This is a genomic window from Pseudomonas sp. ICMP 460 (assembly GCF_002723595.1).
In the GTDB taxonomy this organism is placed as follows: Bacteria; Pseudomonadota; Gammaproteobacteria; order Pseudomonadales; family Pseudomonadaceae; genus Aquipseudomonas; species Aquipseudomonas kitaguniensis.
In genome coordinates this window covers 56888-172230 of the sequence record NZ_LKBR01000001.1, presented here as the reverse complement: position 1 = coordinate 172230, position 115343 = coordinate 56888, and the positions used below count along the sequence as shown (strand labels likewise).

The following is a 115343-nucleotide window of genomic DNA, read 5'->3' as shown; positions in this document are numbered from 1 at the left end:
CGCAACGGTCGTGTAGGACCAACACTGCCTGCTCAGCCCACACAAAACAACTGTGGGAGGGGGCTTGCTCCCGATGGCGGTGGGCCAGCCACTGCAGCAAGTGACTGATACGCCGCTATCGGGAGCCAGCCCCCTTCCACAGCGGTTACTGTGCTGAGGGAATGGTCCTTGACCTTATCGGACATGGCCTACACAAATGGCGGCCAATGCGCTTAGTCGTGATCAATGTCCAGCTTGGCAAACGTCACGCGGGCGCCTTCCCTGGTGTCGCCACTGTTGTCCTGCACATACGCCCCCGCCTTGAAATACAACGGTTTGTCGCCCCACGCGGCACCGATGCGTTCGTTCCACTGCCCGTCGGCAGCCTCGACACTCAACAGCCCGGCTTTATTGAGGTTGATGACGTAAGTGAAGCGCGTCGTCAACGGTACATTGGAGGCCACGATGATCACGCGGCCTTCCGCTTCGTCCGGGCGCATGCGCACTTTGGCGACGATGTTGCCGGTCTGGGTTTTTTCCTTGAATTGGTACTCAAGTTTGATCAGCGGCTTTTGGCTGTCATACGCGTGAATTTGGCCGATGACGATTTTGCCGGAGGACGGCACTTGGGTCACGGCCAGGGTGGCGCGCAGGTAGTTGTCGGCCTCGGGGTAGGTCCAATTACGCAAGCGCCCGTCGGCGTAGGTTTCGCGCAGTTCACTGCGTGGGTAAACGGCGTTTTCGGTGCGGGTGCCGGTCACCGGCGTCCAGAATTGCACGTCACTGCCTTCGGCCTGGAAATATTGGTCCTTGAAGCCGCTAAGCAGTTTCGGCGTGTCGATTGTCGTGGGCGGGGAGCCGACCGGAATGCTCAGGTTCCAGGTGGAAAGGTCGATCATGGTGTTGGCCTTTTACAGAGGGTGAAGGCTTTGGCCCGTAGGCCTTACTGGTTCTTTATAGGCGGTGCTCACCGGCTTGTTAAACATTGCGTGGCAATTTATTGGCGTCAGAGGAGTGTCAAAAAGCCATGTTTCCCATGAACCGCGGGCTGTAGAGGTTGACCGTTAGTCGGCTTCCTGAACTTTGGCGCAATGATGGCACTGAGGTCACTTCTGATTTTTTAGAACCGGGGCTAGAGTTAGCCCTCAGGGTTTGTCCGGTTTTGTTATCAGAAGTAGCCGGTGTAGTTCCTTCAGGAAGAGACGTAGCATGGATTGCGCTTCACACCACGGCGATGGCAGTTCGGTTCTTCTGGTAGTCGATGACTACCCGGAAAACCTCAGCAGTATGCGCGCGCTTTTGCAGCGTGAAGACTGGCGCGTCATAACCGCAAGTTCCGGTCTCGAAGCCCTGGAGTTACTGCTGGCGCACGAAATCGACCTGGTGTTGCTGGATGTGCGCATGCCCGGCATGGACGGTTTTGAAGTGGCGCGCCTGATGCGCGGCAGCCAGCGTACGCGTATGACGCCGATTATCTTTTTGAGCGCCCATGCCCAGTCCTCCGCCGCCGTGCTGGAAGGCTACGCCAGCGGTGCGATCGACTACCTGTTCAAGCCCTTTGACCCGAATATCCTCAAGCCCAAGGTTCAGGCCCTGCTGGAGCAGCAGCGCAACCGCCGAGCCTTGCAGCGCCTGAGCCATGACCTGGAATCGGCCCGCGCGTTTAATGCCTCGGTGCTCGACAACGCCGCCGAGGGCATCCTGGTGGTGGGCGAGGGCAGTGTGATCGAGTACGCCAACCCGGCCATTTCCCGGTTACTCAATGCCACCATGGCGGAGTTGCAGGGCGAGAGCTTCCTGAGTTTCCTGCAAAAGCCGCATGTGCCCACCTGGTTGGGTTTCCCGATGTTCGAGGCGTACCGCAAGGGGCAGACGTGGCGCCAGCACGACGCCATTTTGCGCACGGGCCGCGGCCAGCAAGTGCCGGTGGCTTTGTCCTGCGCGCCATTGCCCGCCGAGCAAAAGGCCATGGTGGTGACGGTGCTGGACATGTCCGAGGTGCGCCACCTGCATCAGCAACTGGAGTTCCAGGCCGTTACCGACCCGTTGACCGGGCTGCTGAACCGGCGCGGCTTCCACCAGGCGGTGGAAAACACCTTGTTGCGCAGCGAGCGCAACGGGCTGTCGCTGGTGTTGCTGTACCTGGACCTCGACGGCTTCAAGCGCGTGAATGACACATTGGGCCATGACGCGGGCGACCGGGTGTTGCGCTGGGTGTCGGAACAAATGCAGGCGTGTCTGCGTTCTTACGACATTCTGGGGCGGATGGGCGGGGATGAATTCACCGCATTGCTGGAGCTGGAATTCCCGGAACAGGCGGCAAAGATTGCAGAGAAGCTGATCGAGCGCGTGTCGGTGTGTCAGCAGGTCGATGGTTTGGATGTGATGCTCGGTGCCAGCATCGGCATTGCCACGTTCCCGGACTGCGGTTCGGACTTGAACGGCCTGCTGCGCGCAGCGGATATTGCCATGTACGAAGCCAAGCGCGCGGGGCGTCAGCAATATCGCTATTACGATCAGGAAATGAACGGCCGCGCGCGTTCACGCCTGATGCTCGAAGACAGCGTGCGCAGCGCCATTCAAAACAAGGATTTCACCCTGGTGTACCAGCCGCAGGTGTCCCTGGAGGACGGCCGTTTGCGCGGCGTCGAGGCGCTGTTGCGCTGGCAGCACCCCAGTGTCGGCGACGTACCGCCGGGGCTGTTTTTACCGTTGCTGGAGGAGGCGCGGCTGATCAGCCAGTTGAGCACCTGGATCTACCAGCAAGTGGCGGCGCAGCGCCAGGCCTGGCACAGCACCTTTGACGAAGACCTGGTGTTGAGCGTGAGCTTGAGCAGCAGCCAGTTCAATATGCCTAACCTTGCGAGCCAGTTGCAGCAGGTCATCGAGCGGCATGGGTTGCAGGGGCGGCAGTTGGAGGTGGAAATCAGCGAAGACAGCCTCATGAACAACGTGGATGAGGCCAACAAGCAGCTCAAGTTATTGCGTCAGCTTGGGGTGCGTATCGCCCTCGATGACTTCGGTTTGGGCCGCTGTTCGCTGGCCCATCTGCGTGACCTGGAGTTCGATACGCTGAAGCTGGACCCGCAACTGGTCGCGCGTTTGCCAGGCTCGGTGCGGGACGCGGCGATGGCCCGCAGTATTATCCAGTTGTGCGGGCATTTTGATGTGTTGGTGATCGCTGAAGGTGTGGAAACACTCGAGCAATCGCAGTGGCTCAAAGCCAATGGTTGCTCGTTTATCCAGGGGCCGTGGGCGGCGCAACCGCTGATGGCCGAGGAATTGGCCGCCTGGTCTCGCCCCCGTCTGCTTTGAATTCGCTACACTGGCGGCCTTTCGAACCCTGTTGCAGACCCCATGACCGCGCTGAAATACCTCCAGGCCTACCCCGCAGCCCTTCAGGAGCAAGTGCGCCAACTGATCGCCAACGACCAGTTGGGCGCGTACCTGGAACAGCGTTACCCCGAGCGCCACGCGGTGCAGAGTGATAAAGCGCTGTACAGCTACGCCTTGGCCTTGAAGCAGGAACACCTGCGTAACGCGCCGGCCATCGACAAAGTACTTTTCGACAACCGCCTCGACCTGACCCACCGCGCCTTGGGCCTGCACACCACGATTTCACGGGTGCAGGGCGGTAATCTCAAGTCCAAGAAAGAGATTCGCATTGCCGCGTTGTTCAAAGAGGCCGCGCCACAATTTTTGCGCATGATCGTGGTGCACGAGCTGGCGCACTTCAAAGAGTCGGACCATAACAAGGCGTTCTACAAACTCTGCGAGTACATGATGCCGGGCTACCATCAGGTGGAATTCGACCTGCGGGTGTACCTCACGTATCGCGATTTGCAGGGCAAGCCCTAACCTCACCAGGCGATAGACCATGGACGTGAGCAAGACCAAAAGCAGTTTTTACCGCCGCCTGTACGTGGCGTACTTGATTGATAGCCAGCAGGCCAGCAGCGTGCCGGCGTTGACCGAGGCCACCGGCATGCCCCGGCGCACGGCGCAGGACACCATTGCCGCACTGGCCGACCTGGATATTGTGTGCGAATTCGAGCAGGAAGACGGCGCCCGCAACCATGCGGGGCACTATCGGATTCGTAGCTGGGGCGCGATTGATCGGGGCTGGATCGAGGCGAATCTGGCGTCGATCAAGCAGGTTCTGGGTTACCCCTGAATTCTGCGGTGATCGGCCTGCCGCCATCGGGAGCAAGCCCCCTCCCACAGTGGATGTGTGAACACAGTCAAAATATGAGAAAGCGCCTGCTCCGATGGCTTCGGCACAGCCACCTCATTCAATGTGTGAACACATTCCACTGTGGGAGGGGGCTTGCTCCCGATGGCGCCCTCAGAGGCGGCGCATACCGATGTGTGGAATATCGTCTTCCAGGTATTCCTCGCCCGCCACCACAAAACCGTACCGCGCGTAATACCCCTGCAGATGCGCTTGGGCTGACAGAAAAATCGGCGTTTGTGGCCAGATAGATTCAATGCGCGTGAGCGCTTCCTGCATCATCTGATGGCCCAGCCCGGTGCCGCGTGCCACCGGCGCCACGACCACTCGACCCACCACCACATCGCCGCCCTGAGACTCCGGGTCGAGCAGGCGCAAGTACGCCACCAATGCGTCATCGTTCCAGGCCATCAGGTGGTGGGTGTCGCCCGACAGGTCCTGCCCGTCGAGGTCCGCATAAGCGCACTTCTGTTCGACAACGAAGACGTCGCTGCGCAGGCGCAAAATCGCGTACAACTGCTCCTTTCCAAGCTCATCGTGATGTTTGCAGACCCATTCAACGCTCATGGTGTGATCTCTTCTGAATGACGGTTGCCGATAGTAAGCGCAGCGCGCCTCGCTGTCTAAATTCGGCCATTGTGTGAGTGGCGTCATATCGCCATCATTGAGTTCAGTCGTCGCTGACTTCTTTGTGTAATCTGCAGTGCAGGATTATTGATGAGCTATTGTTATAACGCCATCACCTGCCCCGCCAAGGACCTTGAGCATGCCGCGATTTTCTCGTGCCGTTGCTTTGATTGCAGTGTTGTTGCTGGCCCAGCCAGCGTTCGCGCAGCGCCTGCGTCTGGTCGCGGATGCATGGCCGCCTTTTACCGATGCCACCTTGATCAACGGCGGGCTGGCCACTGATATTGTCAGCACGGCCTTGGCGCGCGCCGGCTACGCGAGTGGTTTCGAGCAGGTGCCTTGGGCGCGTGCGTTGCTGGGCGTGGGCGATGGCCGCTATGACGTGTTGGTCAATGCCTGGTATGACGCCGCGCGTACACAGCTGGGGCAGTTTTCCGCACCGTATCTGGTTAATCGTGTGCGTTTTATCAAGCGCGCTGAAGACCCTATCGAGTATCAGAATTTGCAGCAGCTGCACGGCGAGCCCATCGCCGTGGTGCGCGGGTATGCCTATTCGGCGGCATTCGACCAGGATCAGCAGTTGCAAAAAGTACCTGTGCATAACTTCGCCATGGCCGTGCGCATGCTTGCGGCGCAGCGTGTAAGGCTGACGCTGGAAGATGAATATGTGGCCCGCTACTACCTCGCGCGCGAGTCGCTGAAGGTGCGTAATACGGTGGAGTTTTTGCCGACGCCGCTGAGTGAAAACAACCTGCATATTCTGGTCAGCCTGAAGAACCCCGAGCATGCGCAGATCGTCGCCGGTTTTGACCGCGAGATTGCCAGGATGAAGCTCGATGGCAGTTATGCGCGGTTGATGAAGGCGCACGGGATGTAGTGGGCTTGCGGGCCAAATGTGGGAGGGGGCTTGCTCCCGAGGGCGGCCTAAGCCGCGCGGGTATCTTTGATCAGGTGCGCGGCCAGCGTGCGCAGCGGCCCCAACTGCCGGCAGATCAAGGCCAATTGCGTCTGCACCAGCCGCTGCCCTTCATCGATCTCATCCGGCATCTGCTCAAGGTCCGCCGCCAAGGCTTCTTCGGCGTCGCTGTGAATCGCGATCGGCTGTTTATTGGCCAGCGCCGTGGCGATTTCGTCGATGCTCGCGGCCAGGGTATTGCCCGCGCCGTCGATCAAATGCTCACGCACTTCGGCCGGCAACAGGGTTTCGCGGTGCGCACCCAGCCCCGACAAATAGCTGAGCAACGTGTGCGACAGCACCAGAAAGCGAAAGCCCACATCGGCTTCTTTGCGAAAGTGGCCCGGCTCCATCAGCATGTTCGCCAGTGTCGTCGACAGCGCCGCATCGGCGTTATGCGCATTGCGCCGGGCCAGGCGGTAGGCGAGGTCGTCGCTTTTGCCGGCGGCGTATTGCTGCATGATTTGGCGCAGGTAAATGCTGTTGCAGGTCAGGGTGCTGGCCAGCACTTTGTTCAGGCGGCGGCCTTGCCAGTCCGGCAAGAACAGGAACACCGCGAGGCCCGCGATCAGGCTGCCGATCAGGGTGTCGAACAGCCTTGGCAGGAACAGCCCGTAGCCATCGCCCACTTGGTTGAAGCAGAACAACACCATCAGCGTGATTGCCGCCGTGGCCAGCGTGTAGCGCGTGGTGCGGTTGAGGAAGAACACCAGGCCTGCGGCGATGGCGAACATCGATTGCACCAGCGGGCTTGGGAACAGGTCGAACAGCGCCCACGCGACGGTGAGGCCGATGGCGGTGCCGATGATCCGCTGGCCGAGCTTGCGCCGGGTGGCGCCGTAGTTGGGCTGGCAGACGAACAGGGTGGTGAGGATGATCCAATAACCTTGCGAGGCGTGGATCGCGTGCAGCGTGCCATAGCCGATGGTCAGTGCCAGGGCCAGGCGCAGGGCGTGGCGGAACAATAGCGAGGTGGGCGTAAGTTGCGTGCGCAGGCGCGTCCACATTTCTTTGAGGTTGCGCGGCGCACGGTCGAGCAGGTTGCTGTCGGTAGCGTCGGCCAGGGCGTCGGGGTTGCTCGCGTCGCCGAGCAGGCGGTCGAGGGTCGACAGGTTGGCCGCCAGGGCACGTAACGAGCGCAGCAAGCCGCGCCAGGCCGGGTTGCTCTGGATGCGCAAGTGTTCCAGCGAGGCGTTCAAGTCGCCCAGCGCTTCGGCGAAGCTGTCGTCATAAATGAACGGCTGGCGCAGTTGGATTGATTCGCCGAGCGTTTGGCAGGCTTTGCCTTGCTGGCGCAGCAGGCGCTGGCAGCGGAACAACACGTCACTGTGAAAGAACGCGTCGGCCAGGGCGTTGTAAGGGTAGTGGGACGAGCTGGCGCGTTCGTGAATGTCCTGGGCCAAAAAATACAGCTTCAGGTAGCGACTGACCTTCGAACCGGGGCGACCATTGCCCACGCGGTGCAGGATAATTTCCTTGGCCGCGTTCAGCGCTGCGACCACCCGGCCGTTTTGCTGGGCGAGTTCCAGGCGGCGCGCTTCCACATCGAGCTGGCGAATTGGTTCAAACAGTGAAGATTTGAGCTTGAGGTAACGCCCCAATTCGCGAAACAGCCGCGCCAGGCTTTGCTGCACCGGCTGGTTGGAAAACAGCGCCTGCCACAGCACCGACAGCACGCCATACCACGCGGCACCGGCCACCAGCAGCAACGGTTCGTGCCAGAAGTCGGTGAAGGCGTCACCGCGCTGGTCGACGCCGATCATGGTGTACACCGACAGAATCAATGTTGCCGAAGCGATTGCGCCATAGCGTTCGCCCAGCGCCCCGAGCATGGTCAGGCAGAAGCTGGCCAGGGCGAGGGCAATTGCGAAAAACCACGGGTACGGGAACAGCAGCTCCACCGACAGCGCGGCAATGCTGAAACACACCAGCGTCACCGCCAAGGCATTCAGGCGGCCTTGCCAACTGTCATCGGTCTCGGCCAGCGCGCTGGCGATAATCCCCAGGAACAGCGGGATCAGCAATGCCATCTCGTCCTGATACCAGCACAGCGCCATGCTGCCGGTGAGGGCGATGAACACGCGCACGCTGTAACTGAATTTATCCAGCGCCCACAGGCGCCGCATGGACTGCTTGAACGAGGTCGATGACATGAAGTCTGGAGTCTTCCGGGACGATGCCGCTAAATTGAGCTATCAAAGACGCCACGGCAAGCGTGGCGATCACATCGATGGGCAAAATATATTTCAGGCACTGCACGCCAGATGTGGAATGCACTTAATGTGGGAGGGGGCTTGCTCCCGATGGCAATGGTTCAGGCAATACCTGTACTGCACTTAATGTGGGAGGGGGCTTGCTCCCGATGACAGTGGTTCAGGCAATACATGTACTGGACTTAATGTGGGAGGGGGCTTCCTCCCGATGGCAATGGTTCAGGCAATACCTGTACTGGACTTAATGTGGGAGGGGGCTTGCTCCCGATGGCAATGGTTCAGGCAATACCTGTACTGGACTTAATGTGGGGGGGGCTTGCTCCCGATGGCAGTGGTTCAGGCAATACGTGTACTGACTGAGGCACCGCTATCGGGAGCAAGCCCCCTCCCACAGTTTGATTGGGTACATCCAATTTTCAGGCGTATTGCGCGGCGGCGTAGCCCGAGGCCCAGGCCCACTGGAAATTAAACCCGCCGAGGTGACCGGTCACATCCAGCACTTCACCGATAAAGTACAAACCCGGGCTTTTCAGCGATTCCATGGTCTTGGACGAGACTTCCCGCGTATCCACCCCGCCCAGCGTCACCTCGGCCGTGCGATAGCCTTCAGTGCCCGCTGGCACCAATTGCCAACAGCCGAGTTTTTGCGCGATATCAGCCACTTCCGCGTGGGTGTACTGCTTCATCGGTTTGGACACGAACCAGGTGTCGGCCAGCAGGTTGGCCATCTTCTTGGTGAAGATTTCACCCAGCAGGGTTTTCAGCTCACTGTTGGGGCGCTCCACTTGTTGCTGTTGCAGCCAGGTGTGGGCGTCGTGGTCGGGCAGCAAGTTGATTTCGACGGTGTCGCCGGGTTCCCAATAAGAGGAAATCTGCAAGATCGCCGGCCCGCTGAGGCCACGGTGAGTAAACAGGAGGTTCTCGCGAAAGCTCTGGTCGTTGCAGCTGACCAGGCAGTCCACCGAGGTGCCGGACAACTCGCCGCACAGGTCTTTGAGTTGGTCGGTGATGGTGAACGGCACCAGCCCGGCGCGGGTCGGCAGCAGTTCATGGCCGAACTGTTTGGCGACCTGATAACCAAAACCGGTGGCGCCCAAGGTCGGAATCGACAAGCCGCCGGTGGCGATCACCAGCGATTCGCAGCGCAGCTCACCCAGCGTGGTTTGCAACTGATAACCACGTTCGAGCTTGGCGATTTCCTCGATTGAGGTGTCCAGATGAATGTTCACGCCGGTCTGGATGCATTCATCCAGCAGCATCCCGAGGATGTCGCTGGACTTGTTATCGCAGAACAACTGGCCGAGTTTTTTCTCGTGGTACGGCACGCCGTGCTTGGCCACCAGCTCGATAAAATCCCACTGGGTGTAACGCGCCAGCGCGGATTTGCAGAAGTGCGCGTTGTGCGAAAGGAAGTTGGCAGGCTCGGTGTACATATTGGTGAAATTGCAGCGGCCACCACCGGACATCAGGATCTTTTTGCCGGCCTTGTTTGCGTGGTCGATCAACATCACCTTGCGCCCACGCCCGGCGGCGGTCAGTGCACACATCAAGCCTGCGGCGCCGGCGCCAATGATCACAACTTCGGTCGAGCGCAAAACGGTGTCCTCATACAAGTGCTGAATTGGAATACAGGCAAATGTGGGAGGGGGCTTGCTCCCGATGGCGGTGGTTCAGCGACACATCAGGTGACTGGAATACCCTCATCGGGAGCAAGCCCCCTCCCACATCAGGCCTCCATTGAAGGGGAGCGCTTTACAGGATACGCACGCGCAACGAACGGCCTTTGATCTTGCCGTCATTCAAGCGCTGCAGCGCCTGCTTGGCGATCCCGCGCTCTACGGCCACAAAGGCCTGGAAGTCAAAGATTGCGATTTTGCCGACCTGTGCACCCGGTATGCCGGCTTCACCGGTCAGTGCGCCAAGAATGTCGCCTGGGCGAACCTTGTCTTTACGGCCAGCGCCGATGCACAAGGTGCTCATCACCGGCAGCAGTGGGCCGCCGCTTTGTGGCTTGAGGTTGTCCAGTTGGTCCCAGTTCAGTGGCGATTTTTGCAATTGCTCGATGGCTTGGGCGCGGTGCGCTTCGGACGGCGCCACCAGGCTGATGGCGATGCCGGTCTCACCGGCGCGGCCGGTACGGCCGACGCGGTGGATGTGGATTTCCGAGTCGCGGGCCAGTTCGACGTTGATCACCATGTCCAGCGAGTCAATGTCCAAGCCGCGCGCGGCAACGTCGGTCGCCACCAGCACCGAGGTGCTGCGGTTGGCGAACATCGCCAGTACCTGGTCGCGGTCGCGCTGTTCGAGGTCGCCATGCAGGCCAACGGCGGAAATGCCCTTGGCGGTCAGGTGATCCACGGTTTCCTGCACTTGCTGCTTGGTGAAGCAGAACGCGACGCAAGAGGCCGGGCGGAAATGCGCCAGCACTTTGGTCACGGCGTCCATGCGCTCTTCCGGCGAGATCTCGTAGAAACGCTGCTCGATCTGGTCGTCGGAGTGGAACGCTTCGGCCTTGACCTGTTGCGGCGCACGCATGAACTTGGAGGCCAATTGCTTGATGCTCACCGGGTAGGTGGCCGAGAACAGCAAGGTTTGGCGGCGCGCCGGGGTTTTGCTGATGATGTCTTCGATGGCGTCGTAGAAACCCATGTCGAGCATGCGGTCGGCTTCGTCGAGGATCAGCGTGTTCAAACCGTCCAGCACCAGCGAACCCTTGCGCAGGTGCTGCTGGATACGGCCGGGGGTGCCGACGATAACGTGCGCGCCATGCTCCAGCGAAGCGATCTGCGGGCCGAGGGACACGCCGCCGCACAGGGTCAGCACCTTGATGTTGTCTTCGGCGCGGGCCAGACGGCGAATTTCCTTGGCGACCTGGTCGGCCAGCTCACGCGTGGGGCACATGACCAGCGCCTGGCAGCCGAAGTAGCGCGGGTTGATCGGGTTCAACAGGCCGATGCCGAAGGCGGCGGTTTTGCCGCTGCCGGTCTTGGCCTGGGCAATCAGGTCCAGCCCCTTGAGGATCACCGGCAAGCTTTGCGCCTGGATCTGCGTCATCTCGACATAACCCAGCGAGTCGAGGTTAGCCAACATGGCGGCGGACAGCGGCAAAGTATTAAAAGCGGTGGCGATGGTAGTCACGGGACTGGCTCTGCAAAACAAAATGTCGCGCAGTGTAACAGGCCCCCACCCAATTTCTCGCATCGTTCGGACGAGGGGGCGGGCAGCGGCAAGCGGCAAGCGGCAAGCTGCAAGCTGCAAGCTGCAAGCTACAAGCTACAAGCTGCAAGCTGCAAGCTGCAAGCTACAAGCTACAAGCTACAAGCAGCGTCACCGCTTAAAGCTTGTAGCTGCTCCTAAGCTTGAAGCTTGAAGCTGCTTGTGAGCTTGAAGCTTGTAGCTGCCCCTTAGCTTGCAGCTGTTTTTTTGGGCGACAGTTGCAGGAAGATCGCCGCCGCCAGCATCGCCATGATGCCCACCGTTAGGAAGGTTAACTGGAAGGCGCCCAATACACTTTCGACGCCGTCGTTGCCGGTTTCCAGGGTAAACCCGCCGAGCAGTGCGCCGGCGCAGGCCACGCCCAGGCTGAGGGACAATTGTGCGACCACCGAGAGCAAACTGTTGCCGCTGCTGGCCTGGGCGTCGTCGAGGTCGATCAGGGTGACGGTGTTCATCGCGGTAAATTGCAGCGAGTTGATCGCCCCCAGCACCGCCAGCATGCACAGCAGCAGCGGGTAGGGCGTGTGTTCGCTGACCAGGCCCATACTGGCGAGCATCATGCCGAGCAACAGCGTGTTACCGGTCAGCACCAACCGGTAACCGAGGCGCTCGATTAATGTGCGCGCGATGGACTTGGCAAACATTGCCGCCGCCGCCAGCGGCAACATGCTCATGCCAGCTTCCGACGGCGAGTAACCCAGCGCCACCTGCAACAGCAGCGGCACCAGAAACGGCAACGCGCCGCTGCCCAGCCGCGCAAACAGGTTACCCAAAATGCCCACGGCAAAGGTGCGGGTCTTGAACAGCACCGGCGAGAACAGCGGGTTATCGATATGCCCGGCGCGCAGCCAATAGGCCGCGAGGCACGCCAGCCCGCCGAACAGCAACAGCATCACCCGCAGGTGCGGCAGGTGCAGTTCGCCCAAGCCTTCCATGGCGATGGTGATCAACACCATCGCCGCGCCAAACAGCACAAACCCCATGCTGTCAAAGCGCGTGCGCTCGCTGCCGCGCAGGTCGGGGATGAGTTTCCACACGGCGTAGCAACCGATCATGCCCACCGGCAGGTTGATCAGGAAGATCCAGTGCCAGGTCAGGTATTGCACCATCCAGCCGCCCAGCGTCGGGCCGAGCAGCGGGCCGAGCAGGCCGGGGATGGTAATGAAACCCATGATGCGCACCAGTTCGGAGCGCGGGTAAGCGCGCAAGACCACCAGGCGCCCAACAGGCAGCATCAATGCGCCGCCCAAACCTTGAATCACTCGCGCGCCCACCAGCATGCTCAAGCTGCTGGACAGCGCGCACAGCAACGAGCCGATGGTGAATAGCATGATCGCGCCGAAGAAGATTTTTTTGGTGCCGAAGCGGTCGGCGACCCAGCCCGACGCCGGGATCAGCAAGGCGACGGTGAGCATGTAAGCAATCACCACGCCTTGCATACGCAGCGGGTTTTCGGCGAGGTCGCGGGCCATGGCCGGCAGCGCCGTGTTGAGGATCGTCCCATCCAGCGACTGCATGAAGAAGGCAATCGCTACCACCCAGGGCAGCCAGCGGGCGGTCTTGGCATCGAGAGGGACGCGATTCGGCATGTGAACCCTTTTTGTTAGCAGGCTATGTGTCGGCGATTATGCGCCATTCGTCGCGCCTTTTCCCATTGGCTGTTCGTCTAGGTCTGACAACGCAGCGTGCTTTCCAACCAAAAAATCCAACAACGCACGGTGCACCGCCAGCGCCGCCTCGCGCGACTCCAGGTCAAGTAAGTGGCCGGTGTGTTCAGCACTGGCAAAGCTGCTGCGCCCCACGTAGTGCTTGAATAACTGGGCGTCGGCGGCGGGCGTGTATTCGTCCAGCGTGCCGTTGAGAAAATGCACCGGCGTTTCGATTTGGGTAAGCGCCGGCAAGTAATTGCCATCGCCCAGCCCCAGCACCTGCTGGATATGAAAGCGCGCCTGGCAGTACTCGTTGGTGGCCATGCTCGACAGGTGCCGGTGGTTATTGCGCTTGAGCCGTGGCGAGAGGTATTTGCCGACCGTCTCGTTGAGCAGGTCGCCGACCGCGGACTTGTCGTCGGCTTCGATTAGCACGCGCACGCGTTCCACATAATCGAGCATGGCCTGGTTGAGGTTGGGGGCCAGGGCCATCACCACCGAGCTTTGAATAGAGGGCGGGTTGTGCGCCAGGGTCAGCAATGTCGAGATGCCGCCCCACGAAGCCGACACCAAGTGGTTGACCTGAAAGCGCTCTACCAGCGCCCGCAGGATTTGCACTTCGTCGTCCTTGGTCACCAGGTCCAAGTCAGTGTTGTGCTCGCGGGAGTAGCCGGAAAAAGGCAAATCGAACAGCAGCACGTTGAAGTGTTGCGCCAGGCACTTGCTGGTGCGGGCAAAGGAGCGAGTGGTGGACAGTGCGCCATTGACCATCAGCACGGTGTTCCTGGTTGGGTCGTTGCCTAGTTGCTCTGTGTACACGTTGTAGTGTTTGAACAGCTTTTGAATGACAAAACTTCCATGGTTCATGTCAACGCTCCAGCTTGCCCTATCCCGGGCAAGGTCATGCTTTACGTGCGCGCACGTGGGTTGGGTGGCAGAGTGCCACTAACCGTTATAGCGAGGTTTTTTCGAGGCGACAACTGGCCGCGCGGGGAGACGGGTTAAATGGGAATGGGCGGTAGGAAGGGGCGAAACGAGGTGTGTGAAAACAAGACGAACACTGTGGGAGGGGGCTTGCTCCCGATAGCGGTATATCAGTCAATGACTCACTGGCTGATGCGCCGCTATCGGGAGCAAGTCGAATCGTCGCACCGCCCCTCCCACATTGGAGTAACTGCCGTTACAAGGTCAGCGTCAGGCGTTTTACCAGGGCGCCGGGCAGTAAGTTGGAGGCTGTATTGCGCTGGCTGTAGGTACTTGCCGACAGCAGCAGTTCTCGCTCAGCGGTCAGGGCTTCGAGTTGGGAGCCGAGCAACTGGTACACGCTGTCATCAAAACGCATGGTGCTGACCGGCGCTTTGATCTCGCCGTCTTCCACCCAGAACGTGGCGAAGCGCGTCATGCCGGTCAGGCGCGCCGCTGGCAGGTCGGAGTAGTTCAGGTACCACAGGTTGCTGATGTACAGCCCGGTGCCCAACTGTTTGAGAATATCGGCCTGGGCCAAACTGCCTGCCGCCACTTGCAGGGCGCTGGGTGATTCGTCGCTGCTCGCGCCGTTGGTGCTGAGGCCATATTCGGCGGCGCTGCGCGAGTTGATCAGCTGGCCGCAGGCTGCGCCCGCGCTGATCAGCGTTACATCGCCGCGCGGGTAGCCTTCGGTGGAAAATGCCTGGCTCAAGGAGCCGCTGATCTGCTCGTTCACCGTGACCAATGGGCTCAACGACTGCTCGCCCGCGTACAGGCGTTGCAACGAACTGCCCTTGCTGGCGATGGCCTGGGCGGAAAAACCACCCCAGGTGATGATGCTGAAGATTTCTTCCAGTGCGGCCGGCGCGAGGTAGGCGCGGTACTGCCCTGGCGCGAGTTTATGCAGTGGGCGGCCAAGAAATTCCAACTGTTCGCGCGCCTGTTGGAAGCGCGCGGCGAACTCGGCGCTGTTCCAGGTGTGCCCGGCGTAGCTGGCTTTTACTGCTTCGCCGTTGGCGTGGAACAAGCTGAAATCGACGTTAAAACTATTGGCCTGGTGCCAGCCGAATGCACCGTTTGAACTGGCAAAACCACGGCTGATCGGGCCGGCGGCGTAGAAGCCGACCATGTCCACGCCTTCTGCTGCCTGGTGTATTTCTTCGAGTACCTTGGCCAGCTCCGGCAAGGGTCGCAACTGTTCGTTGTGGCTTTGCCAGGCGTTGTGGTTGAGCAGCAAGTACGGGTCCTGCGGCAGTAACGGCAGGGTTTCGCGCAGTTGTTGCAGGCCATCGGCGAGGCGCTGGCGGTCGAGTTCCGGCGAACCGGCGAGGGTGATGCCGAGGTCGGCATGCCGGCCATCGCTGATCAGCTTGAGGTTCACGCTGGCCTGCTGCACTTGCCCGGCCTGGCGCACCTTGGCGTGGTTGAAACGCACGAATTCGGATGATTCGGCAGCAAAGCCGAGGTGGAATTGTTCCTTGTCGGTGATCGCCTGCTTGAGCCAATCCACCAGTGCCTTGAAAGTGTTCATCAGGCATCTCCCCCAAAAACATCGACATTACTGAACACGCACGCGGGCGAGGCATGGCCGACGCGGATGACCTGGTTGGGTTCGCCTTTGCCGCAGTTTGGCGTGCCCAAAACCTTGAAGGTGCTGGCGTCGCCGACGGCGCTGAGGTTGCGCCAGAACTGCGCGGAAATCGCCCGGTAGTTGGGGTTTTTCACCACGCCCTTGAGCTCGCCGTTTTCAATCAATTGGCCCCATTCGCAGCCGAACTGGAATTTATTACGCGCATCGTCGATGGACCAGGAGCGGTTGGTGCTCATCAAAATACCGTGCTCGATGCCGCTGATCAGTTCGGCCTGGCTTTTGTCGCCTGCCTCGATGTTCAGGTTGGCCATGCGGTCGATTGGCGGGCGGTTCCAGCCGCACGCGCGGCTGTTGGCAACGCCTGGCAGGTTCGCGCGAAATTGCGACAGCGCACCGCCCAATGGCTTGATCAGCAGGCCGTCGCGGATCAGGAACTGCTTGCTGGCGCGGGTGCCGTCATCGTCATGGCTGTAGCTGGCGAGCTGCTCGGGGATGTCCGGGTCGAAAGTCACGTTAAGTAATTTGGAGCCGTATTGCAGGTGGCCGAAGTCGCTGGCTTTCACAAAGCTGGTGCCGGCGTAATTGCGCTCATCACCGAGGATGCGGTCCAGTTCCAGCGGGTGGCCGATGGACTCATGGATCTGCAGGATCATCTGATCGGGCATTAACAGCAGGTCGCGCGGGCCGTGCGGCGTGTTCGGCGCGAGCAGCAATTGCAGGGCCTGGTCGGCGACGGTGCTGGCGGCGCCGACCAGGCCGAAGCGGCTGATCACGTTCGCGCCGCCTTGCTGGCCGAAGTTGCTGCCGCCCAAGGTGCGGGTCTGGCTGTCGTTGCCGTCGAAGGCGGTGACGCTCACGCCCGGATAAACAAAGCGTTGCGCCTGGCGCAGTTCGGCGCCGGCACTGTTGAGGTAGATCTGTTCGACGCGGGTGGTGCCCAGGCTGACTTCCCAGCTCACCAGGCGCTGGTCTTTGGGCACGCTCGCAGACTCGTCACCGAGCAATTGGTAGCAGTCGCTCAGGGACGGGAAGGGCTGTTCGAGGTCGGGCGACACGTAGTCGGCGACGTCCGTTGCGACGGGCTGTGTGTGCAGGTCGAGCAGGGCGTGCGGCAAGATCCGCCGGGCTTGCTGTTCAGCGCGCTCAAGGGCGGCTTGCAGGCCGGCAAGGGAGATGTCGTTGGTGGCGGCGTAGGCTTCCACGCCATTGACACGCACGGTGAGCATGGCGCCCTCGTCGTGGTTCAAGTGTGGCGGTGCGGCGACGTTTTTGCGTACCGACAGGTATTGGCCGGACTCACGCACGTAACGCAGCGAGAAGAATTCAGCGGTGGTGCGCAGGGCACTGAAATGCTTTTTGAGTGTGGCGTGGTGTTCGAACATGGGGCCTTCCTTGTGGGCGGCTCATCGCGGGCAGGCAACAGAGTAGGCCTGGGGCGGCGCGCTGATCAAGGAGAGTGTAGGCAGGCGGAGGGTGTTGAGGTGTCTGTTCGGGCCTCATCGGGAGCAAGCCCCCACGCACATTTTGGTGTGTGAATACCTTCAAATGTGGGCGGGGGCTTGCTCCCGATGGGAGCGACATCGTTACTGCGCGGTAGGGCCGACTTCACGCATCGGCTTGCCACGCACTGGCGCATCGCCTGCCACGTAGTAGTCGGCGGTGCTGCGCGGCAATGGCTGGCGGCCACGGATCTTGTCTGCGATTTTCTCGGCGATCATGATCGTCGGCGCGTTCAGGTTGCCGGTGGTGATGATCGGCATGATCGAGGCATCCACCACACGCAGGCCTTGCAGGCCATGCACACGGCCTTCGCCATCGACTACGGCCATTTCATCGTCGCCCATCTTGCACGAGCACGATGGGTGGTACGCGGTTTCGGCGTGTTCGCGGATGAACTTGTCGAGCTGCTCATCCGTTTGCACTTCGATGCCGGGGCTGATTTCGCGGCCACGGTATTGATCCAGCGCCGGCTGCTGCATGATTTCACGGGTCAGGCGGATGCCGTCGCGAAACTCCTGCCAATCCTGCTCGCTGGCCATGTAGTTGAAGAGGATGCTCGGGTAGTCCCGCGGGTTCTTCGATTTAAGCTGGATGCGGCCACGGCTCGGCGAACGCATGGAACCCATGTGCGCCTGAAAACCGTGTTCTTGCACGCCCTTGCTGCCGTTGTAGTTAATCGCCACCGGCAGGAAGTGGTACTGGATGTTCGGCCATTCGAATTCCGGGCGCGAACGGATAAAACCGCCGGCTTCGAACTGGTTGCTGGCGCCGATCCCGGTGCCGTTGAACAGCCATTCAGCGCCGATCGCCGGCTGGTTGTACCAGAGCAGCGACGGGTACAGCGACACCGGTTGGGTGCACGCATATTGCAGGTACAACTCAAGGTGGTCCTGCAGGTTTTCGCCGACGCCCGGCAGGTCGTGGACCACCGGGATGTCGAGGCTTTCGAGCAGTTTGGCCGGGCCGACACCGGAGCGTTGCAGCAGTTGCGGCGAGGCGATTGCGCCGCTGCACACCAGCACTTCTTTGCGCGCGCGGGCTTCAACGCGCTCTTCGGCAGCGCCGATCAGGTAACGCACGCCCACGGCACGCTTGCCTTCAAACAACACTTTGTCGGTCAGGGCGTGGGTGACGATGGTCAGCGTCGAACGCTTTTTAGCCGTGTCCAGGTAACCGCGTGCGGTGCTGGCGCGACGGCCGTTTGGCGTGACGGTACGGTCCATCGGGCCGAAGCCTTCTTGCTGGTAGCCGTTCAAGTCTTCGGTACGCGGGTAGCCGGCTTGTACGCCGGCTTCAACCATGGCGTTGAACAGCGGGTTGTTGCCGGCTTTAGGCGTGGTCACGCTGACCGGGCCATCGCCGCCGTGCCAGTCGTTGGCGCCGATGTCGCGGGTTTCGGCTTTACGGAAGTACGGCAGGCAGTCGAGGTACGTCCAGTCTTGCAGGCCGGGCAATTTGGCCCAATTGTCGTAGTCCATGGCGTTGCCACGGATGTAGCACATGCCGTTGATCAAGGACGAACCACCGAGGCCCTTGCCGCGGCCGCATTCCATCCGGCGGTTGTCCATGTGTGGCTCAGGGTCGGTTTCATAGGCCCAGTTGTAGCGACGGCCCTGCAGCGGGAACGCCAGGGCGGCCGGCATCTGGGTACGGAAGTCGAGACGGTAGTCAGGGCCGCCGGCTTCCAGCAGCAAAACGGTGACGCCTTCGTCTTCGGTCAGACGGGTCGCCAGGGTGTTACCGGCGGAGCCGGCACCCACAATGATGTAATCGTATTCTGTAGTCATGAGGTCTCCTTGGGAGCTGTAAGCTTCAAGCTTCAAGCTGCAAGAAAGTGCAGCGAGCGGTGTGTCTGGGAGGTGCGGCAAACCAAGCTGCTGTTACTGGCAGCTTGTGGCTTGCCGCTTGAGGCTCATCAGAACACCGATGCGTAGTCGCCCAGCTCAACCTGTACCGATTTGATGCGGGTGAAGTTGTTCAGCGAGCTGATGCCGTTCTCACGGCCAACACCCGATTGCTTGTAGCCGCCGACCGGCATTTTTGCGTCGGACTCGCCCCAGGCGTTGATCCAGCAGATGCCCGCTTCCAGTTGATGAATCACGCGGTGGGCGCGGTTCAAGTCTTTGGTCACAAGGCCCGCAGCCAGGCCGAAGTCGGTGTCGTTGGCGCGGCGGATTACTTCTTCTTCAGTCTCGTAAGTGAGGATGCTCATCACCGGGCCGAAGATTTCTTCACGGACGATGGTCATCTCGTCGGTGCAGTCAGTGAACACGGTCGGTGCCACGAACGCGCCTTTGGCCAGGTCGCCATCGGTCAGGCGGTCGCCGCCGCACAGCAGGCGGGCGCCTTGCTCTTTGCCCAGGCTGATGTAACCGAGCACGCTTTCCATGTGGGCGAAGCTGACCAGTGGGCCGAAGTTGGTGTTGTCGTCTTGCGGGTCGCCGACGCGAATGCGCGCAACACGCTCCAGAATCTTGGCTTCGAACGCCGCTTGCAGGTGCTTGGGCACGAACACGCGAGTGCCGTTGGTGCAGACCTGACCGGAGCTGTAGAAGTTGGCCATCATCGCGATGTCGGCGGCACGGTCCAGGTCGGCGTCTTCGAACACGATCAGCGGCGACTTGCCGCCCAGTTCCATGGTGACTTCCTTGAGCGACGAACTCGACGCACTGGCCATGACTTTTTTGCCGGTGTCGGTGCCGCCGGTGAACGAGATTTTCTCGATGCGCGGGTGCTCGGTCAGCCAGGTGCCGACTTCACGGCCGCTGCCGGTCAGTACGTTGAACACGCCTGCTGGAACGCCGGCTTCGGTGTAGATCTCGGCGAGTTTCAGGGTGGTCAGCGAGGTGACTTCGCTGGGCTTGAAGATCATCGCGTTACCCGCGGCCAGGGCCGGTGCGGATTTCCACAGGGCGATCTGGATCGGGTAGTTCCACGCGCCAATACCGGCAACCACGCCCAGCGGCTCGCGGCGGGTGTAGACAAAAGAGGTGTCACGCAGCGGGATCTGCTCGCCTTCGATGGCTGGCACCAGGCCTGCGTAGTATTCCAGCACGTCAGCGCCGGTCACGACGTCGACGTACTTGGTTTCGGAGAACGATTTACCGGTGTCCAGGGTTTCCAGCGCGGCCAGTTCATCGTTGCGCTCACGCAGAATGTCGACAGCACGGCGCAGGATGCGCGAACGCTCCATGGCGGTCATCGCGGCCCAGATTTTCTGGCCTTTTTCAGCGCTGACCACGGCACGTTCAACGTCATCGAACGTTGCGCGTTGCACTTGGGCGAGAACTTCACCGTTAGCCGGGTTGATGGCGTCGAAAGTGGCATCGCTGCCAGCGTCGCTGTAGCCGCCGTCAATGTAGAGTTTTTGCAGTTCGAAACGGGCCATAAAGTCCTCGCAAGTGCATAAGTGGTTGGCGTTACCCGCCAAAAAGTGAGCCGTGGGGTTCTGGCAACACTGAGCGGCAGACGTTCAGGGGTTGAGCGTTTATGTGTGCTCTAACTCACCTGCTTGGCCAATTGGAAATCCATGTATTCGTAAGCGATCCGCTGCGCCTGCGCCGTGTCGAAAGCGTCTCCCGACAGAGCGCCGCGCAACCACAAACCGTCGATTAACGCCGCCAGGCCGCGGGCTGCGCTGCGTGCTTCGGGCAGCGGCAGCACCCGGCGAAACTGGCAACACAGGTTCGAATACAAGCGGTGATCGTTGATCCGCTGCAACCTGTGCAATGACGGGTGGTGCATGCTGGAGGCCCAGAAGGCCAACCAGGTTTTCATCGCCGGGCCGTTGACTTGGCTGGCGTCGAAGTTGCCACCGATGATCACCTGAAGGTGGGCACGGGGGCTGTCGTCTTTCAGCGCCAGCCGGCGTTCGTGGACGTTCTCGATCAGCACATTCATCAAGTACCGCATCGTTGCGGCAATCAGGCCGTTCTTGTCCTGAAAGTAATGACTGATGATGCCGTTCGAGACACCGGCCAAACGGGCGATCAGCGCAATGCTGGCGTCGCCCATTCCGACCTGATCGATGGCCGTTAACGTGGCTTCGATCAACTGCTGGCGGCGTATGGGTTGCATACCGACCTTGGGCATGTAGCACCTCTCCTTAGGCCTGCCGATGGGCGATGAACGTCCCCGGACTGAAGGCCAGTCTATTTTGTTTTGATTGAACGTTCAATCAACAAAGAATAAGCTCTGCGACAAATAGCCGCGGCCTACAGGTATTTCCTACGCGTGGGCCGCAGCATCTGACACCTGCAAAAACCCTTGAAACAGGCCGTATCAAGGCCTTGCCGACGTTCGCGCTGGCTCTGGAATTTTCGCGGTGTCTTTATAACACCCGTCCGTCGACTGCCGAAAAATCGATGTTCCGGGATAACCGTTGCCTTGTGTTTCTCTCTCTCGCACTGCCTGGAGCATCTGCGCCATGAGTTCTGCCTCTCTTATAAAGACCCCGCCGGAAAAGGTACGGGTCAACGGTTGGGTGTTTTACACCTCCACCGCGCTGATTCTGTTGTTGACCGCCATTTTGATCATCGCCCCGCAGGAGGCCGGGCGCATGCTGGGTGTAGCGCAGGCCTGGCTGTCGAAAAGCTTTGGCTGGTACTACATGGTGGTCATCGCCGCCTACCTGGTGTTCGTGGTCGGCCTGGCGTTTTCCTCCTACGGCAAGTTGAAACTGGGCAGCAAGGACGACACACCGGATTTCAGCTACGGCGCCTGGGCTGGCATGTTGTTCTCGTCGGGCATCGGCATCTCGCTGCTGTACTTCGGCGCCTCCGAGCCGCTGGACCACTACTTCAACCCGCCCGAAGGCGCGGCCGCCAGCAACGGCGCGGCACGCCAGGCGTTGCAACTGACGTTCCTGCATTGGGGCCTGCATGGCTGGGCGATTTACGCGCTGGTCGGCTTGGCCGTGGCGTACTTTGCGTACCGGCATAACCAGCCGCTGGCGTTGCGTTCGGCGTTGTACCCGCTGGTGGGCGAACGCTGGGTAAAAGGTGCGGCCGGCCATGCGGTGGACGGTTTTGGCATGTTCGTGACCCTGCTCGGCCTGGTGACCAACCTGGGCATCGGCTCGATGCAGGTGTCGTCCGGGTTGGAAAACCTGTTCGGCATGCAGCACAGCAACACCAACCTGTTGATCGTGATCATCGTGATGAGCACTGTGGCGACCATCGCCGCCGTGTCGGGTGTGGAAAACGGTATTCGCCGCCTGTCGAACCTCAACATCGTGCTGTTCAGCGGTTTGCTGATTTTTGTGTTGCTGTTCGGCCCCACCCTGCACCTGCTCAATGGCTTGGTGCAAAACACCGGCGATTACCTCAACGGCATTGTGCTGAAAACCTTCGACCTTTATGTGTACGCAGGCGACGCCGACAAGACCGAGCGCTGGATGGGCCTGTGGACCCTGTTCTACTGGGCGTGGTGGATTTCGTGGGCGCCATTCGTGGGCATGTTCATCGCGCGTATTTCGCGTGGCCGCACCGTGCGTGAACTGGTGGCCGGCGTGCTGTTGATTCCGCTGGGCTTCACCCTGGCGTGGCTGTCGATCTTCGGTAACTCGGCGCTGGACCTGGTGCTGAACCACGGCGCGGTGGAGTTGGGCAAGACGGCGCTGGAGCAACCGTCGATGGCTATTTACCAACTGCTTGAGCATTACCCGGCGTCGAACATCGTGATCGGCGTGTCGATCTTCGTCGGTTTTGTGTTGTTCCTGACCCCGGCGGATTCCGGCGCGGTGATGATGGCCAACCTGTCGTGCACCGGCGGCAACGTGGACGAAGACGCGCCGCACTGGCTGCGTATCTTCTGGTCGGCGGTGATCACTCTGGTGACCATCGGCCTGCTGTTTGCGGGCAACTTCGAAGCCATGCAAACCATGGTGGTGTTGGCGGGGCTGCCGTTTTCGGTGGTGCTGATTCTGTTCATGTTCGGTTTGCACAAGGCGATGCGCCAGGACGTGGCGATCGAACAGGAGCAGGCGCAATTGGCCGAGCGTGGCCGCCGTGGTTTCAGCGAGCGTTTGACCGCGCTGGACCTGCAACCGAGCCAGGCCACCGTGCAACGCTTTTTGGACAAGCACGTAACGCCGGCGCTGGAAGAGGCGGCGACGGCGTTGCGTGATCAGGGGCTGGGCGTGCAGACCCTGTTGGGCAAATCCAAACGCTGTATCGGTGTGCGCATCGAGATGGAGGAGGGCAACCCGTTTGTTTACGAAGTGAGCCTGGATGCTTACTCGTCGGCCCCAGGCGACTTGCCCGAGGAAGAGCGCACGCGTTACTACCGGGCCGAGGTTTACCTGCACAACGGGCCTCAGGAATACGACCTGATGGGCTTCGCCCAGGAACAAATTACCCGGGACGTGCTCGATCAGTTTGAAAGCCATCGGCAGCTCCTTGGCCGTGTCTATAGCTGATGGTTGAGCCGGGTGGGAATGCGCTCAACTGTGGGAGGGTGCTTGCTCCAGATGGCGGTGTTTCAGTCAGCACAGCTGCTACTGTTGCACCGCTATCGGGAGCAAGCCCCCTCCCACACTGACCCCGTTTCTTCAGTGGGGTTTGGGGGGTTGGGTTAGCCGAGGTTTTTGCCGAGCAGGGCGTGGTAAAGCTCGCTGTCGCCCAATATCCCCACCACCTGGTTGTTGTCCTGCAGCACTAACTTGTTCCCTGTGTGGTAACGAATCTGCAGCGCATCGCGCATGCCGATATTGGAATCCACCAGCGTCGGTACGCGGCCCAAACCTTCCACAGGTTGCCCCGGTGCCCAGTTCTGCAGGTTCAACGGTGTGCCGTTCTGGCGGGCGCCTTTGATCACGTTGCCTTCGGTCAGGTCCAGCCAGGAGTCGCCGCCCGGGTCCAGGCTGATCGAGCCGTTCACATGGGTGCAGTTGTCCACCGTGCGCATAAGGCTGCGACCGCAGAGCACGTTCAGCGGGTTAGTGTGCGCGACGAAGGTGCGCACATAGTCATCCGCCGGGTTCAGCACGATCTCTTCCGGCACGCTGTGCTGGATGATCTTGCCGTCTTTCATGATCGCGATGCGGCTGCCCAGCTTGAGTGCTTCATCCAGGTCATGGCTGACGAACACGATGGTCTTGCTCAGCTTGCGTTGCAGCTCCAGCAGTTCATCTTGCAGGCCTTGGCGAATCAGCGGGTCGAGCGCGGAGAAGGGTTCATCCATCAGCAAAATGTCGGCGTCCATCGCCAAGGCGCGGGCCAGGCCAACGCGTTGCTGCATGCCGCCGGACAGCTCGTCGGGCTTCTTGTTGCGCCACTGGGTCAGGCCCACCAGCTCAAGTTTTTCATCCACCAACTTGCGCCGCTCTTTCTCCGGGCGGCCCTGCATCTCAAGGCCAAAGCTGATGTTCTCGCGCACCGTCAGCCAGGGCATCAGGGCGAACTTCTGGAACACCATGGCGATGCGTTTGGTGCGCATCATTTTCAGCTCGGCAGGCGTGCACGAGGCGATGTCGATTTGACGGCCTTCATGCTCCACAAACAACTGACCACGGCTGACGGTATTGAGCCCGTTGATGCAGCGCAGCAAGCTCGACTTGCCGGAGCCCGACAGGCCCATCAGCACACAGATTTCGCCTTTCTCTACATCCAGGCTGGCGTTTTCAACGCCGACAATCTGCCCGGTCTTTTTCAGGATTTCATTACGGCTCATGCCCTGGTCGAGCAGCTTGAGCGCTTCGCGTGGGTCTTTGGAAAAGATCACGTCGACCTTGTCGAATCGAATAATGCTCATGCATCACCCCCAGTTTTGGCATCGGGTTGTTTGCAGATGCGGTCAAGCATGATGGCCAGCAATACGATCGCCAGGCCCGCTTCAAAGCCCAGGGCAATGTCGGCGGTGTTCAGCGCGTTGACCACCGGCTTGCCGAGGCCGTCGGCGCCCACCAGGGCCGCGATCACCACCATCGACAACGACAGCATGATGCATTGGGTAATGCCGGCAGCGATGCTCGGCATGGCGTGCGGCAGTTCAATGCGCGAGAGCAACTGACGGCGCGAGCAACCAAAGGCCTTGCCGGCGTCCATCAACTCTTGCGGCACATCGCGGATGCCCAGGTAGGTCAGGCGGATCGGCGCCGCAATCGCGAACACCACGGTGGAAATCAGCCCGGGCACCACACCCAGCCCGAAGAGGGTCAGGGTAGGGATGAGGTAAACGAAGGTCGGTACGGTCTGCATCAGATCGAGCACCGGCCGCATCAGCGTATAAAACATCGGTTTGTGCGCGGCGATAATGCCCAGCGGCACACCGATGACCACGCAAACCAGGGTCGCGAACAGCACTTGCGCGAGGGTTTCCATGGTTTCCTGCCAGTACCCCAGGTTCAGGATCAGCAGGAACGAGGCAATCACAAAAACCGTCAGGCCCCATTTACGTTGAATAAAGTGAGCGAGTAGCGCAACCAGACCGATTAATGCCAGCGGGTTGAACCAGGTCAGCGCAAACGTCACGCCGTGGATCATCGTTTCCAGGGTCGATGCGATTGCGTCGAAATAGTTGGCGCCGTGTTCGGTCAACCAATCGACGAAGGCAGCGATGTACTGGCCCAGCGGGATTTTATGTTCAGTCAGCATGGTAGTGAAGGTCCACATGCGAAGGGAAAAACATCCCGGGCCAGCGCACCGGCCCGGGGTCAACAGGCTTACTTGTCGAGATAGGCTTTGACGGCCTCAAGCCCTGGCTTGCCGTCTACGGTGGTCACATTGGCGAGCCAGGTGTCGAGCACTTGCGGGTTCTTCTTCAGCCAGGCCTTGGCCGCGGCATCGGGCTTCATCTTGTCGTCGAGCACGTTGCCCATCAGGGTGCTTTCCATGTTCAACGTGAACGAGAGGTTTTTCAGCAGTTGGCCAACGTTGCTGCATTCCTGCGTGTAGCCCTTGCGCACGTTGGTGTAGATGGTGGCCTGGCCGTAGTTGGGGCCAAACGAATCATCACCGCCGGTCAGGTATTTCATCTTGAAGCGGGTGTTCATCGGGTGCGGTTCCCAGCCGAGGAACACGATGGCCTTGCCGCGTTTGGTGGCACGCTCAACTTGCGAGAGCATCCCGGCTTCGCTCGACTCGACCACCTTGAAACCTGCGGTTTTCAGGCCGAAGGCATCCTTGTCGATCAAGGTTTGAATGGTGCGGTTGCCGTCGTTGCCTGGCTCGATGCCGTAGATTTTGCCGTCCAGCTCATCCTTGAATTTCACGATGTCGGCGAAGTCTTTCAGGCCTTTGTCGTACAGCGCCTCGGGGACGGCCAGGGTGTACTTGGCGTTCTCCAGGTTGGCGCGCACGGTTTCTACGCTGCCGGCATCGCGGTACTGCTTGATGTCGTTCTCCATGGTCGGCATCCAGTTGCCGAGGAAGACGTCCATGTTCTTGCCGTCGGCCAGTGACTTGTAGGTGACCGGCACCGAAATCATCGTGGTGCGCGGCTTGTAGCCGAGGCCCTTGAGCACTTCGCTGGTGGTTGCGGTGGTCACGGTGATGTCGGTCCAGCCGACATCAGAGAAGTTAACGGTCTTGCACTGTTCCGGTTCTGCGGCGTGTGCCATCACCGGCAGACTCAACATGGCGGCCAACAACAACGAGGGTGAACCTTTCATGGGGGTAGACTCCTGTGTCTTTTCTGGCGGCATTCGCCGCGCTTTATAAGGGTTGCGGTTGGGACGTGCGACAGACAGCTCTGGCACGGTGCCTTGCAAACGAGTCGAGACTGATCATGTACCAGTGAAAATCTGACGCCTACAGGGGGCGTCGTATCCAGTACAGGGATGGTCGTATCCAGTGTCGGTGACGTCGCTTACAGCTTTTTTGAACCGCAAAACTGTAGTTTTTACCGATATGCACCGTTAAAAACGGCCAAAACTGACGATTGTGCACGGGCGACGCTGGCTAGCATGGTTACGTCGGTATGAGACGGCTTGATGACGGACAAAAGCCTGATGATGCCGCGATCTGGGCCGTGTAGCTCGCCGGTGCCTGGCCTGTGCTCACCGAGGCGTTGCACGGCAATGGCGATCAGCGTTTTCGTTTTCGACCTGTTCAAGATCGGCATCGGGCCTTGGAGGTCTCACACCGTCGGCCCCATGCGCGCAGCGGCGTTATTCGTCCAGGCATTGCGTGAACGTGAACTGTTGGAACAAGTCAGGCGGGTCGAAGTTCAGCGCTGCGGGTCTTTATCGGCCACCGGCATCGGTCACGGCAGCACGCCGTCACCATTATGGGCCCGATGGGCGAGTGGCCGGACGCGATTGATCCGGTGCAGCCACTACTGCTCATAAAGTGCACACCCCACTGCAAAAACGCCACCTTTTAGCGCGTCGCAAACAGATAAGTCGCTTTCGAGCAAATCCCGGCCTGACCCGCTGTTACCCGTGCGTGTGGTGACAGAATTTTCCTACGCCCGTAAAGCGCACTTCACACAAGTGCTACCGAACTGCTCACACACGTTGAGCGTACAACGGCTACGCGTTTTTCGAGGCATATCCCGCACTTCCTGCGTGGGCTTATATAGACACGTCAACAGGTCGTTTTCAGGAGTTATTGAATGGTCATTCAATTTTGGGCATGGCATTTGCTCTATCCATTCAAAGCCTCTCTCCCTGTGCTTTTTACAGCCCGGGAACAGAGCGCAATAACAAGAGCCTCGCATGAGGCCATCACCCGCTTTGTGTGAGGAGATACCGCGATGACGTCGTCCAACTCAGGGGCTCAACCCCAGAACCGTGCGCCCCAATCCATCGGCTTTTTGCTGTTGGACAATTTCACGCTTATTTCCCTGGCGTCCGCCGTGGAACCGCTGCGCATGGCCAACCAACTGTCCGGCCGCGAGCTGTATCGCTGGACAACCCTGAGCGTCGACGGCAACCAGGTGTGGGCCAGCGATGGTCTGCAAATCACCCCCGATGCCTGCATGCACAAAGCGCCGGCGCTGGACACGGTGATCGTGTGCGGCGGCGTGGGTATCCAGCGCACCGTCACCCGCGAGCATGTGTCGTGGCTGCAAAGCCAGGCGCGCCAGTCGCGGCGTCTCGGCGCTGTGTGCACCGGCAGTTGGGCGTTGGCGTGCGCGGGTTTGCTCGATGGGTTTGATTGCAGCGTGCACTGGGAATGCCTGGCGTCGATGCAGGAAGCCTTCCCGCGCGTGGCCATGAGCACACGCCTGTTTACCCTCGATCGCAACCGCTTCACCAGCTCTGGCGGCACCGCGCCGCTGGACATGATGCTGCACCTGATCAGCCGGGACCACGGGCGTGAATTGTCCGCCGCCATCTCCGAGATGTTTGTGTACGAACGCATCCGCAACGAGCAGGACCACCAGCGCGTGCCGCTCAAGCACATGCTCGGCACCAACCAGCCGAAGCTGCAGGAAATTGTCGCGCTGATGGAGGCCAACCTCGAAGAGCCGATCGACCTGGACGAACTGGCGGTATATGTGGCCGTGTCGCGTCGGCAGTTGGAGCGGTTGTTTCAAAAATACCTGCACTGCTCGCCGTCGCGTTATTACCTCAAGCTGCGCCTGATTCGTGCGCGGCAGTTGCTCAAGCAAACGCCGATGTCGATTATCGAAGTGGCCTCGGTGTGCGGGTTTGTGTCTACGCCGCACTTCTCCAAGTGCTACCGCGAATACTTCGGCATTCCGCCACGCGATGAGCGCGTCGGTTCCAACACCACGCAGCAAGTGGCGATGCTGCCGATTCCGCAGGCGCTGGTGTTGTCACCGTTGTCGGGGCCGCTGTCGGCGTTGAGCCAGGCGCGTAATGAGTCGACGTTTGCGAGTGTAAGGCTGTAGGCCGGGTCGCCGGCTATCGCGAGCAAGTCGAATCGTCGCACCGCCGCTCCCACACTTGAAGGTATTCACCATTCAAAATGTGGGAGCGGGCTTGCTCGCGATAGCGGTCTATCAGGCGCCAGCGTTCTGCTTGAACTGCCCCAACGCCGGCAACAACCGCTGATCAATCGCCTGCCTCACCGCCGGTAAAATCGTCGCGCTGCCGGTGTACATCTGCTCGACCATGCGCTTGAGCGCCTCGGCGCGTGCTTCGTCCAAACCGCGTACCGCAGACTCGCAGGCCTGCTCGGCGCTGGCGCCGCTGGGCACTTCAAAACCCAAAGAGCGCAGTTGGCCCAGCAGGTCATCCTGGTCAATCAAATCCGCGTGCATCATGACGTTTATCCTGGTGTAGGGAGCGGGGGCTGAGCTGGATTCTGGTAGGCCTTTGGCCGGTCGGCAAGCGCAGAATCAACGCTTGGCTCGGATGGCTATGAGCAGGTCGCTTTCTGGCGAGTTGGCGGTAAGCCAATAATGCGGCCGAGGAGGGCGGGGCGCGGCAAGTCGGCTTGTTCAGTGTGCATGGCTGCGAGTTTTCCCCGCGTGGCCTCGGTGAACGGCGCCGAATGCGGCCCCGCGAGGTCGACGTGCAGCAGCATCTGTTCGTTGCCTGCCAGCGCCGTTGCATCGCCCACATGATGCAGGCTGTGATAGAGGTGCAGGCGCTTGGCATCGTGGGCGATCAGTTGGGTATGCACCTCAACGCTGGCGCCGAGTTTCACTTCGTGCAGGTAATTCAGATGCAGCTCCAGGGTGAACAGCGAGTGCCCGCTGGCTTCACGGTTTTCGCTGTTCAGCCCCAGCGTGTCCATCAACGCATCGGTGGCGTAGCTGAAAATCAGCAGGTAGAACGCATCGCGCAGGTGGCCGTTGTAGTCCACCCAGTCGGGCTGGATTCTTGTGGTGTAAGTCGTCAGTGCAGGCATCACATAAATTCCGGCTATGTATTCGGTCAAATGTGAGAGCTGGCTTTCCTGCGATAGCAATGTACGACTCACCGCCGCTATCGCAGGCAAGCCAGCTCCCACAGGCAATCAACAACGGTTAATCAGCGAAGGTCATGCCGTGCTTGGCTTTGGTGGTTTTCACCGCCTCCAGCACTGCCAACAGGCAATCATCACGGTAGCGCTCCAGCGCCGAAATGCTGTGGTCACCCAACTGTTCACGGGTGCCGTCGACCACATCGTCGATCAGTTTGTCGGTCAATTCCGGCGCCGGCAGGTAGGTCCACGGCAACTGCAGCGCCGGGCCGAACTGCGCCATAAAGTGGCGCATGCCAGCGTCACCGCCCGCGAGGGTGTAGGTGAGGAAGGTGCCCATAAACGACCAGCGCAAGCCTGCGCCAAAACGGATCGCATCGTCGATCTCGCCGGTGGTCGCCACCCCGTCATTCACCAGGTGCAAGGCCTCACGCCACAGCGCTTCGAGCAAACGGTCAGCGATAAACCCCGGCACTTCCTTGCGCACATGCAGCGGGCGCATGCCGAGCGATTCATACACTTTTATCGCCGCTTGAATTGCCTCCGGCGCCGTGTTTTTGCCGCCCACTACTTCCACCAGCGGCAGCAGGTAAACCGGGTTGAACGGGTGGCCGACCACGCAGCGTTCCGGGTGGGTCGAACTTGCGTAGAACTCACTCGGCAACAGGCCCGAGGTACTTGAACCGATCAATGCTGTTGGCTTGGCCGCCGCGCTGATTTTGCTGTGCAGTTCGAGTTTCACGTCCAGGCGTTCCGGGGCACTTTCCTGGATGAAGTCGGCGTCTTTTACGCACGCCTCGATGGTGGTGACAAAGCGCAGGCGGTCTTGCGATGCGCCTGGCGCCAAGCCCTGTTTTTCCAGGGCGCCCCACGCATTGGCGACGCGTTTGCGCAGCGCTGCTTCGGCGCCGGGGGCCGGGTCCCAGGCGACCACGTCCAAGCCGTGCGCCAAGGCGCGCGATACCCAGCCGCTGCCGATGACACCGCTGCCCAGCGCGGCGAAGGTTTTGATTTCGGTGATAAAGCGCATGTCGACATTCCCTGAATAATTCGGTGATTCAATGTGTAAGCCTATCCAAAGGTGGGAGCCGGCTTGCCTGCGATAGCGGTGTGTCAGTTGGCATATTCAGTGGCCGGTGTACCGCCATCGCGGGCAAGCCTGGCTCCCACAGGGTTTTGTGGTGCCTGGCTCAGCCGCGCTGGGTCAGGCCCATCTTGATTCGGCCTTCTGCAGGCGTCATAACCCGCGCGCCCAAGCGGCTCAGAATTTCACTGGCGCGCTCCACCAGTTGGCCGTTGGTGGCAAGCACGCCTTTGTCCAGCCACAGGTTGTCTTCCAGGCCGACCCGTACGTTGCCGCCCAGCAGCACCGCTTGCGCCGCCATCGGCATTTGCATGCGGCCGATACCGAAGCCGGCCCACACCGCTTCGGCGGGCAGGTTGTCGACCATGGCTTTCATGCTGGTGGTGTCAGCCGGTGCGCCCCATGGGATGCCCAGGCACAGCTGGAACAGCGGGTTGTCGAGCAGGCCTTCCTTGATCATCTGCTTGGCGAACCACAGGTGGCCGGTGTCGAAAATTTCCAGCTCGGCCTTAACGCCCAGCGCCTGAATGCGCTTGGCACCCGCACGCAGTTGCGCCGGGGTGGACACGTAAATGCTGTCGCCATCGCCGAAGTTCAGCGTGCCGCAGTCCAGCGTGCAAATTTCCGGCAGCAGCGCTTCCACATGCGCCAGGCGCGTCAGCGGGCCAACCAGGTCAGTGTTGGCGCCGAACGCCATCGGGTTTTCGCCGCCGCCTATCTCCAGGTCGCCGCCCATGCCGGCGGTGAGGTTGACGATGATGTCGATGTCGGCCTCGCGGATGCGCTCCATCACTTCGCGGTACAAGGCCACGTCACGGCTGAACTTGCCGGTGTGCGGGTCACGCACGTGGCAGTGCACCACGGTGGCACCGGCCTTGGCGGCTTCAACGGCGGCGGCGGCGATTTGTGTGGGCGTGACCGGCACGTGTGGGCTTCTGGCGCTCGTGTCGCCAGCACCGGTGAGTGCGCAGGTGATGATGACGTCGTGGTTCATGCGGCGGGTTCCTTACAGGCGTGATGATGCCGTTCGCGGTCGCCAGTGACCGCGAAACGGTGCTTCAGAAAAAATTATTTGAGGGTCAATTGCAGGTTGGCGGCAGCCGGTTTGCCGTCAAAGGTGGTCACGCCTTCGAGCCAGCGTTGTTGGTCTTGCGGGTGATCCTTGAGCCACTGCCTGGCCGACTCGATCGGGTCTTTGTGGTCCAGCAACGGCTGCATCATGCGGCTCTCGTCGGCGGCGGTGAAGGTCAGGTTGGTCAGCAGTTTGTGCACGTTCGGGCACTGCTCGGCGTAGGTCGGCGACGTCACGCTCCACACGGTGGCCATGCCTTCGTTGGGGCCAAGGGCATCGTCGCTGCCGGTGAGGTACGTCATCGCCACATTCACGTTCATCGGGTGCGGCGCCCAGCCGAAGAACACCACGGCTTCCTTGCGCCGCACTGCACGGTCGACGGCGGCGAGCATGCCGGCTTCGCTGGATTCCACCAGTTGGAATTTACCCAGGCCGAACTGGTTTTTGGCGATCATTGCTTTGATCTGCGTGTTGGCGCCCGAGCCCGGCTCGATGCCGTAGAGCTTGCCGCCGAGGTCTTTCTCGAACCGGGCAATATCGGCGAAGGTTTTCAGGCCCTTGTCCGCCAGGTAAGTCGGCACGGCGAGGGTAGCGCGGGCATCTTGCAGGCTGGGTCTGTCGAGGACTTTGACCTGCTTGGCCTCCACGAACGGCGTGATGGTCTGGGTCATCAACGGGTTCCAATAGCCGAGGAACATATCCAGACGCTTGTCGCGGATGCCGGCGAAGATGATTTGCTGGGAGGCGCTGGTTTGTTTGGTCTTGTAGCCGAGGCCATCGAGCAATACCTGGGTCATGGCGCTGGTGGCGATGACGTCGGTCCAGTTCACCACGCCCATGCGCACGTTCCGGCAGGACTCGGCGTCGGCCGCTAATACGCTGGTGCTCAAAATGGCACTGGCGCTGAGTGCCAGCGCGCAGCGGCTGATCAGTCGGTTCATGGTGAATCCCTCGGCAGCTGGTTATTGTGGGGGCCGGCGTCTTTGTGCGCCGTGGGATCAAGTTACGTACCTTCGGGCCTGACAAAACGCACGGCGGCGACCCGCTCTTGCACTGCAGCGACCTGCCCCCTTGAAACCGCGCATTAACGGGAGTATCACAGTGCCACGCTGCCCGCCCGACGAGAGCGCCACCATGCCCCAGGATGTCTATTTTTTGCTGATGCCGGGCTTCTCGGCCATCGGCTTTATCTCCGCCCTTGAGCCGCTGCGGGTGGCCAACCGCTTTCGCGGCGAGCTGTACCGCTGGCACATCTTGAGCGCCGACGGCGGCGCGGTGCTGGCGAGCAATGGCATGTCGGTCAACGCCGACGCCGCGCTGGAGCCGCTGAAAAAAGGCGCGACGCTGTTGGTGGTTGCAGGCTTCGAACCGCTGCAGTTCGCCACGCCCGCTCTGGGGCAGTGGCTGCGCCGCCTCGACCACGAAGGCGTGACCCTCGGCGCCATCGACACGGGCGCCTGTGTGCTCGCCGAAGCCGGTTTACTCGACGGCTACCGCCTGACGTTGCACTGGGAAGCCATCGAGGCCTTCAAGGAGTCTTATCCGCACCTGAGCGTGACGCAGGAGTTGTTTGAGATCGACCGCCGCCGTATCACCTGCGCCGGTGGCACCGCGTGCATCGACCTGATGCTCGACCTGATCGCCCACGCGCATGGCGCTGAGCTGGCGATTCAGGTCTCGGAACAATTCGTGCTCGGGCGTATCCGCCCACGCAAAGACCACCAGCGCATGCAAATCGCCACGCGTTACGGCATCAACAACAAAAAACTCGTGCAAGTAATCGGCGAGATGGAACAACACACCGAGCCGCCGCTGAGTACGTTGGCACTGGCCGACGCGATCAACGTGACCCGCCGCCAGTTGGAGCGGCTGTTTCGCCTGCATTTGAACGACACGCCGAGCAATTTCTACCTTGGCCTGCGCCTGGCAAAAGCCCGGCAGCTGTTGCGCCAGAGCGACATGAGCGTGCTGGAGGTAAGTATTGCCTGCGGGTTTGAATCGCCGTCGTATTTCACGCGCAGCTACAGGGCCAAGTTTGCCAAGTGCCCGCGGGAGGATCGGCGACGGGAAGTGGTTTGACGGCGAATTATAGTGTTTTATACTCGCAGGTATAATTTATAGTCCTTTCCATAATTGAGTATAAAAGTATGTCGACTCACAGCGGCTTTGTGTTCCGCCGCCCCGCCCTGGCACGCAGCATTGCCGACGGCCTGGTGGGGGCCGGTATTCAGGATTTTACCTCTGGCCTGTTTCTCGCGGCGCCGCGCCGCACCGGCAAAAGTACTTTTTTACGCGAAGACCTGATCCCCGAATGCCAGGCACGCGGCTGGCTGGCGGTGTATGTCGACCTGTGGGCCGACAAGGAGCAAGACCCCGCCGACCTGATCGCCAGTGCAATTGCCGGGGCTTTGGTGCCCTTTGAGAAGGGCATCCGCAAACTGGCAAAGAACATCGGCATCGAAAAACTCAGCTTCCTGCGCACCTTGTCCTGGGATTTCACCAAACCCCAACTCCCGGTCGGCGCGACCCTGACGCAGGCCCTGGAGTTGCTCCACAGCGCTGCCGGCAAAACCGTGGTGCTGGTGATTGATGAAGCCCAGCATGCGCTGACTACCGACGCGGGCATAAACGCGATGTTTGCCCTGAAGGCTGCGCGCGATCAGCTCAACCAAGGCCGGGAAGGCGAGGGCAGTGGTTTGCGCCTGGTGTTTACCGGCTCCAACCGCGACAAACTCGCGCATTTGGTGTTGGTTAAAAGCCAACCGTTCTTCGGCTCCAGCATCACGCCATTTCCCTTGCTCGGCAAAGAGTTCACCCAGGCTTACACCGTGCACCTCAACGCGCACCTGGCCGAGACCAACCAATTCAACCCCGCCGACATCGACCAGGCCTTCGAGCTGGTCGGCCGTCGCCCGGAGATGCTGCGCACCATCATCGGTGAAGTCGCGCTGGAACTCGGCGAGGCGAGCAACTTGGGCCAACTGCTGCACAGCCGCGCCGAACTGCTGCGCGCAGGCGTGTGGACCGAATTCGAAAGCGCCTGGAACAATCTCACCATCGCGCAGCGTGCGGTACTGGAAGTAATGGTGGCGCGTTCGCAAAACAACGAGCCGTTCGCGCCGTTCACCGACAGCACGATTACGGCGGTCAGCCAGGCGCTGGAGGCCATGGGCAGCGACGTGGTGCCGGGCACCCAGACCATTCAGGCCTGCATCGATGCCCTGCGCGACAAGGAACTGGTGTGGAAGTCGAGCCGAGGCGGTTATGCCCTGGAAGACAAATCCTTCGGCGACTGGCTGCAGCACAAGCGCCGCACACCGGTTTAAATGCAACAGGGTTCAAAGGTGGGAGCTGGCTTGCCTGCGATGGCATCAACTGTGTATCACTGATACACCGATTTGCCTGCATCGCAGGCAAGCCAGCTCCCACATTAATGTTTGGCGTGGCTTACTTTTTAACCAGCGCCGAACACGCCGCTTTGTAGGCTTCATGCTGATATTTGTTCAGCGTGGCCGGCAGTTCAAAGTTGTGTTTCTTGTTTTGCGCGTTGAGGGTCTGCGGCGACAGCAGCGTCACGTCAACGCCGTCCAGCAGTTGAAATACGCCTTCAATCTTGAACGTGGTCGGGCCGCCGGCGAATTCGCCTTTTTTGCTGCGCTTTTTGATCGCGATACGGGTGATGGCGTTTGCTTGCACGAAAGCCTTCACCTGCGCGGCGAAAGCTTTGACGTTGGCCGCCTCATCGTCGTCTTCGAGGGCGATTTTCTTGGTGGCCAGGGCGACGTGGGTCAGCGCCAGCCCGTCTTGGGAGGCGACAGCGATAATGGCTTCGCTGCCTTTGATTTCGATGCCGCAAATAGTCATGCAATGGCCTTGATTCAGCGTAAAGGTGACGGGGATTGTCGCTTATTCCTGGCCGATCGACTCCAAAAACTCCGACCGCTCATCACTCATCCGCGCCAGACAATCATTCTGTTGAATCGCATAGTCCTTGCTGCCATTCACCGCCGGGAAGGTGTCCACCGCGCAATCGGCATCGCGCAGTTTTTCCCACTTTTGCTGGGCGTCCTTCAGACGAGCGGTAATGTCGGCCAGTTGCGACTTGTTGCCGGCATAGGCCGAGCCCATGCGTTCCAGCAAACCTTGATAGTTATCCTTGAGCAATTGCTCGGCGGTGGTTTTGTTGTAGGTCGCGCATGCCAGGGTTTGTTTGTCGTTTTCGATGCCATCGCACGGCGTGTTGTCGGTGTCTTCGGCCGCGTGAACGCCGGTTGCGATGAGTGCCAAAGCCAGGAAAATCGATTTCATTGCGCCGTCTCATATCAGGTGATGCGGAATTCTGGCTCAAGCGTAAGACAAAGAACAGTCGCCAGTCAGACGTGTCTTTATGCGCTTTGTCGCGGATTGACGCTTTCGGCAATTCCCTTGTCGTTTTTGCACCCGGCTCAGGTTGCCCCGGGGCATATGCTGGCCCCAAAGCGCCGGCAGACGATTCGGCGCATGAATCGCCAATAAGGGGACGCCTGATGAGCCCAGCGCAATTGCACGCCGACAGCATCGTTATCGACGGGCTGATCATTGCCAAGTGGAACCGCGACCTGTTCGAGGACATGCGCAAAGGTGGCCTGACCGCCGCCAATTGCACCGTGTCGGTGTGGGAAGGGTTCCAGGCCACTGTCAATAACATCGTCGCCAGCCAGACCCTGATCCGTGAGAACAGCGACTTGGTGATTCCGGTCAAAACCACCGCCGACATTCGCAAGGCCAAGGAGCTGGGCAAGACCGGCATCATCTTTGGCTTCCAGAACGCGCATGCGTTTGAAGACCAGCTCGGCTACGTCGAGATCTTCAAGCAGCTCGGCGTGGGCGTGGTGCAGATGTGCTACAACACCCAGAACCTGGTCGGCACCGGGTGCTACGAACGCGATGGCGGCTTGTCGGGCTTTGGCCGCGAAGTAGTCGGCGAAATGAACCGCGTCGGCATCATGTGCGACCTGTCCCACGTGGGCTCCAAAACCAGCGAAGAAGTCATCCTCGAATCGAAAAAACCGGTGTGCTACTCGCACTGCTTGCCTTCGGGGCTTAAAGAGCACCCGCGCAATAAATCCGATGAAGAACTCAAGTTTATCGCTGACCACGGTGGGTTTGTCGGCGTGACCATGTTCGCGCCGTTCCTGGCCAAGGGCATTGATTCGACCATCGACGACTACGCCGAAGCCATCGAATACACCATGAACATCGTCGGCGAAGACGCCATCGGCATCGGCACCGACTTCACCCAGGGCCATGGCCAGGATTTCTTCGAAATGCTGACCCATGACAAGGGCTATGCGCGCCGCCTGACCAGCTTCGGCAAAATCATCAACCCGCTGGGCATCCGCACCGTGGGCGAGTTCCCGAACCTCACCGAAACCCTGCTACGACGCGGCCACAGCGAACGCGTGGTGCGCAAGATCATGGGCGAGAACTGGGTGAATGTCCTACACGACGTTTGGGGCCAATAAATAACTCTGGAGCCTACTCCGCTCGCCGATAGCTGCGTCAGGTCCTCGCGCCAAACTCGCCGTACGTACCGTACTGTCTCGCTTGTCGCTCCGGTCCTTCCTTGCTCTCGACGTGCTCGCTACGGCTCCAAAGTCATTCACACGGCTTGTTTATAAGAGCAAAACAAAAGCTTTGCTAAGCACTGAAACCGAATTTTCTGGAGTTAAGTTTCCATGGCCAATATCGCCCCGCAATTGCCTATCGAAGTCGACAGCGAAACCGGTGTCTGGACCTCCGACGCCCTGCCGATGCTGTACGTGCCGCGCCATTTTTTCGTCAACAACCACATGGGGATCGAAGAAGTACTCGGCGCTGACGCCTACGCCGACATTCTCTACAAGGCCGGCTACAAATCCGCCTGGCACTGGTGTGAAAAAGAAGCCGAATGCCACGGCCTGGAAGGCGTTGCGGTGTTCGAGCACTACATGAAACGCCTGTCGCAACGCGGCTGGGGCTTGTTCAATATCCAGGACATCGACCTGGACAACGGCACCGCCAGCGTCAAGCTGGAACACTCGGCCTTCGTCTACGTGTACGGCAAGGTCGGGCGCAAAGTCGACTACATGTTCACCGGCTGGTTTGCCGGCGCCATGGACCAGATTCTGCAAGCGCGTGGCAGCCAGCTGCGCACCGTGGCCGAGCAAGTCTACGGCGGCTCCGAAGAAGGCCATGACGACGGCCTGTTCACCGTCAAGCCGTTGTAAGTCGAGGAACCCTGCCATGGCTTTCGAAGCAATGTTCGCGCCGATCCAGATCGGCAAACTGACCATTCGCAACCGCGTGCTCAGTACCGCCCACGCCGAGGTGTATGCCACCGACGGCGGCATGACCACCGACCGCTATGTGAAGTATTACGAAGAGAAAGCCAAGGGCGGTATTGGCCTGGCGATTTGCGGCGGGTCTTCCAGTGTGGCCATCGACAGCCCGCAAGGCTGGTGGAAATCGGTGAACCTGGCCGATGACCGGATTATCCCGCACTTCCAGAACCTGGCCGATGCCATGCACAAGCATGGCGCCAAGATCATGATTCAGATTACCCACATGGGCCGTCGCTCGCGCTGGGATGGCGAGCACTGGCCGACGTTGCTGTCGCCGTCTGGCATTCGCGAGCCGGTGCACCGCGCCACCTGCAAAACCATCGAGCCGGAAGAGATCTGGCGCGTGATCGGCAACTACGCCAGCGCCGCTGCGCGGGCCAAAGCCGGTGGCCTCGACGGTGTGGAACTGTCGGCGGTGCACCAGCACATGATCGACCAGTTCTGGAGCCCACGGGTCAACAAGCGCACCGACGAATGGGGCGGCAGCTTTGAAAACCGCATGCGTTTCGGCCTGGAAGTACTCAAGGCCGTGCGCGCTGAGGTCGGCGCGGATTTCTGCGTGGGCATTCGCCTGTGCGGTGATGAGTTCCACCCGGACGGCTTGTCCCACGAGGACATGAAACAGATCGCCAAGTACTACGACGACACCGGCATGCTCGACTTTATCGGCGTGGTCGGCTCGGGGTGTGACACCCACAACACCCTGGCCAACGTGATCCCGAACATGAGTTATCCACCGGAGCCGTTTTTGCACTTGGCCGCCGGTATCAAGGAAGTGGTCAAGGCGCCGGTGCTGCACGCGCAGAACATCAAGGACCCGAACCAGGCCACGCGCATTCTGGAAGGCGGTTATGTGGACATGGTCGGCATGACCCGTGCGCACATTGCCGACCCGCACCTGATCGCCAAGATCAAGATGGGCCAGATCGACCAGATCAAACAGTGCGTCGGCGCCAACTACTGCATCGACCGCCAGTACCAAGGGCTGGACGTGCTGTGCATCCAGAACGCCGCGACCTCGCGTGAGTACATGGGCGTGCCGCACATCATCGAGAAGTCCAGCGGGCCTAAACGCAACGTCGTGGTGGTCGGTGCCGGGCCTGCCGGGATGGAAGCTGCACGCGTGGCGGCGGAGCGTGGCCACGACGTGACGCTGTTCGAGAAAAAAGACTTTATTGGCGGGCAAATTACCACGGCTTCGAAGGCGCCGCAGCGCGACCAGATTGCCGGGATCACCCGCTGGTTCCAGCTTGAACTGGCGCGACTTAACGTCGACCTGCGCCTGGGCGTGGCGGCGAATGCCGAAGCGATCCTCGACCTGCGCCCGGATGTGGTGGTGCTGGCGGTGGGCGGGCATCCGTTCCTGGAGCAGAACGAACACTGGGGCGCGGCTGAAGGCCTGGTGGTGAGCAGTTGGGACGTGCTCGACGGCAAAGTTGCGCCGGGCAAAAACGTGCTGGTGTACGACACCATTTGCGAATTCACCGGCATGTCGGTGGCGGATTTCCTTGCCGACAAAGGCAGCCAGGTCGAGATCGTCACCGACGACATCAAGCCCGGCGTGGCCATCGGCGGTACGTCGTTCCCGACCTACTACCGCAGCATGTACCCGAAAGAAGTGATCATGACCGGCGACATGATGCTGGAAAAGGTCTACCGCGAAGGCGACAAACTGGTGGCGGTGCTGGAGAACGAATACACCGGCGCCAAAGAGGAGCGGGTAGTCGATCAGGTGGTTGTGGAAAACGGCGTGCGCCCGGATGAAGAGATCTACTACGCGCTCAAAGGCGGCTCGCGCAACAAGGGCCAGATGGACATCGAAGCGTTGTTCGCGATCAAGCCGCAGCCGTGCCTGAGCGAGGCGGGTGAAGGCTACTTGCTGTTCCGCATCGGCGACTGTGTGGCGCAGCGTAATACCCACGCTGCGATCTATGACGCCCTGCGCCTGTGCAAGGATTTCTGAAAACAGCCGCAAGCCATAAGCTTCAAGCAACAAGAAAGAGCAATGGGTGATCGCTTTGACTTGCCGCTTGTAGCTTGAAACTTGCCGCTTGAGGTCACCTCAATGTTGAACACTTTGCTGCCTATTCTGCTGTTTGCGGCGCTGGGCCTCGCAGCACTCGGCGCACTGCGCCGGGTGAACATGTGGCGCCGTGGCCGCGCGTCCAAAGTCGACCTGCTCGGCGGCCTGCTGGCGATGCCCAAGCGCTACATGGTCGACCTGCACCACGTGGTCGCCCGCGATAAATACATCGCCAATACCCACGTCGCTACCGCTTTGGGCTTTGTGTTGTCGGCGCTGCTGGCGATTCTGGTGCACGGCTTCGGCCTGCATAACCGCATCCTCGGCTATGCCTTGCTGCTGGCCTCGCTGCTGATGTTTGTCGGCGCCACCTTCGTCTACCTGCGTCGGCGCAACCCGCCGTCGCGCCTGTCGAAAGGGCCGTGGATGCGCCTGCCGAAAAGCCTGATGGCGTTCTCGCTGAGCTTCTTTGTGGTGACGTTGCCGGTGGCCGGAATTCTGCCTGCTGACTTCGGTGGCTGGTTGTTGGCAGCACTGCTCAGCGTGGGTGTGGTGTGGGGCGTGAGCGAGATGTTTTTCGGCATGACCTGGGGCGGCCCGATGAAACACGCCTTCGCCGGCGCGCTGCACCTGGCCTGGCACCGCCGCGCCGAGCGTTTTGGTGGCGGCCGTTCGACCGGTTTGAAACCGTTGGACCTCACCGACAAAGGCGCGCCGCTGGGCGTGCAAAAGCCCAAGGATTTTACCTGGAACCAACTGCTCGGTTTTGACGCTTGCGTGCAGTGCGGCAAGTGCGAGGCCGCGTGCCCGGCCTTCGCCGCCGGCCAGCCGCTGAACCCGAAAAAGCTCATCCAGGACATGGTGGTCGGCCTGGCCGGCGGCACCGATGCCAAGTTCGCCGGCAGCCCGTCTCCAGGACAACCCATCGGCGAACACAGCGGCAACCCGCACCAGCCAATCGTCAACGGCCTGGTGGACGCCGAAACCCTATGGTCGTGCACCACCTGCCGCGCGTGCGTGGAAGAGTGCCCGATGATGATCGAACACGTCGACGCCATCGTCGACATGCGCCGCTACCTGACCCTGGAAAAAGGCGCCACGCCGAACAAGGGCGCCGAAGTCCTGGAAAACCTGATCGCCACCGACAACCCCGGCGGCTTTGCACCCGGTGGTCGCCTGAACTGGGCGGCGGATTTGAACCTGCCATTGTTCAGCGACAAGGGCAGCGCCGACGTGTTGTTCTGGGTCGGCGACGGTGCCTTCGACATGCGCAACCAGCGCACCTTGCGCGCCTTCGTCAAAGTGCTGAAAGCCGCCAGGGTCGACTTCGCGGTGCTCGGCCTGGAGGAGCGCGACAGCGGCGATGTGGCCCGGCGCCTTGGCGATGAAGCGACGTTCCAACTGCTGGCCACGCGCAATATCCAGACGCTGGAAAAGTACTGCTTCACGCGCATCGTCACCTGTGACCCGCACAGCTTTCACGTGCTGAAAAACGAGTACGGCGCGTTCAACGGCAACTACGTGGTGCAGCATCACAGCACGTTCATGGCCGAGCTGATCGGCGACGGCGCGTTGAACCTCGGCCAGCACAAGGGCAACAGCGTGACCTACCACGACCCGTGTTACCTGGGCCGTTACAACGGCGAATACGAGGCCCCGCGCCAAGTGCTGCGCGCGCTGGGCATTGAGGTCAAGGAGATGCAACGGTCGGGTTTGCGCTCGCGCTGCTGTGGCGGCGGTGGCGGTGCGCCGATCACTGATATTCCCGGCAAGCAACGTATTCCCGATATGCGCATGGACGACATCCGCGAAACCGGCGCCGAGCTGGTGGCTGTGGGTTGCCCGCAGTGCACGGCGATGCTCGAAGGCGTGGTTGAGCCGCGCCCATTGATCAAGGACATTGCCGAGCTGGTGGCCGACGCGTTGCTTGAAGACGCAGCGCCTGCCAAAGCCCCAGCCAGGCTTGAACCTGCGGAGGTGCACTGATGAGCGAGATTATCCGCCGCGACCCACGCGCCGAATGGATCGCGCGTAACCGTCTGCACCCGCTGCACGCGGCGATGCAGCCGGTGCAAGAGCAGTGGATGGGGCCGAACGGCATCATCCGCAAAAACCCGCATGGCGTCGGTTTTATCGGCCCCAACGGCATCAAGCGCATCGACCGCAGCGGCGCCCAGCAAGGCGGCGCGGCCAAGCGCTCGGCCGCTGTTGAAGTGCAGTTGCCGTTGCACCAGGTGCCTGCACCGGCGTTTTACATCAGCGTGGTACCGGACATGGTCGGCGGCCGCCTCAGCAGCCACGACCGCGATGTGCTGGGCCTCGCGCGGCAACTCGCGGGCAGCGACGGCGCGGTGTTGGTGGTGGTGTTTGGCGAACACAAGGAAGGCGCTTTTGCCACGGCCGGGGTTGATCGCCTGCTGGTGCTGGAAGGCCACGCATTCGACGGTTATTCACCGGAGCAACGCGTGCACGGCCTGCGGGCTGTGGATAACCAGTTCAGCCCGCGCCACTGGTTGCTGCCCGACAGCCGCAGCGGCGGTGGCGAGCTGGGCCGACGTTTTGCTGCCAGCCTCAAAGAGCGCCCGGCCACACGGGTGTGGCAGGTCAACGGCGAAGCGTGCATCGGCCGCGCCGGTGCGGGCCAGGTAGATTTGGCGCGGCCATTGCCACGCCTGATTCTGGCCGCCGCCGAATGTGCCGAGCCGGTCAGCGACACGCGCCACGAAGTGTTGCCGGTGGAGTTATCCACAACCCTGGCGCGCAGCTTGCCGCGTATCGAAGACCTCGGCGCCGTGGCGGTGGACCCGGCGGCGATTCCGATGGCCGAGGCCGAATTCATTTTCTCTGGCGGCAACGGCGTGCAGGACTGGCCGCTGTTCCACCAGGCCGCCGCCGCGCTGGGCGCCACCGAAGGCGCCTCGCGCGTGGCGGTCGACGATGGCTTTATGGCGCGTGATCGCCAGGTTGGCGCCAGCGGCACGTGGGTCACGGCAAGGGTTTACGTGGCCGTGGGGATTTCCGGGGCGATCCAGCACCTGCAAGGCATCGGTGCCTGCGACAAGGTGGTGGCGATCAACCTCGACGCGGACTGCGACATGATCAAGCGTGCCGACCTGTCGGTAATCGGCGACAGCGCCGCGATTCTGCAAGCCTTGATCGCTGCGGTCGAGGCCTACCGCAACGGCGCCAAGCGCGACGCGGCTTAAGCAAAGGACAAGGTTATGCACACTCACGTAATCAGCCTGGTTTCCATCGGTGCCCACCCCACGTCCGGGCGCCCGCGCCGCGCCGAGCAAGACGCCCGCGCCGTCGAGCTGGGCCTGCAACTGGCTGGGGATAAGTTGCAGGTGTTGCACGCCGGCAACATCCACGAGCCGACCTTGCGCAGCTACTTGGGCATGGGCTTGCCACAGTTGCACGTGCTGGAACAGCCGGCCGGCGCGGACGCCTTGCCGGCGTTGAGTGATTACCTGCGCGAAGCCGGCGCCCACGTAGTGCTCACCGGCAGCCAGGCAGAAACCGGCGAGGGTTCGGGCATGTTGCCGTTCCTGCTGGCGGAGCACTTGGGCTGGCCATTGATTGTCGGGCTGGCGCAGGTTGAGTCCATCGATGGCGGCGTGGCGCATGTGCTGCAGGCGTTGCCGCGTGGGCAGCGGCGCCGCTTGAAAGTGCGTTTGCCGTTTGTGGCCACGGTGGATAACGCCGCGCCCAAACCCCGGCAAAGCGCTTACGGCCCGGCGCAGCGTGGCCAGTTGGCGGCGCATGAGGTGGAGATAGAAGCAGACGAGTTATTCACAGGCGCGCAGCTGCAACCGGCCAAGCCTCGGCCCAAGCGCCTTAAAGTAATCAAGGCCAAGAGCGGCGCCGACCGCATGAAGGCTGCAACCGCCAAAGCCAGTGGCGGCGGTGGGCAAGTGCTCAAGGGGCTCAGTGCTGAAGACGGTGCCCAAGCCATCCTCAAGCTGCTTATCGAAGAAGGCGTGGTGCGTTAGTCACCGGTGGGACGGGCTTACCCACAATCCCTGTTGATCCGCCTGTGGATAACCTGTTTGCGACTGTCCACAGGCCCTTAAAACCAAGCCCTGCAGCCCTCTGTACGAAAAACAACCAGGCTAACTGACGGTTTTTGCTGGTTTTTTCCGTGAATAACTTAATTCCCATGCACAGACTTGCCCCCAAAGTCTGTTGGCGCTTCTGTGGATAAGATGTTCGCTATCGTCTACAGGCCTTATAAAACGTGGCTTTCAGTGAGGTGATCAAAATATGATCAATCTGCGCGATTTACCCTGTTCACGGGCTGTAAACCCCCGGAATCTGAAGGGTTCAGGTGGTTTTCCACAGTGGTGCCGAAGTTGCCCCCAAAGTCTGTTGGTGCTTCTGTGGATAAGGTGTTCGCGTAGTGCTACAGGCCACGTGATACGGGCTTCTCGGTGGGTTGGTTAATAAGTGATCAGTTGCTTGTGGAATTCGATAACTTGAATAAGTCACGGATTTTCTTCGACTATTTTCAACAGAGACGCGCACTTGCCCACAATTACTGTGGGTGGCTTTGTGGATAAGTTGTTGGGCAAAGGCTGCAGGGCAGGATTTCAGAGGCCTGTAACGAAGTTGATCAATTCTTGAACACCCACGCGATTCAACTGTGGGAGCGGGCTTGCTCGCGATAGCGGTCTGTCAGTCCCCAGATGTACTGGCTGACACACCGCCATCGCGAGCAAGCCCGCTCCCACACACACACTTTTTTGATCGTGGGTGGGTCGGTTATTCGTGTACGGCCACGCCTTTGAGATAAGGCGCGGGCGCGGCGCCGAGGTTGCTCAGCAAACGCTCGCTGTACCAGTCCACAAAATTCACCACACCAAACTCATAGGTTTTCGAGTACGGGCCAGGCTGGTAGGCGGTGGAGTTGATACCGCGCTGGTTCTCTTCAGCCAGGCGGCGGTCCTGGTCGTTGGTGGCGTCCCAGACTTTGCGCATGCGTTCAACGTCGTAATCCACACCTTCCACGGCATCCTTGTGCACGATCCACTTGGTGGTGACCATGGTTTCCTGCGCGCTGATCGGCCACACAGTGAACACAATAATGTGGTCGCCCATGCAGTGGTTCCACGAGTGCGGCAGGTGCAGGATGCGCATCGAGCCGAGGTCCGGGTTCTGGATGCGGCCCATCAGCTTGGCGCAACCCTGTTTGCCGTCCAGGGTCATCGACACGGTGCCCTTGAGCAACGGCATGCGCACGATGCGGTTACGCAGGCCGAAGCTGGCGTGGGCGTACGGAATTTTTTCGGCGTCCCAGGCCGCGGCCGAGGCGGCAACGTGGTCCTTGAATGCCTGGTCGGCACGCGGGTCGGTGACGTCGTCCCATTCCAGCAGGGTTTTCAGCAGTTCCGGGTGCGACGCGTTGCAGTGGTAGCACTCGCGGTTGTTTTCGAGCACCAGTTTCCAGTTGGCTTTTTCGAACAAGGTGGTCTGGATCGCCACCTTGGTGTTCTCCATGTCGTAGGGTTCCATGTAGTGGTTCAGCGTCGACAGAAAGTCATCCATGGCCGGCGGGTTCTTCGCCAGGCTGATGAAGATGTAACCGCCGGCGGTCTTCACGTTCACCGGCTTCAGGCCGTATTGCTGCATGTCGAAGTCGGCACCCATCTCGGTGCCGGCGAACAGCAGGCGGCCGTCCAGTTCGTAGGTCCACTGGTGGTAGTGGCACACAAGTTTTGCCACCTTGCCCTTGTCGCTGGTGCACAAGCGCGAGCCACGGTGGCGGCACACGTTATGAAACGCATGCACCACGCCCTCGGCGCCACGGATCACGATGATCGGGTTCTTGCCCACTTGCAGGGTCAGGTAGTTGCCCTTGGTGGGGATCTCGCAGGTCATGCCGGCGATCAGCCACTCTTTTTGGAAGATCTCCTGCATGTCGATATCAAACAGCCGCTCATCAGAGTAAAACGGCTGCGGCAGCGAAAATGTACGCTCGCGCTCTTGCAACATCTGCGCGGTGGCCTTGCGTGCGGGTTCCAGCGGATCGCCCAAGCTTAAGGTTGCGGTGACGTCCATCGTGTGTGTCCTCAAGGCCATTCTGGGTGGCCGCGATAAGTGACTAATCAGGTTTTGCAGCAAGGCGTAAAGAAAGTGTCTTGGTTGGGAGCGAGTGTGGGGCCGCCGATGCGCCGAACCTTATCCATGAGCGACATGGCCCACTCTGTTCCCGACGCGCAACCCCAGTGCCATGGGGGCTGGTCGCGATAAGTATGTGAATGTCGCAGATAGGTAAATGGGTGGTTCGCGCGTTACGCAGAATCGCCACCATGAGGCCGACCTACGGCTGCGGAGAACAGCATGTCCAACAGCTTCCTGAATCCGGTCACTACCCAGACCTGGGCGAATGGTCGGCACATCGTCCGTTGCGTCAAAGTCATCCAGGAAACCTGGGACGTGCGCACCTTTTGCTTTATGGCCGACCAGCCGATCCTGTTCTTTTTCAAGCCGGGGCAATTCGTCACGCTGGAGCTGGAAATCGATGGCCAGCCGATCATGCGTTCTTACACTATTTCCAGCTCACCCTCGGTGCCGTACAGCTTTTCGGTGACGATCAAGCGGGTGCCCGGCGGCAAGGTCTCCAACTGGTTGCACGACACGCTGCAGGAAGGGCAAGAGCTGGCGGTGCACGGGCCGGTCGGGCTGTTCAATGCCATCGATTTCAGCAACCCCAAAGTGCTCTACCTCAGTGGCGGCGTCGGCATCACGCCGGTGATGTCCATGGCGCGCTGGTATTACGACACCAACGCCAACGTCGACATGACCTTTGTCCACAGTGCGCGCTCGCCCAAAGACATCATTTACCACCGCGAGCTGGAGCACATGGCGTCGCGGATCGACAACTTCAGCCTGCACCTGATCTGCGAGAAACACGGTTTGGGTGAGCCCTGGGCCGGTTATCGCGGCTACCTGAACCACAAGATGCTCGAATTGATGGTGCCCGACTTTCTGGAGCGCGAAGTGTTCTGCTGTGGCCCTACGCCCTACATGAACGCGGTGAAACGCCTGCTGGAAGTGGCTGGTTTCGACATGGCGCGGTACCACGAGGAATCCTTCGGCGCCACACCGCCCGAAGCGCGTGCCGACGCAGTGGAGCAAGCCGAGCAAGCCGCCGACGCGCCGGAAATCGACCTGGCCGACCTGCATCAAGTGGAGTTCATTGCCTCCGGCAAGAGCATCCGCGTGGCGCCGGGCGAGACGGTTCACGCCGCAGCGGCCAAGCTGGGTTTGCTGATCCCCAAAGCCTGCGGCATGGGCATTTGCGGAACGTGCAAGGTGATGAAGCTGGGTGGCGAGGTCGAGATGGACCACAACGGCGGGATCACTGAAGAAGACGAAGCCGAGGGCTACATCCTGTCGTGCTGCAGCGTGCCCAAGGGCGACGTGCGCATCGAGTTCTAATCAACCACGATCCAGTGTGGGAGGGGGCTTGCTCCCGATAGCGGTGCGTCAGTTATAAAAATTCTGACTGGCAGGCCGCAATCGGGAGCAAGCCCCCTCCCACAGTTCAGGTGGATAAGGGTTACTGGGCGTAGACGTGCACGACGAAGTGCTGGCCTGATGCTGTCATTTCATAGACTTTGTCGTAGACCTTCAGCGTCCTCGACGGTTCTTTGATGGTGTCACCGACTTTTGCGAGTTTCCTGAACTCATCCCAGTCAATGACTGTGGTGCTGAGCGTGCCGTCGTTTTGCCGGGTGTTGCTGATGCAGTCATATTCCATGGGTCTGGCTCTCTACTGGATTTCCGTTTCCAGCCGAATGTTCGGCGGGCAGTGTCCCGGAAGGGTGGCCGCTGCAGCGGCCTTTTCCTTTCGGGTTCCAAGAGGCTAGACGATGAATGTGCAGCGTGCTTCTGTCAGAAATACCAAATAACAGTCTCGGCATTTCGCCAGTATTCTTCGTGACCAGCCCACCCCTGTAATGCGGGTACGGCCCAATGTGGGAGGGGGCTTGCTCCCGATAGCGGTCTGTCAGTCAGAATATATGTCACTGACAGACCGCCATCGGGAGCAAGCCCCCTCCCACTTTTGTTCAGGGGTGACTGTCAGGCGCCCATCACTTCTCGAATGTCCGCGGCCAATTCTCTGACACGCTCTTCCTCTGTATCCCACGCACACATGAAGCGCGCGCCGCCTTTGCCGATAAACGTGTAGAAGCGCCAGCCCTTGGCCGTCAGCGCTTCAATGGCGGCTTCCGAGAGTTGCAGGAACACGCCGTTGGCCTGCACCGGGAACATCAATTCCACGCCGGGAATATCCGCCACCAGGCTGCTCAGCAATTGCGCGCAACTGTTGGCGTGGCGTGCGTGTTTGAGCCAGGCGTGGTTTTCCAGCAAGCCTACCCAGGGCGCCGAAAGGAAGCGCATTTTCGACGCCAACTGGCCGGCCTGTTTGCAGCGGTAGTCGAAGTCTTCGGCCAGTGTGTGGTTGAAGAACAGGATCGCCTCACCCACCGCCATACCGTTTTTGGTGCCGCCAAAGCACAGCACGTCCACACCGGCTTTCCAGGTCAGGTCGGCAGGCGAGCAGCCGAGGAACGCGCAGGCGTTGGCGAAGCGCGCGCCGTCCATGTGCAGGTTCAGGCCCAGCTCTTTGCAGGTGGCGCTGATGGCGCGGATCTCTTGCGGCGTGTACACGCTGCCGACTTCGGTGGCTTGGGTCAGGGTGACCACGCGCGGTTTGGGGTAGTGAATGTCTTGGCGCTTGAGGGCGATCTCGCGGATCGATTCCGGGGTCAGCTTGCCGTTTTCGGTGCGTGCGGTGAGCAGCTTTGAGCCGTTGGAGAAAAACTCCGGCGCGCCGCATTCGTCGGTTTCGACGTGGGCGGTTTCCGAGCAAATCACGCTATGGTAGCTCTGGCACAAGGACGACAGTGCCAGCGAGTTGGCGGCGGTGCCGTTGAAGGCGAAGAACACTTCGCAGTCGGTTTCAAACAGATTACGGAAACCGTCGGCGGCGCGGTGGGTCCATTCATCATCGCCATAGGCGCGTTGATGGCCTTGGTTGGCTTGTTCCATGGCGGCCCAGGCTTCCGGGCAGATGCCGGAATAGTTGTCGCTGGCAAATTGTTGGCTCTTGTCGGTCATGGCCCATTCCTGTGGTCGATGTTGGTGCGCACTGTAACCAAGATTGTTGGGCATGCGCACGCACTGTAAATGCAAAGTCACTGGGGAATTATGCACGGTACTCAAACGATTCCTGTCGGACGCGTCCGCGATGGCGCGCTGGATTTGCTCAAGTGGCTGGCGCTGTTGAGCATGGTGCTCGACCACCTGCGTTATGTCGGCTGGAGCCTGGACGGCCTGTATGTGCCGGGGCGCCTGGCGTTCCCGTGGTTTTGCCTGGCGATTGCGGCGAATTTGCAGCGGGTGAGGAATGCCCCGGTGACGGGCCAATGGCGTTATTTGGGTTGGTTGCTGGTGTTCAGCGTGATCAGCGAAGTGCCGTACCGGTTGTTTATCGACGATGCCGATACGTTGAATGTGCTGCCCACTTTGGCGCTGGGGTTGTTGGTTGCGCGAGGATGGCAGCATAAGGCGGTGGTTGATCGAGGATTGGCGTTGATCGCGCTCGTACTGGCGACGGTGTTTTCCACACAGCTGATGTTCGGGTTCTTTGGTGTGTTGTTGCCGTTGGCCATGCTGTTGGTGTTCAAGCGCCCATGGTATTTCAGCGTGTTGCCGGGTTTGGTGTGTGTGGCCGCCAATCAGTGGCAGATTTTGCTCAATAGCGGCACGCCCGTGGCGCTGATGGGCTTGGCTGCCTGTTTGCTTGCGCCATTGCTCGGCCTGGTCTTGTTGCGACATGCCAAAAACACCTCGCCACCCGCCATGCGCCGCTGGGCATATGCGCTGTATCCCATGCATTTTGTGCTGCTGCTACTTCTTCGCAAGATCATTGCCTGAATCCCTATGGCGGGGCTATGTGGGAGGCTATGTGGCAGGAGCAATCAGGGAGCAGCTATGTAGGAGTAGCTATGTGGGAGGGGGCTTGCTCCCGATAGCGGTGGTCCAGCTCGCACATGTGCTGGCTGACACACCGCTATCGGGAGCAAGCCCCCTCCCACACAAGCCAGCCCCAGGCCAGCTTCCAGGCAGGCCAGCCTCCACACAAGCCAGCCCCAGGCCAGCTTCCAGGCAGGCCAGCCTCCACACAAGCCAGCCTCAGGCCAGCTTCCAGGCAGGCCAGTCTACACATAAGCCAGCCCAGGCCAGCTTCCAGGCAGACCAGCCTGCACACAAGCCCGCCTCAGACCAGCTTCCAGGCAGGCCTGCTTCTCCACCCAAGCCAGTTTCCAGGCCAGCTCCCACACATGCCAGCCCCCCACCAGCCTGTTCCCGGATTTGTTCGGTGTTGTTTCGCCAATGTCGTAAACGCACCTTTGCGTGGCGTCCGTAGGCATTTGACCTGCGGGCGCCAGCCCTACCATCGCATCAAAGGGCCCTGCACGGGCCTCAACAATACGAAAGGCTGGGAGAGACGCGATGTTCAGCAAGAAAGACCAGATCCAGGGATATGACGACGCATTGCTGGCGGCGATGAATGCCGAAGAGCAGCGTCAGGAAGATCATATCGAGCTGATCGCGTCGGAGAACTACACCAGCAAACGTGTGATGCAAGCGCAAGGCAGCGGCCTCACCAACAAATACGCCGAAGGCTACCCCGGCAAACGCTACTACGGTGGCTGCGAACACGTCGACAAGGTTGAAGTGCTGGCCATCGAACGCGCCAAGCAGTTGTTCGGCGCCGATTACGCCAACGTGCAGCCGCATTCCGGCTCATCCGCCAACAGCGCGGTGTACCTGGCGCTGCTGAATGCCGGTGACACGATTCTTGGCATGAGCCTGGCCCACGGCGGCCACCTGACCCACGGCGCCAAAGTGTCGTCCTCGGGCAAGCTGTACAACGCGGTGCAATACGGCATCAACACCGACACCGGCTTGATCGACTACGACGAAGTCGAGCGCCTGGCGGTCGAGCACCAGCCGAAAATGGTTGTGGCGGGCTTCTCTGCCTACTCCAAAACCCTGGACTTCCCACGCTTTCGCGCAATCGCCGACAAAGTCGGTGCGTTGCTGTTCGTCGACATGGCCCACGTCGCCGGGCTGGTCGCTGCCGGCCTGTACCCGAACCCGTTGCCCTACGCCGACGTAGTCACCACCACCACCCACAAAACCCTGCGCGGGCCGCGTGGTGGTTTGATCCTGGCCAAGTCCAACCCGGAGATTGAGAAAAAGCTTAACTCGGCCGTGTTCCCCGGCGCTCAGGGCGGCCCGCTGATGCATGTGATCGCCGGCAAAGCGGTGTGCTTCAAGGAAGCCCAAGAGCCAGGCTTCAAGGTGTATCAGCAACAGGTCATCGATAACGCGCAGGCCATGGCCGAGGTGTTTATCAAGCGCGGTTACGACGTGGTGTCCGGCGGCACCGACAACCACTTGTTCCTGGTCAGCCTGATCCGTCAGGGCCTCACCGGCAAAGAGGCCGACGCTGCCCTCGGCCGTGCGCACATCACCGTCAACAAGAACGCCGTGCCGAACGACCCGCAGTCGCCGTTCGTGACCTCGGGCCTGCGCATCGGCACCCCGGCGGTGACCACGCGTGGCTTCAAAGTGCCGCAGTGCATTGAGCTGGCCGGCTGGATCTGCGACATCCTCGACAACCTCGGCGACGCCGATGTGGAGGCCAACGTGGCCAAGCACGTGTCTGCCCTGTGCGCTGATTTCCCGGTTTATCGCTGAGCGCGGTTTTGGAGTAATGACTATGCAACGCTACTCGGGCTTCGGCCTCTTCAAGCACTCACTCAGCCACCACGAAAACTGGCAGAAGATGTGGCGCACGCCCACCCCTAAAAAGGTCTACGACGTGGTCATCGTCGGCGGCGGCGGGCATGGTCTGGCCACCGCCTATTACTTGGCCAAGGAACACGGCATCACCAATGTGGCCGTGGTCGAGAAAGGCTGGTTGGGCGGCGGCAACACGGCGCGCAACACCACCATCGTGCGCTCCAACTACCTGTGGGACGAGTCGGCGCACCTCTACGAACACGCGATGAAACTCTGGGAAGGTTTGTCGCAAGACCTCAACTACAACGTGATGTTCTCGCAGCGTGGCGTCTACAACCTGTGCCACACCCTGCAAGACATCCGTGACTCCGAGCGCCGCGTGAGTGCCAACCGCCTCAACGGCGTCGACGGTGAACTGCTCAACGCCAAGCAAGTGGCGGACGAGATCCCGTACCTCGACTGCTCAAAAAACACCCGCTACCCGGTGATGGGCGCCACCGTGCAACGGCGCGGCGGCGTGGCGCGTCACGATGCTGTGGCGTGGGGTTTTGCGCGTGCGGCTGACGCACTCGGCGTGGACCTGATTCAGCAGACTGAAGTGATCGGCTTTCGCAAAGAAAACGGCGTGTGCATCGGCGTCGAAACCAACAAGGGTTTTATCGGCGCCAAGCGCGTCGGGGTGGTGACCGCCGGTAACTCCGGGCACATGGCGTCGCTGGCGGGCTTTCGCCTGCCGATTGAGTCTCACCCGTTGCAAGCGCTGGTGTCAGAGCCGATCAAGCCGATTATCGACAGCGTGATCATGTCCAACGCCGTGCACGGTTACATCAGCCAGTCCGACAAGGGCGACCTGGTGATCGGCGCCGGTATCGACGGCTACAACGGTTACGGCCAGCGCGGCTCGTACCCGGTGATCGAACACACCATCCAGGCCATCGTCGAGATGTTCCCGGTGCTCTCGCGCGTGCGCATGAACCGCCAGTGGGGCGGCATCGTCGACACCACGCCGGACGCCTGCCCGATCATTTCCAAGACCCCGGTGCCGAACCTGTTCTTCAACTGCGGCTGGGGCACCGGCGGCTTCAAGGCCACACCCGGCTCCGGCAACGTGTTTGCCGCAAGCCTCGCCAAGGGTGAAATGCACCCGCTGGCGGCCCCTTTCTCCATCGACCGTTTCCACAACGGTGCGCTGATCGACGAACACGGCGCTGCGGCTGTCGCCCACTAACAGGAGAACCCCTTCATGTTGCATATCTTCTGTCCTCATTGCCTGGAGCTGCGCTCCGAAGAGGAATTCCACGCCGCCGGCCAAGCGCACATTCCGCGCCCGCTGGACCCGAATGCCTGCACCGACGCCGAGTGGGGCGATTACCTGTTCTTTCGCGATAACCCGCGTGGCCTGCACCACGAACTGTGGATTCACGCCGCCGGTTGCCGCCAGTATTTCAACGCCACGCGCGACACCCTGAGCTACGAAATTGTTGAAACCTACAAAATCGGCGAGAAGCCGCAATTCACCGCCAAGGCCGCTGGAGAGAAGGTATGAGCCAGATCAATCGCCTGCCCAACGGTGGCCGCATCGACCGCAATAAAGTCCTCACGTTCAGCTTCAACGGCCAAAGCTACCAAGGCTTTGAAGGCGATACACTGGCCGCCGCGTTACTGGCCAACGGCGTCGACATTATCGGTCGCAGCTTCAAGTACGCGCGCCCGCGCGGCATCTTTGCTGCCGGCGCCGAAGAGCCCAACGCGGTGCTGCAGATCGGCGCCACCGAAGCCACCCAGATTCCCAACGTGCGCGCTACGCAACAGGCGCTGTATCAGGGTTTGGTCGCGACCAGCACCAACGGCTGGCCGAACGTTAACAATGATGTGATGGGCATTCTCGGCAAGGTCGGCGGCAAGCTGATGCCGCCGGGTTTTTACTACAAAACCTTCATGTACCCGCAATCGTTCTGGATGACCTACGAGAAATACATCCGCAAGGCTGCCGGGCTTGGCCGCTCGCCAACCGAGAACGACCCGGACACCTACGACAACTTCAACCGGCACTGCGACGTACTGATTGTCGGCGCTGGCCCCGCGGGTTTGGCCGCCGCACTGGCGGCCGCCCGCAGCGGTGCCCGCGTGATCATCGCTGACGAGCAAGAAGAGTTCGGCGGCTCGTTGCTTGACTCGCGCGAAAGCCTCGACGGCAAGCCTGCGGCTGAATGGGTCGCCAGCGTGATCGCCGAGCTTAAAGCGCTGCCGGACGTGGTGCTGCTGCCGCGCGCTACCGTCAATGGCTACCACGACCACAACTTCCTGACCATTCACGAGCGCCTCACCGATCACCTCGGCGACCGAGCGCCGATCGGCCAGGTTCGCCAGCGCATTCACCGTGTGCGCGCCCAGCGCGTGGTGCTGGCGACCGGTGCGTGCGAGCGCCCGCTGGTGTACGGCAATAACGACGTGCCGGGCAACATGCTGGCGGGTGCGGTGTCCACTTACGTGCGCCGCTACGGCGTGGCGCCGGGTAAAAAACTGCTGCTGTCGACCAACAACGACCACGCCTACCGCGTGGCGCTGGACTGGTTCGACGCAGGCCTGGTGGTGGTGGCCGTGGCCGATGCGCGCCACAACCCGCGTGGCGCGTTGGTCGAAGAAGCGCGCGCCAAAGGCATTCGCATCCTCACCGGCAGCGCCGTGATCGAAGCCCGTGGCAGCAAGCACGTGACGGCCGCGCGCGTCGCCGCCATCGACGTCAATGCGCACACAGTCACCAGCCCCGGCGAGTGGCTGGAGTGCGACCTGGTCGCCAGTTCCGGCGGCTACAGCCCAGTGGTCCATTTGGCCTCGCACTTGGGCGGCAAGCCGACCTGGCGTGAAGACATCCTCGGTTTTGTACCGGGCGAAGCGCCGCAAAAACGTGTGTGCGTCGGCGGTATCAATGGCGTCTACGGCCTGGGTGATTCCCTGGCGGATGGTTTTGAAGGCGGCGTGCGCGCGGCCAGTGAAGCCGGTTTCGCGCCGGTAGAAGGCGCGTTGCCAAAAGCCTTGAGCCGTGTCGAAGAACCGACCTTGGCGCTGTTCCAGGTGCCGCACGAGAAAGCCACCGCCCGCGCGCCGAAGCAATTTGTCGACCTGCAAAACGACGTGACCGCCGCCGCCATCGAACTCGCGACCCGCGAAGGTTTCGAGTCGGTCGAACACGTCAAACGCTACACCGCGCTGGGTTTCGGCACCGACCAGGGCAAGCTCGGCAACGTCAACGGCCTGGCGATTGCCGCGCGTTCGCTGAACGTGAGCATCCCGCAGATGGGCACCACCATGTTCCGCCCCAACTACACGCCGGTAACCTTCGGCGCGGTGGCTGGCCGTCACTGTGGGCACATCTTCGAGCCGGTGCGCTACACCGCGCTGCACGCCTGGCACGTGAAAAACGGCGCCGAATTTGAAGACGTCGGCCAGTGGAAACGCCCGTGGTACTTCCCGCGCAACGGTGAAGACCTGCACGCCGCAGTCAAACGCGAATGCCTGGCGGTGCGCGACAGCGTCGGCCTGCTGGACGCGTCGACCCTCGGCAAAATCGACATTCAAGGCCCGGATGCGCGCGAGTTCCTCAACCGCATCTACAGCAACGCCTGGACCAAGCTCGACGTGGGCAAGGCGCGCTACGGCCTGATGTGCAAGGAAGACGGCATGGTCTTCGATGACGGCGTGACCGCCTGCCTCGCCGACAACCACTTCCTGATGACCACCACCACCGGCGGCGCCGCCCGCGTATTGCAGTGGCTGGAAATCTACCAACAAACCGAATGGCCGGACCTCAAGGTGTACTTCACTTCGGTCACCGACCACTGGGCCACCATGACATTGTCTGGCCCCAACAGCCGCAAGCTGCTGGCGCACGTTACCGACATCGACCTGGACAAGGACGGCTTCCCGTTCATGACCTGGAAAGAAGGCCTGGTCGGCGGCGTGCCTGCGCGGGTGTTCCGTATCTCGTTTACCGGCGAGCTGTCGTATGAAATCAACGTGCAGGCCGACTACGCCATGGGCGTGCTTGAACAGATCGTAGAGGCCGGCAAGCAGTACAACCTGACGCCGTATGGCACCGAAACCATGCACGTATTGCGCGCCGAGAAAGGCTTCATCATCGTCGGCCAGGACACCGACGGCTCGATGACCCCGGACGACTTGAACATGGGCTGGTGCGTGGGCCGTACCAAAGCGTTCTCGTGGATCGGCTGGCGCGGCATGAACCGCGAAGACTGCGTGCGTGAACAGCGCAAGCAACTGGTCGGGCTCAAACCGATTGATCCAACCGTGTGGCTGCCGGAAGGCGCGCAGTTGGTGTTCGAGCCTAAACAGACAATCCCGATGAAGATGGTCGGCCACGTGACGTCAAGCTATGCGCATAACTCGCTGGGTTATTCGTTTGCGATGGCAGTGGTCAAGGGCGGCTTGAAGCGCATCGGCGAGCGGGTGTTTTCGCCGCAGGCGGATGGCAGCGTGATCGAGGCGGAGATTGTGTCATCGGTGTTCTTCGACCCGAAAGGCGAGCGGCAGAATATCTGACAGACCGAGGTGCCTGCATCGCAGGCAAGCCAGCTCCCACAGTTGGAATGCGTTTCCCTGTGGGAGCCGGGCTTGCCCGCGATGAGGCCGGAACAATCACTGCAAGAGCCACAGAATTCAAACAGGTGCTCCCACAGTTGGAATGCGTTTCCCTGTGGGAGCCGGGCTTGCCCGCGATGAGGCCGGAACAGTCACTGCAAGACCCACAGAATTCAAACAGGTGCTTTATGACAGCAGCCAATGTTTACCCACAACGCCCCACCACTGGCGCCAAGGCCGAGTCGTCGCTGCACCATGCCGACCTCGCCAGCCTGGTCGGCAAGGGCCGCAAAAACGCCGGCGTGACCGTGCGCGAGAAAAAACTCCTCGGCCATCTGACCCTGCGTGGCGATGGCCATGACCCTGCCTTCGCCGCTGGCGTGCACAAAGCCGTCGGCATCGAATTGCCCGGCGCCTTGCAGGTGATCATCAACGGCGAAACCAGCCTGCAATGGCTCGGCCCGGACGAGTGGCTGTTGATCGTGCCGAGCGGTGAAGAATTCGCCGCCGAACAAAATCTGCGCGCTGCCCTCGGTGAGCTGCACATCCAGGTCGTCAACGTCAGCGGCGGCCAGCAGGTCCTTGAACTCAGCGGCCCGAACGTGCGCGACGTGCTGATGAAGTCCACCAGCTATGACGTGCACCCCAATAACTTCCCGGTGGGCAAGGCGGTGGGCACGGTGTTCGCCAAGTCACAACTGGTGATCCGCCACACGGCCGAAGACACCTGGGAACTGGTGATCCGCCGCAGCTTCTCGGATTACTGGTGGCTGTGGTTGCAGGACGCCTCAGCCGAATTCGGCCTGAGCGTAGAAACCTGAGGGTGAAACAGCCGTTGTGGCGAGGGGGCTTGCTCCCGATGGAGCGCGCAGCGGTCCCAATGAGCTCACTGCATTTTTGCTGACAGAACCGAGTGCCTGATTTCATGGCTGCTTCGCAACCCAACGGGGGCAAGCCCCCTCGCCACAAGGTTTGAGGATTCAAGTATGAGCCGCGCACCCGACACATGGATTTTGACCGCCGACTGCCCCAGCGTGCTCGGCACGGTGGACGCGGTGACCCGCTACCTGTTTGAGCAGGGCTGCTACGTTACCGAGCACCATTCGTTCGATGATCGGCTTTCCGGGCGATTTTTTATTCGCGTCGAATTCCGTCAGCCCGACGGCTTTGACGAGCAGGTTTTTCGCGATGGCCTGGCCACACGCGGTGAAGCCTTTGGCATGATCTTCGAGCTGACGGCGCCGAACTACCGGCCAAAAGTGGTGATCATGGTCTCCAAGGCCGATCACTGCCTGAACGACTTGCTGTACCGCCAGCGCATCGGCCAACTGTCGATGGACGTGGTCGCGGTGGTGTCCAACCACCCCGATCTGCAACCTTTGGCCGACTGGCATCAAATTCCCTACTACCATTTCCCCTTGGACCCTAACGACAAACCGTCGCAGGAACGTCAGGTGTGGCAAGTGGTGGAAGACACCGGCGCTGAGCTGGTGATTCTTGCGCGCTACATGCAAGTGCTGTCGCCGGAGCTGTGCCGCAAGCTGGATGGCAAGGCGATCAATATTCACCACTCCTTGCTGCCGGGGTTCAAGGGCGCCAAGCCGTATCACCAGGCCTACAACAAGGGCGTGAAGTTGGTCGGCGCCACGGCGCATTACATCAACAACGACTTGGATGAAGGCCCGATCATCGCCCAGGGTGTAGAGGTGGTAGACCACAGCCACTACCCCGAGGACTTGATTGCCAAGGGGCGCGATATTGAAGGGCAGACACTGGCCCGCGCGGTGGGGTATCACATTGAGCGGCGGGTTTTTCTAAACGCCAACAGGACAGTGGTTCTTTAGTGAAAAGCTACAAGCTTCAAGCCGCTGGAAAAGGCGGTAATGCATGCTTCTTGCGGCTTGTAACTTGCCGCTTGAAGCTCATTCCACACGCTTCACAACAACAACTATAGAGGTGACTGGCATGTCTGGTAATCGTGGTGTCGTGTATCTCGGCAACGGCAAGGTTGAAGTACAGAGAATCGACTATCCCAAAATGCAGGACCCGCGTGGCAGGAAGATCGAACACGGCGTGATCCTGCGCGTGGTCTCCACCAACATCTGCGGCTCCGACCAACACATGGTGCGCGGCCGCACCACCGCCCAAACCGGCTTGGTACTCGGCCATGAAATCACCGGTGAAGTAATCGAGAAGGGCAGCGACGTCGAAAACCTGAAAATCGGCGACCTGGTGTCCGTACCGTTCAACGTGGCGTGCGGCCGCTGCCGTTCCTGCAAAGAGCAACACACCGGCGTCTGCCTGAGCGTCAACCCGGCCCGGCCCGGCGGCGCGTACGGCTACGTCGACATGGGCGACTGGACCGGCGGCCAAGCCGAATACGCGCTGGTGCCCTACGCCGACTTCAACCTGCTGAAACTGCCGGACCGCGACAAGGCCATGGAGAAAATCCGCGACCTTACCTGCCTCTCCGACATTCTGCCCACCGGCTACCACGGCGCCGTGACGGCCGGCGTTGGCCCCGGCAGCACTGTCTACGTCGCGGGTGCCGGCCCCGTCGGCCTGGCCGCTGCCGCCTCGGCACGCCTGCTGGGCGCGGCAGTGGTGATCATCGGCGACGTCAACCCGATCCGCCTGGCCCACGCCAAGGCTCAGGGTTTTGAAATTGCCGACCTGTCCACCGACACGCCGCTGCACGAACAGATCGCCGCGCTACTCGGCGAGCCCGAAGTGGATTGCGCGGTTGACGCTGTCGGCTTCGAAGCCCGCGGCCACGGCCATGAAGGCGTAAAAGCCGAAGCCCCGGCCACCGTGCTCAACTCGCTGATGGGCGTGGTGCGCGTAGCCGGCAAAATCGGCATCCCCGGCCTGTACGTCACCGAAGACCCAGGGGCGGTGGATGCCGCCGCGAAAATGGGCAGCCTGAGCATTCGCTTCGGGTTGGGCTGGGCTAAATCCCACAGCTTCCACACCGGGCAAACGCCGGTCATGAAGTACAACCGCCAGTTGATGCAGGCGATCATGTGGGACCGCATCAAGATTGCCGACATCGTGGGCGTGGAGGTGATCAGCCTGGACGACGCGCCGCGCGGGTACGGCGAGTTTGATGCGGGCGTGCCGAAGAAGTTTGTGATTGATCCGCATAAGTTGTTTAGCGCGGCGTAAAGCCAAGGCCAAAATAAAGGGTGACCCTAGGGTTGCCTTTTTTTTGCATACAGCACGTCCATCATGGTGTATGACTTTATGCTGTATATTCTGATCTTCTTTTTTTCAAATAGGGCAGAAGTTGGAAGGGCTTTCATTTACTGAAGTAGTTCCGTCCTATGCTGATGTCGATTAAATATTTTGCGGTTGCAGGATTGCGCTCACTGCAGCGCTCATAACATTTTACGTTGATTGCAAGTGTAGAGTTGTGAGGTGTTCCAAGTACCACTATCGCCACCTGTTCGAACAGTTCTTTTTGTAAGGATTTTTTTTGTAACTCGGTTGTTGTTATCAGCCATGAGTGATCGTTAACATTTTGCGGGCTCCATCCCGACTTTTTTAAGGTTGATTGGATGCTTTCAAGAAGCCTTGTCAGTTCAATGAAAGGCACCGCTTGTAACATCGGAGACGTCGTAATGTTCGAGACTTTTCCTTCGTCGTAGGTGATTGCACCAAATTTTGTGGGTGGTAATTCAAAACCATATGTTGAGTCGTCGAACTTGATAGCGACCTGGCTGCTAATCCAGGTGGAGCTTGGGTATGGTGGGTTCCCTGGGTATAGTACGGTCTTAGCCTTTACGGGAAACGTCGAGTCTCGTACAACGTCATCATAGGGCTTGCCGATATGTACACTAAGATTATCTGACTCTACATTGATGTATAGAAAATAAAGTGACATGGCGAAAAAGATGGGTATTAGTAAAAATAGTGGGCGCATTAAGTGGGTCATGGGTTTACGCCCACAGGCACTTGCAGGACAGCAGTGGGACTTCTACGCAGGTGGTCGGGTCCGTGACACGTGCGGCAGGTTTTCCTGACATGTGCATTCCGTTGTCTTGATGAGTTTAAAAACGTAGCAAGGGAACCTAGACAGCAAAGCCGGTGGGGTCAATCTTTTAGGGCTTGAAACGCAAAAACAGGCATTTTCTGTAGGACGACGTTTTGATCGCTGTCAGGCCTGCCTAAAAATATCGTGGGAGCGAGGCGCCTCGTTCCCACGGGCTTTACCGGCTGCTTACGCCTGCAAGCGGCGGCTGATGACATCGAGCAAGTCGCAACCGTCGCGCAACGGAATCGCGCAGAGCAGGGCAAAGTCCTGGAGGACCAGGTTGTCGGTGTTCAGGCCTTCGCGAAAGGCCAGGTTTTCCATGACTTGCGTGACCGCGCGGATGCGGTAGACGGCAGCGTTGTGGAGCACGTCGAGCGGGACTTGAGTGTCGATGAGCAGGGAAGGGGTGGTGGCGTCGTGGCCGGTGAGTGGCATGTATCGGTTCATGTGTGCAACCTCATTTCAGATAATGGGCGCTACCACTCACACGTCGCCAAACGAATGGGTGGCAGCTGTGCGCAGGTTGGCGAACCGGTGAAATAAGGCAAAGCCGGCAGACCCGAAGGTCTCCCACGCACAGCCGCCATAAAGCACAGCTTTGCGGGTGCAAAAAAACCTGCAAAGAAGCAGGTGCTTTTGCATGCCTTATCTCTATCGAGTCGCCAAACCCGTGTCGCCATATGGACGACGGCCGAACTATAAGCGCCATCGTTCGCCGGGAGCAAGTCGCACAGGCCGCTGAAGATCAATCAAATGTGGGAGCGGGCTTGCTCGCGATGGCATCAACTCGGTATGCCTGATGGTCCGAGGTGCCTGCAGCGCGAGCAAGCCCGCTCCCACATTGGCTCCCACATGGACTCCCACATTAGGCTCCCACATTAGGTAGTGGGTAAGTGGGGGAATAGGGGGCAGTGGGCGGGGGGTGTCAGCGAACCGCCAAGGCACCTTGGTAAACCGTCGGGCCTGTCGGTTGCTTGCTCACCGAGCCGCCTTTGGTTTCTGAGCTGACCATCAAGTTCACCGGCTTGCTGATGGATGCTTGCTGGCGCGGGTTCAGCCCGATGATGCCTTTGCCGTCTTCGGGCAGCAGGCCCAGGGAGATCGGCGCGCCGTCAGCCGGGATAGCCCACAGCTCCAGGCTCTGGTCTGGCGCGGGCGCGGTCGCAGCGATTGGCTGCACTTCCAGGTAATCCTTGTGGGCCACGATTTGCGCGGCGGGCTGTTGCTCGGTGGTCACCAACGTGGCAGCGGATTTGACGCTGTCCTGCGTGTAAAGCGCGCCGCCGACACCGGCAACCACGACCAAACAGGCGCCGATGAACAGGCGAGGGCCGCTCCAGAATGAGGGTTTGTTCTCGATCACTTCGGGTTGGATCGCAGTCATAAGTCTCTTCCTGACAAATTTTGTAGTCAGTTCATGGACCCTGTTTATCAGGATGGGTTCCTGAACCCATCACCGCCTATCGTCGCTAAAGTGATGCCAATTGGCCTTGATACAGCACAGGTCCGGTCGGTTGGCCGGTGGGCGAACCGCCGTGTGGCTCCAGGCTCACGGCCAGGGTCAGTGGCGCTTTAAGCAGCGCCTGCTGCTGTTTGGTCAGCTGGATTCGCCCCTTGCCGGCACTTGGCACTACGCCCAGCGAGACCGGTTTGGCACCGGGCGCAATTGCCCACAACTCCAGGTCACGCGTCGGTTCCACTGCGGCCAAGGCCAACGGCTCGACTTGCAGGTGGTCGGCGAATGCGCGTACCTGCAACGCCGGTTGCTGGCCTGCGCTGACCAATGTGGCGTTGTATTGCGCGCCGGTATCGCGCTGGTAAAGCACGCCCACAAACAGCGCCAGCACCACGGCGAACGCTGCCCCGAGCAAGCGAACATTCATCCACAGCGGTTTTTTGGCAGGCACCTGAAGAGCCTGCGGTTCGATGCGCGCCTGAATGCCCGCCCACACGTGGTCTGGCACCGGGCGTTCGGGCAGTGCATCGGTCAGGCTGGCAAGCGCGTCCTGCCAGTGGCCGAGTTCTGCGCGCAGCGCCGTATCGTCGAGCAGCAGGCGGTCAAAACGTCGACGCGCGGTGGCGGGCATCAAGCCGATGGCATAGTCGGCGGCGAGCGCACGGCGCAGGGCGGTGGTTTGGTAATTCATGATTCAAGGCACCTGCGCAGGCGCTCCATGCCGCGGCGAATCCAGGATTTGACCGAGCCCAGGGGCGCCGCCAAGTGTTCGGCCAACTCCGCGCACGACAGGCCCTGAAAGTAAGCCACGGTGATCGACTGGCGCTGCATGCCGTCGAGGGTGTCGAGGCAGCGCTTGAGGGCGCGGGCTTGGCGCTCGCTGTGGAGTTGTTCGTGGGCGCTGGGGCTGTCGTCGAGCAAGGCGTCTTGTTGGCCGTCGGCCAAGGGCTGCTCGCGGCGTTTGCGCAGTTGGTCGATGGCCAGGTTGCGCGTGATGTTGACCATCCAGGTCATTGGCGCCGCCAAGTGCGCCTCGTAACGCGAGGCGTTGTACCAGATGCGCACGAAGGCCTCTTGCAAGACCTCTTCGGCGAGGTCGGAGCGGCCCATGAATCGAAACGCAACGCTGTGCAGCCGTGGTGAAACACGGCGGTAGAGGGTTTCGAAGGCTTGGCGGTTGCCTAGCGCACATTGCGCCATCAACGGCTGCAACGGGTCGGTGTCGTGGATGGAAATAGGGCTTCTCCAAGCGCTCGAACGAGGGCGACGGGGCTGCGCACGGCAGGCAGAGGGTAGTCTAGCTTGAGCGTTCATTCCAACCAACTCCGGGCGGCGCATGCTCGATATACGCGGCGCGAGGGCGCTTGGATGCAGCCAGCGGTGAACTATTCTGTGGCGGGGAACAATCCCTCGGCACGGTCAGTCAAACGGCTGCTTTTAGCTCCTACTCTCAGAGGTTGTCTTGATGAAGATTTCACGCGGTTTTGCCTTGTCCTGCCTGTTGACCGTGGCCGCCAGCCCGGTGTTTGCCGCAGGTTTCAGCCTGGGTGAGGTGGCCAATGCCGTTTCCGCTGCACAAGGCGGCAACAACAAGGCGGCCGCTGCAGCGCCGAGTTCGCAGACCGCCGGCTTGCTGAGCGCCCTGACCTCGCAACTGAACATCACCCCCGAGCAAGCCGTTGGCGGCACCGGGGCCATGCTCGGCCTGGCCAAGAACCAACTGAGCAGCACCGATTATTCGCAACTGGGCAAGAGCGTGCCGGGCCTCGATCAATTGTCGGGCAGCAACTCGCTGGGCAGCCTCGGTGCCTTGAGCGGCATGCTCGGCCAGACCGGCGGCAGCAAAACCAGCGGCCTCGACAGCTTGCTGGGTAACGTGAAAAGCACCAATGACCTGAACACCGCGTTCAGCGCGCTGGGCATGGACAGCGGTATGGTCGGCCAGTTTGCGCCGGTGATCCTGCAATACCTCGGCGGCCAGGGCGCCAACAGCTCGGTGCTGGGCAAACTGGCCCAAGCCTGGGGCACTGGCGGCTAAGCACGCCCGGCGCGCAGTTGTTCGATGCGCGCGTCTTTCTCGCTCCAGAGCTGGTTAACCCAGTTCTGGACGGTCTGGCGAAAAGCCGGATCGTTCTCGTAATCGCCTTGCCACAACGCCGGGTCCAGCTCACGCGTGCGTATATCGACGATCACCTTGGGCACTGCGCCGCTGATCAACGCCCAGAACCCCGGAATTTTTTGCTGCGGCGTTTGAGACGGATACACCACGGTCACGTCGAGCACCGCGTCCAGTTGCTCACCCATCGCCGCCAGCACAAAGGCCACGCCGCCCGCCTTGGGTTTGAGCAGGCGATTGAACGGCGAATTTTGCTGCGTGTGTTTGGCCGCGCTGAACCGCGTGCCCTCAAGGTAATTAACCACCGTGACCGGCTGACGCTTGAACAGCTCGCAGGCCTCTTTGGTGATCTTCAGGTCCTGGCCCGCCAGCTCCGGGTGCTTGGCCAGGAACGCCTTGGTGTAGCGCTTCATGAACGGGTAGTCCAGCGCCCACCAGGCCAGGCCGAGGAACGGCAACCAAATCAGCTGTTTTTTCAGGAAGAACTTGAAGAACGGCGTGCGCCGGTTAAGCGCTTGGACGAGTGCCGGAATATCGACCCACGACTGATGGTTGCTGATCACCAGGTACGAGGTGTCGCTGCGCAAATCGCCGCCGCCGCGAATGTCCCATTGCGTGGGGATGCACAGCGAGAAGATTAATTTGTCGATCTCGGCCCAGGTCTCGGCGATCCACATCACCGCCCGTGACGCAGCGTCGCGATACCGCCCCGCCGCCACCAGCTTGAGCAGGGCAAACACCATCAACGGCCCGAACAGCACCAGGGTGTTAAGCAATAACAGCAGGGTGACGAAACAGCCGGTGAGCAGGCGGCGCATAAGTAACTCTTGGAATCCTGTGGGCTGGCCATGATAAGCAAGCCGGCTCTGCAGGCCAAATCACAATTTGCCTGACGAATGTTTCACACGCTGACCGGTAGGGTTGAGCACTAACTAATGATGGCTTTTGCGGTCTAGAATCCGCCTACTTCTTTCGAGGAAATCACTTCGTGAAACTGCTCCTTGCCTCGCTCGCCCTGGTTGCCCTGCCGGCCTTGGCGGCCGAACCGACCCTTTACGGTCGCTACGAATACATCCAGTTGCCGGAGATCGGCCAAACCTTCAAGGCCAAGATGGACACCGGCGCGCTGACCGCTTCGCTGTCGGCCCGCGACATCGAAACCTTCACCCGTGACGGCGATGACTGGGTGCGTTTCCGCATCGGCGGCAAGGATGCCAGCGACAAGGTCTACGAACACAAAGTGTCGCGCATCAGCAAGATCAAGAGCCGCGCCGACGAAGACGATGACAAGGACGAAGCCACCGTGGCCAAGCGCCCGGTGATCGACCTGGAGATGTGCCTGGGCGAGGTTAAACGCACGGTTGAGGTCAACCTCACCGACCGCAGCAGCTTTAACTACCCGTTGCTGATTGGGGCAAAGGCGCTGCGTGAATTTGGCGCGGCGGTAAACCCGGCGCGTCGTTACACGGCTGACAAGCCAGACTGCTAACCGGCTGGCGTGCGGGCTCGCCACAACAGGCTCTCTCAGCACAACGCCTGCTTGATTTGGCGTCAAACCGGCGGCTGGGTCTCGAGCATCGAAGGCCGCTGGCTGACCTCGGCGTACCAATCGGCAAGCTGGGGGTTAGCGGTGCGCCATTGCAGGTCGGGGTGGCGGAAGTCGAGGTAGCCCAAGGCGCAGGCCACGCTGATGGCGGCAATGTCGAAATGGCTGGTCAACTCCGCAATGGCGTCTTGCTCCAACTCGGCGAGGGTGCGGCGGATCTTGTTGCGCTGCTCCTCCAGCCATTGCTGCCAGTGCTTTTCGACCGGGCGCATGGCCGTCTCGTAACGCACCAGCACCGCAGCGTCGAGGATGCCGTCGGCCATCGAGGCCAGGGTCAGGCGACGCCAGCGGGCCGAGCCATCACGCGGGGTCAGCGGGTTGCCGACATGCTGGTAGTCGAGGTAATCGAGAATCACCCGGCTGTCGTGCAGCACCGTGCCGTCGGCCAGGCGCAGGGCCGGGATCTTGCCCACCGGGTTACCTTCTACCACCTGCGCATCGGGGCTGACCGGCGTCGGCATGCAGCCTTGCAGGGCCACGCGGTCTTGCTGGCCGGTCTCGATCAGCAGCACGCGCACTTTGCGAACAAACGGTGAAGCGGGGTTGTGGAACAAGGTCATGCTGGGGGTGGACATGGGCATTCCTCACGATGGGCAGCGGCTAGCCTAGAGGGTTGCGCGGCGGCTGGCGAGGGGCTTGTGGGTGTTCTTCAGGGCCTCATCGAGAGCAAGTCGAATCGTCGCACCGCCCCCTCCCACATTTGATGGCGTTCGCCATTCAAAATGTGGGAGGGGGCTTGCTCCCGATAGCGGCCTCAGCCGCGCCGCTTGAACAACGCCCAAATACCGATCAGCGCTGGCACACCAAGCCCCACCCAACTGAGCGAATCCCACAGCCCATCGCCCAGCAACGCCGCAAACAACCCTGCCGCGCTGAGCACGCCAATCCCCAACGGAATACCAAACACTTTCCAGAAACTCGACTGGCGCGGCTTCATGCCTTGGCCGCCTTGCGCCGCACAACCCACAGGTAAACGCCGCTGCCCAATACGATGATGGTCAGCACATCCAGCACTGCCCACAGGATCTTCATCGGCATGCCGCCATAGTCACCAAAGTGCAGTGGCTGGGACATGCCCATCGCGTCCATGTACCACGGCCGCTCGGCGATGGCGGTGACGGCCAGGGTACTGGCGTCGATCAATACCGGCGTCAGCAGGTGCGAGGTCAGGTGCGTGCTGCCCTTCATGAACACCGCGTAATGGTGCTCGCTGGAAAAGCGCGTGCCGGGGAAGGCGATAAAGTCCGGCTGCATACCCGGCGCGGCCTTGGCGGCGATGGTCAGCAGGTCGGTGGCCGGGGCGCGTTGGGTCAGCGGCGGCGCGTTTTTGTACGGCTCAATCATCGCGCTGAGGCTGTCGGTGCGCCAGGCGGCGATGATCAGGTCGGCGCAGGCGCTGATCACGCCGGTCACGCCCACCACCAGCGCCCAGGTCAACGTGACCACGCCGATCAGGTTATGCAGGTCGAGCCAGCGCAGGCGGGTGGACTTGTTTTGGCGCACGGTGGCGAACTTCAAGCGGCGCATAAAGGGCAGGTACAGCACCGTGCCCGAGACAATCGCCACAACAAACAAAATACCCATGAACGCCAACAGCAACTTGCCCGGCAGGCCGGCGAACATGTCGACGTGCAGGCGCAGCAGGAACAGCGTGAAGCCGCCATTGGCCGACGGCATCTCCACCGCTTCACCGCTGCGCGCATCCAGCATGAACGTGTGCGATGCGTTGGGCTCCGTGCCAGCGGTGGCGGCCATGATCGCGATCACGCCGTTCTTGTCGTCCTCGTCCCAGGCCAGGTACTGCAGCGCCTCACCGGGGCGATGGGCCGAGGCTTTGGCCACCAACTGCTCAAGGTTCAGCTGCGGGGTGTCGGCGGGCATCTGCGCCAGTTCAGGCTCGTTGCCCAGCAGGTGATCAATCTCGTGGTGAAACACCAACGGCAGGCCGGTCAGGGCGAGCAGCAGCAGGAACACCGTGCAGATCAGGCTGGTCCAGGTGTGGATGAAGGACCAGCGGCGGATGGTTTTGCTTTTCATTTTCTAGCCTTCAGACACACCAAAGCCGCCCCGGGGGACGGCCTGGTTATTAACTCAGCCGATTACCATTGGTACGTAGCGCTGGCGACCACGCTACGTTGATCGCCGAAGTAGCAGTAGGAACCGTCGCAGGTGGAAATGTAGTCCTTGTTGAACAGGTTGGTGGCGTTGACCTTCACCGAAGCACCTTTCAGGCTGTTGTCCAAGCGGCCGAGGTCATAGTGCACTGCACCGTCGAATACTGTGTAAGCGTTAGCCTTACCGGTCCATGTGTTGGCTTGGTCGCCATACGTGTTGCCGGTGTGGCGGGCGCCAAAGCCAATGCCGAAACCGTCGAGTACACCGGCGTGCCAGGTGTAGTCGGTCCACAGTGAAGCCTGCTGCGCGGGCATCAGTTGCAGACGATTGCCTTTGTATTGGCCTTTTTGAACCTCGGACTTGGCCAGGGTGTAAGCGGCGATGACCTTAAGGTTCTCGGTTACGTCAGACACGGCTTCCAGCTCCAGGCCCTTGACCTTCACTTCGCCGGTCTGGTCGGTAACCGAGACGCCACCCGCCTGGAAGCGGGTGACCTGTACGTTTTTCTGGGTCAGATCGTAAACCGCCGCAGTCAGCAGCGTGTTGGAGCCGGGCGGCTGGTATTTGATCCCCAGTTCCCATTGCTTGCCTTCTGTGGGTTTGTACGATTCGGTCGGCGAGACACTGGCGTTACTCGCGGGCTGGAAAGATTCTGCATAGGAAAGGTACGGCACGAACCCTGAGTCGAACACATAGCTCAGCGCCGCGTTACCACTGAAGTTTTTGCTACGGTCGGTGTTGGTCGCGTCGTTCTTGTTGAAGTAAGTGGTGCCCTGATGCACCCAGTCTTCACGGCCGCCGAGGGTCAGGCGCCACTTGTCCAAAGCCATCTGGTCTTGGGCGTAAAGACCGGTCTGGATGGTTTTCTGGTTGTAGTCGTAGAACGCCGTGGAGCGTGCCGGGCGTACGGTAGGCTGGGTGTTGACTGGGTTGAAAATGTTGATAGTCCCGGCGCCACCGAAGATCGATAGATAAGAGGTGTCGGTACGCTGATGGTCCAGGCCGAGCAGCAGGGTGTGGGTGACGTCGCCGGTAGTAAAGTCAGCCTGAAAGTTGTTGTCGACCGCGAACTGGCCGATGCTCTCGTCCACATTAGTCGACGATCGGCTGATATTACCGGCAGCATCAGCCGGGGAAAAGGCATAGGAACCCACGGTCAGTTGCTGGAAAGCCAACTCCGACTTGGTGTACCGCAGGTTCTGCTTGAACTGCCAGGTATCGTTGAAGCGATGCTCAAACGCATAGCCGAGTGCGTAGTAGGTACGGTCGTAAAACTCGTAGTCCGGGTCGCCGAGGTTTTTGTGATGAGAAACCTCACCCAAAGGCGAGTTTATCTTGGTGCCCTGAATCGGCAAAAACTGGCTGGTGGTGCCGGTGTCGTCGCGGGTGAACTGCGAAAGCAGCGTCAGTTTGGTGTCGGTGTCGATATTCCACGTCAGGCTGGGCGCGATGTTGTAGCGCTTGTTGTCGATATGGTCGACCTGGGTGTCGGCGTCCCTTACGACGCCGCTGACGCCATACAGGAACTGGCCTTCGTCATCGATCTTGCCGGTACTGGCGAAGTTGATCTGGCGATAATTGTCACTGCCGTACTGCACTTGAATGGCATTGCTCGCTTCGGCGCTTGGACGGCGGCTGACCATGTCCAGCAAACCGCCCGGTGGCGTCTGGCCGTAGACCGAGGAGGCCGGGCCACGCAGCAAGGCGAGACGGTCGAGGTTCCAGGTTTCGGCTTTCGGGTTGGCATACACGCCGCGCGGCAGTGGCAGGCCGTCGAGAAAATGAGTGGGCTCGAAACCACGCACGCGCATCCAGTCGTAGCGCGTGTCGCTGCCGTAGCTCGCGGACACAATGCCAGGCATGTATTTGACCGCGTCATCCAGGTTCTGGACGTTGCGGTCCTGCATCTGCTCGCGGGTAGCGATGGAGATCGAGCGGGGCGCTTCGACCAATGCGGTATCGGTCTTGGTGCCAGCGGCCGTGCGTGTTGCCACGTAACCGTCCACCGGGCCCCAGGCACTTTCATTATCGCCTTGGCCGGTGATATTGGTTTGCGGTAACGCCACGACGCCCTCAGGAATCGGTACCAGCGTAAAAGCCCCCGCGCTGCTCTGCTCCAGCTGCAACCCCGTCCCACGCAACGCCTCACGCAGCGCGCCTTGAGCATCGAACTGGCCGTTGACCGGGGCCGAGGTTTTGCCCGCCGCCAGCGCAGGGTTCAGGGTCAGCGCCATGCCCGCTTGGCTGGCGATCTGGTTCAGGGTGGTGGCAAGCGGCGCGGCCGGCAAGTTGTAGGCGTGCACGCTGGCGGCCTGTTCGGCAGCCATCAACAAAGGGCTGGTCAGCGGTGCGCTGAGGGCAATCGCCATGGCTAACAGGCTGGGGCGCAACAAGGTGTCTAGCGTGCGGGACATAGGGGGTTCCTGAATGGAAGTAATTCGCAATTGCCTATGTGCCGAGCGAGATTCAGAAAGTGATAGGGCTGGGTGAAAATATTTTTGCGTTGGGCATTTGAGGTGTGTTTGAGGGCCTCATCGCGAGCCCAGGCACCGCATGACCTAAGGTTTACCGGTAACGGTCACCCACCACGGCGTGTGCTGCTCGATCTGCACCGGCAGCGTCGGCAGCAGCGCGTTAAGCGCCAAGGTGGTGTCGTGCAGCGGGAAGCTGCCGGTGATGCGCAAGTCGGCCACGGTTTTATCCACCCCCAGGTAGCCGCTGCGGTAGCGGCTGAGCTCTTCGACCACATCGCCCAGGCGGGCGTTGTCGACCACCAGCATGCCGCGCGTCCAGGCGTCGGCGGCGGGGGTGACGGCCAGCGCCGGGCCGAGGCCGTCGCTGCGCATCAACACTTGCTGGCCTTGCTTGAAAACCTGCTCCTGGTGAAACGCCTCCGGCTGCGCGGCCACGGCAGACTGCAGCACGCTCAAGCGGGTGGCAGCGTCTTCGCGCTTGACGATAAACCGTGTGCCCAGCGCTCGCAGGCGGCCATCGCGGGTTTGCACATAAAACGGGCGCGCGTCGTTGTGGCCGGTTTCGATGAGGATTTCGCCTTCCTGCAACACGATCAGTCGACGTTTTTCATCAAAACGCACGTCGATGGCGCTGTGCGTGTTGAGGTTGATCAGCGTGCCGTCGGCCAGTTTCAGCGTGCGCTGTTCGCCGGTGGCGGTGCGTTGGTCGGCCAGCCAATAGTGGACCGGCACGTAACGCTCACCGGCAAACAACGCCAAGCCGCAGACCAGCGCGATACTCGCCAGGCCACTGCCGAGCTTGCGCACGCGCTGGCGAATGCTTTGGCGCGACTGCAATAACGCAGCGCGCGCGGGGCCTGAGGCCACGCTGAAACGCTGGTCGAGCATGCCCAACTGGCGCCAGGCGCGCGCATGCTCTTCATCGTTGGCCAGCCATTTAGTGAACTCTTCTTGCTCAACGGCACTGCCGTCGCCCGAGTCGAGCGACAGTTGCCAGGCAATCGCGGCATCCAGTACGCGGGCCGAGACCGGTTTGGAACTGATCACGCTCACAGCGGCTCGCCATACAGGGCGATGTAGCACTGGCGAATGCCTTGGGCCAGGTACTGGCGCACACGCGGCACTGACACGCCGAGGCGCTGCGCGATTTGCGCGTGGCCAAGGCCGTCGAGACGGCTATAGAGGAAGGCGGCGCGGGCTTTGCTCGACAGTGTGCCGAGCAGGCGGTCGATGGCCTTGAGGTCTTCGAGGATCAGTTGCTGTTGTTCGGGCGAGGGCTGTTCGCTTTCGGGGACGCGCATCAGTTCGCTGAGGTAAGCCTGTTCCAGGGCCGCGCGCCGGAAATAGTCGAACAGCAACCCTTTGGCGATGGCCACCAGAAAGGCCCGCGGCTCGCGCGGTTCGCGCAACTCATCGCGGCCCAGCAGGCGCATGAACGTGTCTTGGCTCAGGTCTTCGGCACGGCTCGGGCAGGCCACGTTGCGCCGCAGCCAGGCCAGCAGCCAGCCACGATGGTCGCGATACAACGCGCCAACAAGCACACTGTGTGGGGTCTGGACCGACGACAAGGCATCACCGAATAAACTAACGAGAATTATTCGCGATTGTGTCAGAGGCGTGCTGTGGGCGCAATTGGCGTCTGTCGGGTGGGAGGCCCGTGGCCACTATCTATCGTGCCAAGCCCGCTTTAGAACGAGGGTGATTGGTTACGGCGTTTGCGTTGGTTCAGGCGCGCTTGCAGCGCTTGCGGGCTGTCGATGGCTAGCTGGCGTGCACGGCTGAGCAAGATCAGCATCAGCTCCGCCGTGGCCAGTGCATCGGCGCTGGCGTGATGGCGTTCGCCCACCTGCAGCTTGAAGTGGTTGATCCAGTCGTCGAGCCCGGCTTCACGAATGTTCGCGTCGGGGCATAGCAGCGGGGCGATCTCGGCCACGTCGAGAAACGCGTGAGCCAGGCGATAACCCAAGCTGTCTTTGAGCGCCCGGCACAGCATGTGTTGGTCGAACGGCGCATGAAACGCGAGCAATGGGCTGTCACCCACAAACGCCATGAAATCCAGGAGTGCCTCGACCGGGTCGCTGCCGGCGGCGATGGCGCTGGGGCCGAGGCCGTGGATCAACACGCTGGGGCTGAGTTTTGTTTCGGCGCGTTGCAAGGTGCGCTCAAACATCTGCGAGAAATCCACCGCGCCGTCCTCAATCACCACTGCGCCGATCGACAGCACCTGGTCACGGTTGAGGTTCAGGCCGCTGGTTTCCAGGTCCACCACAACCCAGCGTTGGCTGCGCAGGGCCACATCACTGAGCATCGCAGGCTTGGGCAATTGCTCCAGGCGCCGCTGTTGTGCGGCGTTGAGCCCGGGTTTTTTGATGCGCAGCCAACCGAACACGCTCACAGCCGATACCGCAAGGTCAGGCTGCTTTGCAGGCGTTGCGCCTGGCGCAGCGATTCCCGCAGGATGCGCCGGTCCAGATGGTTGAGGCTATCGGGGTCGACTCGGTTGGAATACGGCTGGTTTTCACGGGTCTGCAACTGGTGCTGCTGCATACGGGTTTGCTGGATAAAGTGGTAGGCCTCTTCATACGCAGCGCCGTCCAGCGGCTCAATCACGTCCTTGAGCACCAACTGGCGCAGGCGCTCCAGCGTGTTGTTGGCGTGCACGCCATTGGCCAGTGCCAACAGGCGCGCGCCGTCGACAAACGGCGTGAGCCCCTGCACCTTGAGGTCGAGTGTGGCCTTTTCGCCGCCCTGACGTGTCAACACAAAGTCGCGAAAACGCCCGACCGGCGGGCGCTGGCGCAAGGCGTTTTCAGCCAGCATGCGTTGGAACAACGCGTTATCTGCCACCTGATCCAGAATGCCCTGGCGCAGTTGCTCGCAGCCCTGTTCGTCGCCCCACACCACGCGCAAATCGAAATAAATGCTCGACCCCAGCAGGTTCTCCGGTGTTGCCTCACGGATAAACGCCGCGAAGCGCCGCGCCCATTCGGCCCGCGACAGGCACAGCTCGGGGTTGCCGGCCATGATATTGCCCTTGCACAAGCTGAAGCCGCACAACGCCAGGCTCTGGTTGACCTGTTGCGCGAGGGGCAACAGGCGGCCACGAATCTCTGCGGCTTCGGCGGCGTCTTTGGCGTCGAAAAGGATGCCGTTGTCCTGGTCGGTAAACAGCGTTTGCTCGCGGCGCCCTTCACTGCCGAAACACAGCCAGCTGAACGGCACGCCGGGGTCGCCCTTGTCGGCCAGGGTCAGCTCGATCACCCGGCACACGGTGTGATCGTTGAGCAGCGTAATAATGTGAGTGATCTGGGTGGATGACGCGCCATGCGCCAGCATGCGTTCAACCAATTGGCCGATCTCACCGCGAATCGCCACCAGGTTTTCCACGCGTGGCGCGTTGCGGATAGTGCGGGCCAGGTGCACCAAGTCAATGCGTTGCAGCGAAAACAGGTCGCGCTCCGACACCACGCCGCACAGGCGTTGGTCTTTGACCAGGCACACATGCGCGATATGCCGCTCGGTCATGGCGATGGCGGCATCAAACGCGCTGTGGTCCGGCGTCAGGAAGAACGGGGCTTTAATCATGTGAAGTTCGATGGCCTGATTAAAATCACCGGTGCCATCGGCCACCACTTGGCGCAGGTCGCGCAGGGTGAAAATTCCCAGCGGCGCCTTGTGTTCGTCGACGATCACGATGCTGCCCACTTGCTGCTCGTGCATTAACGTCACCGCCTCGCGCAACGCTGTGTTCGGGCCGCAAGTAACCGGGTGGCGCATGGCCAATTCGCCAAGGCGGGTGTTCAACGAGTACTGGGTGCCGAGGGTTTCCACGGCCTTTTGCTGCACTTGGTGGTTAACCTGATCCAACAGGCTGCTCACGCCACGCAGGGCGAAATCGCGAAACGGGCTGGAAAGCGCGAACAATTTGATAAACGCAGGCTTATTCAGTTGCAGGCAAAACGTGTCTTCGGCGGCCTTGTGCTCGGTGCGTGTTGCGCGTTCGCCCAGCAGCGCAGCCAGCGGGAAGCACTCGCCGGTGGTGATTTCGAAGGTGGTTTCGGCTGCTTGTTGATTTAACTGCGGCCGTTCGCCGACCACTCGGCCCTGCTTGACAATATAGAAGTGTTCCACCGGGCCGCCCGACGGCTTGAGGATGCTGTCGCCAGGGCCGTAGAAGCGCAATTGGCACTGTTCAACCAGAAACGCCAGGTGTGCGTTTTCCATTTGGTTGAAGGGCGGGAAGCGTTGCAGAAATTGCAGGGTGCCGTGGATGTTCTGCAACACGGCAGTTTTCCCCGCCTGCGTGAAAGCATCAGCTTTACTCATAACAGTGACCGCGTTTTTTTTGTCGTTATCGTCCTGCATGGTCGACTTCTGCGCAGCGGGTGCCCATTGGACGTAAGTCTAGGTCGACAAAAGTCGCACCAAACTAGGGAAAAACCTTACATGACTATCGTCCAAACCCCGTAAAACGCCCACTAGGCAAACTTTCCGACGAAGTGCACATTGAACGCACTTCTGCAGATGTCTGACGAGTGTGCTGGGAGATTGATGAAAACTGCTGAGAAATGTATGTCCGACCACGATATTTTGAGCGATGCCGAGCGTGAGGCGTTGAACGCTGTGATGCTGGAGCCCGATTTACCGCCACAACGGGTGTTGATTGTCGACGATGACAAGGACGCGCGCGAATTACTGGCGGAGATCCTGGGCCTGGACGGCATTCGCTGCATGACCGCCGAAAGTGGCGAGGCAGCGTTGGACTTACTGAACGCCAGCAGCTCCATTGGGCTGTTGATTACCGACTTGCGAATGGCGCCGAGCAGCGGTTTGGAATTGATTCGTCAGGTGCGCAGCTCTACCCGCGCGGCGCTGCCGATTATCATTATGTCGGGTGATGCCGAAGCGCCGGATGTGATTGATGCGATGCATTTGAGCGTGGTGGACTTTTTGCTCAAGCCGATTGATAGCGTGAAATTGGCGAAAATGGTCAAGCGCGAGTTGGGGATGGCTTCGTGATGGTTGATGGTTGAAGGTTGATGGTTGTGGCGAATGTCAGGGCCTCATCGCGAGCAAGCCCGCTCCCACCTGTTTGACCGTGTAGGTTGCTTGTTAAAAAGCCCTGATCTTTCGATCAGGGCTTTTTTATTTACAGGCCGTTTTTAGCTTTGAACTCCCGACGCCTGCGGTGCAACACCGGCTCGGTGTAGCCGTTGGGTTGCCTGGTGCCTTCAATCACCAACTCCAGCGCGGCTTGAAACGCGATGTTGCTGTCGAAATCCGGCGCCAGTGGGCGGTACAGCGCATCCCCGGCATTTTGGCGGTCTACCACCGGCGCCATGCGCTTGAAGCTTTCCAGCACTTGGGCCTGGTTGACGATGCCGTGGCGCAACCAGTTGGCGATGTGCTGGCTGGAGATGCGCAGGGTGGCGCGGTCTTCCATCAGGCCGACGTCATTGATGTCCGGCACTTTCGAACAGCCGACGCCTTGGTCAATCCAGCGCACCACATAACCGAGAATGCCCTGAGCGTTGTTGTCCAGCTCGTTGCGGATTTCTTCGTCGGACCAATCGGTGTTGCTGGCCAGCGGAATGCTCAGGATGTCGTCTACCGAGGCGCGCTCACGCTTGGCCAATTCGGCCTGACGCGCGAACACATCAACCTTGTGATAATGCAGCGCGTGCAGTACCGCCGCCGTCGGCGAGGGCACCCACGCGGTGTTGGCACCCGCCAATGGGTGAGCGATTTTCTGTTCAAGCATCGCGGCCATCAGGTCGGGCATTGCCCACATGCCTTTGCCAATTTGCGCACGACCTTGCAGGCCCGTGCTCAAGCCGATATCGACGTTCCAGTTTTCGTAGGCGCCGATCCATTTCTCGGCCTTCATGGCTGCTTTGCGCACCATCGCGCCCGCTTCCATGGAGGTGTGGATTTCATCGCCGGTACGGTCGAGGAAGCCAGTGTTGATAAACACCACGCGCTCGCTGGCCGCTTGGATGCAGGCCTTGAGGTTGACCGTGGTGCGGCGCTCCTCATCCATGATGCCGACCTTAAGGGTGTTGCGCGGCAGGTTAAGCACGTCTTCGATGCGGCCGAACAGCTCGTTGGTAAACGCCGCTTCTTGCGGGCCATGCATCTTCGGCTTAACGATGTACACCGAGCCAGTGCGGCTGTTTTTGCGGGTGCTGTTACTGCTGAGGCTGTGAATCGCCGCGAGGCTGGTGAGCAAGCCGTCGAGAATGCCTTCGGGCACTTCGTTGCCGTGTTGGTCGAGGATCGCGTCGATGGTCATCAGGTGGCCGACGTTGCGCACAAACAGCAGCGAACGGCCATGCAGCGTCACACCCTGGCCATCCACGCCGGTATACACGCGGTCGGCGTTCATGGTGCGGGTGAAGGTTTTGCCGCCCTTGGCCACCTCTTCGGCGAGGTCGCCTTTCATCAGGCCGAGCCAGTTGCGGTAGATCACCACTTTGTCATCGGCATCGACGGCGGCAACCGAGTCTTCGCAGTCCATGATGGTGGTCAGTGCGGCTTCCATCAGCACATCTTTGACGCCGGCGGCGTCGGTCTGGCCGACCGCCGTGCTGGCGTCGATTTGTATTTCAAAATGCAGGCCGTGGTTTTTCAGGAGTATCGCGATCGGTTGCGCGGTGTCGCCTTGAAAACCGATCAACTGTGCATCATCGCGCAGGCCGCTGTTGCTGCCGCCTTTGAGGCTGACGATCAGCTTGCCATCAACGATCTTGTAGCCGGTGGAGTCGACATGGCTGCCGGCGCTGAGCGGCGCGGCTTGGTCGAGGAAGGCGCGGGCGAAGGCGATCACCTTGTCGCCGCGGACTTTGTTGTAGCCCTGGCCTTTTTCGGCGCCGCCGGCTTCGCTGATGGCGTCTGTGCCATACAGCGCGTCATACAGCGAGCCCCAGCGCGCGTTGGACGCGTTGAGCGCGAAACGCGCGTTCATCACCGGCACGACCAGTTGCGGGCCTGCCATGCGCGCGATTTCGTCATCGACGTTTTGCGTTGAGGCCTGGAAGTCTGCGGCTTCCGGCAGCAGGTAGCCAATCTCTTGCAGGAAGGCTTTGTAGGCCACCGGGTCGTGGGCCTGGCCTGCGTGTGCCTGGTGCCAGGTGTCGATGCGTGCCTGGAAATCATCGCGTTTGGCGAGTAAGGCTTTGTTCTTCGGTGCCAGGTCGTGAATGACCTTGTCGGCGCCGGCCCAGAACTGGTCGGCAGTGATGCCGGTGCCGGGAATGGCTTCGTGGTTGACGAAGTCGAACAGCACCTTGGCGACCTGCAGGCCACCGACTTGAACGTGTTCAGTCATTGCTTCCCTCACTCTGCGGAGCTGATGCGCTTTTCAGATTTTCATTATGTAGTGCACGGTTGGGCATACTACATGATGGCTTGCGGTTGTGAAAATTAGACTAAATACGTCGTTTAGCGACCCATTTTGGCCGTGCGGTCACACTGCGGCATCGGATGTTCTCAAGAAACTATTGGATTGTTCCAGATAAATATAAAAATGGTACACGATTTGTTTTCGTGTACGCATGCGTCCACCTTGTAAGGGCTAGCATGCCTCGTGAAAAACCCTAGCGCACCAGAGGACTTCGCCATGGACCATCTTGTACTGACTATTATCGCCGCCGACAAACCCGGTTTGGTTGAACGTATCGCGCACAACATCGCTGCCCACGGTGGCAACTGGCTGGAAAGCCGCATGGCGCACATGGCCGGGCAGTTCGCCGGTATTTTGCGCGTCAGCGTGCCTGCCCAAAGCCGTCAGGACCTGGTGAATGCGCTGGAGGACTTATCCACACAAGGCATTCGCGTGTTGGTGGGCGAGGGCAGTGCGGGGCAGGCATCGGCGTCGAAGGCGATTTTGATGACACTGGTGGGCAACGACCGGTCGGGGATTGTGCGCGAGATCACCGCGCTATTGAGCCAGCAGGGCGTCAACCTGGAGCGCTTGAGCACGGATGTACGCCCCGCACCGATGAGCGGTGACCCGCTGTTTAATGCCGAGGCATTGTTGCGAGTGCCGTCAACGTTGTCGTTAGAGGCGTTGCAGACGTCGTTGGAAACCCTGGCGGATGATTTGATGGTGGAGCTGCGCAACGAGGAATAATCATCCACAGGGTTATGCATGGAAATCTTGCATGGGCCTGTGGATAACCTTGGGGTGAATGCCTGCAAGCCACACCGGCTTTGGCTTGCAAGAGGTTGTACGTTATTTGATCAGCGTTTGCGCACGGTCAGCCAGGCGTCCACGCTGTACACCACCAGCCCGGCCCAGATAAACGCGAACGCGATCAGCGTGCTCGGCGCGAGCTGTTCACCGAACAGCAGCACCGCTTCCAACAGCACCAGCGTGGGCGCTACGTACTGCAAAAAGCCCAATGCGGTGTAGGGCAAATGCCGTGCGGCGGCGTTGAAGCACACCAATGGCACCAACGTGATTGGGCCAGCGGCCACCAGCCACCAGGCTTCGGAGGTACTCCAGAAGGCCAGTTGCGCAGTGTGCGCCGACGGGTTGAACAGCAACCATGCGACGGCAATCGGCACCAGCATCCAGGTTTCCACCACCAGCCCCGGCAACGCCTTGACCGGCGCCTGCTTGCGGATCAAACCGTAGAAGCCAAACGTCAGCGCCAGCACCAGCGACACCCACGGCAAGCTACCGACTTGCCACACTTGTTGCGCCACGCCCAGCGCTGCCAGCCCCACGGCTACCCACTGCAAACGACGCAGGCGTTCGCCCAGAATCAGCATGCCCAGCAGCACGTTGACCAAGGGGTTGATGTAGTAACCGAGGCTCGCCTCCAGCATGCGCCCGCTGTTGACCGACCACACATAGGTCAGCCAGTTGCCCGCAATCAATGAGCCACTGAGTGCCAGAATCGCCAGGCGCTTGGGGTTGTCGCGCAGTTCACGCAACCAGCCGGGGTGTTTCCACACCATCAACAGCAAACCGCCGAACAGCGCGGACCACAACACGCGGTGCACGATGATTTCGGCGGCAGGCACGCTGGCGATGGCTTTGAAGTAGAGCGGGAACAGGCCCCAGCAGATATAGGCGCTGAGGCCCAGAATGTACCCCTTGCGGGGGTTGGCGGCGTGCATTGCAGAATCCTTGCTCGGGCAGCTGACAAAGCGCAATTGTAAGGATTTTTGTCAGCCGATGGGATCTGCTTTGCCTGATGTGAGAGGGAGCACGCTCTCTCCCACATGCGCAATGGTCAGAACAGCTTGAGCGGTTCTTCGTTAAGTGCCGACAGTTGCTCACGCAACGCCAATACCTGATCGCCCCAGTAGCGCTCGCTGCCAAACCACGGAAAGCTGTGCGGGAACGCCGGGTCATCCCAACGCCGCGCGAGCCAGGCGCTGTAATGCATCAGGCGCAAGGCGCGCAGGGGTTCGATCAACGCCAGTTCGCGTGGGTCGAAGTCGTGGAATTCCTGGTAACCGTCCATCAACTCCGACAGTTGGCCGAGGCATTCCTGGCGGTCGCCCGCGAGCATCATCCACAAGTCCTGCACGGCCGGGCCCATGCGGCAGTCGTCGAGGTCGACGATATGAAACATTTCATCGCGGCACATCATGTTGCCGGGGTGGCAATCGCCGTGCATGCGGATGTTTTTGTGCGGCGTGGCTTTGTAGACTTCTTCGACGCGCTTGAGCAGGTCGCGGGCCACGGACTCGTAAGCCGGCAGCAGGCTTTTGGGAATGAAGTTACCTTCCAGCAAGGTGTTGAGGGAGTCGTGACCGAAGTTCTTTACCCCCAACGCTTCGCGGTGTTCGAACGGGCGGGTTGAACCCACCGCGTGCAAACGGCCGAGCAATTGCCCAAGGCGATGCAACTGGTCGAGGTTGCCCGGCTCCGGCGCACGGCCACCGCGGCGCGGGAACAGGGTAAAGCGGAAACCTGCGTGTTCGAACAGGCTTTCGCCGTTGTGGATCATCGGGGCGACCACCGGCACCTCGCATTCGGCCAATTCGAACGTAAAGCGGTGTTCTTCGAGGATCGCTTCGGTGGTCCAGCGCTGGGGCCGGTAGAACTTGGCGATCAGCGGCTCGGAGTCTTCAATACCCACTTGGTAAACACGATTTTCGTAGCTGTTGAGCGCCAGCACGCGAGCATCGCTGAGGAAACCGATACTTTCGACAGCATCGAGTACCAGGTCGGGGGTGAGTGTTTCAAACGGATGGGCCATGCGAACTCCTGCGCGCAGCAGGTCGCCGCGTCCGGCCCGGTATGGTAACGCACCAAGGGCTGGATAGGTGGTGACTGTGCCACCGCCATCGCGAGCAAGCCCGCGCCCACCGTTAAAGCTGTGGGCGCGGGCTTGTGTGGGAGCGGGCTTGCTCGCGATGAGGCCCAATCAGGCGCCGACGATCCCCCCGTCATCCCGCCGAATCGCCATCACCGACGAGCGCGGCTTGCCGTTCGGCAGGTGCTCCGGCCAGGTCGAACCACCGGTTTCGCCGGGATGCTGAATCCCCACAAACAGGGTTTTTTGATCCGGCGAGAAGCTGATGCCGGTGACTTCACACGCCACCGGCCCGACCATAAACCGGCGTATCTCGCCGGTACTCGGGTCAGCGCACAGCATCTGGTTATTGCCCATGCCGGCAAAGTCGCCGGCGTTGCTGTAGTCGCCGTCGGTCAGGATCCACAGGCGCCCGGCCTTGTCGAAACCCAAGCCATCGGGGCTGTTGAACATGTTCTGCGGGTTGATGTTGGACGAGCCACCCTTCGGCGTACCGGCATGCACGCCGGGGTTGCCGGCGACCACAAACAGGTCCCAACTGAAGGTGCTCGCGCCGTGGTTACCCGCATCGGCTTTCCAGCGCAAAATCTGCCCGTAGAGGTTTTTCTCGCGCGGGTTGGGGCCGCCCACCGGCTGGCCGTCTTCGCCGCGCTTGGCGTTGTTGGTCAGGGTGCAATAAACCTGGCCGTCGGTGGGGCTGACCACGATCCATTCCGGGCGGTCCATGCGCGTGGCTTTCACCACGCTGGCGGCCAGGCGCGCGTGGATCAGCACTTCGGCCTGGCTGGCGAAACCGCTGCTGGCGTCGATGCCGTTTTTACCGTGCGTCAGCTCAACCCACTGGCCTTTGCCCTTGGGGTGGTCAGCGTTGCCGTCGCCCGCGTCGAAAATCGCGACGAACAAGGTGCCGTGGTCGAGCAGGTCTTTGTTGGCCTTGGGGTTCTTGTGGTTGATCTTGTCGCGGCTGACGAACTTGTAGATGAACTCACCGCGCTCGTCATCGCCCATGTACACCACGGCGCGACCGTCGCGGGTTTCAGCGAGGGCGGCGTTTTCGTGTTTGAACCGGCCCAGGGCGGTGCGCTTGGCCGGAATGGATTGCGGGTCGAAGGGGTCAATTTCAACCACCCAACCATGACGGTTGAGTTCGTTGGGGTTTTTGGCCATGTCGAAACGCGGGTCGTGCGGGTGCCAATTGATCTCTTTGCTGGCCGCCACTACGCCATAGCGCTTTTGCCCGGCGTCGAAGGTTTGCTGTGGGTTGCTGCTGCCAAAGCAGTCGGTGAAGTTCTCTTCGCAGGTCAGATAAGTGCCCCACGGCGTCTTGCCGTTGGCGCAGTTCTGGAACGTACCGAGAACCTTCTTGCCGGAGGGGTCGGCGCTGGTTTTCAGCCACGCGTGGCCGGCCGCCGGGCCGCTCAGGCGGATCGGCGAATTGCCGTGGATGCGCCGGTTGTAGCGCGAGTCCTGCACAAACTGCCAGGTGTCGCCCTTGCGTCGCACTTCGATCACCGACACACCTTCGGTGGCCAGCGCCTTGCGCACGTCGTCGGCCGATTGCGGCGCGCCGCCGTGCGGGTAGAGGTAGCGGTAGTTGGTGTATTCGTTGTTGATCGCCATCAATGCGCGAGTGTCGTCGCCGGGGAACGCGAACAGGCTCATGCCGTCGTTGTTGTCACCGAATTGCTGCTCTTGGGCGACAGCCGTGCCGTTGCCGGACGGGTCAAACGCCGGCGCATTTTTATGCAGCGGCTGGCCCCAGCTGATCAGCACCGAGGCGCTGTAGCCTGGCGGCAATGTGATGGCGTCGCTGGTGGCGGCGGCGATGCTGGTGAAACCCAGCAGCGGGCTGGCGGTGGCGGCGTTGACGGCCAAGGCGCTGCGGGTCAGCAGGTTGCCGCCCAAAAACATCGCGGCACCGCACAGGGCGCCCGCGCCGATGAAACGGCGGCGGGTGAGGCCGACCATGGTTTCGAGGTCGGTGGCTTGGTTTTCTTCTAATAGGCTCATGCAAGGCTCCCTGCGGTTTTTGCAGACACCTTAAGCAGCGGCCATGACGAAATTGTTGCAGTTTGAAGGCGCGTGCAGCGCGCTCGCCGCTACACCGGCGTGCCGAGCAACACATTGCTGGGCGCAAATTGCACCTGGGTCGGCAGCCCTTCGGCAGCGCCTTGGGCCTTGAGCGCGGCGGGCTGCGCCAGCGCGCACAAAACCTGACCGTTAGGCAGGCTGATGCGCACTTCGCTGGGGCCGTCATCGGCGTCGAGAATCGTCTCGATAACACCGCTCATGCAATTGTGTCCAGGTGTTGCAGCTTGCCCAATGGCAAGCAATTCGAGCCAACCGGCCTTGATCAAGGCGACCACTTCCACACCGGTTTCCAGCTCCAGCCGCTGTGTGCTGTCGTGGGTGATTTGCGCAGTCAGGCTAAGGCCGCCCGACAGTTGCAGCCTGATCACGTCGTTGCGGCCATGGCGCTCGATTGCGCTGACCTGGCCGTGCAATTGGTTGCGCGCGCTGGTGCGCAGCATCAAGCGGCCGAGCAGGTTGAAGTCGCTCGCGTCCTGGTCCGAGCCCAACACTTGCGCCTGCAACAGCTGCAAGCGCTGATACAGGCGCAACACGCGCTCACCTTCGGCGGTCAACTTGGCACCGCCGCCGCCTTTGCCGCCGACACTGCGTTCGACCAGCGGTTTTTGCGCCAAATTGTTCAGTTCATCGATGGCGTCCCATGCCGCCTTGTAACTCAGCCCGGCGCTTTTGGCCGCGCGGGTGATCGAACCCTGCTCGGCGATGTGCGCGAGCAAGGCAATGCGCTGTGGGCGGCGGATGATGTGTTGGCTGAGGGAAGTCGGCAGAGACATGTGGATACGCTTCGATGAGGTCTGTGGACGTTGCAGGCGCGGCACGCGCGAGTCAAGTCATGTGCCCGGTTTGGGCGTGCGCGCCAGGCAATACACGTCGACCTGTTGCGCACCGGCGTCCATCAACAAGCGCGCCAGGCTGTGGGCGGTGGCGCCGGTGGTCAGCACATCGTCCACCAGCGCGAAGTGCAGGCCTTGCGCTTGAGCGCCGGGTGCCAGTGCAAACGCACTCAGCAGGTTGCGGTGACGGCTTTTGGCGTCGAGGGCTTGTTGCGCGATGGTTTCATGCGGGCGTAACAACAGGTGTTCATCGTGCTGAAGGTTGAGGTCTTGGCTGAGCCAGCGCGCGAGCATCAATGCCTGGTTAAAGCCGCGCTCGCGCAGGCGTTTGCGCGCCATCGGCACCGCCAGCAGGCAGTCGGGTCGGGTAAGTTCGGCGTTGTCGAAGCGGTGTTGCAGGTGCTGGCCCAGCGCGCGCGCGAGCAGGCGGCCAAGTGGCCAGCGCGATTGATGCTTGAAGCGGCTGATGAGGGTGTCGACGGGAAAGCTGTAGGTCCAGGGCGCAATCACCTGTTTAAACGCAGGCGGTTTTTTCTGGCATTGGCCACAGATCAAACCGTCCATCGGCAACGGTAAGGCGCACACCTCGCACTGTTCCATCAGCCAGGGCAGCTCGGATTCGCAGACGCTGCACATGCTCTCGGCGGATTCGGTGGATTCATCACAGATTAAACATGTTTGGTTGCTTTTTAACCAGTTGTAAACTTGGTGTTTGTATCCAGGTTGACAGTGCATGCATCTTCCTTAAATATGCCGAGCATCCGTGTCGCGCCTGTGGGTATTGCCCTTCCCACAGCGTTTGCCCAAGCATAATGAAGGAATTGCCCATGAGCGCCAGCACCACTGCCACCCTGCGTCACGATTGGTCCCTTGCCGAAGTCAAAGCGCTGTTTGTGCAGCCTTTCAATGACCTGTTGTTCCAGGCGCAGACCGTGCACCGCGCGCATTTCGACGCTAATCGCGTGCAGGTCTCGACCTTGCTGTCGATCAAAACCGGCGCGTGCCCGGAAGATTGCAAATATTGTCCGCAGTCGGGCCACTACAACACTGGCCTGGAAAAAGAAAAGCTGATGGAAGTGCAGAAGGTCCTCGAAGAGGCGGCCCGCGCCAAGGCCATCGGTTCGACGCGTTTCTGCATGGGCGCGGCGTGGAAACACCCGTCGGCCAAAGACATGCCGTACGTGCTGGAGATGGTCAAAGGCGTGAAAGCCATGGGCCTGGAAACCTGCATGACCCTCGGTCGCCTTGACCAGGACCAGACCGAAGCGCTGGCGCAGGCAGGCCTGGACTACTACAACCACAACCTCGACACGTCGCCGGAATTCTACGGTTCGATCATCACCACGCGCACCTACGGCGAGCGCCTGCAAACGCTGGCCTATGTGCGTGATTCGGGGATGAAGATCTGCTCCGGCGGCATCCTCGGCATGGGCGAGTCGCTCGACGACCGCGCCAACCTGCTGATCCAACTGGCCAACCTGCCGGAGCATCCAGAGTCGGTGCCGATCAACATGCTGGTGAAGGTGGCTGGTACGCCGCTGGAAAACGCCGAAGACATCGACCCGTTCGACTTCATCCGCATGCTCGCGGTGGCGCGCATTCTGATGCCGCAATCACATGTGCGCCTGTCGGCAGGCCGTGAAGCCATGAACGAGCAGATGCAAGCCTTGGCGTTCTTCGCCGGTGCCAACTCGATTTTCTACGGCGACAAACTGCTGACCACGGCCAACCCGCAGGCCGACAAGGACATGCAACTGTTCTCGCGCCTCGGCATCCTGCCGGAAGCCCGCGAAGAACATGCTGATGAAGTGCATCAGGCCGCGATCGAGCAAGCGTTGGTCGAGCAAAAGAGCAGCGAGCAGTTCTATAACGCCGCTGTCTGATCATTCCACTTTGGAACGCAGGCCAACCTGTGGGAGCGGGCTTGCTCGCGAAAGCGCCGGATCAGTCACCTTATGTATTGGCTGACAAAGCGTATTCGCGAGCAAGCCCGCTCCCACAGGGTTGACCGTGTTCAACCTGATCGACCGAGGCCTGCATGTCTTTTGATCTCGCCGCGCGCCTCGCTGCCCGCCGTGCCGAAAACCTTTATCGTCAACGGCCAACACTGCAAAGCCCCCAAGGCCCGCAAGTGGTGGTCGATGGCCAGCCATTGCTGGCGTTCTGCAACAACGACTACCTGGGCTTGGCCAATCATCCACAGGTGATCGAAGCCTGGCGCGCCGGTGCCTCGCGTTGGGGCGTCGGCGGCGGCGCTTCGCATTTGGTGGTTGGCCATTCCACGCCTCATCATCAGTTGGAAGAAGCCCTGGCTGAGTTCACCGGTCGCCCGCGCGCGCTGCTGTTTACCACCGGCTATATGGCCAACCTGGGCGCGGTGACGGCGTTGGTGGGGCAGGGCGATACGGTGCTGGAAGACCGCCTCAACCATGCTTCGTTGCTGGATGCCGGTTTACTCTCCGGCGCGCGTTTCAACCGTTACCTGCACAACGACGCCGCAAGCCTGGCCAAACGCCTGGAGAAAGCCACCGGCAATACACTGGTGGTCACCGACGGCGTGTTCAGCATGGACGGCGACCTCGCCGACTTGCCGGCGCTGGCGCGTGAAGCGCGCGCCAAGGGCGCCTGGTTGATGGTGGACGATGCCCACGGGTTCGGCCCGTTGGGTGCCCACGGCGGCGGTATTGTCGAGCATTTCGGCTTGAGCCAGGAAGACGTGCCGGTGCTGGTCGGCACTTTGGGCAAAGCGTTCGGCACCGCCGGGGCGTTTGTGGCGGGCAGTGAAGAGCTGATCGAAAGCCTGATCCAGTTCGCCCGGCCTTATATCTACACCACCAGCCAACCGCCGGCCCAAGCCTGCGCCACGCTGAAAAGCCTGGCGCTGCTGCGCACCGAGCATTGGCGGCGCGAGCATCTGAATGGCCTGATCCGCCAGTTCCGCCAGGGCGCCGAGCAGATCGGCCTGGCCTTGATGGACAGCTTTACGCCGATTCAGCCGATCAGGGTGGGCGACAGCGCCAAGGCCATGCGCCTGTCGCAGATGCTGCGCGAACGCGGGCTGATGGTCACCGCGATTCGCCCGCCCACCGTGCCTGCCGGCAGCGCGCGTTTGCGCGTCACATTGACGGCGGCGCACAGCGCGGCGCAGGTGCAGCTATTGTTAAACGCGTTGGAGGAGTGTTTCCGCTTGTTAAGCGTCACGGAGCCCGAGCATGCGTGATCAACTGATATTGCTGCCCGGCTGGGGCCTCGGTGTATCGCCGCTGGAGCCTTTGGCCGCCGCCTTGCGCGGGCTCGACGAACACCTGCACGTGCACATCGAACCGCTGCCGCCGCTGGCTTCCAGCGACCTCGATGAATGGCTCGACGAACTCGATGCCACGCTGCCGGACAACGCCTGGCTGGGCGGCTGGTCCTTGGGCGGCATGCTTGCCTCTGAGCTGGCGGCGCGCCGTGGCGAACGCTGCTGCGGCCTGCTGACGCTGGCGAGTAACCCGTGTTTCGTCGCCCACGCAGGCTGGCCCAGCGCGATGCCTGCCGAAACCTTTGATGCGTTCCTCGCCGGTTGCCATGCCGACTCCCACGTCACCCTCAAACGCTTCGGTTTGTTGTGCGCCAAGGGCGCCGAGGACCCACGCGGGCTGTCACGTTTGCTGGTCAGCGGTGCACCGAATGCGCCCTCCAGCGTGTTGATGCCGGGCCTTGAACTGCTCGCTCAGCTCGACACGCGCGAGGCGTTGCTGGCTTATCGTGGCCCGCAACTGCACCTGTTTGCCGGCAGCGATGGGCTGGTGCCGGCCGAGGCCGCGGTTGACCTGCTGACCCTGCTGCCGGATGTCGAAATCGGCCTGATTGAACGGGCGGGTCACGCTTTTCTTCTGGAAGACCCCCACGGTGTCGCGGGGGCCATCCAGGCTTTTTTGCATGAGTGCGTTGATGACTGATTTATCCAATCCGCCCTTGCCGGGCGCCTTGCCGGACAAGCGCCAGGTCGCCGCGTCCTTTTCGCGAGCCGCCGCCAGTTACGACAGCGTGGCCGAGTTGCAGCGCGCGGTGGGCAGCCAATTGTTGGCGCGTTTGCCGGCTGCCGCCGCGCCGCATCGCTGGCTGGACATGGGCTGTGGCACGGGCTTTTTCAGCCGCATGTTGGGCCAGCGCTTACCGGCCAGCGAGGGTATAGCGCTGGACATCGCTGAAGGCATGCTGCAATACGCGCGGCCATTGGGCGGCGCCGAGTATTTCATCGCCGGTGACGCCGAGCGCCTGCCGCTTGCGGGCGATAGTTGCGGGCTGATTTTCTCGAGCCTGGCGGTGCAATGGTGTGCGAATTTCGATGCGGTACTCAGCGAGGCCTGTCGCGTGCTGCAACCCGGTGGCGTGCTGGCGTTCGCGAGCCTGTGCGTGGGCACGCTGGCTGAGTTGCGCGAAAGCTGGCGCGCCGCCGATGGCCTGGTGCACGTCAACCGCTTCCGCACCTTCGAGGCCTATCAACAACTGTGCGCCGCCAGCGGCTTGCGCGTGCTGAGCCTGGAGCGCCAGCCGCATGTGCTGCATTACCCGGACGTGCGCAGCCTCACCCACGAACTCAAAGCCTTGGGCGCACACAACCTCAACCCCGGCCGCCCGGGAGGGTTGACGGGGCGCGCGCGGGTTGTTGCACTGGTAGAGGCTTACGAGCAGTTCCGTCAGGCCCAAGGCCTGCCCGCCACTTATCAAGTGGTGTACGCCGTACTGGAGAAACCTTTATGAGCGCCGCTTATTTCATCACCGGCACCGACACCGATGTTGGCAAAACCACCATCGCCGCCGGCCTGCTGCATGCCGCGCGGCTTGCGGGCAAAAGCACGGCCGCCGGAAAACCGGTGGCCTCGGGCTGCCAGGTGACGCCCAAAGGTTTGCGCAATGCCGACGCCCTCGCGCTGCTGGCGCAGTGTTCGTTGCCGCTGAGCTATGCCGAGGTCAACCCGGTGGCGTTCGAGCCTGCCATCGCGCCTCACTTGGCCGCGCGTGAAGCGGGCGTTGCCTTGACCGTGCAATCGCTGTTGACGCCGATGCAAAAAATCCTCGCGCGCCAAGCCGATTTCACCTTGATCGAAGGCGCGGGCGGCTGGCGTGTGCCGCTGGCCGACCAGGACAATCTGTCGGACTTGGCCATCGCGCTCAAGCTGCCGGTGATCCTGGTGGTGGGCGTGCGCTTGGGCTGCATCAGCCATGCTTTGCTCACCGCCGAAGCGATTGCGCGTGACGGTTTGCCATTGGCAGGTTGGGTGGCGAATATCATCGAGCCCAAGACCTCTCGTCTGGAAGAAAACCTCGCCACCTTGGCCGAGCGCTTGCCTGCACCGTGTTTGGGCCGCGTGCCGAAACTCAAGCACGCCAGTGCCGAGGCGGTGGCCGAGCACCTGGAGTTGGACCTGCTTGACTGATTTTGGCTATCGACAAGGCACTGTGCCATTATTGTTTTTTACGGGCCTTTTGCCGGGATGTCTGCTTCAATTCAGCTTCACGATCCTCTAAAGGCAGGTTTACGCCATGGACATCTCTGGAAGCAGCGCGTTTTATTCGGGCCTGAGCACTATTCAGGCCGGGCAGAACCGTGTCGACCAGGCTGCCGGCAAAATCGCCAGCGCGGCGACGACTCAGCCATCCGCTGCACAAAGCGACCGCTTGCAAGCCAATGACCGCGCCCAGCCGAGCAACTCGGCGAGCAACATGGTTGAAATGGCCCAAGGCAAATTCCAAGTGGAGTTGGGCGCAAAAGTCGCCAAGGCTTCGGACGAAATGCTTGGCACGTTGATCGATACCTACGCCTGAACCGCGCTTTTCAGCTCAAAAGCGCTTTGTGGGAGCGGGCTTGCTCGCGATGCAATCAACCCGGTCTACCGATGTAACGCAGTGCCTGCATCGCGAGCAAGCCCGCTCCCACATTTGATTGGTGGCGCCTTAGCTGGCGTTGGCGTGTTTAGCGCTTTGGCAATCGATCACCATTCCCTTTGCATCTTTGCTGGCTGCGGCAAGCCGCCGCAGGCGTTGCCGTGCGCGTTGCTGACCTGCATCAAGACAAACGGCATCCGAGCGACCCTTGACAAGGGTAGGTCGTAAACGTATGTTTCAAACATCTGTTTGACCGCCATTACACATCCATGCGGTTGTTCATCCCAGCTACATCAGCAGAGGTTTATCGCTATGCCTGACTACAAGGCCCCCTTGCGTGATATTCGCTTCGTTCGTGACGAACTGCTCGGTTATGAAGCCCATTATCAGAGCCTGCCGGCTTGCCAGGACGCTACCCCGGACATGGTTGACGCCATTCTTGAGGAAGGCGCCAAGTTTTGTGAGCAAGTGCTGGCGCCGTTGAACCGCGTGGGTGACATCGAAGGGTGCACGTGGAGCGAGTCAGGCGTTAAAACCCCTACTGGTTTCAAAGAAGCTTACAAACAGTTTGTTGAAGGCGGCTGGCCTAGCCTGGCCCACGACGTGGAGCACGGCGGCCAAGGCCTGCCGGAATCGCTGGGTTTGGCCGTGAGCGAAATGGTCGGTGAAGCCAACTGGTCGTGGGGCATGTACCCAGGCCTGTCGCACGGTGCGATGAACACCATTTCCGAACACGGTACGCCTGAGCAGCAAGACGCCTACCTGACCAAGCTGGTGTCGGGCGAATGGACCGGCACCATGTGCCTGACCGAGCCGCACTGCGGCACCGACCTGGGCATGCTGCGCACCAAGGCTGAGCCGCAGGCCGATGGCAGCTACAAAGTCTCCGGCACCAAGATCTTCATCTCGGCCGGTGAACACGACATGGCCGATAACATCGTCCACATCGTACTGGCGCGCCTGCCGGATGCACCGGCCGGCACCAAAGGCATCTCGCTGTTTATCGTGCCTAAATTCATGCCCAACGCAGACGGTTCGATTGGCGCGCGCAACGCGGTGACCTGTGGTTCCCTGGAACACAAAATGGGCATCCACGGTAACGCCACGTGCGTGATGAACTTTGACGCGGCCACCGGTTTTCTGATCGGCCCGGCGAACAAAGGCCTGAACTGCATGTTCACCTTTATGAACACCGCTCGCCTGGGCACCGCGCTGCAAGGCCTGGCCCACGCCGAGATCGGTTTTCAGGGCGGCCTGAAATACGCTCGCGACCGCCTGCAAATGCGTTCGCTGACTGGCCCCAAAGCGCCGGAAAAAGCGGCTGACCCGATCATCGTGCACCCTGATGTGCGCCGCATGCTGTTGACCATGAAGGCCTTCGCCGAAGGCAACCGTGCGATGGTGTACTTCACCGCCAAGCAAGTCGACATCGTCAAGTACGGCACCGACGACGAAGCCAAAAAACAGGCTGATGGCCTGCTGGCCTTCATGACCCCAATCGCCAAGGCGTTCATGACCGAAGTCGGTTTTGAATCCGCCAACCACGGCGTGCAGGTCTACGGCGGCCACGGCTTCATCGCCGAGTGGGGCATGGAGCAAAACGTTCGCGACAGCCGCATTTCGATGCTGTACGAAGGCACTACCGGCATTCAGGCGCTGGACCTGCTCGGCCGTAAAGTGTTGATGACCCAAGGCGAAGCGCTCAAGGGCTTCACCAAGATCGTGCACAAGTTCTGCCAGGCCAACGAAGGCAACGAAGCCATTACAGAATTCGTTGCACCGCTGGCCGCACTGAACAAAGAGTGGGGCGAGTTGACCATGAAAGTCGGCATGGCCGCGATGAAAGACCGTGAAGAAGTCGGTGCCGCTTCGGTGGACTACCTGATGTATTCCGGCTACGCGTGCCTGGCTTACTTCTGGGCCGACATGGCGCGCCTGGCGGCTGAAAAACTGGCTGCCGGCACCACCGAAGAAGCGTTCTACACCGCCAAGCTGCAGACCGCGCGCTTCTACTTCCAGCGCATCCTGCCGCGTACCCAGACCCACAAGGCCACCATGTTGTCGGGCGCCAATAACCTGATGGACATGAAAGAAGAGAACTTCGGCCTGGCTTACTAAGCCTTTCCGGGTTTACCTAAAGCGCCGCCGCTCCCTGACCGGAGTGGCGGCTTTTTTTGCTTGATAAAAAACCAGCGTGCGGCGCTCAGGGAATGAGGTGCCCTGCCGTTAAAGTGATGGCAATGTGATACATCGCTGCCGGTGTGTGCTTAACTGTCGCCAAGCAGGCACTGTGCCATCACTCTTTTGCGTGTCGGAGCTTTACCTTTGTTGCGCGTGTCCGCTGTGCGTGTCAGTCATTTTATTCCTTCGCTGCTGCTGTTGCTGGCGGGGCTCTCGGCTGCGTACGTTAAAGACCTGAATGTGTTCTTCACCTCGCTGTTCAACGTGCTGCCGACCCTGGTGCTGCTGCTCGGCGGTGCGTACTGCGCGGTGTATCGTCGCCAGCGTGAACTGTTCCTGATGATCACGGTGTATGTCGTTTACTTTCTGTTGGATACCCAGACCGATTACTACCGTGACAATGGCCGTGTGCGCGAAGATGCGGCGGTGGTCTTCCATCTGTGTTGCCTGTTGTTGCCGCTGCTGTTCACTATTTATGCGCTGTGGCAGGAGAAAACCCACCTGTTTCGCGACTTCGTTGCCCGCTGCGCAGTGCTCTTCGCCATCGGTAGCGTGGCCTTGGCGCTTGAGCAAAGTTTCCCGCAGGGTTTGCTGAACTGGCTGGCGGAGATTCGCTGGCCGGCCTTGCATGGCAGTTGGATGAACCTGATCCAGTTGTCGTACCCCATGTTCATGATTGGTTTTGTTGCCCTGGCGGCGCAGTACTGGCGCCAGCCGCGCCCGTTGCATGCGGCGCAACTGGTCGGGCTGTTGGGGTTGTTCTGGATGTTGCCGCAGACGTTCATTCTGCCGTTCACCCTGAACATCATTTGCAGCCAGGTGATGTTGATGATCGCCGCTGGTGTGGCCCATGAAGCCTATCAAATGGCCTTTCGCGATGAGCTGACCGGTTTGCCGGGGCGCCGCGCACTCAATGAGCGCATGCAACGGCTGGGGCGTAATTACGTGCTGGCGATGACCGACGTCGACCACTTCAAGCGCTTTAACGACACGCATGGCCACGACGTGGGCGACCAGGTACTGCGCCTGGTCGCCAGCAAACTGTCCAGGGTCAATGGTGGCGGGCGCGCGTACCGTTATGGCGGTGAAGAGTTTGCCGTGGTGTTTGCCGGCAAAACGCTGGACGAATGCATGCCGCATCTGGACGAGATCCGCGAGGTCATCGCCACGTATGACATCAAGCTGCGCAACCCGGACCGTCCGCATGACGACCTGCAAGGCCGCCAGCGCCGCACGGCCGGCGGCGCATCGAGTGTGTCGGTGACCGTGAGCATCGGCGTGGCCGAGCGCCAGGCCGAGCAGCGCACCCCGGAAGAGGTGCTCAAATCCGCCGACCAGGCGCTCTACGCGGCCAAGGGCGCCGGGCGTAACTGCGTGGTCGCCGCCGGGCAAACCCGTCGTGGCGCGGTGCGCATGGAGAGTGCTGCCGGTTGAGTGATGGTGGTGTATTCAGCGGTTCTACAATGATTGTTTGCGGCGGTGGCCGGCAGTAGCTTGAACCCATCTGCTGCCGGAGACATTGCCATGCCTGACTACAAAGCTCCCTTGCGCGATATGCGCTTTCTGATCGACACCGTGTTCGACTTCCACGGCCACTACGCTGCCTTGGGCGCGACCGACGCCAGCCCGGATATGGTCGGTGCGATCCTCGAAGAAGGCGCCAAATTCTGCGAGAACGTGCTGTCGCCGCTCAATCGCAGCGGCGACGAAGAAGGCTGTCATTTCGAGAACGGCGTGGTTACTACACCCAAAGGCTTCAAGGACGCTTTCGCCCAGTACGTGGAAGGCGGTTGGCACGGCCTGGCCGCAGACCCGGCCTACGGTGGCCAGGGCTTGCCGCACTCGTTGGGCCTGGTGCTGAGCGAAATGATCGGCTCCAGCAACACGTCGTGGGGCATGTACCCTGGGCTGACGCATGGCGCGATGGCAGCGATTCATGCGCACGGCACCGAGGAGCAGAAAGCCACCTACCTGAACAAGCTCACCGCCGGTGAGTGGACCGGCACCATGTGCCTGACCGAAGCGCATTGCGGCACCGACCTGGGCCTGATCAAAACCCGCGCCGTGCCACAGGCGGATGGCAGTTACGCGCTCACCGGCAGCAAAATCTTCATATCAGCCGGCGAGCATGACCTCAGCGCCAACATTATCCATCTGGTGCTGGCCAAGCTGCCGGATGCCCCAGCGGGCACCAAAGGCATCTCGTTGTTTATCGTGCCCAAGTTCCATGCGGATTCGGGCGAGCGCAATGCGGTGCACTGCGGCGCCATCGAGCACAAAATGGGCATCAAGGCCTCGGCGACCTGCGTGCTGAACTTCGACGGCGCCAAGGGCGTGCTGATTGGCGAGGCGAATAAAGGCCTCAATTGCATGTTCACCATGATGAACCACGCGCGCCTGGGCACCGGCATGCAGGGCCTGTGCAATGGCGAGGCGAGTTTTCAGGGCGCGATCAAATACGCCAACGACCGCCTGCAAATGCGTTCACTCAGCGGCGCCAAGGCTCCCGAGAAAGCCGCCGACCCGATTATCGTGCACGCCGACGTGCGCCGTATGTTGCTGACCATGAAAGCCCTCAACGAAGGCAACCGCGCGCTGGCTTATTTCACCGCGCAACTGCTCGACACCGCGCACCTGAGCCAAGACGCCGCTGAGCGCCAGGAAGCCGAAGACTTGTTGGCGTTCCTGACGCCCATCTGCAAAGCGTTTATGACCGATACCGGGCTGGAAGTGACCAACCACGGCATGCAGGTATTCGGTGGCCACGGCTATATTCGTGAATGGGGCATGGAACAACTGGCACGGGATGCGCGGATTGCGCCGATCTATGAAGGCACCAACGGCATTCAGGCGCTCGACCTGCTCGGGCGCAAGGTGCTCGGTAGTCAGGGCAAGCTGCTGCGCGGGTTTACCAAAATCGTGCATAAGTTCTGCGCAGCGAATGCCGGGCACCCGCAGCTCAAGGCGCATGTGGAGCAGCTCAATCAACTGAACCAGCAATGGGGCGAGCTGACGATGAAGGTCGGCATGGCGGCGATGAAAAACCCGGATGAAGTGGGCGCGGCAGCCGTGGATTACTTGATGTACAGCGGTTACATCATTCTGGCCTACCTGTGGCTGCGCATGGCGATCTCGGCTCAGGCTCAGGTTGATGACGCCGCGTTTGCCCAAGCCAAATTGGCGACGTGCGATTTCTACTTCAAGCGCCTGCTACCGCGCACTGCAGCGCACCGAGCCGCCGTGGAGGCGGGCAGCGAGTGCCTGATGAGCCTGCCGGCGGAGGCGTTCGCCCTGTAAGCGTAATTGACTCAAAAGGGTTCACCTGTGACTCCCGGCGTGACTTATAAATACTTGCTGGTCACGAACGGACCCTATGTGTCTGAAAAGTTGTTCGGGTACACTCGGAGCCTGTAAAACCGATCTCACCGAATCACTTTTTACGTTCTCACGAGGTTTGCCATGGCTGATTACAAAGCGCCGCTGCGTGATATGCGCTTCGTCCTCAACGAAGTTTTTGAGGTCGCAAAAACGTGGGCTCAATTGCCGGCATTGGCAGACACCGTGGATGCCGAAACCGTCGAGGCTATCCTCGAAGAAGCCGGCAAAGTCAGCACCAAAACCATTGCGCCGATCAATCGCGGTGGCGATGAACAAGGCTGCCGCTGGGCGGACACGGTTGTCAGCACCCCGGACGGTTATCCACACGCCTACAAAACCTACGCTGAAGGCGGTTGGGTGGGTGTAGGTGGCGACCCGGCGTTCGGTGGCATGGGCATGCCCAAGGCGGTATCGGCGCAAGTCGAAGAGATGATCAACTCGGCGAGCCTGGCGTTCGGCCTGTACCCGATGCTGACGTCCGGCGCTTGTGTGTCGATCAACACTCACGCCAGCGAAGCGCTCAAGGCCACGTATCTGCCGAAAATGTACTCGGGTGAGTGGGCCGGTTCCATGTGCCTGACCGAAGCGCATGCCGGTACGGATTTGGGCATTATCCGCACCAAGGCCGAGCCTCAGGCCGACGGCTCCTACACCCTCAGCGGCAGCAAGATTTTTATCACCGGTGGCGAACACGACCTCACCGAAAACATCATCCACCTGGTGTTGGCCAAGCTGCCGGATGCACCGGCGGGTCCGAAGGGTATCTCGCTGTTTCTGGTGCCCAAGTTCATGGTCAATGCCGACGGTAGCCTGGGCGCGCGCAACGCGGTGACCTGCGGCTCGATCGAACACAAGATGGGCATCCAGGCGTCGGCTACCTGCGTGATGAACTTTGACCAGGCCGTGGGCTATCTGGTGGGCGAGCCGAACCGTGGTCTGGCGGCGATGTTCACCATGATGAACTATGAGCGCCTGGGGGTGGGTATTCAGGGCCTGGCGTCGGGTGAGCGGTCTTATCAAAACGCCATTGAGTACGCCCGTGACCGTCTGCAAAGCCGTTCGCCGACCGGCGCGCAGGCCAAGGACAAAGTCGCCGACCCGATCATCGTGCACCCCGACGTGCGCCGCATGCTGCTGACCATGAAAGCTGCGAACGAAGGTGGCCGTGCGTTCTCCACTTACGTGGCAACCCAGTTGGACATCGCCAAGTTCAGCGAAGATCCCCGCGCGCGCGAGCGTGCAGACAGCCTGGTGGCGTTGCTGACCCCGGTGGCCAAGGCGTTTCTCAGCGACCTCGGCCTTGAAACCACGGTGCTCGGCCAGCAGGTGTTTGGCGGCCACGGCTACATTCGCGAGTGGGGCCAGGAGCAGTTGGTGCGTGACGTGCGCATCACGCAGATCTACGAAGGCACCAACGGCATTCAGGCGCTGGACTTGGTAGGGCGCAAGATCGTCGGCAGCGACGGCGCGTTCTACACCTTGTTCGCCGAGGAGATCCGCCAGTTCATCGCCACGGCAGGCGCCGAGCTGGGCGAATTTACCCGCCCGCTCAGCGCAGCCGTGACCCACCTGGATGAATTGACGGCGTGGGTGCTGGACCGCGCCAAAACCAACCCGAATGAAATCGGCGCGGCGTCGGTGGAGTACCTGCATGCCTTCGGCTACGTGGCTTATGCCTATATGTGGGCGCGCATGGCCAAGGCGGCGTTTGGCAAAGAGGCTGAGGAAGACTTCTATGCCAGCAAGCTGGGCACTGCACGTTTCTACTTTGCCCGCTTGCTGCCGCGTATTCACTCGCTGAGCGCTTCGGTAAAAGCCGGCAGCGAATCGCTGTTCCTGATGGATGAGGCGCTGTTTTAAGGGCGAAAAGAGCGTGTAAGCATTCTCTTACACGACGTGCTGCTATTCGTCCTCTATCGCCAAATTGGATCCACGGATAATCTACTTCACATGGACGTAGCGCAGGAAGCGCAAAGAAACAACACGGACACGTAGGATTCTGCCAGGACGGCGGAGTGAAATGGATGTCAGGGAAACAGTCTGCAAAACCCCGCTTCGGCGGGGTTTTCTTTTGCCCGCGAAAAAGTCAGGCCTGCGCCTGCGGGGCATTCATCACGTCCTCGAGCAAGGTGCGCAGCAACGCCATCGTCGCTTGCTGGCGCTGCACATCGCGGCACACCAAGCCCACTTTCAGCGGCACTCTCGGTTCACTCAAGGGTTTCCACAGCAGCAACTGACTATTGTGTTCGTCCTGGGAGCGCCCAGGCAGCACCGTCGCCAATTGGGTGTGCGGCAAACTGTCGAGAATCCCCGCCATCGTATTCAGCTCGGCCTGCACTTGCGGGCGCCGCCCCAGATTAGCCAACTGGCCCTGCCAGATCTGCCGTATTTGAAACTCCTCCCCCAACAGCAACATCGGCAACTCGGCTGCCTGTTTCAGCGAGACCTTCTTGAATTCACGCAAAGGATGGTCGTCCGGGATCACCACCTTTAACTCATCTTCATACAACAGCACGCCGTGTAACCCCGGCTGGCGTGGCGGCAGGTAACTGATACCAATATCCAGCGAGCCGTTGAGCAGCCGGCGTTCGATTTCAAGCCCGGTCAGTTCGTAGATCTGCACCACCAAATGTGGCTGCGCTTTGCGCACGCGTTCGAGCATTTGCGGAACCAGGCTGGTGTGCACGGTTTGCAGCACGCCAATGGCCAGCGTGCGCATCGCCTGGCCCTTGAAGTTGCGCAAGGCTTCGATGGCGTGTTGCATGCCATCAATCAACGGCAAGGCGTGGTTGTACAAGGTGTGCGCGGCCAATGTGGGCAACAGGCGCTTGCTGCTGCGCTCGAACAGGCTCACGTCCAGGTTCTGTTCGAGTTGGCGAATCTGTTGCGACAGCGCCGGTTGGGAGATCGACAGGCGCTCGGCTGCGCGGCCTACGTGGCCTTCTTCATAGACCGCGACGAAATAACGCAGTTGTTTGAAATCCATAAGGTTTGCTTATCGAAATAGCTCGAAAATCGAAATGGCTGATGGGGTCTGAGACGCCTAGTCTAGCGCCTATTCGCAGGGATTACAGGGCCGGATCGGGCAATGAACAGCGTGTGTGTTGAAGGTGTTTACATAGGCAAGGCAACAAACATCAATGCAGTGTTTGCAGGGAGCACAGACCAAGGTCCGGTTGCCATTGGGAGGCACCTGTGAATCTGTTCCGTCGCCCTGTGCCAAGCCTGGACGATTTGCTGCTGAATGCGCGACACAAGGATGTGCCCGGCGAATCGCTGATGCGCACCGTAGCCAGGCCGCCGCAGGTCTTTGTGCGCGGCCAAGGCGCGTGGCTTTGGGACAGTGATGGCCGTGCCTACCTGGATTTCAGCCAGGGCAACGCCGCCAACAGCCTCGGTCACAGCCCGCAGGTGTTGATCAAAGCTCTGGCCGATCAGACCCACGCCTTGATAAACCCCGGAAACGGCCTGCACAACGGCGCGCAACTTAACCTCGTCGACCGCCTTTGCCAACGCACCGGCAGCGATCAGGCCTATCTGCTCAACAGCGGCACGGAAGCCTGCGAAGCGGCGATCAAGTTGGCGCGCAAATGGGGCCAACTGCATCGTGGCGGCGCTTATCGCATCATCAGCGCCAGTAACGCTTGCCACGGCCGCAGTTTTGCGGCGCTGGCAGCCTCGGCGGGCGCCAGTGCAAACCGCTTTGAACCGCAATTGCCGGGTTTCAGTCACGTACCGTTCAACGACCTGCCGGCGTTGCATGCGGCGGTGGATGCGCAAACTGTCGCAATTATGTTGGAGCCGATCCAGGGCGAAGCCGGCGTGATACCCGCGACAGAACACTACCTCAAGGGCGTTGAGCGCCTGTGCCGTGAACTGGGCATTTTGCTGATTCTCGACGAAGTGCACACCGGCATCGGTCGCTGCGGCACCTTGCTCGTGGAACAACACTACGGCGTGCGCGCCGACATCATCACCCTCGGCAAAGGCCTGGGCGGCGGCGTGCCTTTGGCCGCATTGCTGGCGCGCGGCAAGGCCTGTTGCTTCGAGGTGGGAGAATTGGAAGGCACCCATCATGGCAATGCATTGATGGCAGCGGCCGGCGTGGCAGTACTTGATGCCGTGTCAGAGAACGGCTTTCTCGAGCAGGTGCGTGAGTGCGGCCTGTACCTGGGCGAAGGCCTGGCCCGAGTGGCCTATCGCTACGACCATGGCCAGTTACGCGGCCATGGCCTGATGTGGGGGCTGACGTTGTCGGATGATTCTGCAGATGCAGTGGTAAAGGCAGCGCTGCACGAAGGCTTGATCCTCACCGCGCCGCAGCCCAACTGTCTACGTTTTACCCCGGCCTTGAACGTCGGCAAAAACCACATTGACGACATGCTGCTGCGCCTCGCGCGCGCCTTTGCGCGTGTACGCACTGCCCAATTGCAATGCCGCAAAGGCATTGCTGTTTAACCGCCTGTTTCTGAACCGTCTCGCGACATACGCGGCGCCTCCAGCCTGATTCTTTTGGCTGGGGGCGTTTTTTTGTGCGTGACATTTTTGGACTGCAATGATCGCTTGAGACTGGGTGGAAAGCATGGCTTTTTAGCGGGCGTCGGCAAGGACTGCCGAAAGGGCTCGCACACTTTTTGCGTGCGCCATTTCTAATCTATACCACTGGGTGGTATGTTTGGCGGAAGGGATGACCATGAGGCTAAGATTGTTCAAAACTCGCAGTTTTGCGGATGCAGCCAGCAAGGCATGGATTTGCGATGCTGAGTTGAGGGAGCATTTGGCGAGATGCTCAAAGGCCAGGCGAATAATTTGGGTGGTGGTGTGTGGAAAAAGCGCCTCAACCAGAATAGACATCGTTCTATGGTGCTGGCCAAGGGCAGGCATTACTGGGTTTATCAGCTTCTGTTCGCTAAGCAGGACCAAAGCAACATCAGTCAAAACGATCTGGTCGGGCTTCGGGCGATTGCAAAGACCTATGAAGGTTTAAATCAAGCACAGGTCCAGCAGCTACTGGATATGAAGGAGTTTGTGGAGATACATCATGACCAGAAAATATGAAAGTGAAGCGCTGGAGTCCGTTCATCAATCGGCCGAGGCGTTGTATTCGATTGGCGCCATCAGCAAGACCACGCTCCGAGAATTCGACGCGATGTGCTTTGCACCTGCACCGGCACAAATCCCGGCCGAGCAAATCAAACAACTGCGCGAAAACAGCCACGTCAGCCAACCGGTGTTTGCCCGCTACCTGAACACCAGCGCCTCTACCGTGAAAAAATGGGAATCCGGCGAGAAGCAACCCAGCGGCATGGCGCTCAAGTTGCTGAGTATCGTACAAAAGCACGGCCTGGAAATTCTCGCCTGAAGATGGCGCAATGCCAGAACCCACTGAACCCTCACGAGTGCTCAAGGTCGATTAGCTACACGGCTCACACGAGCCGATTTTTTGGAGCTGAACCCATGGACATCATTCGTATCATCATCGCCATTTTGCTGCCGCCACTGGGTGTGTTCATGCAAGTGGGTTTTGCTGGCGCGTTCTGGCTGAATATTCTGCTGACCTTGTGCGGTTATTTCCCCGGCATCATTCACGCCGTGTACATCATCGCCAAGCGCTGAGGCCTTTAGCCTTTTGCGATGAGCCGTGAGTTGCGCTCGTTGCGAAAGGCCAATTGCTCAATAGTCTGAGTGGCGTGTTCGGCTTCTTCCCGCGCTTGCAGGATGATGCCGTGCTGCTCGGACTTGCTGCACACCGGATCAGCGTTGCTCGCGTCCCCCGTGAGCATGAACGCCTGGCAACGGCAGCCGCCGAAGTCTTTTTCCTTTTCATCGCATGAACGGCACGGCTCCGGCATCCAGTCGTAACCGCGAAAGCGGTTGAACCCGAACGAGTCGTACCAGATGTGCTGCATGCTGTGATCGCGCACGTTGGGAAATTGCACGGGTAGCTGTCGGGCACCGTGACAGGGCAGGGCAGTGCCGTCCGGCGTTACCGTCAGAAATAGGCTGCCCCAGCCATTCATGCAGGCTTTAGGGCGCTCCTCGTAGTAATCCGGCGTCACGAATATCAGTTTGCACGGGTGGCCTTCGGCTTCGAGCTTGGCGCGGTATTCGTTGGTGATGCGTTCGGCACGCACCAGTTGTTCTTGCGTCGGTAACAACCCCACACGATTGAGCTGCGCCCAGCCGTAGAACTGGCAGGTGGCGAGTTCGACGAAGTCCGCCTCCAGCGCGATGCACAACTCGATGATGCGGTCGATCTTGTCGATATTGTGCCGATGCGTGACAAAGTTAAGCACCATCGGATAGCCGTGCGCCTTGACCGCGCGGGCCATTTCCAACTTTTGCGCGAACGCTTTTTTCGAGCCAGCCAGCAGGTTGTTCACTTGCTCGTCACTGGCCTGGAAGCTGATCTGGATATGGTCCAGCCCGGCCTTCTTGAAGTCGCTGATCTTTTGCTCGGTGAGGCCGATGCCGGAGGTGATCAAGTTGGTGTAGAAGCCCAGCTTGCGCGCCTCGGCGATCAGCTCGGCGAGGTCTTGGCGCACCAGTGGCTCGCCACCGGAAAACCCCAGTTGCGCCGCGCCCATCTCCCGCGCTTCGCGAAATACCTTGATCCACTGCTCGGTACTCAGCTCTTTGCCCTGCTCGGCAAAATCCAGCGGGTTGGAGCAATATGGGCACTGCAACGGGCAGCGATAGGTCAGCTCGGCGAGCAACCACAGCGGCAGGCCAATGGCTGGCGTCTCAGGCAAGGGTGATCCAGTGCTCAGCACGGGCGACCTCCATGAATTGCTCGATGTCTGCAGCGAGCTCCGGTACGCCGGGGAACTGCTTGTCCAGCTCGGCGATAATGGCAGCCACGTCACGCTCGCCGTCGATCAAACCACCGATCAATGCGGCGCTGTCATTGAGCTTGATCATGCCTTCCGGGTAGAGCAATACGTGGCCTTTTTGCGCGGGCTCGTACTGGTAGCGATAGCCCTGACGCCACGTCGGTTTTTTGCTGCGATCAAAGCTCATAGGGTGATCCCTTTATGCCACACCCGCTGCTCGGTCACGCTGTGATAGGGCGGGCGGTTGAGTTCGTAGGCCATGCTCATGGCGTCGAGCATGCTCCACAGGATGTCGAGCTTGAACTGGAGTATTTCCAGCATCCGCTCCTGGCCTTCGCGGGTGGTGTAGTGTTGCAGCGTAATCGCTAAACCGTGCTCCACGTCGCGCCGGGCCTGGCCCAGACGGGTACGGAAATATTCATAACCGGCAGGGTCGATCCACGGGTAATGCTGCGGCCAGCTGTCGAGCCGCGATTGGTGAATCTGCGGCGCGAACAGTTCAGTCAGCGAGCTGCTCGCAGCTTCTTGCCAACTGGCACGGCGCGCAAAGTTGACGTAGGCATCCACCGCAAAACGCACGCCGGGCAGCACCAGCTCCTGGGAGCGCAGTTGGTCCGGGTCGAGGCCGACGGCCTGGCCCAAACGCAGCCAGGCCTCGATACCGCCGTCTTCACCGGGCGCGCCGTCGTGGTCGAGCAAGCGCTGGATCCACTCACGGCGGATCTCACGGTCCGGGCAGTTGGCCAGGATCGCGGCGTCCTTCAACGGGATGTTCACCTGGTAGTAAAAACGGTTGGCGACCCAGCCCTGGATCTGCTCGCGGGTAGCACGACCTTCATACATCGCCACGTGATACGGGTGATAGATATGGTAGAAGGCGCCCTTGGCCCGCAACGCCTGCTCAAAGGCTTCGCGCGTCAGCGGTGTGTCAGTCATTTGGTTTGCTCCTACAATTGGATGCTCATGCCGTCGTAAGCCACTTCGACATTGCGCCGCACCAGTTCCGCTCGCTCGAGGGAGTCTTCATCGAGGATCGGGTTGGTGTTGTTGATGTGAATGAGCACTTTGCGTTGGGTGGGCAATTGCTCCAGCACTTCGAGCATGCCGCCGGGGCCGTTTTGCGCCAGGTGGCCCATCTCGCGGCCGGTGCGCGTGCCGACGCCACGGCGCTGCATTTCGTCGTCATCCCACATCGTACCGTCCACCAGCAGGCAATCGCTGCCGGCCATAATCTCCAGCAACGGCGCATCGACTTTGCCCAAGCCAGGCGCATAGAACAGTTTGCCGCCGGTGCGCAGGTCTTCGACGATCAGGCCGATGTTGTCGCCCGGGTGCGGGTCGAAGCGGTGTGGCGAGTAGGGCGGCGCGGCGCTGCGCAGCGGCAGCGGCGTGAAACGCAAGTTGGGGCAGGCCGGGATGGTGAAGCTGGCGTCCAGCTCGATACGGTTCCAGGCCAGGCCGCCGTTCCAGTGGGTGAGCATGGTGAACAGTGGAAAACCGCTGCTCAGGTCTTCATGGACCATGTCGGTGCACCACACTGAGTGCGGGCAGCCTTCACGCAGGCTCAACAAGCCGGTGGTGTGGTCGATCTGGCTGTCCATCAGGATGATCGCGCTGATGCCGGTATCGCGCAGCGCGCGGCCGGGTTGCATCGGCGCAAAGCTCTGCAGTTGCGCGCGAATATCCGGCGAAGCATTGCACAGCACCCAATTCACGCCATCGTCCGAGATCGCGATAGACGACTGAGTGCGCGCGTGCGCCCGTAGGCTGCCGTCGCGAAAACCCGCGCAATTCACGCAGTTGCAGTTCCACTGCGGGAAGCCACCGCCGGCGGCGGAACCTAGAATCTGGACAAACATGTTCGCTCCATCAAGCACAGCTCAAAACAAAAACGCCCCGGGCGAACCGAGGCGTTGTATTACTCAGCCAATTAACGGCTGGCGAAGTACATGGTGACTTCGAAACCGATGCGCAGGTCGGTGTAAGCAGGTTTTGACCAGGTCATATTCATACTCCTATCAAGGGATGGGACTTTCATTACCGAGCAATACATATAGTCCACCTCCAGTCGGAGATGTTCAGATAGTGCGTACGGATATTACGCAATTCTTTTCCAGTTAGCGCTGTCTTGGCGGAAAAAGCCTTTTGCAGTGTCGGCAATGATCAGCCCACAGACGCCTCGATATCGATGATGCGCGGGCCGTTGGCCACGTAGCGCCAGCCGCCTTTGGCGTCCTTGAGTTGCTTGGCCGCGTGCCGTAAATCCTCGCGTGTACAGGCTTTGATCAGCTGCTGAAGCTGTTCAAGATACCCCGGCAGATGGCCCGCCAATTGTGCGTGCCACAGCAGGTCGGCGGCCTGTGCGATGGGCAACGTTTTGACACAGAATTGTTGCGCCAGGTTCTGGCTGCCCAAGTCTGTACTGCCCTCGATCAGCGTCGGCAGTTGCGCCAGGAACCTGTGCAGGTGAGCGACGATTTCGGCCAGCGAAACGCTGGGGGATTGCACGCCAAACAGCAGGCCGGTTTGCCCGTGGATCTGTCGGATGTGGCTGAATACCGCGTAGCCGAGTTGCAGCTCGACGCGCAGGCATTGGAAGAATGGCCCTTGCAGCAGATGCCCGAGCAATCGCCAGGCCGCCTCATCGGCCAGAGAGTGCGTCGGTGTTGGGCAAAACAGCAGCAGTGCGGCTTCACGGGTGTCGGTTTTTACCGCGTGCCAGAGGTGCTGGCCTTCAAGGTTTTGCAGCGTGTAATCGAGGCTTGCCGGCTGCCCCGGCAAGCGTGCGGCTGCGGTTTTGATCGCCGCTTCGCAGGCGGCGGGCAAACCTGCCCCCAGCCCTTGCCAGCGTGCACTGGCCCATGACGCGGGCGTCGCGCTGGCCTGCGCATTGACGGCGGTGCAGCAGGCGGGCAGCGCCTTGAGCAATGCTCGTATCGCGATCATCGGCGCCGCGGGGGGTTGCGCCACGTGTGCATCGGTGTGGTTCAGGCTGCTCGCCAGCGCGTCGAGCACTGCCGGCATCGGCTCATGAAGGCCGATCATTTTTACCAGCCAATCATTGCCGGTGGTTTCGCAGGACAGCTCGACACCGGCCTGACGGGCCTGCTCGCGCAACGGCTGCAATGTGCTTTCCAGCCCAGCCGGTACGGCTGAATCAAACCGCCAGTGCAGGTACAGCGCGCCTTCATCGCTGTCATCCGGCAAGGCTTGGCTAAAGGTCAGCGCTGACACTTCCCGTCGCCCCCGCGAGCGATCTTGAGCAAAGGTACGCAAGCCACGGTGAGCGCTGGTTTGGCCGCGAATCAGCCCCGCGCGTTGCTCTTGAACCGGTGGGCGCAGGAGCGGGTTGTGCGGCGGCAGTTGCCAAGCGTGCTCCGAGGGCGGCAGGTGCAATGCATAAAGCATCGTCTTCAGCGCGGCGAAGCCCTGTTCCGAAAGGCCTTGGCTGGCATTTCGAGCCAACGCGAGCGGGCCTTGGATCTGTTGTTGGCGAGCCGCAATCAGCGCGTATTCTTCGCGCAGAGAGGTCCAATTGCTCTGTGCGAAAAAGCTCAGCCAGTCGTGCAGCAGCGCCTTGATGTGTGCGGCTCTATTGCAGTCGGGATCCAGCGTCACGTCAATGTCCAGCAGCGCTTGCCCGGCGAAGTGATAAAGCACAGACGCCTGCAGTGCAGTGGCCAGCTTTTGCGCTTTCAGTTCAGCCAGCAAGCCGCCGGGCGCCGATGCGTTGAGCCAAGTGCACAGAAAATCCAGGGCTTCGCCGGGCGCGTCAGCGGCCATCACGTGGTGCAGGTGATCATTGGCGGTGTGTTGATAGCCCCGCGCCTGGCCTTGCAGCAAGGCCGGAGGAGCGGCCTGCGGGTGCGCAGGCCCGGAGGTTAATGCTTGGCTGAAACGCTGGGCCAACGCTTCCAGCTCTTGTAGCGGCTGTGGGCCGGCGAGGCTCAGGGCCATCTGCCCACTCTGATAAAAATGCGTGTGGAATGCCCGCAGTGCTTGCTGAAATGCCTCACGCTCCACCGGCAGGCTGTCGCGGTTACCCATATGAAAGCCGCGCAGCGGGTGGTCAGCCGCCAAGCCCTGCAGCAGCGCGACTTCTTGCTGCGCCTTGGCATCTTGCGACCATGCAACAAACTCTGCGTGCAGCACTTCGCGCTCACGCAGTTGGTCTTCAACCGCCAGGCGCGGGTGCGTCAGCATGTCTGCCAGCCGCTCCAGCCCGTCAGCAAACGTGGCTATCGGCACTTCAAAGAAGAAGTCTGTGGTGCGCTCACGGGTGCTGGCGTTGACCTGCCCGCCATGACGCTGCACGTAGGCCATCAAGCCTTCGTGCGTGGGAAAACGCTCAGTACCAAGAAACAGTAAATGCTCAAGAAAATGCGCCAACCCTGGCCAGGCCAGTGGCACGTCATGGCTGCCGGCGGCCACCCGTAAAACTGCCGCGCAGCGTTTCAAGCGCGGCGCATGGCGCAAGGAAACCCGCAGGCCGTTGGCCAGGGTCAAGTGAAGGTGATGAGGGTGGGCCGGCGCAGGCATGGGCACTTCCGAAACGTGGGAAGTGCCAATGCTAACGCATCCCGCCAAATCAGGTCAGATCAGGGCTTGTATAGCGCGCCGTACAGCTCGGGGCGACGGTCTTGCAGGTAGTGATTGGCGGCGCGTGCGTCGAAGATAGCCTGGCGCTCCAGAGTGCCGACGATCAACGCTTCGTCCAGGCCAGCCTGGGCGATGCGCTGGCCATTCGGCGCGGCAATGCTGCTTTGACCACAGTATTGAATATCGCCTTCCTGCCCACAGTAGTTGGCGTAGGCCACGTAACACTGGTTTTCAAACGCCCGCGCCCGCACGGTCACATCGGCGACGAAGTCGAACGGCAGCATATTGGCAGTGGGCACCAGGATCAGCTCGGCACCGGCCAAGGCCAGGCGCCGCGTATTTTCCGGAAACTCAAGGTCGTAGCAGATCAGCAACCCGAGCTTCCAGCCGTTCAATTCCACCAATGGGAAGTCATCCCCACCGGCGCTGAACATCGCGTGGTCCAAGTCGCCAAACAAGTGAGTTTTGCGATAGTTGCACAGGCGCTGGCCGTGCGCGTCGATCAACTGCACGGCGTTGTAGATCTGCCCATCCTCGGCCCGCTCCGGGTAGCCGTACAGAATCGCCAGCCCGGCGCTTTTTGCCAATTCGGCTATCGCCTGTGCCGATGGCCCATCCTGCGCTTCGGCCAGCGCGCCAACGGCTTCGACGCCGATGTTGTAACCGCTGAGGAACATCTCCGGCAGCACCAGCACATCGGCACCCGACGCCTCATGCGCGAGTTGGTGGAGGCGTGTCAGGTTGCCGGCCACATCCAGCGGCAGCGGTGGGCATTGGTACAAGGCAACGCGCATGTTCAACTCCTTAATCGGCCAGGGCGATCGGCCCGATTTCGTCAAATACATCACCCGGCCCCGGGTTTTCCGGGTGAGTGCTGCCACCAAAGTGGGTCATGATGCCCCACACCGCGTTCAGTGAGGTTTGCACCGCGCCCTCCACCCAGGCCGGCGTCCACGACACGTCGTCACCGGCGATAAAAATTCCGCGTTGCTCGGCGGGCATGTCCTTCTGCATGAAGTGCGCGTACATGCGCTGGTTGTAGCGATAGTGGCCAGGCAGCGCGCCTTTGAATGCGCCGAGAAAATGCGGGTCGGCCTCCCAGGACACGGTAATCGGGTCGCCGATAATGCGCGCCTTGATGTCGACTTTCGGGTAGATCTTTTTCAGTGCGTCGAGTGCCAGCTTCACCCGCTTGTCGATGGGCTGAGGGAGCATTTTCAGCGCGTCGCTCATCCACGAGTACGACAGGCAAATCACTCCCGGCTTGTCGTCGCCGTTGTCGAATTTGCCGTTTTCAAACAAATACGTGCCGCGTGTCAGGCGATCGGTGAGGGTCATGCTCATCAGGTCGCGGCCGGTCTCCGGGTCTTTGTCTTTCCAAAATGGACGGTCGACCATCACGAAGGTTTTCGACGACTGCATGTAACGAGTACGGTCGAGGGCCATCCACATTTTTTGCGAGAACAGGGTTTCGTCGCAGTCGATCTGAGTGGTCAGCAGCCAGCTTTGGCAGGTGGTCAGCACCGCAGCGTATTCGCGCGTGTCGCCATAGTTATCGGTCACTGCAAAACGGCCACCGGCCGCGTGCGCAATGCGCTTGACCCCGGCCCGTGGCGCGCCATGGTGCAACGAGCTGAGGCTGGTACCGGCTGGCCAATGCGCGCAACGCTCCGGCACATGGCGCCAGATACCCATGGGTACTTGCGCTACGCCACCGACCACCAAGTGCTGATGGTCGTCGCAGTTGGTCATGACTACGCGGAAAATTTCGAGCATCGAATTGGGGAAATCCGAGTCCCAGCCGCCGGTGCCGAAACCCACCTGGCCAAACACTTCGCGGTGCGCGAACGACAGTTTGGCGAAGGCTTTGGAGGTGGCGACGAAATCATAGAAGGTGCGGTCGTCCCACAGCGGCACCAGCTTGTTCCACAGCGCTTTGAGGCGCGGCACGTCGCGGTCGCGGATGGCTTGCTGAATATCACCGAATTGCGAGCCGGCTTCCAGCGCATCGGCCCAGGCATCTGCGACTTCCTGAAACAGCACCGGCAAGTCGGAGAGTTTTTCGGCGTAGTGGGTCTGGCCTTCCAGGTCGACCACCGTGCTGCCGGAGGCCGGCGTCAGCGGGTTGGGGAAGGGTTTAGTCTCCAGGCCCAGCTTGTCCACATAGTGGTAAAACGCGGTGGAGGACACTGGAAAACGCATGCCACCCAACTCGGCGATGATGCCTTCTGCACCTTCAAACGCCTGAGAGCGCAGGCGACCGCCCATTTTCGAGGCCTCGTACACCACCGGTTTGAGGCCCAGCTTCATCAACTCGTAAGCGGCCACCAGGCCCGCAATCCCGGCACCGACAATCGCCACTTCGGCGCCGTGGTTGGCGGCCGGGATACTGCCCAGGCCCGCCGGATGCTCGATCCAGTCATCAAAGGCAAACGGAAAATCCGGGCCAAAAATGGTGATGGGCTTTTTGCCGTCGGCAGGGTGGCGATTGGTTTTGCTGATGGTGCTGGAAGGAATGCTCATGGCTGACCTTGCTGGCGACTCGGCGGCACGCGACCCACTGAGTATAGGAAAAGATGGCTGCCAGTTTAAGGAGCGTAGCGTCCGTTAATAAGACGCAAAGTGTCGTCGAAATGGATTGTTTTTAGTCAAAGTGACGAGGAATCTGGTCAGATTGGTTGGCCGCGGTCCAATTTGTTACTGAGGATGATCGAGGTGGTGGTTTTTTCCACCCCGTCGACGCTGCCGATCTGGTCCAGCAACTGATCCAGTTGCTCCGGCGAGTCGGTGCGCAGCCACGCCACGTAATCAAACTCGCCGCTCACCGCACACAACTGCTGCACTTGGGCCATGGCACTCAGCCTTTTCAGCACGTCCTTGCCCGAACGCGGTTGCACCGTGATCCCGACATACGCCTGCAAACCGCCATCGGTGGCACGTTGCCCGAGACGCACGCCGTAGCCGGTAATCACCTGGGTTTTCTCCAGGCGCGCCAGACGTGACGTCACCGTGGTACGCGCAATTCCCAACTGACGGGCAAGCATCGCCACGCTTTCGCGAGCGTTGATCTGCAAGGCGGCGATCAGTTGGCGGTCGATTTCATCGAGGACGGGCAAAACGCAAACTCCAGTGCGGGCGACAATGGAGTGGCATGTTACAGGCTTCGATCTGCGAGGCTAAGGCGCCTTGCAGACTTTCGCCGCAGCGGCGTCGTTCGGCACAAACGAATCGGGCGCGCCAGGCTTCAACACCACATACCCGCGCCGCCAAGGTTGGTCATCAATCAGCTTCCAGCGATGCCCTGAACCGGTATTGTCTTCGGCGACCAACACCTCACCGGGGTGCAAAGTGAACGTCTCGCCACCACGTGTGGCAAATGCCAGCGTGCCGGACAGCGTCATCACGTACTGCGGCTCCGGGTCGTTATGCCAACCGTACGCCGCATGCGCCGGGGTTTGCTTGAAGTGAATCGCTGTCACGTCGTTGCGCATGTTCTGATCGATGGTTCCCTCCAACACGTGCGAGGCATTGTCCGCGCCCGTGCACAGCTTAAACGCCTTGATGGTCGCCGGGGCTGGCGTTGCGGCGTGTGCACAGTTGAGGGTCGCGAGGGTGATAGCGACAGCGCCTGCGAAACGCGTGCTCAGGTTGAAGAGAGAGTGGAGTAGAGCGTGGGGTGAAGGCTTGGCTTGAGGCATGGAGCCGGTCTTCCTCGTGTGGAGGTGGATGGCTGGCCATGGTCTGCGCAGGAGCGGTTGTGGGCAATTAACAAATCTTTCATTGCGGAGTAGGACCGGGGAGTCAGTGCCTTAAATTGTCAGACGGCAGAAACGCGAAAGCCGCGCAATGCGCGGCTTTGAGTATGGTGGGCCCAGTAGGACTCGAACCTACGACCAAGGGATTATGAGTCCCCTGCTCTAACCAACTGAGCTATAGGCCCTCAGTAGGCCGCGGATTATAACGATGGTTTCCCCTCTGTGCTATCCGAAAAATCCTTAACGCTCATACGAAGGAACCGCGCGGCAAAAATCTCGGGTGGCAGGGGCAGGCTGACGATGTAGCCTTGCATCTGTTCGCAGCCTTCGGCGGCGAGGAACGCTTGTTGCGCGGGGTTTTCCACGCCTTCTGCGATGAGGGTGAATTGCATGCTGTGGCCCAGCGCGATGATGGCGCGCACTATTGCGGCGTCGTGTGGGTCGTCGGGCAGGCCGCGTACGAAGGATTGGTCGATCTTCAGAAAATCCAGCGGCAGGCGCTTGAGGTAGCTGAGGGATGAATAACCGGTGCCGAAATCATCGATCGCCAGTTGCACACCCAGGTGTTTGAGTTGGTGCAGCACGTCGAGTGCTTCCTCGGCCTGGCTCATGATGAAGTTTTCGGTGATCTCCAGTTGCAGGCAGCCGGGTTCCAGGTGGTAGTCGTTCAGTAGCTGTTTGATGCGTGCCAGCAGGTTGGGGTGGCGCAGTTGTGCGCCGGCAAGGTTGACCGACAATGAGCCGAAGCCCTCGAACGTTGTTTGCCACGCGTGCATTTGTCGGCATGCCTGTTCCAGCACCCAGTCGCCGATCTGCAGGATCGTGCCGTTCTCTTCGGCGAGTGCGATGAAGTGCTCGGGTGGAACCTCGCCAAAGGTCGGGTGATGCCAGCGAATGAGTGCTTCGGCGCCGATCAGTTGTTGCGTCACCAGGCTCAGTTTTGGCTGGTAAAAAAGGCTCAGCTCTTTACGTTCGATGGCGCGGCGCAGTTCGTGTTCGAGTACCACGCGCTCGTTGGCCTGGGCGGTGAGGTCGCGGGTGTACCGTTCGACGCGGTTGCGGCCTTTGGCCTTGGAGCGGTACATCGCGGCGTCGGCGTTTTTGACCAGGGTGGCGACGTCGGTGCCGTCTTGAGGGTAGAGGCTGGTGCCGATGCTGGCGCTGATAAAAAACTCGTGTTCGCCAGCCTGAAACGGCGCTGTAAAACAGGCGAGCAGTTTATTCGCCAGGTGCTGCGCATCGCTGGCTTGTTGCAGGCCGGGTAGCAGGATGATGAATTCGTCGCCGCCCAGTCGCGCCACGGTGTCGACGTCGCGTAGTTGATCCTTGAGGCGCACGGCGATGCCCTTGAGCAACAGGTCGCCGATGGGGTGACCGAGGCTGTCGTTGATGTGTTTGAAACGGTCCAGGTCGAGGAACAGCACGGCGCCTTGGCTGCCGGTTTCCTCCTGGCTGTTGAGGGCGGCCTGTAGTCGGCTTTCAAACAGCGTGCGATTGGGTAAACCGGTCAGTGGGTCGTGATGCGCCTGGTAGTCGAGGCGGGCTTGGGCGTGCTTAAGGCTGGAGATGTCGGCAAATACCGCAACGAAGTGCGTAATCAACTGTTCGCGGTTGCGTACGGCGTTGATCGTCAGCCAGCAGGGGTAAAGCTCGCCGTTCTTGCGGCGGTTGGAAATTTCTCCCTGCCAGTGGCCTTTGGCTGCCAACTGGTACCACATCGCAGCGTAAAACGCGCTGTCGTGCAGGCCAGAGGAAAGCAGGCGCGGCGTTTGGCCCAGCGCTTCGGTTTCGCTGTAGCCGGTGATCTCGCTGAAGGCGCGGTTGACGGCGCTGATGTTCTGCAGGGTATCAGTGATCAACACGCCTTCTTCGGTGCTCTCGAACACCGTGGCAGCCTGTTGCAGTTTTTCTTGCATCAGTTGGCGTTCGGTAATGTCCCGGCCGATGGTCAGTATGCAGTCCTCATCGCCGATGGGCAGCGGGCGGCAGGACAACTCGCAGAGGCGAATAATGCCGTCGGTGCGGCGGAATTGGCAGATGAAATCGCGAACAAAACCGTCGCGCCGCAGCAGCTCCAGCATGCGCTCGCGTTCATTGAGGTCGACCCAGAGGCCCAACTCCACGCTTGATTGGTGCAGAGAGGTTGCATGGGTGAAGCCGGTCAGGCGGCTGAAACCCTCGTTGACTTCAATCAGCAACCCATCGCGCTGACGACTCAGCGACAAGCCGTCGGGTGAGGCGTGGAAGGCCTTGGCGAATTTCTGTTCGGAAAGCTGCAATGCTTCTTCGGTGCGCTTGGCCTCGCTGATGTCGATCATCAAGCCGCGCAGTACTGGCTGATGCCCGTGCTTGATCAGGCTGACAATGTCGCGCACCCACACGCAGCGACCGTCGGCGGTGACCACTCGATAATCGACGCTGTGGTCACGATTGGCGTGGGTCTCGCGGTGGCAGTAGTCCTGCGTACGGGTTCGGTCGGCAGGGTGAATGATGGTTTGCCAGAACCCCGGAACCAGCCAGTGCGCACGCGGGTAGCCGAGTAACTCTTCGGCATGCGGCGACACGTAGCTGTAAGTAAAGTCGGTGACATTGGCTTCCCAGGCAATGGCGGACAGGCTCTCCACCAAGCCGCGATAGTGGTACTCACTGCTGCGCAGTTTTTGCTCAAGCGCTACCCGCCGGGAAATTTCCGAGCTCAGCCGGCGATTGATCCACATCACGATGGCCAGCAGGGTAGTCAGCAGCAGTACCGCAGGCAGGCCGTACATCAGTAATTGGGTCCAAAACGCACGGTGATCAGTGAGGCTGCCTACCCAGTGTTGTTGGATTGCGTCGGTTTCTTCCGGGCTGAGGTCGGCAAGCACCTTGTCGAGGATGCCCACCAGCATTTTTTTATCCGGCGGCACGGCCATTGCCAACTGGTAGCGGTAGGGCGTTTCGCCGCTGACGTATAAACCATCCAGCTTCAATTGGCGCAGGCTCCAGACACTGGACGCCAAGTCGCCGACCACGGCGTCCACTTCATCGGTGGCCAGCGCTTGCAGCGTCGAGCTGACGTTGGGCATGGTCACCAGGTTGAGGTCGGGATGATGGGTGCGTAGCAACTCGTGAGTTGCGTAGTTTTCCACCACGGCGATCTTCAGTCCGTACAGGTCCTTGAGGTTGCGCGGTTTCGCGCCGCCTTCATGGGCGAGGATGACGATGGGGAAGTCGAGATACGGGCGTGTGAAGGCCAGAAAACCCTGGCGTTCCGGGGTGGACATGATACCGGGCAGCAGGTCGAGCTGGTTGTTTTTAGCCTGTTCGAGCACGTCGGCCCAGTTCGCGGGCTCGACTCGTTTGACTCTAACGCCCAGGCGATCCTGGATCAGGCGCACGTAATCTGCGGCCAGGCCTTGATAGCGGCCATTTTCGTCACGGTATTCAAAAGGGGGCCAGGCATTGTCCACGCCAAGGCGCAGCTCCTGATGGTCCGCCAGCCAGCCGCGCTCATCATCAGTGAGAGTCAACGCGCCAGCCGTCGCGGTCCAGGTCAGCAGCGATAGCAGTATCACGGTCGACAGTCTGGGCATAACGGTCTCGTTATGGCACGGGAATGTGTCGAGTGTAGACGGGCATTACGAGAGATGGGTGTTGCGCGGCAGTTAATCTATACAAAGTAATCGATACAAAGCAAAACCCCCGGCATGGGCCGGGGGTTTTGGTATCACTCGTCGAGGAAGGAGCGTAGATGCTCGCTTCGCGTCGGGTGGCGCAGCTTGCGCAGTGCCTTGGCTTCGATCTGACGGATCCGCTCGCGGGTCACGTCAAACTGTTTACCGACTTCCTCAAGGGTGTGGTCGGTATTCATGTCGATGCCGAAACGCATGCGCAGTACCTTGGCTTCACGGGCAGTGAGGCCGGAGAGTACGTCGCGTGTTGCTTCTTTAAGGCTCTCTACGGTGGCGACATCGATTGGCGACTGCATCGTCGAGTCTTCGATGAAGTCACCCAGATGGGAGTCTTCGTCATCACCGATCGGCGTTTCCATGGAGATCGGCTCTTTAGCGATCTTCAATACCTTGCGGATTTTATCCTCAGGCATTTCCATGCGTTCGCCCAGCTCTTCCGGGGTCGGTTCGCGACCCATTTCCTGCAACATCTGCCGGGAAATACGGTTGAGCTTGTTGATTGTCTCGATCATGTGCACCGGAATACGGATGGTGCGGGCCTGGTCGGCGATCGAGCGAGTGATCGCCTGACGGATCCACCAGGTGGCATAAGTCGAGAACTTGTAACCACGACGGTATTCGAACTTGTCCACAGCCTTCATCAAGCCGATGTTGCCTTCCTGAATCAAGTCGAGGAATTGCAGGCCACGGTTGGTGTACTTCTTGGCGATGGAGATCACCAGACGCAAGTTCGCTTCAACCATCTCTTTTTTCGCGCGGCGGGCCTTGGCCTCACCGATCGACATGCGACGGTTGATGTCCTTGATCTCGGCAATCGTCAAACCGGTTTCGGTTTGCAGTGCGATCAGCTTTTGCTGGCAACGAATGATGTCCGGCTGCAGGCGACCAATGGCTTCGGCGTACTTGCCTTTGCCTTTGGCGAGGCCGTCGGACCAGCTTTCGTCGACTTCGTTGCCCGGGAACTGGCGCAGGAAGTCGGCACGCGGCATCCGCGCATCACGTACGCAGAGCTGCATGATTGCCCGCTCTTGTGCACGCAAGCGCTCAAGGGCACTGCGAACACGCTCAACCAGGCCTTCGAATTGCTTCGGGACCAGCTTGATCGGCATGAACAGCTCAGCCAGCGCTACCAGCTCGGCAACGGTCAGCTTGTTGGCGCGACCGTGCTTTTTCAGCGCTTTGCGCGTGATTTCCATTTGATCGGAAACCGCACCGAAACGCTGAGCTGCAATGACCGGGTCTGGACCGCTTTCGACTTCGTCTTCGTCGTCGCTGCTATCGGCGTCGTCGTCTTCAGTCTCGTCGTCGGCTTTCGCGGCTTTCGCATCGACAGGCGGCGGTATCTC

At 60.7% G+C, this 115343-nt stretch carries 98 protein-coding genes, 1 tRNA gene and 2 pseudogenes (1 of these 101 cut by a window edge); 42 read left to right on the top strand and 59 right to left on the bottom strand.

Annotated elements, in window-relative coordinates:
* Positions 1–212: 212 nt before the first annotated feature.
* The gene (locus AO240_RS00780) at positions 213–878 is read right to left on the bottom strand and encodes a polysaccharide lyase family 7 protein (RefSeq protein ID WP_099234785.1); all 666 of its coding nucleotides are present in this window, start codon (positions 876–878) and stop codon (positions 213–215) included.
* A gap of 310 nt (positions 879–1188) precedes the next feature.
* Here AO240_RS00780 and AO240_RS00775 point away from each other — a divergent pair, with 310 nt between their 5' ends.
* Genes AO240_RS00775 through AO240_RS00765 form a run of 3 tightly spaced genes read left to right on the top strand, consistent with a single transcriptional unit; the run spans position 1189 to position 4153 of the window.
* Positions 1189–3294: a bifunctional diguanylate cyclase/phosphodiesterase gene (locus tag AO240_RS00775; protein WP_099234784.1), complete on the top strand. Its 2106-nt coding sequence runs from the start codon at positions 1189–1191 to the stop codon at positions 3292–3294.
* Between the two features lie 42 nt (positions 3295–3336).
* Positions 3337–3837, top strand: a complete 501-nt coding sequence (locus AO240_RS00770) for a M48 family metallopeptidase (RefSeq protein WP_099234783.1) — start codon at positions 3337–3339, stop codon at positions 3835–3837.
* 19 nt (positions 3838–3856) lie between these two features.
* Positions 3857–4153 (top strand): helix-turn-helix domain-containing protein, encoded by a 297-nt coding sequence (locus AO240_RS00765; protein ID WP_058415158.1) that lies wholly within the window; start codon positions 3857–3859, stop codon positions 4151–4153.
* Between the two features lie 171 nt (positions 4154–4324).
* On the opposite strand, the gene AO240_RS00760 is transcribed toward AO240_RS00765, so the two are convergent.
* Positions 4325–4777: a GNAT family N-acetyltransferase gene (locus tag AO240_RS00760; protein WP_099234782.1), complete on the bottom strand. Its 453-nt coding sequence runs from the start codon at positions 4775–4777 to the stop codon at positions 4325–4327.
* A 199-nt stretch (positions 4778–4976) separates the two neighbouring features.
* Between AO240_RS00760 and AO240_RS00755 the strand changes: the two genes are divergently transcribed.
* Positions 4977–5714: an ABC transporter substrate-binding protein gene (locus AO240_RS00755; protein ID WP_099234781.1), complete on the top strand. Its 738-nt coding sequence runs from the start codon at positions 4977–4979 to the stop codon at positions 5712–5714.
* Positions 5715–5761: 47 nt separating this feature from the next.
* Here AO240_RS00755 and yccS read toward each other — a convergent pair whose 3' ends face one another.
* The 10 genes from yccS to betI form a co-directional block, all read right to left on the bottom strand.
* On the bottom strand, positions 5762–7945 hold the full coding sequence (gene yccS, locus AO240_RS00750) for a YccS family putative transporter (RefSeq protein ID WP_099234780.1): 2184 nt from the start codon (positions 7943–7945) through the stop codon (positions 5762–5764).
* A 476-nt stretch (positions 7946–8421) separates the two neighbouring features.
* Positions 8422–9600 carry an NAD(P)/FAD-dependent oxidoreductase gene (locus AO240_RS00745; RefSeq protein WP_099234779.1) on the bottom strand — a complete coding sequence of 393 codons (1179 nt, stop codon included), beginning with the start codon at positions 9598–9600 and terminating at the stop codon, positions 8422–8424.
* Positions 9601–9757: 157 nt separating this feature from the next.
* Entirely contained in the window at positions 9758–11095 is a 1338-nt protein-coding gene (dbpA, locus tag AO240_RS00740) for an ATP-dependent RNA helicase DbpA (protein ID WP_235592463.1), read from the bottom strand.
* A gap of 314 nt (positions 11096–11409) precedes the next feature.
* On the bottom strand, positions 11410–12810 hold the full coding sequence (gene mdtD / locus AO240_RS00735; protein ID WP_099234778.1) for a multidrug transporter subunit MdtD: 1401 nt from the start codon (positions 12808–12810) through the stop codon (positions 11410–11412).
* A gap of 36 nt (positions 12811–12846) precedes the next feature.
* Entirely contained in the window at positions 12847–13737 is an 891-nt protein-coding gene (locus AO240_RS00730; protein ID WP_099234777.1) for an alpha/beta fold hydrolase, read from the bottom strand.
* 313 nt (positions 13738–14050) lie between these two features.
* The gene (locus AO240_RS00725) at positions 14051–15367 is read right to left on the bottom strand and encodes a TldD/PmbA family protein (protein ID WP_099234776.1); all 1317 of its coding nucleotides are present in this window, start codon (positions 15365–15367) and stop codon (positions 14051–14053) included.
* Positions 15367–16809 (bottom strand): TldD/PmbA family protein, encoded by a 1443-nt coding sequence (locus AO240_RS00720; RefSeq protein ID WP_099234775.1) that lies wholly within the window; start codon positions 16807–16809, stop codon positions 15367–15369. The genes AO240_RS00725 and AO240_RS00720 overlap by 1 nt, the downstream gene beginning before the upstream one ends.
* 201 nt (positions 16810–17010) lie before the next feature.
* Positions 17011–18714, bottom strand: a complete 1704-nt coding sequence (gene betA, locus AO240_RS00715; RefSeq protein ID WP_058415168.1) for a choline dehydrogenase — start codon at positions 18712–18714, stop codon at positions 17011–17013.
* Positions 18715–18842: 128 nt separating this feature from the next.
* Complete coding sequence (betB, locus tag AO240_RS00710) at positions 18843–20315, bottom strand: betaine-aldehyde dehydrogenase (RefSeq protein ID WP_099234774.1); 1473 nt, start codon at positions 20313–20315, stop codon at positions 18843–18845.
* A gap of 110 nt (positions 20316–20425) precedes the next feature.
* Positions 20426–21019, bottom strand: coding sequence for a transcriptional regulator BetI (betI, locus tag AO240_RS00705; RefSeq protein WP_099234773.1), 594 nt, complete (start codon positions 21017–21019; stop codon positions 20426–20428).
* Between the two features lie 391 nt (positions 21020–21410).
* Here betI and AO240_RS00700 point away from each other — a divergent pair, with 391 nt between their 5' ends.
* Positions 21411–23345 (top strand): BCCT family transporter, encoded by a 1935-nt coding sequence (locus AO240_RS00700; RefSeq protein ID WP_256585824.1) that lies wholly within the window; start codon positions 21411–21413, stop codon positions 23343–23345.
* Between the two features lie 155 nt (positions 23346–23500).
* On the opposite strand, the gene choV is transcribed toward AO240_RS00700, so the two are convergent.
* The 3 genes from choV to AO240_RS00685 all read right to left on the bottom strand — a co-directional run bounded on the left by choV (position 23501) and on the right by AO240_RS00685 (position 26537).
* Positions 23501–24679: a choline ABC transporter ATP-binding protein gene (gene choV / locus AO240_RS00695; RefSeq protein WP_099234771.1), complete on the bottom strand. Its 1179-nt coding sequence runs from the start codon at positions 24677–24679 to the stop codon at positions 23501–23503.
* Positions 24676–25521 (bottom strand): choline ABC transporter permease subunit, encoded by an 846-nt coding sequence (choW, locus tag AO240_RS00690; RefSeq protein ID WP_058415173.1) that lies wholly within the window; start codon positions 25519–25521, stop codon positions 24676–24678. Before choW ends, choV begins: the two co-directional genes overlap by 4 nt.
* A gap of 68 nt (positions 25522–25589) precedes the next feature.
* Positions 25590–26537, bottom strand: coding sequence for a choline ABC transporter substrate-binding protein (locus tag AO240_RS00685; RefSeq protein WP_099234770.1), 948 nt, complete (start codon positions 26535–26537; stop codon positions 25590–25592).
* Positions 26538–26951: 414 nt separating this feature from the next.
* Here AO240_RS00685 and AO240_RS00680 point away from each other — a divergent pair.
* Positions 26952–27199, top strand: a pseudogene (locus AO240_RS00680) (serine dehydratase beta chain); the annotation flags it as partial.
* 423 nt (positions 27200–27622) lie between these two features.
* Positions 27623–28726, top strand: a complete 1104-nt coding sequence (locus AO240_RS00675; RefSeq protein WP_099234769.1) for a GlxA family transcriptional regulator — start codon at positions 27623–27625, stop codon at positions 28724–28726.
* Between the two features lie 111 nt (positions 28727–28837).
* On the opposite strand, the gene AO240_RS00670 is transcribed toward AO240_RS00675, so the two are convergent.
* The 5 genes from AO240_RS00670 to AO240_RS00650 form a co-directional block, all read right to left on the bottom strand.
* Entirely contained in the window at positions 28838–29101 is a 264-nt protein-coding gene (locus tag AO240_RS00670) for a hypothetical protein (RefSeq protein ID WP_099234768.1), read from the bottom strand.
* Positions 29102–29196: 95 nt separating this feature from the next.
* On the bottom strand, positions 29197–29691 hold the full coding sequence (locus AO240_RS00665) for a thioesterase family protein (protein ID WP_099234767.1): 495 nt from the start codon (positions 29689–29691) through the stop codon (positions 29197–29199).
* A 118-nt stretch (positions 29692–29809) separates the two neighbouring features.
* Positions 29810–30775: an L-carnitine dehydrogenase gene (locus tag AO240_RS00660; RefSeq protein ID WP_099234766.1), complete on the bottom strand. Its 966-nt coding sequence runs from the start codon at positions 30773–30775 to the stop codon at positions 29810–29812.
* Between the two features lie 160 nt (positions 30776–30935).
* Positions 30936–31823, bottom strand: coding sequence for a 3-keto-5-aminohexanoate cleavage protein (locus AO240_RS00655; protein WP_099234765.1), 888 nt, complete (start codon positions 31821–31823; stop codon positions 30936–30938).
* Positions 31824–31897: 74 nt separating this feature from the next.
* Positions 31898–32842: a choline ABC transporter substrate-binding protein gene (locus AO240_RS00650; protein WP_099234764.1), complete on the bottom strand. Its 945-nt coding sequence runs from the start codon at positions 32840–32842 to the stop codon at positions 31898–31900.
* Between the two features lie 193 nt (positions 32843–33035).
* Here AO240_RS00650 and AO240_RS00645 point away from each other — a divergent pair, with 193 nt between their 5' ends.
* Together AO240_RS00645 and AO240_RS00640 are read left to right on the top strand one after the other, a co-directional pair.
* On the top strand, positions 33036–33980 hold the full coding sequence (locus tag AO240_RS00645) for a GlxA family transcriptional regulator (RefSeq protein WP_177445759.1): 945 nt from the start codon (positions 33036–33038) through the stop codon (positions 33978–33980).
* Between the two features lie 68 nt (positions 33981–34048).
* Positions 34049–35227, top strand: coding sequence for an AAA family ATPase (locus tag AO240_RS00640; RefSeq protein ID WP_099234762.1), 1179 nt, complete (start codon positions 34049–34051; stop codon positions 35225–35227).
* A 121-nt stretch (positions 35228–35348) separates the two neighbouring features.
* Here AO240_RS00640 and AO240_RS00635 read toward each other — a convergent pair whose 3' ends face one another.
* Both AO240_RS00635 and AO240_RS00630 read right to left on the bottom strand, forming a co-directional pair.
* Positions 35349–35765 carry a DUF3010 family protein gene (locus AO240_RS00635; protein ID WP_099234761.1) on the bottom strand — a complete coding sequence of 139 codons (417 nt, stop codon included), beginning with the start codon at positions 35763–35765 and terminating at the stop codon, positions 35349–35351.
* A 42-nt stretch (positions 35766–35807) separates the two neighbouring features.
* Positions 35808–36209 (bottom strand): lysozyme inhibitor LprI family protein, encoded by a 402-nt coding sequence (locus tag AO240_RS00630; protein WP_099234760.1) that lies wholly within the window; start codon positions 36207–36209, stop codon positions 35808–35810.
* Positions 36210–36427: 218 nt separating this feature from the next.
* On the opposite strand from AO240_RS00630, the gene AO240_RS00625 reads away from it, so the two are divergent.
* The 6 genes from AO240_RS00625 to AO240_RS00600 all read left to right on the top strand — a co-directional run bounded on the left by AO240_RS00625 (position 36428) and on the right by AO240_RS00600 (position 44278).
* The gene (locus AO240_RS00625; protein WP_099234759.1) at positions 36428–37405 is read left to right on the top strand and encodes a dipeptidase; all 978 of its coding nucleotides are present in this window, start codon (positions 36428–36430) and stop codon (positions 37403–37405) included.
* Positions 37406–37618: 213 nt separating this feature from the next.
* Positions 37619–38149: a 4-vinyl reductase gene (locus tag AO240_RS00620; protein ID WP_099234758.1), complete on the top strand. Its 531-nt coding sequence runs from the start codon at positions 37619–37621 to the stop codon at positions 38147–38149.
* Positions 38150–38165: 16 nt separating this feature from the next.
* The gene (gene dgcA / locus AO240_RS00615; protein ID WP_099234757.1) at positions 38166–40226 is read left to right on the top strand and encodes a dimethylglycine demethylation protein DgcA; all 2061 of its coding nucleotides are present in this window, start codon (positions 38166–38168) and stop codon (positions 40224–40226) included.
* Positions 40227–40328: 102 nt separating this feature from the next.
* Positions 40329–42272: a dimethylglycine demethylation protein DgcB gene (gene dgcB / locus AO240_RS00610; RefSeq protein ID WP_099234756.1), complete on the top strand. Its 1944-nt coding sequence runs from the start codon at positions 40329–40331 to the stop codon at positions 42270–42272.
* Positions 42272–43492 (top strand): electron transfer flavoprotein subunit alpha/FixB family protein, encoded by a 1221-nt coding sequence (locus tag AO240_RS00605; RefSeq protein WP_099234755.1) that lies wholly within the window; start codon positions 42272–42274, stop codon positions 43490–43492. The genes dgcB and AO240_RS00605 overlap by 1 nt, the downstream gene beginning before the upstream one ends.
* Before the next feature lie 15 nt (positions 43493–43507).
* A complete protein-coding gene (locus tag AO240_RS00600; RefSeq protein ID WP_099234754.1) occupies positions 43508–44278 on the top strand; it encodes an electron transfer flavoprotein subunit beta in 771 nt (256 codons plus the stop codon).
* A 769-nt stretch (positions 44279–45047) separates the two neighbouring features.
* On the opposite strand, the gene gbcA is transcribed toward AO240_RS00600, so the two are convergent.
* Positions 45048–46343: a glycine-betaine demethylase subunit GbcA gene (gene gbcA / locus AO240_RS00595; RefSeq protein ID WP_058415195.1), complete on the bottom strand. Its 1296-nt coding sequence runs from the start codon at positions 46341–46343 to the stop codon at positions 45048–45050.
* Between the two features lie 282 nt (positions 46344–46625).
* On the opposite strand from gbcA, the gene gbcB reads away from it, so the two are divergent.
* Positions 46626–47726, top strand: coding sequence for a glycine-betaine demethylase subunit GbcB (gene gbcB / locus AO240_RS00585; RefSeq protein WP_058415196.1), 1101 nt, complete (start codon positions 46626–46628; stop codon positions 47724–47726).
* A gap of 121 nt (positions 47727–47847) precedes the next feature.
* Here the strand turns inward: gbcB and AO240_RS00580 are convergent, their stop codons facing one another.
* Together AO240_RS00580 and AO240_RS00575 are read right to left on the bottom strand one after the other, a co-directional pair.
* Complete coding sequence (locus AO240_RS00580) at positions 47848–48048, bottom strand: hypothetical protein (RefSeq protein WP_099234753.1); 201 nt, start codon at positions 48046–48048, stop codon at positions 47848–47850.
* A gap of 323 nt (positions 48049–48371) precedes the next feature.
* Positions 48372–49412, bottom strand: coding sequence for a low specificity L-threonine aldolase (locus AO240_RS00575; RefSeq protein WP_058415197.1), 1041 nt, complete (start codon positions 49410–49412; stop codon positions 48372–48374).
* 90 nt (positions 49413–49502) lie between these two features.
* Here AO240_RS00575 and AO240_RS00570 point away from each other — a divergent pair, with 90 nt between their 5' ends.
* From AO240_RS00570 to fdhA, 8 genes are all read left to right on the top strand, one after another.
* Complete coding sequence (locus tag AO240_RS00570; protein WP_099234752.1) at positions 49503–50231, top strand: TraX family protein; 729 nt, start codon at positions 49503–49505, stop codon at positions 50229–50231.
* Between the two features lie 579 nt (positions 50232–50810).
* Complete coding sequence (gene glyA, locus AO240_RS00565; RefSeq protein ID WP_058415199.1) at positions 50811–52064, top strand: serine hydroxymethyltransferase; 1254 nt, start codon at positions 50811–50813, stop codon at positions 52062–52064.
* 22 nt (positions 52065–52086) lie between these two features.
* A complete protein-coding gene (locus tag AO240_RS00560; RefSeq protein WP_099234751.1) occupies positions 52087–53337 on the top strand; it encodes a sarcosine oxidase subunit beta in 1251 nt (416 codons plus the stop codon).
* A 15-nt stretch (positions 53338–53352) separates the two neighbouring features.
* Positions 53353–53655 carry a sarcosine oxidase subunit delta gene (locus AO240_RS00555; protein WP_099234750.1) on the top strand — a complete coding sequence of 101 codons (303 nt, stop codon included), beginning with the start codon at positions 53353–53355 and terminating at the stop codon, positions 53653–53655.
* Positions 53652–56669 (top strand): sarcosine oxidase subunit alpha, encoded by a 3018-nt coding sequence (locus AO240_RS00550; RefSeq protein WP_099234749.1) that lies wholly within the window; start codon positions 53652–53654, stop codon positions 56667–56669. The genes AO240_RS00555 and AO240_RS00550 overlap by 4 nt, the downstream gene beginning before the upstream one ends.
* A 227-nt stretch (positions 56670–56896) precedes the next feature.
* A complete protein-coding gene (locus tag AO240_RS00545) occupies positions 56897–57529 on the top strand; it encodes a sarcosine oxidase subunit gamma (protein ID WP_099234748.1) in 633 nt (210 codons plus the stop codon).
* A gap of 165 nt (positions 57530–57694) precedes the next feature.
* Positions 57695–58552 (top strand): formyltetrahydrofolate deformylase, encoded by an 858-nt coding sequence (gene purU / locus AO240_RS00540; RefSeq protein ID WP_099234747.1) that lies wholly within the window; start codon positions 57695–57697, stop codon positions 58550–58552.
* A 121-nt stretch (positions 58553–58673) separates the two neighbouring features.
* Complete coding sequence (gene fdhA, locus AO240_RS00535) at positions 58674–59873, top strand: formaldehyde dehydrogenase, glutathione-independent (protein WP_058415205.1); 1200 nt, start codon at positions 58674–58676, stop codon at positions 59871–59873.
* A 133-nt stretch (positions 59874–60006) separates the two neighbouring features.
* Here fdhA and AO240_RS00530 read toward each other — a convergent pair whose 3' ends face one another.
* The 5 genes from AO240_RS00530 to AO240_RS00510 all read right to left on the bottom strand — a co-directional run bounded on the left by AO240_RS00530 (position 60007) and on the right by AO240_RS00510 (position 63511).
* Complete coding sequence (locus AO240_RS00530; RefSeq protein WP_099234746.1) at positions 60007–60642, bottom strand: hypothetical protein; 636 nt, start codon at positions 60640–60642, stop codon at positions 60007–60009.
* A gap of 285 nt (positions 60643–60927) precedes the next feature.
* Positions 60928–61188 (bottom strand): hypothetical protein, encoded by a 261-nt coding sequence (locus AO240_RS00525; RefSeq protein WP_256585802.1) that lies wholly within the window; start codon positions 61186–61188, stop codon positions 60928–60930.
* Positions 61189–61666: 478 nt separating this feature from the next.
* Positions 61667–62125 carry an anti-sigma factor domain-containing protein gene (locus tag AO240_RS00520; RefSeq protein ID WP_099234745.1) on the bottom strand — a complete coding sequence of 153 codons (459 nt, stop codon included), beginning with the start codon at positions 62123–62125 and terminating at the stop codon, positions 61667–61669.
* Positions 62126–62210: 85 nt separating this feature from the next.
* Positions 62211–62888, bottom strand: a complete 678-nt coding sequence (locus AO240_RS00515) for an anti-sigma factor domain-containing protein (protein ID WP_099234744.1) — start codon at positions 62886–62888, stop codon at positions 62211–62213.
* Positions 62885–63511: an RNA polymerase sigma factor gene (locus tag AO240_RS00510; RefSeq protein WP_099234743.1), complete on the bottom strand. Its 627-nt coding sequence runs from the start codon at positions 63509–63511 to the stop codon at positions 62885–62887. The genes AO240_RS00515 and AO240_RS00510 overlap by 4 nt, the downstream gene beginning before the upstream one ends.
* 151 nt (positions 63512–63662) lie before the next feature.
* On the opposite strand from AO240_RS00510, the gene AO240_RS00505 reads away from it, so the two are divergent.
* Complete coding sequence (locus AO240_RS00505) at positions 63663–64235, top strand: DUF2780 domain-containing protein (RefSeq protein ID WP_099234742.1); 573 nt, start codon at positions 63663–63665, stop codon at positions 64233–64235.
* On the opposite strand, the gene AO240_RS00500 is transcribed toward AO240_RS00505, so the two are convergent.
* On the bottom strand, positions 64232–65131 hold the full coding sequence (locus tag AO240_RS00500; RefSeq protein WP_099234741.1) for an acyltransferase: 900 nt from the start codon (positions 65129–65131) through the stop codon (positions 64232–64234). The two genes, AO240_RS00505 and AO240_RS00500, sit on opposite strands and share 4 nt — an antisense overlap.
* 170 nt (positions 65132–65301) lie before the next feature.
* Between AO240_RS00500 and AO240_RS00495 the strand changes: the two genes are divergently transcribed.
* Positions 65302–65802 (top strand): ATP-dependent zinc protease, encoded by a 501-nt coding sequence (locus AO240_RS00495; RefSeq protein ID WP_099234740.1) that lies wholly within the window; start codon positions 65302–65304, stop codon positions 65800–65802.
* A 62-nt stretch (positions 65803–65864) separates the two neighbouring features.
* Here AO240_RS00495 and AO240_RS00490 read toward each other — a convergent pair whose 3' ends face one another.
* From AO240_RS00490 to AO240_RS00455, 8 genes are all read right to left on the bottom strand, one after another.
* The gene (locus AO240_RS00490) at positions 65865–66494 is read right to left on the bottom strand and encodes a glutathione S-transferase (protein ID WP_099234739.1); all 630 of its coding nucleotides are present in this window, start codon (positions 66492–66494) and stop codon (positions 65865–65867) included.
* Positions 66495–66673: 179 nt separating this feature from the next.
* The gene (locus AO240_RS00485) at positions 66674–66856 is read right to left on the bottom strand and encodes a hypothetical protein (RefSeq protein ID WP_099234738.1); all 183 of its coding nucleotides are present in this window, start codon (positions 66854–66856) and stop codon (positions 66674–66676) included.
* Entirely contained in the window at positions 66853–67956 is a 1104-nt protein-coding gene (locus AO240_RS00480; RefSeq protein WP_099234737.1) for a PepSY domain-containing protein, read from the bottom strand. The genes AO240_RS00485 and AO240_RS00480 overlap by 4 nt, the downstream gene beginning before the upstream one ends.
* Positions 67957–68018: 62 nt before the next feature.
* Positions 68019–70448, bottom strand: coding sequence for a TonB-dependent siderophore receptor (locus AO240_RS00475; RefSeq protein ID WP_099234736.1), 2430 nt, complete (start codon positions 70446–70448; stop codon positions 68019–68021).
* A gap of 144 nt (positions 70449–70592) precedes the next feature.
* Complete coding sequence (locus AO240_RS00470) at positions 70593–71561, bottom strand: FecR domain-containing protein (RefSeq protein WP_099234735.1); 969 nt, start codon at positions 71559–71561, stop codon at positions 70593–70595.
* Positions 71558–72076 carry an RNA polymerase sigma factor gene (locus tag AO240_RS00465; RefSeq protein ID WP_099234734.1) on the bottom strand — a complete coding sequence of 173 codons (519 nt, stop codon included), beginning with the start codon at positions 72074–72076 and terminating at the stop codon, positions 71558–71560. Before AO240_RS00465 ends, AO240_RS00470 begins: the two co-directional genes overlap by 4 nt.
* Positions 72077–72195: 119 nt before the next feature.
* Positions 72196–72903 carry a PolC-type DNA polymerase III gene (locus AO240_RS00460; RefSeq protein WP_099234733.1) on the bottom strand — a complete coding sequence of 236 codons (708 nt, stop codon included), beginning with the start codon at positions 72901–72903 and terminating at the stop codon, positions 72196–72198.
* Complete coding sequence (locus AO240_RS00455; RefSeq protein ID WP_177445758.1) at positions 72900–74834, bottom strand: putative nucleotidyltransferase substrate binding domain-containing protein; 1935 nt, start codon at positions 74832–74834, stop codon at positions 72900–72902. Before AO240_RS00455 ends, AO240_RS00460 begins: the two co-directional genes overlap by 4 nt.
* A 246-nt stretch (positions 74835–75080) precedes the next feature.
* Here AO240_RS00455 and AO240_RS00450 point away from each other — a divergent pair, with 246 nt between their 5' ends.
* Positions 75081–75527 (top strand): response regulator, encoded by a 447-nt coding sequence (locus tag AO240_RS00450; RefSeq protein WP_058415223.1) that lies wholly within the window; start codon positions 75081–75083, stop codon positions 75525–75527.
* A 130-nt stretch (positions 75528–75657) separates the two neighbouring features.
* Here AO240_RS00450 and AO240_RS00445 read toward each other — a convergent pair whose 3' ends face one another.
* Positions 75658–77835, bottom strand: a complete 2178-nt coding sequence (locus tag AO240_RS00445; protein WP_099234731.1) for a malate synthase G — start codon at positions 77833–77835, stop codon at positions 75658–75660.
* Between the two features lie 291 nt (positions 77836–78126).
* On the opposite strand from AO240_RS00445, the gene AO240_RS00440 reads away from it, so the two are divergent.
* Positions 78127–78639 (top strand): glycine cleavage system protein R, encoded by a 513-nt coding sequence (locus AO240_RS00440; RefSeq protein WP_099234730.1) that lies wholly within the window; start codon positions 78127–78129, stop codon positions 78637–78639.
* Between the two features lie 110 nt (positions 78640–78749).
* On the opposite strand, the gene rarD is transcribed toward AO240_RS00440, so the two are convergent.
* The 5 genes from rarD to AO240_RS00415 form a co-directional block, all read right to left on the bottom strand.
* Positions 78750–79634, bottom strand: a complete 885-nt coding sequence (rarD, locus tag AO240_RS00435; protein WP_058415226.1) for an EamA family transporter RarD — start codon at positions 79632–79634, stop codon at positions 78750–78752.
* 116 nt (positions 79635–79750) lie between these two features.
* Positions 79751–80725, bottom strand: a complete 975-nt coding sequence (locus tag AO240_RS00430; protein ID WP_099234729.1) for a serine/threonine protein kinase — start codon at positions 80723–80725, stop codon at positions 79751–79753.
* A 168-nt stretch (positions 80726–80893) separates the two neighbouring features.
* Positions 80894–82792 (bottom strand): PhoX family phosphatase, encoded by a 1899-nt coding sequence (locus AO240_RS00425; protein WP_099234728.1) that lies wholly within the window; start codon positions 82790–82792, stop codon positions 80894–80896.
* 89 nt (positions 82793–82881) lie between these two features.
* Positions 82882–83646 carry a TOBE domain-containing protein gene (locus AO240_RS00420; RefSeq protein WP_099234727.1) on the bottom strand — a complete coding sequence of 255 codons (765 nt, stop codon included), beginning with the start codon at positions 83644–83646 and terminating at the stop codon, positions 82882–82884.
* Between the two features lie 57 nt (positions 83647–83703).
* Positions 83704–84441 carry a ComF family protein gene (locus AO240_RS00415; protein WP_099234726.1) on the bottom strand — a complete coding sequence of 246 codons (738 nt, stop codon included), beginning with the start codon at positions 84439–84441 and terminating at the stop codon, positions 83704–83706.
* A 92-nt stretch (positions 84442–84533) separates the two neighbouring features.
* Between AO240_RS00415 and bioB the strand changes: the two genes are divergently transcribed.
* The 10 genes from bioB (at position 84534) to AO240_RS00365 (ending at position 96999) form a co-directional block, all read left to right on the top strand.
* Positions 84534–85589, top strand: a complete 1056-nt coding sequence (bioB, locus tag AO240_RS00410; RefSeq protein WP_058415231.1) for a biotin synthase BioB — start codon at positions 84534–84536, stop codon at positions 85587–85589.
* 155 nt (positions 85590–85744) lie between these two features.
* Entirely contained in the window at positions 85745–86926 is a 1182-nt protein-coding gene (gene bioF, locus AO240_RS00405; RefSeq protein ID WP_099234725.1) for an 8-amino-7-oxononanoate synthase, read from the top strand.
* Positions 86919–87650 (top strand): alpha/beta fold hydrolase, encoded by a 732-nt coding sequence (locus tag AO240_RS00400; protein ID WP_099234724.1) that lies wholly within the window; start codon positions 86919–86921, stop codon positions 87648–87650. The genes bioF and AO240_RS00400 overlap by 8 nt, the downstream gene beginning before the upstream one ends.
* A complete protein-coding gene (gene bioC, locus AO240_RS00395) occupies positions 87643–88455 on the top strand; it encodes a malonyl-ACP O-methyltransferase BioC (RefSeq protein ID WP_099234723.1) in 813 nt (270 codons plus the stop codon). Before AO240_RS00400 ends, bioC begins: the two co-directional genes overlap by 8 nt.
* Positions 88452–89132, top strand: coding sequence for a dethiobiotin synthase (gene bioD / locus AO240_RS00390; RefSeq protein WP_099234722.1), 681 nt, complete (start codon positions 88452–88454; stop codon positions 89130–89132). Before bioC ends, bioD begins: the two co-directional genes overlap by 4 nt.
* A 106-nt stretch (positions 89133–89238) precedes the next feature.
* Entirely contained in the window at positions 89239–89520 is a 282-nt protein-coding gene (locus AO240_RS00385; protein WP_058415236.1) for a hypothetical protein, read from the top strand.
* 372 nt (positions 89521–89892) lie between these two features.
* Entirely contained in the window at positions 89893–91698 is a 1806-nt protein-coding gene (locus tag AO240_RS00380; protein WP_058415237.1) for a phenylacyl-CoA dehydrogenase, read from the top strand.
* 207 nt (positions 91699–91905) lie between these two features.
* On the top strand, positions 91906–93195 hold the full coding sequence (locus AO240_RS00375) for a diguanylate cyclase (protein WP_099234721.1): 1290 nt from the start codon (positions 91906–91908) through the stop codon (positions 93193–93195).
* Positions 93196–93285: 90 nt separating this feature from the next.
* Positions 93286–95058 carry an acyl-CoA dehydrogenase C-terminal domain-containing protein gene (locus tag AO240_RS00370; RefSeq protein WP_099234720.1) on the top strand — a complete coding sequence of 591 codons (1773 nt, stop codon included), beginning with the start codon at positions 93286–93288 and terminating at the stop codon, positions 95056–95058.
* A gap of 162 nt (positions 95059–95220) precedes the next feature.
* Positions 95221–96999 (top strand): acyl-CoA dehydrogenase C-terminal domain-containing protein, encoded by a 1779-nt coding sequence (locus AO240_RS00365; protein ID WP_099234719.1) that lies wholly within the window; start codon positions 95221–95223, stop codon positions 96997–96999.
* A gap of 226 nt (positions 97000–97225) precedes the next feature.
* Here AO240_RS00365 and AO240_RS00360 read toward each other — a convergent pair whose 3' ends face one another.
* Entirely contained in the window at positions 97226–98125 is a 900-nt protein-coding gene (locus AO240_RS00360; RefSeq protein WP_058415241.1) for a LysR family transcriptional regulator, read from the bottom strand.
* Between the two features lie 209 nt (positions 98126–98334).
* Between AO240_RS00360 and AO240_RS00355 the strand changes: the two genes are divergently transcribed.
* The 4 genes and pseudogenes from AO240_RS00355 to AO240_RS00340 all read left to right on the top strand — a co-directional run bounded on the left by AO240_RS00355 (position 98335) and on the right by AO240_RS00340 (position 100755).
* Positions 98335–99597: an aspartate aminotransferase family protein gene (locus AO240_RS00355; RefSeq protein WP_099234718.1), complete on the top strand. Its 1263-nt coding sequence runs from the start codon at positions 98335–98337 to the stop codon at positions 99595–99597.
* A gap of 235 nt (positions 99598–99832) precedes the next feature.
* Positions 99833–100197 (top strand): annotated as a pseudogene (locus AO240_RS00350) (type II toxin-antitoxin system RelE/ParE family toxin).
* Complete coding sequence (locus AO240_RS00345; protein ID WP_058415243.1) at positions 100181–100501, top strand: DNA-binding transcriptional regulator; 321 nt, start codon at positions 100181–100183, stop codon at positions 100499–100501. Before AO240_RS00350 ends, AO240_RS00345 begins: the two are co-directional and overlap by 17 nt.
* Positions 100502–100596: 95 nt before the next feature.
* Entirely contained in the window at positions 100597–100755 is a 159-nt protein-coding gene (locus AO240_RS00340) for a YqaE/Pmp3 family membrane protein (RefSeq protein WP_082649098.1), read from the top strand.
* A gap of 5 nt (positions 100756–100760) precedes the next feature.
* Here AO240_RS00340 and pqqE read toward each other — a convergent pair whose 3' ends face one another.
* The 13 genes from pqqE to rpoD form a co-directional block, all read right to left on the bottom strand.
* Entirely contained in the window at positions 100761–101891 is a 1131-nt protein-coding gene (gene pqqE, locus AO240_RS00335) for a pyrroloquinoline quinone biosynthesis protein PqqE (RefSeq protein WP_058415244.1), read from the bottom strand.
* Complete coding sequence (gene pqqD / locus AO240_RS00330; protein WP_099234717.1) at positions 101884–102159, bottom strand: pyrroloquinoline quinone biosynthesis peptide chaperone PqqD; 276 nt, start codon at positions 102157–102159, stop codon at positions 101884–101886. Before pqqD ends, pqqE begins: the two co-directional genes overlap by 8 nt.
* A complete protein-coding gene (gene pqqC, locus AO240_RS00325) occupies positions 102156–102908 on the bottom strand; it encodes a pyrroloquinoline-quinone synthase PqqC (protein ID WP_058415246.1) in 753 nt (250 codons plus the stop codon). The genes pqqD and pqqC overlap by 4 nt, the downstream gene beginning before the upstream one ends.
* Positions 102909–102919: 11 nt before the next feature.
* The gene (pqqB, locus tag AO240_RS00320; RefSeq protein WP_099234716.1) at positions 102920–103831 is read right to left on the bottom strand and encodes a pyrroloquinoline quinone biosynthesis protein PqqB; all 912 of its coding nucleotides are present in this window, start codon (positions 103829–103831) and stop codon (positions 102920–102922) included.
* Positions 103832–103902: 71 nt separating this feature from the next.
* Positions 103903–103977 carry a pyrroloquinoline quinone precursor peptide PqqA gene (pqqA, locus tag AO240_RS00315; protein ID WP_003194766.1) on the bottom strand — a complete coding sequence of 25 codons (75 nt, stop codon included), beginning with the start codon at positions 103975–103977 and terminating at the stop codon, positions 103903–103905.
* A gap of 158 nt (positions 103978–104135) precedes the next feature.
* Entirely contained in the window at positions 104136–106511 is a 2376-nt protein-coding gene (pqqF, locus tag AO240_RS00310) for a pyrroloquinoline quinone biosynthesis protein PqqF (protein WP_099234715.1), read from the bottom strand.
* A 59-nt stretch (positions 106512–106570) separates the two neighbouring features.
* Positions 106571–107365: a carbon-nitrogen hydrolase family protein gene (locus AO240_RS00305; protein WP_099234714.1), complete on the bottom strand. Its 795-nt coding sequence runs from the start codon at positions 107363–107365 to the stop codon at positions 106571–106573.
* A gap of 10 nt (positions 107366–107375) precedes the next feature.
* A complete protein-coding gene (locus AO240_RS00300; RefSeq protein ID WP_058415294.1) occupies positions 107376–109073 on the bottom strand; it encodes an NAD(P)/FAD-dependent oxidoreductase in 1698 nt (565 codons plus the stop codon).
* A gap of 167 nt (positions 109074–109240) precedes the next feature.
* Positions 109241–109687, bottom strand: a complete 447-nt coding sequence (locus AO240_RS00295) for an Lrp/AsnC family transcriptional regulator (protein ID WP_058415250.1) — start codon at positions 109685–109687, stop codon at positions 109241–109243.
* Positions 109688–109747: 60 nt separating this feature from the next.
* Positions 109748–110269, bottom strand: coding sequence for a cupin domain-containing protein (locus tag AO240_RS00290; protein WP_099234713.1), 522 nt, complete (start codon positions 110267–110269; stop codon positions 109748–109750).
* 165 nt (positions 110270–110434) lie between these two features.
* A tRNA-Ile gene (locus tag AO240_RS00285) sits at positions 110435–110511 on the bottom strand.
* A 15-nt stretch (positions 110512–110526) separates the two neighbouring features.
* Positions 110527–113898 carry a bifunctional diguanylate cyclase/phosphodiesterase gene (locus tag AO240_RS00280; protein WP_099234712.1) on the bottom strand — a complete coding sequence of 1124 codons (3372 nt, stop codon included), beginning with the start codon at positions 113896–113898 and terminating at the stop codon, positions 110527–110529.
* Between the two features lie 134 nt (positions 113899–114032).
* Positions 114033–115343 carry the 3' portion of an RNA polymerase sigma factor RpoD gene (gene rpoD, locus AO240_RS00275; protein WP_099234711.1) on the bottom strand. Its footprint extends 537 nt past the window's final position, so the window shows 1311 of its 1848 coding nt (coding positions 538–1848); its start codon lies off the right edge, out of view; the stop codon is at positions 114033–114035.

Coding starts and splice junctions, on each gene's coding strand:
- AO240_RS00780 (WP_099234785.1), bottom strand. CDS start 878: ATGATCGACCTTTCCACCTGGAACCTGAGCATTCCGGTCGGCTCCCCG.
- AO240_RS00775 (WP_099234784.1), top strand. CDS start 1,189: ATGGATTGCGCTTCACACCACGGCGATGGCAGTTCGGTTCTTCTGGTA.
- AO240_RS00770 (WP_099234783.1), top strand. CDS start 3,337: ATGACCGCGCTGAAATACCTCCAGGCCTACCCCGCAGCCCTTCAGGAG.
- AO240_RS00765 (WP_058415158.1), top strand. CDS start 3,857: ATGGACGTGAGCAAGACCAAAAGCAGTTTTTACCGCCGCCTGTACGTG.
- AO240_RS00760 (WP_099234782.1), bottom strand. CDS start 4,777: ATGAGCGTTGAATGGGTCTGCAAACATCACGATGAGCTTGGAAAGGAG.
- AO240_RS00755 (WP_099234781.1), top strand. CDS start 4,977: ATGCCGCGATTTTCTCGTGCCGTTGCTTTGATTGCAGTGTTGTTGCTG.
- yccS (WP_099234780.1), bottom strand. CDS start 7,945: ATGTCATCGACCTCGTTCAAGCAGTCCATGCGGCGCCTGTGGGCGCTG.
- dbpA (WP_235592463.1), bottom strand. CDS start 11,095: ATGTTGGCTAACCTCGACTCGCTGGGTTATGTCGAGATGACGCAGATC.
- mdtD (WP_099234778.1), bottom strand. CDS start 12,810: ATGCCGAATCGCGTCCCTCTCGATGCCAAGACCGCCCGCTGGCTGCCC.
- AO240_RS00730 (WP_099234777.1), bottom strand. CDS start 13,737: ATGAACCATGGAAGTTTTGTCATTCAAAAGCTGTTCAAACACTACAAC.
- AO240_RS00725 (WP_099234776.1), bottom strand. CDS start 15,367: ATGAACACTTTCAAGGCACTGGTGGATTGGCTCAAGCAGGCGATCACC.
- AO240_RS00720 (WP_099234775.1), bottom strand. CDS start 16,809: ATGTTCGAACACCACGCCACACTCAAAAAGCATTTCAGTGCCCTGCGC.
- betA (WP_058415168.1), bottom strand. CDS start 18,714: ATGACTACAGAATACGATTACATCATTGTGGGTGCCGGCTCCGCCGGT.
- betB (WP_099234774.1), bottom strand. CDS start 20,315: ATGGCCCGTTTCGAACTGCAAAAACTCTACATTGACGGCGGCTACAGC.
- betI (WP_099234773.1), bottom strand. CDS start 21,019: ATGCCCAAGGTCGGTATGCAACCCATACGCCGCCAGCAGTTGATCGAA.
- choV (WP_099234771.1), bottom strand. CDS start 24,679: ATGAGCATTATTCGATTCGACAAGGTCGACGTGATCTTTTCCAAAGAC.
- choW (WP_058415173.1), bottom strand. CDS start 25,521: ATGCTGACTGAACATAAAATCCCGCTGGGCCAGTACATCGCTGCCTTC.
- AO240_RS00685 (WP_099234770.1), bottom strand. CDS start 26,537: ATGAAAGGTTCACCCTCGTTGTTGTTGGCCGCCATGTTGAGTCTGCCG.
- AO240_RS00675 (WP_099234769.1), top strand. CDS start 27,623: ATGACGTCGTCCAACTCAGGGGCTCAACCCCAGAACCGTGCGCCCCAA.
- AO240_RS00670 (WP_099234768.1), bottom strand. CDS start 29,101: ATGATGCACGCGGATTTGATTGACCAGGATGACCTGCTGGGCCAACTG.
- AO240_RS00665 (WP_099234767.1), bottom strand. CDS start 29,691: ATGCCTGCACTGACGACTTACACCACAAGAATCCAGCCCGACTGGGTG.
- AO240_RS00660 (WP_099234766.1), bottom strand. CDS start 30,775: ATGCGCTTTATCACCGAAATCAAAACCTTCGCCGCGCTGGGCAGCGGT.
- AO240_RS00655 (WP_099234765.1), bottom strand. CDS start 31,823: ATGAACCACGACGTCATCATCACCTGCGCACTCACCGGTGCTGGCGAC.
- AO240_RS00650 (WP_099234764.1), bottom strand. CDS start 32,842: ATGAACCGACTGATCAGCCGCTGCGCGCTGGCACTCAGCGCCAGTGCC.
- AO240_RS00645 (WP_177445759.1), top strand. CDS start 33,036: ATGCCCCAGGATGTCTATTTTTTGCTGATGCCGGGCTTCTCGGCCATC.
- AO240_RS00640 (WP_099234762.1), top strand. CDS start 34,049: ATGTCGACTCACAGCGGCTTTGTGTTCCGCCGCCCCGCCCTGGCACGC.
- AO240_RS00635 (WP_099234761.1), bottom strand. CDS start 35,765: ATGACTATTTGCGGCATCGAAATCAAAGGCAGCGAAGCCATTATCGCT.
- AO240_RS00630 (WP_099234760.1), bottom strand. CDS start 36,209: ATGAAATCGATTTTCCTGGCTTTGGCACTCATCGCAACCGGCGTTCAC.
- AO240_RS00625 (WP_099234759.1), top strand. CDS start 36,428: ATGAGCCCAGCGCAATTGCACGCCGACAGCATCGTTATCGACGGGCTG.
- AO240_RS00620 (WP_099234758.1), top strand. CDS start 37,619: ATGGCCAATATCGCCCCGCAATTGCCTATCGAAGTCGACAGCGAAACC.
- dgcA (WP_099234757.1), top strand. CDS start 38,166: ATGGCTTTCGAAGCAATGTTCGCGCCGATCCAGATCGGCAAACTGACC.
- dgcB (WP_099234756.1), top strand. CDS start 40,329: ATGTTGAACACTTTGCTGCCTATTCTGCTGTTTGCGGCGCTGGGCCTC.
- AO240_RS00605 (WP_099234755.1), top strand. CDS start 42,272: ATGAGCGAGATTATCCGCCGCGACCCACGCGCCGAATGGATCGCGCGT.
- AO240_RS00600 (WP_099234754.1), top strand. CDS start 43,508: ATGCACACTCACGTAATCAGCCTGGTTTCCATCGGTGCCCACCCCACG.
- gbcA (WP_058415195.1), bottom strand. CDS start 46,343: ATGGACGTCACCGCAACCTTAAGCTTGGGCGATCCGCTGGAACCCGCA.
- gbcB (WP_058415196.1), top strand. CDS start 46,626: ATGTCCAACAGCTTCCTGAATCCGGTCACTACCCAGACCTGGGCGAAT.
- AO240_RS00580 (WP_099234753.1), bottom strand. CDS start 48,048: ATGGAATATGACTGCATCAGCAACACCCGGCAAAACGACGGCACGCTC.
- AO240_RS00575 (WP_058415197.1), bottom strand. CDS start 49,412: ATGACCGACAAGAGCCAACAATTTGCCAGCGACAACTATTCCGGCATC.
- AO240_RS00570 (WP_099234752.1), top strand. CDS start 49,503: ATGCACGGTACTCAAACGATTCCTGTCGGACGCGTCCGCGATGGCGCG.
- glyA (WP_058415199.1), top strand. CDS start 50,811: ATGTTCAGCAAGAAAGACCAGATCCAGGGATATGACGACGCATTGCTG.
- AO240_RS00560 (WP_099234751.1), top strand. CDS start 52,087: ATGCAACGCTACTCGGGCTTCGGCCTCTTCAAGCACTCACTCAGCCAC.
- AO240_RS00555 (WP_099234750.1), top strand. CDS start 53,353: ATGTTGCATATCTTCTGTCCTCATTGCCTGGAGCTGCGCTCCGAAGAG.
- AO240_RS00550 (WP_099234749.1), top strand. CDS start 53,652: ATGAGCCAGATCAATCGCCTGCCCAACGGTGGCCGCATCGACCGCAAT.
- AO240_RS00545 (WP_099234748.1), top strand. CDS start 56,897: ATGACAGCAGCCAATGTTTACCCACAACGCCCCACCACTGGCGCCAAG.
- purU (WP_099234747.1), top strand. CDS start 57,695: ATGAGCCGCGCACCCGACACATGGATTTTGACCGCCGACTGCCCCAGC.
- fdhA (WP_058415205.1), top strand. CDS start 58,674: ATGTCTGGTAATCGTGGTGTCGTGTATCTCGGCAACGGCAAGGTTGAA.
- AO240_RS00530 (WP_099234746.1), bottom strand. CDS start 60,642: ATGACCCACTTAATGCGCCCACTATTTTTACTAATACCCATCTTTTTC.
- AO240_RS00525 (WP_256585802.1), bottom strand. CDS start 61,188: ATGAACCGATACATGCCACTCACCGGCCACGACGCCACCACCCCTTCC.
- AO240_RS00520 (WP_099234745.1), bottom strand. CDS start 62,125: ATGACTGCGATCCAACCCGAAGTGATCGAGAACAAACCCTCATTCTGG.
- AO240_RS00515 (WP_099234744.1), bottom strand. CDS start 62,888: ATGAATTACCAAACCACCGCCCTGCGCCGTGCGCTCGCCGCCGACTAT.
- AO240_RS00510 (WP_099234743.1), bottom strand. CDS start 63,511: ATGAACGCTCAAGCTAGACTACCCTCTGCCTGCCGTGCGCAGCCCCGT.
- AO240_RS00505 (WP_099234742.1), top strand. CDS start 63,663: ATGAAGATTTCACGCGGTTTTGCCTTGTCCTGCCTGTTGACCGTGGCC.
- AO240_RS00500 (WP_099234741.1), bottom strand. CDS start 65,131: ATGCGCCGCCTGCTCACCGGCTGTTTCGTCACCCTGCTGTTATTGCTT.
- AO240_RS00490 (WP_099234739.1), bottom strand. CDS start 66,494: ATGTCCACCCCCAGCATGACCTTGTTCCACAACCCCGCTTCACCGTTT.
- AO240_RS00485 (WP_099234738.1), bottom strand. CDS start 66,856: ATGAAGCCGCGCCAGTCGAGTTTCTGGAAAGTGTTTGGTATTCCGTTG.
- AO240_RS00480 (WP_099234737.1), bottom strand. CDS start 67,956: ATGAAAAGCAAAACCATCCGCCGCTGGTCCTTCATCCACACCTGGACC.
- AO240_RS00475 (WP_099234736.1), bottom strand. CDS start 70,448: ATGTCCCGCACGCTAGACACCTTGTTGCGCCCCAGCCTGTTAGCCATG.
- AO240_RS00455 (WP_177445758.1), bottom strand. CDS start 74,834: ATGAGTAAAGCTGATGCTTTCACGCAGGCGGGGAAAACTGCCGTGTTG.
- AO240_RS00450 (WP_058415223.1), top strand. CDS start 75,081: ATGTCCGACCACGATATTTTGAGCGATGCCGAGCGTGAGGCGTTGAAC.
- AO240_RS00445 (WP_099234731.1), bottom strand. CDS start 77,835: ATGACTGAACACGTTCAAGTCGGTGGCCTGCAGGTCGCCAAGGTGCTG.
- AO240_RS00440 (WP_099234730.1), top strand. CDS start 78,127: ATGGACCATCTTGTACTGACTATTATCGCCGCCGACAAACCCGGTTTG.
- rarD (WP_058415226.1), bottom strand. CDS start 79,634: ATGCACGCCGCCAACCCCCGCAAGGGGTACATTCTGGGCCTCAGCGCC.
- AO240_RS00430 (WP_099234729.1), bottom strand. CDS start 80,725: ATGGCCCATCCGTTTGAAACACTCACCCCCGACCTGGTACTCGATGCT.
- AO240_RS00425 (WP_099234728.1), bottom strand. CDS start 82,792: ATGAGCCTATTAGAAGAAAACCAAGCCACCGACCTCGAAACCATGGTC.
- AO240_RS00420 (WP_099234727.1), bottom strand. CDS start 83,646: ATGTCTCTGCCGACTTCCCTCAGCCAACACATCATCCGCCGCCCACAG.
- AO240_RS00415 (WP_099234726.1), bottom strand. CDS start 84,441: ATGCACTGTCAACCTGGATACAAACACCAAGTTTACAACTGGTTAAAA.
- bioB (WP_058415231.1), top strand. CDS start 84,534: ATGAGCGCCAGCACCACTGCCACCCTGCGTCACGATTGGTCCCTTGCC.
- bioF (WP_099234725.1), top strand. CDS start 85,745: ATGTCTTTTGATCTCGCCGCGCGCCTCGCTGCCCGCCGTGCCGAAAAC.
- AO240_RS00400 (WP_099234724.1), top strand. CDS start 86,919: ATGCGTGATCAACTGATATTGCTGCCCGGCTGGGGCCTCGGTGTATCG.
- bioC (WP_099234723.1), top strand. CDS start 87,643: ATGACTGATTTATCCAATCCGCCCTTGCCGGGCGCCTTGCCGGACAAG.
- bioD (WP_099234722.1), top strand. CDS start 88,452: ATGAGCGCCGCTTATTTCATCACCGGCACCGACACCGATGTTGGCAAA.
- AO240_RS00385 (WP_058415236.1), top strand. CDS start 89,239: ATGGACATCTCTGGAAGCAGCGCGTTTTATTCGGGCCTGAGCACTATT.
- AO240_RS00380 (WP_058415237.1), top strand. CDS start 89,893: ATGCCTGACTACAAGGCCCCCTTGCGTGATATTCGCTTCGTTCGTGAC.
- AO240_RS00370 (WP_099234720.1), top strand. CDS start 93,286: ATGCCTGACTACAAAGCTCCCTTGCGCGATATGCGCTTTCTGATCGAC.
- AO240_RS00365 (WP_099234719.1), top strand. CDS start 95,221: ATGGCTGATTACAAAGCGCCGCTGCGTGATATGCGCTTCGTCCTCAAC.
- AO240_RS00360 (WP_058415241.1), bottom strand. CDS start 98,125: ATGGATTTCAAACAACTGCGTTATTTCGTCGCGGTCTATGAAGAAGGC.
- AO240_RS00345 (WP_058415243.1), top strand. CDS start 100,181: ATGACCAGAAAATATGAAAGTGAAGCGCTGGAGTCCGTTCATCAATCG.
- AO240_RS00340 (WP_082649098.1), top strand. CDS start 100,597: ATGGACATCATTCGTATCATCATCGCCATTTTGCTGCCGCCACTGGGT.
- pqqD (WP_099234717.1), bottom strand. CDS start 102,159: ATGAGCTTTGATCGCAGCAAAAAACCGACGTGGCGTCAGGGCTATCGC.
- pqqC (WP_058415246.1), bottom strand. CDS start 102,908: ATGACTGACACACCGCTGACGCGCGAAGCCTTTGAGCAGGCGTTGCGG.
- pqqB (WP_099234716.1), bottom strand. CDS start 103,831: ATGTTTGTCCAGATTCTAGGTTCCGCCGCCGGCGGTGGCTTCCCGCAG.
- pqqF (WP_099234715.1), bottom strand. CDS start 106,511: ATGCCTGCGCCGGCCCACCCTCATCACCTTCACTTGACCCTGGCCAAC.
- AO240_RS00305 (WP_099234714.1), bottom strand. CDS start 107,365: ATGCGCGTTGCCTTGTACCAATGCCCACCGCTGCCGCTGGATGTGGCC.
- AO240_RS00290 (WP_099234713.1), bottom strand. CDS start 110,269: ATGCCTCAAGCCAAGCCTTCACCCCACGCTCTACTCCACTCTCTCTTC.
- AO240_RS00280 (WP_099234712.1), bottom strand. CDS start 113,898: ATGCCCAGACTGTCGACCGTGATACTGCTATCGCTGCTGACCTGGACC.